The organism is Variovorax sp. PDC80 (genome assembly GCF_900115375.1).
In the GTDB taxonomy this organism is placed as follows: Bacteria; Pseudomonadota; Gammaproteobacteria; order Burkholderiales; family Burkholderiaceae_C; genus Variovorax.
In genome coordinates this window covers 1-112,977 of record NZ_FOWG01000020.1, presented here as the reverse complement: position 1 = coordinate 112,977, position 112,977 = coordinate 1, and the positions used below count along the sequence as shown (strand labels likewise).

106 protein-coding genes (1 of these 106 only partly in view) are annotated in these 112,977 nt (G+C 69.9%); 65 read left to right on the top strand and 41 right to left on the bottom strand.

Annotated features, from left to right (window positions below; all coding sequences use genetic code 11):
* The 5 genes from BM109_RS38165 to BM109_RS38145 form a co-directional block, all read right to left on the bottom strand.
* A protein-coding gene (locus tag BM109_RS38165) for a LysR substrate-binding domain-containing protein (protein WP_093355064.1) crosses the window boundary here: on the bottom strand, positions 1-504 show its 5' portion. 423 nt of this gene lie to the left of the window's left edge; 504 of the gene's 927 nt are visible here — the first part of the coding sequence; the start codon lies at positions 502-504; its stop codon lies beyond the left edge, outside the window.
* A gap of 116 nt (positions 505-620) precedes the next feature.
* Positions 621-1,754 (bottom strand): ABC transporter ATP-binding protein, encoded by a 1,134-nt coding sequence (locus tag BM109_RS38160; protein ID WP_093355061.1) that lies wholly within the window; start codon positions 1,752-1,754, stop codon positions 621-623.
* Positions 1,751-2,578 (bottom strand): ABC transporter permease, encoded by an 828-nt coding sequence (locus BM109_RS38155; protein WP_093355059.1) that lies wholly within the window; start codon positions 2,576-2,578, stop codon positions 1,751-1,753. The genes BM109_RS38160 and BM109_RS38155 overlap by 4 nt, the downstream gene beginning before the upstream one ends.
* Positions 2,575-3,501: an ABC transporter permease gene (locus tag BM109_RS38150; RefSeq protein ID WP_093355057.1), complete on the bottom strand. Its 927-nt coding sequence runs from the start codon at positions 3,499-3,501 to the stop codon at positions 2,575-2,577. The genes BM109_RS38155 and BM109_RS38150 overlap by 4 nt, the downstream gene beginning before the upstream one ends.
* A 16-nt stretch (positions 3,502-3,517) precedes the next feature.
* Positions 3,518-4,693, bottom strand: coding sequence for a polyamine ABC transporter substrate-binding protein (locus BM109_RS38145; protein WP_093355054.1), 1,176 nt, complete (start codon positions 4,691-4,693; stop codon positions 3,518-3,520).
* A gap of 243 nt (positions 4,694-4,936) precedes the next feature.
* Between BM109_RS38145 and BM109_RS38140 the strand changes: the two genes are divergently transcribed.
* The 3 genes from BM109_RS38140 to BM109_RS38130 are packed head-to-tail and all read left to right on the top strand — an operon-like array spanning position 4,937 to position 7,865.
* Positions 4,937-5,641 carry a DUF1989 domain-containing protein gene (locus BM109_RS38140; protein WP_093355052.1) on the top strand — a complete coding sequence of 235 codons (705 nt, stop codon included), beginning with the start codon at positions 4,937-4,939 and terminating at the stop codon, positions 5,639-5,641.
* Positions 5,638-6,531: a polysaccharide deacetylase family protein gene (locus tag BM109_RS38135; RefSeq protein ID WP_093355049.1), complete on the top strand. Its 894-nt coding sequence runs from the start codon at positions 5,638-5,640 to the stop codon at positions 6,529-6,531. The genes BM109_RS38140 and BM109_RS38135 overlap by 4 nt, the downstream gene beginning before the upstream one ends.
* Complete coding sequence (locus tag BM109_RS38130) at positions 6,519-7,865, top strand: amidase family protein (RefSeq protein WP_093355047.1); 1,347 nt, start codon at positions 6,519-6,521, stop codon at positions 7,863-7,865. The genes BM109_RS38135 and BM109_RS38130 overlap by 13 nt, the downstream gene beginning before the upstream one ends.
* A gap of 25 nt (positions 7,866-7,890) precedes the next feature.
* On the opposite strand, the gene BM109_RS38125 is transcribed toward BM109_RS38130, so the two are convergent.
* The gene (locus BM109_RS38125) at positions 7,891-8,799 is read right to left on the bottom strand and encodes a LysR family transcriptional regulator (protein ID WP_177239575.1); all 909 of its coding nucleotides are present in this window, start codon (positions 8,797-8,799) and stop codon (positions 7,891-7,893) included.
* A 141-nt stretch (positions 8,800-8,940) separates the two neighbouring features.
* On the opposite strand from BM109_RS38125, the gene BM109_RS38120 reads away from it, so the two are divergent.
* The 4 genes from BM109_RS38120 to BM109_RS38105 all read left to right on the top strand — a co-directional run bounded on the left by BM109_RS38120 (position 8,941) and on the right by BM109_RS38105 (position 12,697).
* The gene (locus tag BM109_RS38120) at positions 8,941-9,492 is read left to right on the top strand and encodes a cupin domain-containing protein (protein WP_093355105.1); all 552 of its coding nucleotides are present in this window, start codon (positions 8,941-8,943) and stop codon (positions 9,490-9,492) included.
* A gap of 20 nt (positions 9,493-9,512) precedes the next feature.
* Positions 9,513-10,346, top strand: a complete 834-nt coding sequence (locus BM109_RS38115) for an alpha/beta fold hydrolase (protein ID WP_093355042.1) — start codon at positions 9,513-9,515, stop codon at positions 10,344-10,346.
* A 44-nt stretch (positions 10,347-10,390) separates the two neighbouring features.
* Positions 10,391-11,377, top strand: a complete 987-nt coding sequence (locus BM109_RS38110; protein ID WP_177239574.1) for a Bug family tripartite tricarboxylate transporter substrate binding protein — start codon at positions 10,391-10,393, stop codon at positions 11,375-11,377.
* 87 nt (positions 11,378-11,464) lie between these two features.
* Positions 11,465-12,697 carry an MFS transporter gene (locus BM109_RS38105; RefSeq protein WP_093355037.1) on the top strand — a complete coding sequence of 411 codons (1,233 nt, stop codon included), beginning with the start codon at positions 11,465-11,467 and terminating at the stop codon, positions 12,695-12,697.
* A 6-nt stretch (positions 12,698-12,703) separates the two neighbouring features.
* Here BM109_RS38105 and BM109_RS38100 read toward each other — a convergent pair whose 3' ends face one another.
* From BM109_RS38100 to BM109_RS38055, 10 genes are all read right to left on the bottom strand, one after another.
* Positions 12,704-13,861: a PepSY-associated TM helix domain-containing protein gene (locus BM109_RS38100; RefSeq protein WP_093355034.1), complete on the bottom strand. Its 1,158-nt coding sequence runs from the start codon at positions 13,859-13,861 to the stop codon at positions 12,704-12,706.
* 10 nt (positions 13,862-13,871) lie between these two features.
* Positions 13,872-16,268, bottom strand: coding sequence for a TonB-dependent siderophore receptor (locus BM109_RS38095; protein WP_093355032.1), 2,397 nt, complete (start codon positions 16,266-16,268; stop codon positions 13,872-13,874).
* A gap of 122 nt (positions 16,269-16,390) precedes the next feature.
* On the bottom strand, positions 16,391-17,527 hold the full coding sequence (locus BM109_RS38090; RefSeq protein ID WP_256223053.1) for a FecR family protein: 1,137 nt from the start codon (positions 17,525-17,527) through the stop codon (positions 16,391-16,393).
* Between the two features lie 70 nt (positions 17,528-17,597).
* Complete coding sequence (locus BM109_RS38085; protein WP_093355100.1) at positions 17,598-18,119, bottom strand: RNA polymerase sigma factor; 522 nt, start codon at positions 18,117-18,119, stop codon at positions 17,598-17,600.
* A gap of 149 nt (positions 18,120-18,268) precedes the next feature.
* Entirely contained in the window at positions 18,269-19,420 is a 1,152-nt protein-coding gene (locus tag BM109_RS38080) for a helix-turn-helix transcriptional regulator (protein ID WP_093355029.1), read from the bottom strand.
* 32 nt (positions 19,421-19,452) lie between these two features.
* Positions 19,453-20,079, bottom strand: coding sequence for a hypothetical protein (locus tag BM109_RS38075; RefSeq protein WP_093355026.1), 627 nt, complete (start codon positions 20,077-20,079; stop codon positions 19,453-19,455).
* A gap of 256 nt (positions 20,080-20,335) precedes the next feature.
* Positions 20,336-20,770, bottom strand: a complete 435-nt coding sequence (locus BM109_RS38070; protein ID WP_093355024.1) for a gamma-glutamylcyclotransferase family protein — start codon at positions 20,768-20,770, stop codon at positions 20,336-20,338.
* Between the two features lie 68 nt (positions 20,771-20,838).
* The gene (locus tag BM109_RS41855; RefSeq protein WP_371269457.1) at positions 20,839-21,207 is read right to left on the bottom strand and encodes a BrnA antitoxin family protein; all 369 of its coding nucleotides are present in this window, start codon (positions 21,205-21,207) and stop codon (positions 20,839-20,841) included.
* Positions 21,208-21,217: 10 nt separating this feature from the next.
* Positions 21,218-21,535 (bottom strand): transcriptional regulator, encoded by a 318-nt coding sequence (locus BM109_RS38060; RefSeq protein ID WP_093355020.1) that lies wholly within the window; start codon positions 21,533-21,535, stop codon positions 21,218-21,220.
* A gap of 250 nt (positions 21,536-21,785) precedes the next feature.
* Positions 21,786-22,559, bottom strand: coding sequence for an SDR family NAD(P)-dependent oxidoreductase (locus BM109_RS38055; protein ID WP_093355016.1), 774 nt, complete (start codon positions 22,557-22,559; stop codon positions 21,786-21,788).
* Between the two features lie 116 nt (positions 22,560-22,675).
* On the opposite strand from BM109_RS38055, the gene gcvA reads away from it, so the two are divergent.
* The 3 genes from gcvA (at position 22,676) to BM109_RS38040 (ending at position 24,927) form a co-directional block, all read left to right on the top strand.
* Positions 22,676-23,581, top strand: coding sequence for a transcriptional regulator GcvA (gene gcvA / locus BM109_RS38050; RefSeq protein WP_093355014.1), 906 nt, complete (start codon positions 22,676-22,678; stop codon positions 23,579-23,581).
* 80 nt (positions 23,582-23,661) lie between these two features.
* Entirely contained in the window at positions 23,662-24,357 is a 696-nt protein-coding gene (locus BM109_RS38045) for a TetR/AcrR family transcriptional regulator (protein ID WP_093355011.1), read from the top strand.
* Between the two features lie 33 nt (positions 24,358-24,390).
* Positions 24,391-24,927: a hypothetical protein gene (locus BM109_RS38040; protein ID WP_093355008.1), complete on the top strand. Its 537-nt coding sequence runs from the start codon at positions 24,391-24,393 to the stop codon at positions 24,925-24,927.
* 55 nt (positions 24,928-24,982) lie between these two features.
* On the opposite strand, the gene BM109_RS38035 is transcribed toward BM109_RS38040, so the two are convergent.
* Positions 24,983-26,314, bottom strand: coding sequence for an aminotransferase-like domain-containing protein (locus BM109_RS38035; protein ID WP_093355005.1), 1,332 nt, complete (start codon positions 26,312-26,314; stop codon positions 24,983-24,985).
* A gap of 88 nt (positions 26,315-26,402) precedes the next feature.
* On the opposite strand from BM109_RS38035, the gene BM109_RS38030 reads away from it, so the two are divergent.
* Positions 26,403-27,161 (top strand): sulfite exporter TauE/SafE family protein, encoded by a 759-nt coding sequence (locus tag BM109_RS38030; protein WP_093355003.1) that lies wholly within the window; start codon positions 26,403-26,405, stop codon positions 27,159-27,161.
* Between the two features lie 124 nt (positions 27,162-27,285).
* On the opposite strand, the gene BM109_RS38025 is transcribed toward BM109_RS38030, so the two are convergent.
* Positions 27,286-27,951 (bottom strand): TetR/AcrR family transcriptional regulator, encoded by a 666-nt coding sequence (locus BM109_RS38025; RefSeq protein WP_093355000.1) that lies wholly within the window; start codon positions 27,949-27,951, stop codon positions 27,286-27,288.
* A 181-nt stretch (positions 27,952-28,132) separates the two neighbouring features.
* On the opposite strand from BM109_RS38025, the gene BM109_RS38020 reads away from it, so the two are divergent.
* The 25 genes from BM109_RS38020 to BM109_RS37910 all read left to right on the top strand — a co-directional run bounded on the left by BM109_RS38020 (position 28,133) and on the right by BM109_RS37910 (position 59,230).
* The gene (locus BM109_RS38020; RefSeq protein ID WP_093354997.1) at positions 28,133-29,965 is read left to right on the top strand and encodes a flavin-containing monooxygenase; all 1,833 of its coding nucleotides are present in this window, start codon (positions 28,133-28,135) and stop codon (positions 29,963-29,965) included.
* Complete coding sequence (locus BM109_RS38015; protein ID WP_093354995.1) at positions 29,962-31,227, top strand: MFS transporter; 1,266 nt, start codon at positions 29,962-29,964, stop codon at positions 31,225-31,227. Before BM109_RS38020 ends, BM109_RS38015 begins: the two co-directional genes overlap by 4 nt.
* Positions 31,224-32,174, top strand: a complete 951-nt coding sequence (locus tag BM109_RS38010; protein WP_093354992.1) for an alpha/beta hydrolase fold domain-containing protein — start codon at positions 31,224-31,226, stop codon at positions 32,172-32,174. Before BM109_RS38015 ends, BM109_RS38010 begins: the two co-directional genes overlap by 4 nt.
* Positions 32,175-32,286: 112 nt before the next feature.
* Positions 32,287-33,429 carry an epoxide hydrolase family protein gene (locus BM109_RS38005; protein WP_093354989.1) on the top strand — a complete coding sequence of 381 codons (1,143 nt, stop codon included), beginning with the start codon at positions 32,287-32,289 and terminating at the stop codon, positions 33,427-33,429.
* Positions 33,422-34,321, top strand: coding sequence for an alpha/beta fold hydrolase (locus tag BM109_RS38000; RefSeq protein ID WP_093354986.1), 900 nt, complete (start codon positions 33,422-33,424; stop codon positions 34,319-34,321). The genes BM109_RS38005 and BM109_RS38000 overlap by 8 nt, the downstream gene beginning before the upstream one ends.
* A 78-nt stretch (positions 34,322-34,399) precedes the next feature.
* A complete protein-coding gene (locus BM109_RS37995) occupies positions 34,400-35,059 on the top strand; it encodes a hypothetical protein (protein WP_093354984.1) in 660 nt (219 codons plus the stop codon).
* A 483-nt stretch (positions 35,060-35,542) separates the two neighbouring features.
* On the top strand, positions 35,543-43,048 hold the full coding sequence (locus BM109_RS37990) for a non-ribosomal peptide synthetase (protein ID WP_371269449.1): 7,506 nt from the start codon (positions 35,543-35,545) through the stop codon (positions 43,046-43,048).
* 10 nt (positions 43,049-43,058) lie between these two features.
* On the top strand, positions 43,059-44,372 hold the full coding sequence (locus BM109_RS37985) for a glycosyltransferase (protein ID WP_093354981.1): 1,314 nt from the start codon (positions 43,059-43,061) through the stop codon (positions 44,370-44,372).
* 36 nt (positions 44,373-44,408) lie between these two features.
* Positions 44,409-44,609 (top strand): MbtH family protein, encoded by a 201-nt coding sequence (locus BM109_RS37980; RefSeq protein ID WP_057591017.1) that lies wholly within the window; start codon positions 44,409-44,411, stop codon positions 44,607-44,609.
* Between the two features lie 28 nt (positions 44,610-44,637).
* Positions 44,638-44,805 (top strand): hypothetical protein, encoded by a 168-nt coding sequence (locus tag BM109_RS41430; protein ID WP_177239573.1) that lies wholly within the window; start codon positions 44,638-44,640, stop codon positions 44,803-44,805.
* A gap of 57 nt (positions 44,806-44,862) precedes the next feature.
* Positions 44,863-45,798 (top strand): LysR family transcriptional regulator, encoded by a 936-nt coding sequence (locus tag BM109_RS37975; protein WP_093354979.1) that lies wholly within the window; start codon positions 44,863-44,865, stop codon positions 45,796-45,798.
* Positions 45,799-45,969: 171 nt separating this feature from the next.
* Positions 45,970-46,977 (top strand): acrylyl-CoA reductase (NADPH), encoded by a 1,008-nt coding sequence (locus tag BM109_RS37970; RefSeq protein ID WP_093354976.1) that lies wholly within the window; start codon positions 45,970-45,972, stop codon positions 46,975-46,977.
* A complete protein-coding gene (locus tag BM109_RS37965) occupies positions 46,974-49,103 on the top strand; it encodes an acetate--CoA ligase family protein (RefSeq protein WP_256223051.1) in 2,130 nt (709 codons plus the stop codon). The genes BM109_RS37970 and BM109_RS37965 overlap by 4 nt, the downstream gene beginning before the upstream one ends.
* Positions 49,104-49,115: 12 nt before the next feature.
* Positions 49,116-49,934: an enoyl-CoA hydratase/isomerase family protein gene (locus BM109_RS37960; protein ID WP_093354973.1), complete on the top strand. Its 819-nt coding sequence runs from the start codon at positions 49,116-49,118 to the stop codon at positions 49,932-49,934.
* Positions 49,935-49,968: 34 nt separating this feature from the next.
* Positions 49,969-50,736 carry an ABC transporter ATP-binding protein gene (locus BM109_RS37955; RefSeq protein WP_093354968.1) on the top strand — a complete coding sequence of 256 codons (768 nt, stop codon included), beginning with the start codon at positions 49,969-49,971 and terminating at the stop codon, positions 50,734-50,736.
* The gene (locus BM109_RS37950; RefSeq protein ID WP_093354965.1) at positions 50,733-51,572 is read left to right on the top strand and encodes an ABC transporter permease; all 840 of its coding nucleotides are present in this window, start codon (positions 50,733-50,735) and stop codon (positions 51,570-51,572) included. Before BM109_RS37955 ends, BM109_RS37950 begins: the two co-directional genes overlap by 4 nt.
* A gap of 37 nt (positions 51,573-51,609) precedes the next feature.
* Positions 51,610-52,713 carry an ABC transporter substrate-binding protein gene (locus tag BM109_RS37945; RefSeq protein WP_093354963.1) on the top strand — a complete coding sequence of 368 codons (1,104 nt, stop codon included), beginning with the start codon at positions 51,610-51,612 and terminating at the stop codon, positions 52,711-52,713.
* 18 nt (positions 52,714-52,731) lie between these two features.
* The gene (locus BM109_RS37940) at positions 52,732-53,517 is read left to right on the top strand and encodes a class II aldolase/adducin family protein (protein ID WP_371269444.1); all 786 of its coding nucleotides are present in this window, start codon (positions 52,732-52,734) and stop codon (positions 53,515-53,517) included.
* A 128-nt stretch (positions 53,518-53,645) separates the two neighbouring features.
* Positions 53,646-54,431, top strand: coding sequence for an alpha/beta fold hydrolase (locus tag BM109_RS37935; protein WP_093354959.1), 786 nt, complete (start codon positions 53,646-53,648; stop codon positions 54,429-54,431).
* 75 nt (positions 54,432-54,506) lie between these two features.
* Positions 54,507-55,187, top strand: coding sequence for a heavy metal response regulator transcription factor (locus BM109_RS37930; protein ID WP_093354956.1), 681 nt, complete (start codon positions 54,507-54,509; stop codon positions 55,185-55,187).
* On the top strand, positions 55,184-56,608 hold the full coding sequence (locus tag BM109_RS37925; RefSeq protein ID WP_093354954.1) for a heavy metal sensor histidine kinase: 1,425 nt from the start codon (positions 55,184-55,186) through the stop codon (positions 56,606-56,608). Before BM109_RS37930 ends, BM109_RS37925 begins: the two co-directional genes overlap by 4 nt.
* A 48-nt stretch (positions 56,609-56,656) precedes the next feature.
* A complete protein-coding gene (locus tag BM109_RS37920) occupies positions 56,657-58,120 on the top strand; it encodes a serine hydrolase (protein ID WP_093354950.1) in 1,464 nt (487 codons plus the stop codon).
* Between the two features lie 205 nt (positions 58,121-58,325).
* Positions 58,326-58,880, top strand: a complete 555-nt coding sequence (locus BM109_RS37915; protein ID WP_093354946.1) for a hypothetical protein — start codon at positions 58,326-58,328, stop codon at positions 58,878-58,880.
* Positions 58,877-59,038 (top strand): hypothetical protein, encoded by a 162-nt coding sequence (locus BM109_RS41425; RefSeq protein ID WP_177239572.1) that lies wholly within the window; start codon positions 58,877-58,879, stop codon positions 59,036-59,038. The genes BM109_RS37915 and BM109_RS41425 overlap by 4 nt, the downstream gene beginning before the upstream one ends.
* Positions 59,039-59,230, top strand: coding sequence for a hypothetical protein (locus tag BM109_RS37910; protein ID WP_093354942.1), 192 nt, complete (start codon positions 59,039-59,041; stop codon positions 59,228-59,230).
* Between the two features lie 3 nt (positions 59,231-59,233).
* On the opposite strand, the gene BM109_RS37905 is transcribed toward BM109_RS37910, so the two are convergent.
* From BM109_RS37905 to BM109_RS37890, 4 genes are read right to left on the bottom strand one after another with little or no spacing between them, the layout of a single operon-like run.
* Entirely contained in the window at positions 59,234-60,229 is a 996-nt protein-coding gene (locus BM109_RS37905; protein WP_256223050.1) for a quinone oxidoreductase family protein, read from the bottom strand.
* A gap of 14 nt (positions 60,230-60,243) precedes the next feature.
* Positions 60,244-61,329: an isocitrate/isopropylmalate dehydrogenase family protein gene (locus tag BM109_RS37900; RefSeq protein WP_093354938.1), complete on the bottom strand. Its 1,086-nt coding sequence runs from the start codon at positions 61,327-61,329 to the stop codon at positions 60,244-60,246.
* Positions 61,330-61,342: 13 nt separating this feature from the next.
* Complete coding sequence (locus tag BM109_RS37895) at positions 61,343-62,719, bottom strand: MmgE/PrpD family protein (RefSeq protein ID WP_093354935.1); 1,377 nt, start codon at positions 62,717-62,719, stop codon at positions 61,343-61,345.
* 49 nt (positions 62,720-62,768) lie between these two features.
* Positions 62,769-63,746 carry a Bug family tripartite tricarboxylate transporter substrate binding protein gene (locus BM109_RS37890; protein WP_093354933.1) on the bottom strand — a complete coding sequence of 326 codons (978 nt, stop codon included), beginning with the start codon at positions 63,744-63,746 and terminating at the stop codon, positions 62,769-62,771.
* Positions 63,747-63,849: 103 nt separating this feature from the next.
* Between BM109_RS37890 and BM109_RS37885 the strand changes: the two genes are divergently transcribed.
* The 4 genes from BM109_RS37885 (at position 63,850) to BM109_RS37870 (ending at position 67,180) form a co-directional block, all read left to right on the top strand.
* A complete protein-coding gene (locus BM109_RS37885; RefSeq protein ID WP_093354930.1) occupies positions 63,850-64,797 on the top strand; it encodes a LysR family transcriptional regulator in 948 nt (315 codons plus the stop codon).
* 91 nt (positions 64,798-64,888) lie between these two features.
* Positions 64,889-65,704, top strand: coding sequence for an alpha/beta fold hydrolase (locus BM109_RS37880; protein ID WP_093354928.1), 816 nt, complete (start codon positions 64,889-64,891; stop codon positions 65,702-65,704).
* Positions 65,701-66,837 carry a PAS domain-containing sensor histidine kinase gene (locus BM109_RS37875; RefSeq protein ID WP_093354925.1) on the top strand — a complete coding sequence of 379 codons (1,137 nt, stop codon included), beginning with the start codon at positions 65,701-65,703 and terminating at the stop codon, positions 66,835-66,837. Before BM109_RS37880 ends, BM109_RS37875 begins: the two co-directional genes overlap by 4 nt.
* 91 nt (positions 66,838-66,928) lie before the next feature.
* Positions 66,929-67,180, top strand: a complete 252-nt coding sequence (locus BM109_RS37870; RefSeq protein WP_093354921.1) for a hypothetical protein — start codon at positions 66,929-66,931, stop codon at positions 67,178-67,180.
* 123 nt (positions 67,181-67,303) lie between these two features.
* Here BM109_RS37870 and BM109_RS37865 read toward each other — a convergent pair whose 3' ends face one another.
* The 3 genes from BM109_RS37865 to BM109_RS37855 all read right to left on the bottom strand — a co-directional run bounded on the left by BM109_RS37865 (position 67,304) and on the right by BM109_RS37855 (position 69,807).
* Positions 67,304-67,636 carry a hypothetical protein gene (locus tag BM109_RS37865; protein WP_093354918.1) on the bottom strand — a complete coding sequence of 111 codons (333 nt, stop codon included), beginning with the start codon at positions 67,634-67,636 and terminating at the stop codon, positions 67,304-67,306.
* 205 nt (positions 67,637-67,841) lie between these two features.
* Positions 67,842-69,371 carry a tripartite tricarboxylate transporter permease gene (locus tag BM109_RS37860; RefSeq protein ID WP_093354916.1) on the bottom strand — a complete coding sequence of 510 codons (1,530 nt, stop codon included), beginning with the start codon at positions 69,369-69,371 and terminating at the stop codon, positions 67,842-67,844.
* 10 nt (positions 69,372-69,381) lie between these two features.
* A complete protein-coding gene (locus BM109_RS37855; protein ID WP_177239571.1) occupies positions 69,382-69,807 on the bottom strand; it encodes a tripartite tricarboxylate transporter TctB family protein in 426 nt (141 codons plus the stop codon).
* A 215-nt stretch (positions 69,808-70,022) separates the two neighbouring features.
* Between BM109_RS37855 and BM109_RS37850 the strand changes: the two genes are divergently transcribed.
* The gene (locus tag BM109_RS37850) at positions 70,023-71,222 is read left to right on the top strand and encodes a hypothetical protein (protein ID WP_093354913.1); all 1,200 of its coding nucleotides are present in this window, start codon (positions 70,023-70,025) and stop codon (positions 71,220-71,222) included.
* Between the two features lie 27 nt (positions 71,223-71,249).
* Here the strand turns inward: BM109_RS37850 and BM109_RS37845 are convergent, their stop codons facing one another.
* On the bottom strand, positions 71,250-72,065 hold the full coding sequence (locus BM109_RS37845; protein WP_177239570.1) for an MmyB family transcriptional regulator: 816 nt from the start codon (positions 72,063-72,065) through the stop codon (positions 71,250-71,252).
* Positions 72,066-72,367: 302 nt separating this feature from the next.
* On the opposite strand from BM109_RS37845, the gene BM109_RS37840 reads away from it, so the two are divergent.
* The gene (locus tag BM109_RS37840; protein ID WP_093354908.1) at positions 72,368-73,327 is read left to right on the top strand and encodes a helix-turn-helix transcriptional regulator; all 960 of its coding nucleotides are present in this window, start codon (positions 72,368-72,370) and stop codon (positions 73,325-73,327) included.
* A 27-nt stretch (positions 73,328-73,354) separates the two neighbouring features.
* Here the strand turns inward: BM109_RS37840 and BM109_RS37835 are convergent, their stop codons facing one another.
* A complete protein-coding gene (locus BM109_RS37835) occupies positions 73,355-74,509 on the bottom strand; it encodes a helix-turn-helix transcriptional regulator (RefSeq protein WP_093354906.1) in 1,155 nt (384 codons plus the stop codon).
* Positions 74,510-74,706: 197 nt separating this feature from the next.
* Between BM109_RS37835 and BM109_RS37830 the strand changes: the two genes are divergently transcribed.
* The 3 genes from BM109_RS37830 to BM109_RS37820 all read left to right on the top strand — a co-directional run bounded on the left by BM109_RS37830 (position 74,707) and on the right by BM109_RS37820 (position 77,061).
* Positions 74,707-75,744, top strand: coding sequence for a PhnD/SsuA/transferrin family substrate-binding protein (locus tag BM109_RS37830; protein ID WP_177239569.1), 1,038 nt, complete (start codon positions 74,707-74,709; stop codon positions 75,742-75,744).
* Between the two features lie 81 nt (positions 75,745-75,825).
* Positions 75,826-76,374, top strand: coding sequence for a DUF6886 family protein (locus BM109_RS37825; RefSeq protein WP_093354900.1), 549 nt, complete (start codon positions 75,826-75,828; stop codon positions 76,372-76,374).
* 75 nt (positions 76,375-76,449) lie between these two features.
* Positions 76,450-77,061, top strand: coding sequence for a CHAP domain-containing protein (locus BM109_RS37820; RefSeq protein ID WP_093354898.1), 612 nt, complete (start codon positions 76,450-76,452; stop codon positions 77,059-77,061).
* Positions 77,062-77,093: 32 nt separating this feature from the next.
* On the opposite strand, the gene BM109_RS37815 is transcribed toward BM109_RS37820, so the two are convergent.
* Both BM109_RS37815 and BM109_RS37810 read right to left on the bottom strand, forming a co-directional pair.
* Positions 77,094-78,665 carry a PGAP1-like alpha/beta domain-containing protein gene (locus tag BM109_RS37815; RefSeq protein WP_093354895.1) on the bottom strand — a complete coding sequence of 524 codons (1,572 nt, stop codon included), beginning with the start codon at positions 78,663-78,665 and terminating at the stop codon, positions 77,094-77,096.
* Positions 78,666-78,677: 12 nt separating this feature from the next.
* Positions 78,678-79,472, bottom strand: coding sequence for a CHAP domain-containing protein (locus BM109_RS37810; RefSeq protein ID WP_093354893.1), 795 nt, complete (start codon positions 79,470-79,472; stop codon positions 78,678-78,680).
* Positions 79,473-79,712: 240 nt separating this feature from the next.
* Here BM109_RS37810 and BM109_RS37805 point away from each other — a divergent pair, with 240 nt between their 5' ends.
* Complete coding sequence (locus BM109_RS37805) at positions 79,713-80,471, top strand: hypothetical protein (RefSeq protein ID WP_093354890.1); 759 nt, start codon at positions 79,713-79,715, stop codon at positions 80,469-80,471.
* Positions 80,472-80,575: 104 nt separating this feature from the next.
* On the opposite strand, the gene BM109_RS37800 is transcribed toward BM109_RS37805, so the two are convergent.
* From BM109_RS37800 to BM109_RS37770, 8 genes are all read right to left on the bottom strand, one after another.
* Positions 80,576-81,601 carry a hypothetical protein gene (locus tag BM109_RS37800; protein ID WP_093354888.1) on the bottom strand — a complete coding sequence of 342 codons (1,026 nt, stop codon included), beginning with the start codon at positions 81,599-81,601 and terminating at the stop codon, positions 80,576-80,578.
* Between the two features lie 284 nt (positions 81,602-81,885).
* Positions 81,886-82,953, bottom strand: coding sequence for an AraC family transcriptional regulator (locus tag BM109_RS37795; protein ID WP_256223048.1), 1,068 nt, complete (start codon positions 82,951-82,953; stop codon positions 81,886-81,888).
* Between the two features lie 133 nt (positions 82,954-83,086).
* Positions 83,087-86,452, bottom strand: coding sequence for a glycosyltransferase (locus tag BM109_RS37790; protein ID WP_093354885.1), 3,366 nt, complete (start codon positions 86,450-86,452; stop codon positions 83,087-83,089).
* Positions 86,453-86,579: 127 nt separating this feature from the next.
* Entirely contained in the window at positions 86,580-86,882 is a 303-nt protein-coding gene (locus tag BM109_RS37785) for an I78 family peptidase inhibitor (RefSeq protein ID WP_256223046.1), read from the bottom strand.
* Positions 86,883-86,969: 87 nt separating this feature from the next.
* Positions 86,970-88,001: a hypothetical protein gene (locus BM109_RS37780; protein WP_093354880.1), complete on the bottom strand. Its 1,032-nt coding sequence runs from the start codon at positions 87,999-88,001 to the stop codon at positions 86,970-86,972.
* Positions 87,998-89,059, bottom strand: a complete 1,062-nt coding sequence (locus BM109_RS37775) for a hypothetical protein (protein WP_256223045.1) — start codon at positions 89,057-89,059, stop codon at positions 87,998-88,000. The genes BM109_RS37780 and BM109_RS37775 overlap by 4 nt, the downstream gene beginning before the upstream one ends.
* 207 nt (positions 89,060-89,266) lie before the next feature.
* Entirely contained in the window at positions 89,267-89,413 is a 147-nt protein-coding gene (locus BM109_RS41420) for a hypothetical protein (protein WP_177239568.1), read from the bottom strand.
* Entirely contained in the window at positions 89,410-89,931 is a 522-nt protein-coding gene (locus BM109_RS37770) for a helix-turn-helix domain-containing protein (protein ID WP_093354875.1), read from the bottom strand. Before BM109_RS37770 ends, BM109_RS41420 begins: the two co-directional genes overlap by 4 nt.
* A 98-nt stretch (positions 89,932-90,029) precedes the next feature.
* On the opposite strand from BM109_RS37770, the gene BM109_RS37765 reads away from it, so the two are divergent.
* From BM109_RS37765 to BM109_RS37740, 6 genes are all read left to right on the top strand, one after another.
* Positions 90,030-91,013, top strand: coding sequence for a Bug family tripartite tricarboxylate transporter substrate binding protein (locus BM109_RS37765; protein ID WP_093354872.1), 984 nt, complete (start codon positions 90,030-90,032; stop codon positions 91,011-91,013).
* Positions 91,014-91,018: 5 nt separating this feature from the next.
* Positions 91,019-91,669: a glutathione S-transferase family protein gene (locus tag BM109_RS37760; RefSeq protein WP_177239567.1), complete on the top strand. Its 651-nt coding sequence runs from the start codon at positions 91,019-91,021 to the stop codon at positions 91,667-91,669.
* A gap of 17 nt (positions 91,670-91,686) precedes the next feature.
* Entirely contained in the window at positions 91,687-92,481 is a 795-nt protein-coding gene (locus BM109_RS37755) for an aldolase (protein ID WP_177239576.1), read from the top strand.
* Between the two features lie 33 nt (positions 92,482-92,514).
* Complete coding sequence (locus tag BM109_RS37750; RefSeq protein ID WP_093354865.1) at positions 92,515-93,207, top strand: glutamine amidotransferase; 693 nt, start codon at positions 92,515-92,517, stop codon at positions 93,205-93,207.
* The gene (locus BM109_RS37745) at positions 93,204-93,914 is read left to right on the top strand and encodes an MOSC domain-containing protein (RefSeq protein ID WP_093354863.1); all 711 of its coding nucleotides are present in this window, start codon (positions 93,204-93,206) and stop codon (positions 93,912-93,914) included. The genes BM109_RS37750 and BM109_RS37745 overlap by 4 nt, the downstream gene beginning before the upstream one ends.
* 100 nt (positions 93,915-94,014) lie before the next feature.
* A complete protein-coding gene (locus BM109_RS37740; protein WP_093354860.1) occupies positions 94,015-95,652 on the top strand; it encodes an alpha/beta fold hydrolase in 1,638 nt (545 codons plus the stop codon).
* A gap of 7 nt (positions 95,653-95,659) precedes the next feature.
* Here the strand turns inward: BM109_RS37740 and BM109_RS37735 are convergent, their stop codons facing one another.
* A complete protein-coding gene (locus tag BM109_RS37735) occupies positions 95,660-96,637 on the bottom strand; it encodes a MurR/RpiR family transcriptional regulator (protein ID WP_093354858.1) in 978 nt (325 codons plus the stop codon).
* Positions 96,638-96,832: 195 nt separating this feature from the next.
* On the opposite strand from BM109_RS37735, the gene BM109_RS37730 reads away from it, so the two are divergent.
* From BM109_RS37730 to BM109_RS37700, 7 genes are all read left to right on the top strand, one after another.
* Entirely contained in the window at positions 96,833-97,735 is a 903-nt protein-coding gene (locus tag BM109_RS37730) for an NADP-dependent phosphogluconate dehydrogenase (RefSeq protein ID WP_093354855.1), read from the top strand.
* A complete protein-coding gene (locus BM109_RS37725; RefSeq protein ID WP_093354852.1) occupies positions 97,732-98,286 on the top strand; it encodes an SIS domain-containing protein in 555 nt (184 codons plus the stop codon). The genes BM109_RS37730 and BM109_RS37725 overlap by 4 nt, the downstream gene beginning before the upstream one ends.
* Positions 98,287-98,299: 13 nt before the next feature.
* A complete protein-coding gene (locus BM109_RS37720) occupies positions 98,300-99,403 on the top strand; it encodes an ABC transporter ATP-binding protein (RefSeq protein ID WP_093354850.1) in 1,104 nt (367 codons plus the stop codon).
* Positions 99,404-99,453: 50 nt separating this feature from the next.
* Positions 99,454-100,710, top strand: a complete 1,257-nt coding sequence (locus BM109_RS37715; protein WP_093354847.1) for an ABC transporter substrate-binding protein — start codon at positions 99,454-99,456, stop codon at positions 100,708-100,710.
* Positions 100,711-100,774: 64 nt separating this feature from the next.
* The gene (locus tag BM109_RS37710; protein ID WP_093354845.1) at positions 100,775-101,656 is read left to right on the top strand and encodes a carbohydrate ABC transporter permease; all 882 of its coding nucleotides are present in this window, start codon (positions 100,775-100,777) and stop codon (positions 101,654-101,656) included.
* Entirely contained in the window at positions 101,653-102,480 is an 828-nt protein-coding gene (locus BM109_RS37705) for a carbohydrate ABC transporter permease (RefSeq protein WP_093354842.1), read from the top strand. The genes BM109_RS37710 and BM109_RS37705 overlap by 4 nt, the downstream gene beginning before the upstream one ends.
* A gap of 13 nt (positions 102,481-102,493) precedes the next feature.
* Positions 102,494-103,960 carry a gluconokinase gene (locus BM109_RS37700; RefSeq protein WP_093354840.1) on the top strand — a complete coding sequence of 489 codons (1,467 nt, stop codon included), beginning with the start codon at positions 102,494-102,496 and terminating at the stop codon, positions 103,958-103,960.
* 103 nt (positions 103,961-104,063) lie between these two features.
* Here the strand turns inward: BM109_RS37700 and BM109_RS41415 are convergent, their stop codons facing one another.
* From BM109_RS41415 to BM109_RS37690, 3 genes are all read right to left on the bottom strand, one after another.
* A complete protein-coding gene (locus BM109_RS41415; RefSeq protein ID WP_177239566.1) occupies positions 104,064-104,210 on the bottom strand; it encodes a hypothetical protein in 147 nt (48 codons plus the stop codon).
* Between the two features lie 76 nt (positions 104,211-104,286).
* A complete protein-coding gene (locus BM109_RS37695) occupies positions 104,287-105,963 on the bottom strand; it encodes a tannase/feruloyl esterase family alpha/beta hydrolase (protein WP_093354837.1) in 1,677 nt (558 codons plus the stop codon).
* A 261-nt stretch (positions 105,964-106,224) separates the two neighbouring features.
* Complete coding sequence (locus BM109_RS37690; RefSeq protein ID WP_093354835.1) at positions 106,225-106,878, bottom strand: TetR/AcrR family transcriptional regulator; 654 nt, start codon at positions 106,876-106,878, stop codon at positions 106,225-106,227.
* A gap of 200 nt (positions 106,879-107,078) precedes the next feature.
* On the opposite strand from BM109_RS37690, the gene BM109_RS37685 reads away from it, so the two are divergent.
* The 6 genes from BM109_RS37685 to BM109_RS37660 form a co-directional block, all read left to right on the top strand.
* Positions 107,079-108,545, top strand: coding sequence for an ABC transporter substrate-binding protein (locus BM109_RS37685; RefSeq protein WP_177239565.1), 1,467 nt, complete (start codon positions 107,079-107,081; stop codon positions 108,543-108,545).
* Between the two features lie 5 nt (positions 108,546-108,550).
* Positions 108,551-109,516, top strand: coding sequence for an ABC transporter permease (locus BM109_RS37680; RefSeq protein ID WP_093354829.1), 966 nt, complete (start codon positions 108,551-108,553; stop codon positions 109,514-109,516).
* 11 nt (positions 109,517-109,527) lie between these two features.
* A complete protein-coding gene (locus BM109_RS37675) occupies positions 109,528-110,724 on the top strand; it encodes a M20 aminoacylase family protein (RefSeq protein ID WP_093354827.1) in 1,197 nt (398 codons plus the stop codon).
* On the top strand, positions 110,721-111,632 hold the full coding sequence (locus BM109_RS37670; RefSeq protein ID WP_093354824.1) for an ABC transporter permease: 912 nt from the start codon (positions 110,721-110,723) through the stop codon (positions 111,630-111,632). The genes BM109_RS37675 and BM109_RS37670 overlap by 4 nt, the downstream gene beginning before the upstream one ends.
* Before the next feature lie 20 nt (positions 111,633-111,652).
* On the top strand, positions 111,653-112,657 hold the full coding sequence (locus tag BM109_RS37665; protein ID WP_093354821.1) for an ABC transporter ATP-binding protein: 1,005 nt from the start codon (positions 111,653-111,655) through the stop codon (positions 112,655-112,657).
* The coding region (locus BM109_RS37660; protein ID WP_143129336.1) for an ATP-binding cassette domain-containing protein at positions 112,654-112,977 on the top strand (324 nt) is incomplete at its 3' end. The genes BM109_RS37665 and BM109_RS37660, both read left to right, overlap by 4 nt.

The window sequence follows — 112,977 nt, the reverse complement described above, 5'->3', positions numbered from 1 at the left end:
GTACAGCGGCACGGCCCGCAGGCCGGGCGCGAGCGCCGGGCTCGCGGCATCGGCCGGCGGTCCGTAACGCACGGCCAGGTCGACCTCGCCGCGCGCCACGTCGGCCAGGCGCTCGGTGGCATCCACGGTCAGCTGGATCTCGGGATGCGCGTCGTGCAGCCCGGCCAGCGACGGGATCAGGATCTTCGAGGCGAAGGCGGGCGTGACGCTGACCGAGATCGAATGGCTGACCTCGCTGAGTTCGCCGACCGCCTGCGCGAGCCGGTCGAAGCCGTCGCGCAGCACGGGGAACAGGCGCCGACCGGGCTCGGTGAGGCTGATGGCGCGCGGCGTGCGGTCGAACAGCCGCATGCCGACCAGGCTCTCGAGATGCCGGATCTGGTGGCTGATGGCGGTCGAGGTCACGCACAGCTCCTCGGCCGCGGCCTTGAAGCTCAGGTGGCGCGCCGCCGCCTCGAAGGCGCGCAGCGCATTGAGCGGTGGGAGCTTGCCGCGGGTGGCCATGGTGCGGGTCGGGCTGGGTGAAAAGAAAACCGAGGCCGGGGCGGCGCCGATGCGGGCCCATCGTATCGGCGGCGGGCCCGCGGCGCATCCGGTGCGTCCCGCAGGCGGGCCCTTGCTCAGTGGGCGGCGTGCGGCCGCTGCACCAGGTGGCAATCCTCGGGATGCCACGACGCGTAGAACTGGCGTCCCACGTCGAGCTCGATCTCCTCCAGGTCCTTGGCGTTCAGTTGCACCACGATCTGCTTGCCGCCCGAGGTCTCGAGGTGGCCGTTGACCGTCGAGCCGATGAACTCCTCGCCCACCAGCGTGCACGCGACCTCGTTGGTGGCCCAGCCGGGTTTCGCGGTCAGCGAGATGCGGTCGGCGCGCACCACCAGGTCGATCGCCGCGCCGGCCGCGAGTGCCGCGCCGCCCTGCGCGCCCGCCTCCGCGGTGAAGCGGCCCTCGGGCGTGCGCAGCTCGAGCCGCGAGCCGTCGCGCGCGACCACGTCGGCCTGGAAGATGTTGTTGCCGCCGAGGAACTCGGCCACGAAACGCGAGGCCGGCCGATGGAACACCTCCATCGGCGCGCCGCACTGCGCCACCTCGCCGTTGGCCATGATCACCACGCGGTCGGCCATGGCGAAGGCCTCCGAATGGCTGTGCGTGACGTAGACGAAGGCGATGCCCAGCTCGCGCTGCAGCCGGGTCAGTTCGCCCTGCATCTTGAGCGACAGGTGATGGTCGAGCGCGCTCAGCGGCTCGTCGAGCAGCAGCAGCGGCGGCTCGGTCACCAGCGAGCGCGCGAGCGCGACGCGCTGGCGCTGGCCGCCCGAGAGTTCGTCGACGCGGCGCTGCGCGAAGTCGGCCAGGCCCAGGCGCGCGAGCCAGTCGGTGGCACGCCGGCGCCGCTCGGCGCGGCCCACCTTGCGCATGCGCAGGCCGAACTCCACGTTCTCGATCACGCTGAGGAACGGGAACAGCGCGAGGCTCTGCCACACCATCGGCGTGTCTCGCTGCCAGGGCGCGAGGTCGCGCACCTCCTCGCCGTTGAGCCGGATCGAGCCGCTGCTCGGGTTCTCGAGTCCCGCGAGCATGCGCAGCGTGGTGGTCTTGCCGCAGCCGCTCGGGCCCATGATCGCGACGAACTCGCCGCGCGCGATCTCGAGGTCGACGCCGCTCACGGCCATCACGCCGCCATAGGACTTGGAAACGCCGCTCAGTTGCACCAGCGGTGCGCGGCCGGATTCGGGGACGGGGGAGGAATTCATGGCGTGGTGCCCTCTTTGCGTGGACGCGGTGGAATGCGCTGCGATATGCGTTGGTTCAGCAGCACCTGGGCGATGCCCACGAGGCTGATGCTGACGATGAAGACCAGGGTGCCGATGGCGTTGATGCGCGGGCTCACCTGTCCCTGGAGGAAGCCGAGCACGCGCACCGGCAGCGTCTCCTCGAGTCCGCCCACGAACCAGGCGATGGCGAATTCGTCGAAGGACACGGCCATGGTGAGCAGCCAGGCACCGAGCATGGCCGGCGCGGCGAAGCGCAGCACCACGTGCCACAGCGCGCGGCCCGGGCCGGCGCCGAGGTTCCAGGCCGCCGCCTCGAGCGAGGCATCGATCTGCGACAGGCGCAGGCGGATCAGCGCCACCGCGAACGGCGTGCAGATCACGACGTGCGCGATCACGATCGAGAAGCGGCCGCCGGCCAGCCCGATGCGCGAGAGGTAGGCCAGCATCGCGAGCCCGAGGATGATCGCGGGCACGGTCGGCGGCAGCAGCCCGAGCGCGAGGTACAGCCGCTGGCCGGCGAAGCGGTAGCGGTAGTCGGTGTAGGCCGCGGCGAAGCCGATCAACGTGGCCAGCGTGGCCGAGGCCAGGCTCACCACGATGCTGTTGACCAGCGCCTCGCGCACCAGCTCGTCGCCGAACACCGCCTCGTACCACTCGAGCGTGAACGATCCCAGCGGCAGGGTCGGGAAACGGTCGGAGTTGAACGAGAACACGAAGCTGGCGCCGATGGGCGCGAACAGGAACGCGAGCACCGCCACCACGTAGGCCGCGAGCAGCGGCCGCACCCAGCGCCCGGCGCTCATTTGCGCCCCCTGTAGGCGTACGAGGTCATCGCCAGCGCCACCGCCATCAGCGTGGCGATCATCAGCACGGCCAGCACCGCGGCGCGCGGCCACTGCTGGCCGGCCTTGGTGGTGTCGATGATCAACAGGCTCATGGTGGGCGCGGTGCCGCCGCCGAGGTACAGCGGCGAGACGAAATCGCCGAAGGCGAAGATGAAGCAGAACAGCGCCGCCACCACCAGGCCCACGCGCGCGGCCGGGATCACGACCTGGAACACGCTGCGCAGCGGCGCGCAGCCGAGGTTGCGCGCGGCCTCGACCTGGCTGCGGTCGACCAGCAGCAGGCTCATGGTCTGGATCAGCACCACCAGCGGGAGCGTGAGCGTGAGGTAACCGATCTGCGTGCCCAGCGCGGTGTTGAGCATGCGCGCCGGACCGAGCCCCAGCGCGCCGAGCAGCGCGTTGATCACGCCCTCGTCGCTCAGGAAGATCTGCCAGGCATAGACGCGCACCAGGTAGCTGGTGAAGAACGGGATCACCAGCAGGAACATGCACAGCCGCCGCCGGCGTTCCGAGAGCTGGAAAGCGATCGCGAACGAGGCCGGGAACGCGATCAGCGACGCCAGCACGGTGGCGAGCAGCGCGTAGCCGAAGGTGCGCGCATAGGTCTGCCACACGTGCGGCTGGCCCAGCATGCGCTCCCAGTTGATCCACGCGAAGGCGGGCTCGATGCGGAAGTCGCGCACCGTCCAGAAGCTCAGCACCAGCAGGAACAGCAGCGGGCCGAGGAAGAAAGCCAGCTGCCACGCGGGCAGCGGCAGCGCATGCAGCAGCGCGAAGCGGCGCCGGCGCGCGCGCTCGTGCCGGGGCGTCTTCGGCCGCGCGGCGGCAGCCGAGGCCGCCGCTTGCAACGGCGGACCCGCCGTGGAGGTGAGGGTATTCATGGCTTGGTCCCCCGGCTCAGGCGTTCTTGTAGCGCGACCAGAAATCGCTCCAGTCCTCGAGCGACTGGCGCACCGGCAGTGCGCGGTTGGTGATGCGGCCCTCGCGGATGTCGTCCATCGCATTGCGCTTGCCGGGCTCCATGCGCGAGCGCTTCGCCTCCTGCGGCTGCTGCTGCGCGAGCAGCTCCCAGCCCTTGCGGTTGGGCACCAGCGCGGGATAGGCCTGCATGGTGGCCGAGCGCACCTGCCCGGGGGGCGAGGCCATGTACTGGATGAAGGCGCGGGCGAGCTCGGCTTTCCTCGAGCCCTTGCCGATCGAGAACGACTCGGTCCACTGCAGCCCGCCTTCGTCGGGCAGCACGGTGCGCACGCTGGCGCCGTTCTTCTCGAGCACGCCGGTGATCCAGTCGCCGATGCCGGCCATCAGCACCATCTGGCCGTTGCGCAGCGAGGCAAAGGTGCCGCCGTAGTCGAAGAAGCCGCCGACATTGCGGCGCATGCCCATCATCTGCTGCTGCACGCGCCCCCAGGCGGCGGCATCGATGTCGAAGGGCTTGCGCTGGCCGTCGAGCAGGCTGGCCTGGCCGATGCTCGGCAGGTGCCAGTCGAAATGGCCGACCCGGCCCTTGAACTTGGGGTCGGCATAGACCTTGTAGCTGCGCGCCTCCTTCTCGCTCACTGCCGTGGTGTTGTAGGCCACGCCGAGGAAGCCGAAGCGGATCATCACCGCGTAGAGCTTGTCGCCATCCCAGTGGCCGGGGAAGCGATGGAACTCGGGAAAGAAATCGTCGAACGGATAGTCGGCCGGCTGCAGCCGCTCGACATGGCCCGCGCGCACCAGCTGCTGCACGTACTCGGCGTCGGCCTGGATCAGGTCGTAGGTGCCGGGCGGCGACTGCGAGATCAGCGCGAGCATGTTGTCGCCGCCCACGTAGTACTTGGGGCGGATCTTCACGTTGTGCTGCGCCTCGAACTCGGCCACCACGTCCTTCTCGGCATGGCCGTACCACGCGAGCATGGTGAGTTCGGTCGGCTTGGCCTGCGCGAAGGCACGCTGCGCGAGGCCGGGCAACGCCAGCGCGGCACCGGCCACGGCCGCGCCGCGGATCAGCCGGCGCCGCACGGGTTGCACGGCGCTCGTGTCGCCGGGCGAAGCCGATGCGTCGGACACGGCGAAGGGAGGATTCTTCATGGACTTGTCTCCGGGGTTCGGTTCGTCGAAGGCCGCGATGGATGCGGCCGGGGTCGAAGCTTCGGGGCCGCGGGCCGCGACGACAACTGATGAGTTCTCGGCGTCGGGCTGAGATTTGTTCGTCGTGGCGCCTGCGCGCGGGGCCATGGCTGAGCGGGGCTCATCCCCGGCTGAGAAATCCCCGTTTGTCGCGACTGCGATCCGCGCCAACACTCGACTTCACGCACCACGGAGACCAAGCGCATGGACTGGATCAATCCTCACTACACCGACAACGGCCACGCCGACGGCGTGAACGACACGCTGCACACGCCGATCTCGCCCGACGGTACGCCCGAGCCCGGGCAGCTCTACACCCTGCCCGCGCGCCAGGGCCGCGCGGTCGCGCTGCGGCGCGGCCAGCGGCTGGCGCTGGTCAACACGCACGGCACCCAGGTCTGCGACCTCTGGGCCTTCTGCCGCGATGGCCTGCACGAGGCGCTGTCGATGGAGCACCTGCGCGCCGGCCTCGGCCGCACCACGCCGCGCGTGGGCGACGAACTCGTCACCAACCGCCGCCGCGCGATCCTCCGGCTGGTGGAGGACAGCTCGCCCGGCGTGCACGACACGCTGATCGCGGCCTGCGACCTGCCGCGCTACCGTTCGCTGGGCGTGCGCGGCTACCACGACAACTGCAGCGACAACCTGCGCCTGGCGCTGCGCGCCATCGGCCTGCGCACCACCGAGGTACCGGCGCCCTTCAACGTGTGGATGAGCAACCCCGTGGCCGCCGATGGCGCGATCGGCTGGGCGCCGCCGGTGTCCAGGCCCGGCGACCGCACGGTGTTCGAGGCCTGTCTCGACTGCGTCGTCGTGATGTCGGCCTGCCCGCAGGACAGGGTGCCGGTCAACGGCGCCGATTGCGTGCCGAAGGCTCTGCAGTTCCGCGTGACGGGGGCCGCCGTATGAGCAGTTCGACGACCAAGGAGATCCTCTGCGCCTACAGCGTGGACTTCGATGCCGTGGCCGGCTGGCTCGGCTCCTATGGCGGCCAGGATTCGCCCAGCGACGTGTCGCGCGGCTTCTTCGCGGGCGAGGTCGGCGTGCCGCGCCTGCTGCGGCTGTTCGCGAGCCGCGGCATCGCCACCACCTGGTTCATGCCGGGGCATTCGATCGAGAGCTTTCCCGCGCAGGCACGAGCCGTGGTCGAGGCCGGCCACGAGGTCGGCCTGCACGGCTACACCCACGAGAACCCGACCGCCATGAGCCGCCGGCAACAGGCCGACGTGCTCGACCGCTGCATCGAACTGATCACCGGGCTCACCGGCCGCGCGCCCGTGGGCCACAACGCGCCCTGGTGGGAGTTCAGCGCCGACACGCTCGACCTCCTGCTCGAACGCGGCATCGCCTACGACCACAGCCTGATGCACCGCGATTTCGAGGCCTACTTCCTGCGCCGCGGCGACCGCTGGACGCCGATCGACTACGGCCAGCCCGCCGCGAGCTGGATGAAGCCGGTGGAGCGCGGCACCGAGACCTCGCTGCTCGAGATCCCCGCCAACTGGGAGCTCGACGACATGGAGGCGCTGCTCTACATCAAGTCCTTCGCCAATGCGCAGGGCTACGTGGGCGCGCGCAACCTCGAGGTGCAATGGCGCGACCAGTTCGACTACGTCTGGCGCGAATACGACTTCGCGGTGTTCCCGATGACCATCCATCCCGACGTGTCGGGCCGCGCGCAGGCGGTGCTGATGCACGAGCGGCTGATCGACTACTTCCTGAGCAAGCCCGGCGTGCGCTTCTGCACCTTCGCCGAGATCGACCGGCGCGTGCGCGAACGGATGGCATGCGGCGCCTGACGGTCGCGGGCCTCGCGGCGGATTTCCGAAGCGGCGCGCGCGGGCCATCGGAGGTGCTCGACGGCTGCCTCGCGGACGCGGCGCTGCCCGCGGCGCGGTCGGTCTTCATCGCGACCACCGCCGAACGCGCCCGCGTCGAAGCGGCCGCGGCCGACGCGCGCCTGGCGCGCGGCGCGGCCCTGGGCCCGCTCGATGGCGTACCCGGGTCGTGGAAGGACCTGTTCGATCTCGAGGGCCTGCCGACCACCGCCGGCTCGCGCGTGCTGCCGTCGGCGCCGCGCCCCGCCGACGCAGCGGCCGTGGCCCGCCTGCGCGCGGCCGGCGCGGTGTGCGTGGGCAAGACCAACCTCAGCGAATTCGCCTTCTCGGGCCTGGGCCTGAACCCGCATTTCGGCACGCCCGCCAATCCTTTCGGCAGCCAGGCCGAACCGCGCGTGTGCGGCGGCTCCTCGAGCGGCGCGGCGGCCTCGGTCGCGCTGGGGCTGTGCGCGGTCGGCATGGGCACCGACACCTCGGGCTCGGTGCGCGTGCCGGCCGCCTTCACGGGCCTGTGCGGATTCCGCGCGAGCCGCGGCCGCTATCCGATGGCGGGCCTGCAAGGCCTGTCGCCGCTGCTCGACACCCTCGGCGTGCTCGCGCGCAGCGTGGAGGACATCGCGCGGGTCGACGCGGTGCTTGCCACCCGCACGCCGCCGGACGAGGACATCGGCCCGCTGCGTATCGTGCTGCTCGACGACTTCATGGACGACACGGTGGAGGCGGCACAACGCACCCGGTGCCTCGCGGTGTTCGAGCGGCTGCGACAGGCCGGCTTCGCGGTGTCGCACGGACGCGCCGCGCCGCTGACCGCCGCGCGCGAGGCCATGGCACGCCACGGCACGGTGGTGGCCGCGCATGCCTTCCATCGCCATCGCGCGCTGCTCGACGGCCCCGCGGCCGCGCGCATCGATCCGCACATCCGCGCGCGCCTGGAAAGCGCGCGCAGCTTCCTCGCGGCCGACTACCTCGCGCTGCTCGCGGCGCGCGACAGCGGGCTGCGCGCGCTGCGAGCCCGTGCGCCCGGAACGCTGTTCATGTTCCCCACCGCGCCCATCGTCGCGCCCACGATCGACCACGCCTCGGAGCCCGCGCGGCACGCGGCCCTCAACGCACGCGCGCTGGCCCATTGCATGGTCGGCAGCCTGCTCGACATGCCGGGCATCGCGATGCCCAGCGGTTTCGATGGCCAGGGGCTGCCCACCAGCGTGCTCTTCAGCATGCCGCGCGGCCGCGATGCGGAGCTGCTGCGCGCCTGCGCGCGCATCGAGGCGATATCCGCCGCCGAGGCCGTCTGAGCCGACGCGGCGCCGGCCGCATCGCTCAGGCGTCGCGCGCGCAAGCCAGCATCAGCTCGCGCAGCCACTCGTGCGCCGGTGAATGGTCGGTGCGCGGATGCCAGACCATGCGCACGTCGAACAGTGGCAGGTCCAGCGGCAGGTCGAAGGCCTCCACCTCGGCCATGCGCGACATGCGGCGCGCTAGCCGCGCCGGCACGCTGGCCACCATGTCGGAGGTCTCGAGCACGAAGGGCAGCGCGAGGAAGCTGGGCTTGATCATCTGCACGCGCCGGCGCAGGCCGTGCGGCTCGAGCGCGGCGTCGATCTGCACGTTGTAGATCTGCGAGGCGTCGGGTTCGATCGTCACGTGCGGCAGCGCGCAGAACGAGGGCACGTCGAGCGCCGCGCCATGCACCGGGTGCGAGCGCGCGGCCAGGCCCAGGAAGCGGTCGGAGAACAGCTTGCGGCCCTTGACGTAGGCGGGCGCGTTCGGGAAGTAGGTCAGCGCCAGGTCGAGCTCGCCGGCCGCCATCATCTCGCCGAAGTGGTGCGGGTTGGTCTGCAGCATGTGCACCCGCACGCCCGGCGCCTCCTGGCGGATGCGGCGCATCACCGAGGGCATCATCAGCAGGTCGATGTAGTCGATGACGATGAGCCGGAACACCTGTGTCGAGGTCGCGGGGTCGAAGCGCACGGGCTCGGTCAGGCGCTCGAGCGCGGCGATCGCCTCCTGCACGCGCGGCCACAGCACGAGCGCGAGTTCGGTGGGCATCCAGCCGGTGCCGGCGCGCATCAGCAGCTCGTCGCCCAGCAGGTCGCGCAGCTTGGCGAGCGAGACGCTCATCGACGACTGGCTCATCTCGAGCCGCTCGCCCGCGCGCGTGACGTGCCGCTCGCGCATCAGCGCATCGAAGGCACGCAGCAGGTTCAGGTCGAGGTCTTGCAGCTTCATCGGGGGCGATAGCGGGGCGCGGGCGGGTAAACCCGCATGGATCATCACGAACGCGATGCCGGGCATCGGCGGCTTCGATGGACCGCGCGGCCGCGGCCTCGAATACTGGCGGCCATTATTCACTCCGCCAGAAAGATCGCCATGGCCATTCCCCAGATCCGTGTCACCCGCGAAGAGATGCGCCAGCGCGTCGCCTACTTCAAGGACCTCAAGGGCTTCGACGGCGGGCTGCCCGACAGCCGCCATCCGAGCGCCGAGCGCACGCTCTACAACGCGGTGGGCTTCCAGCCACCGCGCGGCAAGGGCGGCGACGAGGTGGTCTCGCCGGTCGGCGCGCAGGCGGCCGAGAACGCCGCCATCCGCATCAGCGAGGGCTTCAACCTCGGCTTCTGCGAGGCGAAGCCCGGCAAGGGCCCGATGATGCACAACCACGACACCAACGAGACCTTCATGCCGCTCACGGGCCGCTGGCGCTGTTCGTGGGAGCTCGACGGCCGCGAGGAGTACTTCGACGTCGGGCCGTGGGACATCTTCTCGTTCCCGGCCGGCGTCAACCGCCGCTTCGAGAACATCACGCACGAGGAGCCGGGCAAGACGCACTTCCTGATGTTCGTGATCGGCGGCAACGCGCCCGAGGCGGACTTCACCGAAGACGCAAAGAAGACGCTGCGCGAAGAAGGCCTGCTGGCCTGATGCACGCGACGGCCCACCGCATGACAACGATCGCCGAAGACCTGCCCGCGATGCCCGAGGCCCTGCACCGTTTCGTCGCCGCGCAGCCCCTGCATCGCTTCACCGACACGCGGGGTTTGGCCTGGTCGCTGCGCGACAGCGGCGCGCGCGGCGACACGGCCACCGCCGAGCCGCCGCCGCTGATCCTGCTGCCGGGCGCGCTGGGCAACGGCGACAGCGCCTGGCGCATCGCGCAGGCCTTCGCCGCCGAGCGCCGCGTGCTGAGCATCACCTACCCGGGCGGCGTCGCGCCCGAGCTGCTCGCGCTCGGGCTCGAGGAACTGCTGCGCGAATGGCGCACCGGCGCGGTCGCGCTCTGGGCCTCGTCGTACGGCGCCTGGTGGGCGCAGGCCTTCGCGTTGCGTTTCCCTGATCAAGTGGCGGCGCTCTGGCTCGGCAACACCTTCGTCGACGGGCGAGACGTGGCGCAACATCCGCTGTTCGACGCGGGCTGGCTCGCGGCCACCGACAGCGCCACCGTGATCGCGCGCTGGGACCAGGCGCTGCGCGCGCGGCCCGACGACCTGCTGCGCGCGGTGCAGCTGCACATGCTGCATGCCGGCCTGCCCGCTTCGGATTTCCACGGGCGGCTGCGCCAGGTGGCGGGCGCGGCCGAACTGCCGGCGCCGCAGGCGATCGCCAACACCGTGGTGTTCGAGTGCGAGGACGACGCGATCATCGCGCCCGCGACCCGTGCCCGCGTGCGCGCGCGCTATCCGAAGGCCCGCCATCTCGCGCAGGCGCAGGGCGGCCACTACCCGCACATCGTCGCGGCCGAATTGCTGGTCGAGCGCATGCGCGACTGGCTGCAATGACAACACTCATGACAGCTGCATCGACCCACGCTGAGGAGTTCCCCATGCCCGTCTCTCGTTCCCGGCGCCTCGCGCTCCAGCGCCTGGGCCTCGCGGCCCTGGCCGCCACCACGGGCCGCGCGGCCTTCGCGCAGGCCGCCTGGCCCACCAAGCCGATCAAGCTCGTCGTGCCGTTCTCGGCCGGCGTGTCGCCCGACGTGGTGGCGCGCATCCTCAGCGAGCCGCTGGGCCAGGCGCTCGGGCAACCGATCGTCATCGACAACCGCGCCGGCGCGGCCGGCATCATCGGCGCCGAGGTCGCGGCGCGCAGTCCCGGCGATGGCTACACCCTCTTCATGACCGTCAACTCGATCATGGGGATCAACCCCAACGTCTACGCCAAGCTGCCCTACGACACCTTCCGCGACTTCGCGCCCGTGACGCAGGTCGCGCTGGTGCCCTATGTGCTGATCACCGGCCCGGGCCAGCCCGACGCCAGCCTGCGCGAGCTGCTGGCGCGCGCCAAGGCCAAGCCGGGCTCGGTCGACTACGGCTCGCTCGGCGTGGGCTCGGGCCCGCACGTGGTGATGGAGATGATGAACAACATGGCGGGCGTGCAGATGGTGCACGTGCCCTACAAGGGCAGCCCGCTGGCCGACGTGATGGCCGGCCAGATGCCGATCGCCTTCGAGCCCGCGACCACGGCGATCCCGCTGGTGCGCAGCGGCAAGCTCCGCGCGCTCGCGGTGACGAGCCCCAGGCGCAGCGCGCTGCTGCCCGAGGTGCCGGCCGTGGCGGAACTGCTGCCCGGCTACGACGGCGACGGCTGGCAGGGCTTCTACGTGCCGGCCGCCACGCCCCAACCCATCGTCGCGCGCTACAACCAGGAGCTCGTGAAGATCCTGCGCAACCCCGAGGTGCAGCGCAAGCTCACCGAGCTGGGGCTGGTGCCGGTGGGCAATTCGGTCGAGCAGTTCGGCGCGATCTCGCGCAGCGAGTTCGAGAAGTGGGGACGCATCGCGAAGGCGAATCGGATACGCATCGACGGTTAGCGCAGCCAATCGCGCCATCTTTGTTACTCCCTTTGTCGCGTGCACGAGGGTAATCTGAGCCCTCGTTGAACCCCTCGAGGACTCACCATGACTTCCTGGCCCGAAGCACTGCGCACCCACTACCGCTGGATCATCGTGGCCGCGGGCGGCGCCCTCGGCTGCGTGGCGATCGGCGGGCTGTTCTCGCTGCCGGTGTTCCTGCGGCCGATCGCGCAGGACACCGGCTGGTCGAGCACCGGCATCTCCACCGCGATGACGCTCGCCTTCTTGGCGCTGGCGCTCGGCAGCATCGCCTGGGGCGCTCTCAGCGACCGCGTGGGTCCGCGCCTCGTGGTGCTGGTGGGCGCCGTGCTGCTCGCGCTCGGGCTCGCGCTGGCCAGCCTGGCGACGTCGCTGCTCGCCTTCCAGCTGCTGTTCGGCGTGGTCGTCGGCATCGGCGCGGCGGCGATCTTCGCGCCGATGATGGCCTGCGTGACCGGGTGGTTCGACACGCATCGCAGCCTGGCGGTGTCGCTGGTGTCGGCCGGCATGGGCGTGGCGCCGATGACCATGTCGCCGTTGGCCGCATGGCTCGTGCAGACGCACGACTGGCGCAGCGCGCTGCAGCTGATCGCGGCGTTGGCGGCGGTCACCATGATTCCCCTGGCCCTGCTGGTGCGTCGTCCACCCGCGCTGCGGCAGGCCGCCTCCGCCGCGGCACCGGAGGCCTCGCGCGAATCGTCGCTGTCCGTCGCGCAGGCGCTGCGCTCGCCGCCCTTCCTGATCCTGGTGCTGACCAGCTTCCTGAGCTGCGCCACCCACTCGGGACCGATCTTCCACACCGTGAGCTATGCGGTCACCTGCGGCATTCCGCTGATGGCCGCCGTGTCGATCTACAGCATGGAAGGACTCGCGGGCCTGGGCGGGCGCCTCGTGTTCGGGCTGCTGGGCGACCGGTTCGGCGCGGCGCGCGTGCTGGTGCTGGCGCTGCTGGCCCAGGCGATCGTGGTGCTGGGCTACGTGTTCGCGCGGCAGCTGGGCAGCTTCTACACCGTGGCCGCGCTGTTCGGTTTCACCTACGCGGGCGTGATGCCGCTGTTCGCGGTGATCGCGCGCGACAACTTCCCGCTGCGCATGATGGGAACGGTGATCGGGAGCACCACGATGGCCAGCAGCCTCGGCATGGCACTGGGCCCGGTGCTGGGCGGGCTGATCTACGACGCGTACTCGAGCTACACGTGGCTGTTCATCGGCGCGTTCTCGCTGGGCATCGGGGCCTTCCTGGCCGCCTTCGCGTTCACGCGGCTGCCGCGGCAACGGCCGATCGCCGCGGCCGCCTGAACGGCGTCAGCTCGGCCTCCCGAACCGCTCCGCTCGCCCGGCGCGCTGCCGGCGCCGCGATACCCACAGATAAACCCCACTCCCCAGCACCACGATCGTGATCAGGTCGAGCGCCGCCCAGATCAGCTTCAGCGGCAGCCCGCCGTAATCGCCGAAATGCAGCGGCCGCGACACCTCGAGCGCGCGCAGGTACCAGGGCATGCGCACGACGGTGGTCAGCGCGCCGGTGCGCGCATCGACCAGCACGGGGCTGAAGAGCCGGCTGGTCAGCGCGGTGTCGCCCTTCGTCCACAACAGGAAGTGGTAGGGGCTGCCGAAGGGATTGCCCGGGAACACCACGCTGGTGATGCGCATCGTGGGCACGGCCGCCTGCGCCGTGTCGAGCGCGGCCTGCGCCGAGGCCAGGTCCTCGAACTTCGGCGGCGGCTTGCCGGCGTACGGCGCGAGCATGGTGCGCACGTCGGTCAGTTGCCAGAGGCCGAACAGCGGCTTCGAGAGCTCGTTGATGAAGCCGGTCGCGCCCACCACCAGCGCCCACACCAGCGTGACGATGCCCAGCAGGTTGTGCAGGTCGAGCCACTTCAGCCGCGGCGAGCGCGTGTCGCGCACGGTGCCGAAGGCCAGCTTGCGCATGTAGGGCGCGTAGAGCAGCACGCCCGAGACGGTGGCGACGACGAAGCACAGGCCCACGACGCCGAGGAACAGCTCGCCCGCGAGCCCCGCGAACAGGTCGGTGTGCAGCGAGAGCGCCACGTCCATGACACCGCGGCTCTGCGCGATCGGCAGCATCTGCTTGAGTTCGCGGCCGGTGTGCAGGTCGTAGCGGATGCGCCGCCGGCTATCGATGCCGGCCGTGTCCGAGGGCCGCATGAAGACGGTGGCGTAGGGCTTGTCCTCGTCGAACACGACGAAGTCGGTGGTCCAGCCCGGCAGCCGTTCGCGCGCGGTCGCCACGATGCGGTCGATGCTCAGCGCCGGCGTGCCCGCGGGCACGGTGGCGGCGGGCAGGCCGTCGTCGAACCCCTCCTCGATCTCCTCCGAGAAGATCAGCGGCAGGCCCGTGAGGCAGATCAGCAGCAGGAACAGGGTGCAGGTCAGGCTGGTCCACTTGTGGATGGCACTCCAGCGTTGCAGGGCCGTGCGGTGGCCGTCACGCGCGTTCATGGCCCGGTGCCTACCAGTTGTACTTGAGCGTGGCGTAGACCGCGCGGCCCAGGCCGTAGCGGCAGCCGATGGCCGAGCAGATCGAGATGTACTCCTTGTCGAACAGGTTCGAGACATTGAGCGCGGCCTTCAGCCCGCGCAGCGAGGGGTCGAGCACGCCGAAGTCGTAGCGGACCGCCGCGTCGAACACGGTGGCGCCCGGAATGAGCTGCGTGTTGGCATTGGTGGTGTAGGCCGAGCCGATGCGGCGCACGCCGCCGCCGATGCTCAGGCCCTTGAGCGCTTCGCCGCGAAAGGCGTAGTCGGCCCACAGCGAGGCCTGCTCGGCCGGCGTGCCGGCCAGGCGGTTGCCCAGGGTCGAGGTGGTGGTGGTCTGGCTGATCTCGTTGTCGAGATGGCTGTAGGAAGCGCGCAGCTTGAGCTGCTCGCCCAGGTTGGCGACGGCCGAGAGCTCGATGCCGCGCGAGCGCACCTCGCCGGTCTGCACCGTGAAGTTGGCATGCAGCGGATCGGGCGTGCCGACGTTGCTCTGCCGCAGGTCGTAGGCCGCGGCGGTGAACAGCATGTCGGTGTTGGTCGGCTGGTACTTGAGGCCGACCTCGGTCTGCTTGCCCTTGGTCGGCAGGAAGGCGTTGCCGTCGAAGCCGGTGCCGGCCTGCGGCTGGAACGAGGTGGCGTAGCTGACGTAGGGCGCGACGCCGCTGTCGAACAGGTAGAGCAGGCCGGCGCGGCCGGTGAAGGCATCGTCGCGCTGGCGCGTGACGCTGCGCGCCACGTAGTTGTCGGTGTCGGTGCGCGCCCAGTCCTTGCGCACGCCGAGCTGCAGCCGCAGCCGGTCCCAGGCGATCTCGTCCTGCGCATAGAGGCCGATCTGGCTCTGCTTCTGGTGCGCGTTCTGGAAGATGCCCGGCAGCGCGATGGCCTGGTTGTAGTTGGGCGCGAGGATGTCGAGCGTGGGCGCGTTGCCGAAGCGCGTGAGGTTGTCCCAGTCGAGGTGCTGGTAGTCGATGCCGGTCAGCAGCTTGTGCGCGAGCGCACCGGTGCGAAAGCGCCACTCGGCCTGGGTGTCGAGCGTCAGCGTGTCGAGCTGCTCGTTGGCGGTGTAGGCCTGGCGGTTCATCGTGCGGTAGTCCGCCTGCAGCCCGAGGCCCTGCACCGAGCGGTAGTCGATGTCGAGGTGGCGGTAGCGCAGGTTCTGGCGCACGGTGAGGTGGTCGTCGACCTGGTGCTCGGCGGCCCAGCCCAGCGAGTACTGCGTGCGCGCGAAATGCTCGAACGAGGACTGGCCGGTGTAGAAGCTGCGGTCGATGCGGCCATAGGGGTTGGGCAGCAAGGTGCCCTGGTAGGGCAGCAGGTTCCAGAAGCCGCCCGAGGGATCGCGCAGGTAGTCGGCCATCAGCGTGACCTTGGTGCGCGCATCGGGCTGCCAGGTCAGCGAGGGCGCGATCGCGATGCGCCGCTCCTTGAGGTCGTTGACCTCGGTCTCGCTGTCGCGCACCACGCCGGCGATGCGCGCCGACAGCGTCTTGTCGGCATCGATCGCGCCGCCGATGTCGAAGGCGCCTTCCTTGAAGGCATTGCTGCCGTACTGCAGCTGCACCTCGCGCACCGTCTCCGGGCTCGCGCGCTTGCTCACGAGGTTGAGCACGCCGCCGGGCGAGGCCTGGCCGTAGAGCACCGACGACGGCCCCTTGAGCACCTCGACGCGCTCGAGCAGGTAGGGCTCGACCTTGGTCACCGACCAGGTGCCGGCGATGGTCTTGAGGCCGTCGAGGTACTGGTCGAGCGCGAAGCCGCGCGAGCTGATGGTGTCGAGCCGGTTGTCGGCGTCGTCGCTGATGCTCACGCCGGGCGCGAAGCGCAAGGTGGCGCGCACGGTCTGCGCCTGCTGCGCATCCATCTCCTCGCGCGTGATCACCGCGACCGACTGCGAGGTCTCGAGGATCGGCGTGTCGGTCTTGGTCGCGGTCGCGCTGCGGCGCGCCACGAAGCCGGTGGCCGGGCCCCAGGGCGACTCCTGTTCCGCGCCGGCCGTGACCGTCACCGCGGGCAGCGCCGAGGTGCCCGCCTCGCCTTCGCGCCGCACGGTGACGGCACCGCGGTCGATGTCGGCCACGAGGCCGCTGCCGGCCAGCAGCCGGTCGAGCGCCTGGCGCGGCGTCAGCCGACCCGACACGGCCGGCGCCGTGCGACCCGCCACCAGCGCGGGCGACACCACCAACGTGACGCCGGTCTGGCGCGCGAGCTCGGTCAGCGCCTGCGACAGCGGCTGCGCGCCGATGGCCACCTGCGCGGGCGCACCGGCCGAAGGCTGCGCGTGCGCGGGCAGCACGGCGGCCAGGGCCAGGCAGGCCGCGAGCGCGAGCGGCAACGGGCGCAGCGGAAAGGACGAATCACGGAACGACATCGAAACGATCTCCAGGGGAACGACGCAGGGCCGGAATCGGCGCCTTTCCGATGAAGACGGATCGCCGCGCGCGATCCTGACGTGGAGTGAAGAAAAAAGTTGGACGGCGCGCCGACGCCTCGTCAGCGCTTCGCCAAGACGATTTCTGTCGCGCCCTGCCGGCGCTCCAGCCGCACCGGCAGCACCTGCGGCAGGCTGCGCACGAAGTCGCCCATGCGCTGCAGGTCGACGCTGGCCGTCACCGGCAGCGCGGCCACGGCCGGGTCGTGCACCGCGATGCCGACGTCGCCGTAGCGGCCGAGCTCGGCCAGCACGGCGGACAGCGGCAGGTTGTCGAAGCTCAGGCGGTTGCCGCGCCACGCGGCGACGCCCTCGGGCGCGATCCGGGCGACCGGGCCGGGCCGGCCCTGCGCGTCGGCCGCCACCGTCTCGCCCGGTGCCAGCTCGATCGCGTTCTGCACGGCGTCATTGCCGGCCGCCGCCACCCGCACACGGCCTTCCTGCACCGCGACCTGCACCTCGGGACGGCCGATGGACGGCGTGTAGCGCACCGAGAAGCGCGTGCCCACCACCGTGACGCGCGTGCCGCCCGCGCGCACGTCGAAGGGCCGCGTCTTGTCGGACTGCACGGTGAACATCGCCTGTCCCTCGGCGAGGCGCACCTCGCGACGGCCGCGGTACAGGCTGACTTCGGCCGTGGTGGCCGTGTCCAGCCGCATCTGGCTGCCGTCGGGCAACGCCACGTCGAGCTGCTGGCCGCGCTGCGTCTGGTAGCGCTGCTCGAACACCGGCTCGCTGCGCCAGGCCTCCCAGCCGAACCAGCCGCCACCCGCGGCAGCGAACACCGCCGCGGCGGCGGCGAGCGCGCGGCGGCGCGTGGGGCGTGGCGGGGTCGGCGACGTTGCAGGCGCAACGGGCACGGCGGCATGGGTGGCCGATTCGCCGGCCCGGTCGATCGCCACGCGCGCCTGCAGCCGCGCCGCGCCCGCCGCGGGTATCGCATCGATCGCCTCGCTCACGCCGGTCATCTCGTCGTAGGCCGCCTGGTGCGCGGGATCGGCCCGGCGCCAGGCCTCGAACTCGGCGCGCTCGGCGGCATCGAGCCCGTCGCCGAGGCGCACCGACCAGCGCAGTGCCTCGAACTCCGCGGGCGACAGCTCCTCGAGCAGTTCCTCGCCCGCGGTGTCCGGCGCGTCCGGCGCGCGCGCGCCATCGCGCGCGGGCATGCCGGGGGCGGTGGGGCGCGTGCGATCGTTCATCGGGGTGCGGAAATTCGGTGTCTCGGCCTGGATGATGACGGATCGGCAGCGCCGATCCTGAGGCGGCGCCTCAAATTTTCTCGGGCCGCGCCGGTGCGGACCGGGGCGCCTCGGCCGCCTCGCGCAGCCGCTTGCGGCAGGCCGCGACCGCGATCATCACGTGCCGCTCGACCATGTTGCGCGAGATGCCCATGCGCCGCGCCACCTCGGCCTGCGGCAGGCCCTCGATGCGGTGCAGCACGAAGGCCTCGCGGCAGCGCGGCGGCAGGTTCTCGATCGCCGCGACCAGCAGCCGCATGCGCTGCGTCGCCGCATAGGCCACCTCGGGGTTGTCGGCATCGGGCGCCGGCATCTCGAGCAGCACGTCGTCGCTGTCGTGCGCGCGCACGATCTGCTGGCGATGGTGGTCGACCAGCAGATTGCGCGCGATCTGGTAGAGCAGCCCGCGCACCTCGACCACCGGCTGCGCGCCATGGCGCTCGAAGGCCGCGAAGCGCGCGTAGACCTCCTGCACGATGTCCTGCGCCAGCGCGCGGTCACGCAGGTACCGGTTGCAGAAATTGAAAAGCTCCAGGTAATAACGTGCCGCCACGATGCACTCCAGCCACACCGGCTCTGTTGAATCCGTCCGGGTGCTGGCGATGTGGCGGCGGCTGGATCTGGCGCGGGCCGGGCGGGAGGGTCGCGATTATAGGAAGGCGAGCGGATGGGCGTGGGCGGCTCGCGGCATCGCCCCCTGCTTCAACGTCCCGACAGCGCCAGCGGCCCCAGCAACCGGATCAACTCGCTCTGCCGCCGCACGCCCGTCTTGTCGAAGATATTGCGCAGATGGGTGCGCACGGTGTTGATCGAGATGCCGCAGCGCTCGGCGACCTGGGCCGGCCGCGCGCCTTCCGAGAGCTGCACGACCAGTTGGAGCTCCGAGGGCGTGAGCCGGTACTGCTGCGCGAGGGCCTCGAGCCGGCGGTCGCTGGCCTCGCGCTCGGGCGGCTCCTCGACCATCAGCAGCGCCACCGCATGCGGCCAGGCGAGCCGGCAGGCGTTGCCCTCGTCCAGCGGCACCAGCCGCGCGATGGCCGGTGCACTCGGTCGCGCGGTTTCGGGTGTCCACAGCACATGGGTCTGGATCAGGCCGCGCGCCACCTCGCGCAGCGAGGCCTCCACCGCTTCCGGTCCCAGCTGGCCCAGGCGCGCCAGCTTGCCGTTGCGGATGCCGATCCAGTCGCTGCGCGACAGCAGGGCAGCGGCCGCGACGTTGGCATGCAGGATCGCGCCCGTGGCGGCCAGCACCACGAGCGGCTTGGGCACCACGTCGAAGGCGTCGGCGGTGGCCTTCTCGACCGGCGTGGAGCGCACCAGCGACCAGTGCGCGTGCAGCGCGAGCTGCAGCGGCTTGTGCACCGCCTCGAAGGCGCGCTTGTCCTGGTAGCTGAACTCCTCGAGCCCGGGCCGGCGATAGAGACCGATCGCCGTGAGCGGCGCCTGCGCGGGCCGGCTGCCGTCGTCGACGATCATCGCCAGCAACCCATGCACGCCGGTCGGCGCCGCGAACTCGTGGTAGTAGTCCATGCGCTCCAGCTCGCTCCATTCGCAGAGTTCGCGGCCGATGCCGCATTCGCCGGTGCGCACGCAGATCTCCTTGGTCGCGGCGCCCGCGAACCACGGATCCCTCTGTGACCAGTAGTCGATGTAGTCGGGCACCGTGTGCTTGGGCAGCCCGATGTCGACGAACAGCGGCTTGCCGGCCGGCGCGCCGCGCGGCGTGTGGATGGCCGCGGCGGTGGCGCCGAAGCGTTCGCACAGCGCCTCGAGCATCGTCTCCCAGCGCGAGGCATCGGTGGCCGCCGCGCAGGCGGCTGCGATGGCGGGGTTCAGGCCGGAGTCCCAGTTCATGGCTCGTCGCGAACGTGTTCTCGGCGAACCGTTCAGCGCCCGCCCTTGTAGGTGAAGACCTGGACCACGCCCTTGCCGGGCGCGTAGATGTACCCGTAGTCGAGGCCGTTGTTCGTGCGCCAGCGGTATTGCAACGCGCCGGCGATACCGTCGTAGGTGCACGAGAGCTTCTCGATCTCGAGCGACGACACGGCACTGCGCGTGTTGTAGAGCGTGTCGTAGTTCTTCTTCTGGCCCTGCTGCCACTTGCCGACGGGAAACTTCCCCTCGTTGTAGGCGTTGCCGAAGCGCTGGTCGTACACGCGGCCGATGGCGCTCCTGTCCTCGGTCAGCGCGAAGCGCTCGTGCGCCCGCGGCACCTTGCGCTCGTAGACCTCGAACTCGATGCCCCGGTAGCCCGACCACTTCATCGGTCCCTTGAGCGCGACCTCGCCGGACCCCACGCTGCCGTCGGGCAGCACGTCGACGAAGGGATAGGTGCGATCGACTTCGCCGAAAGTCAGCGCCTGCGACTCGGGCGCGGGCAGCGGCAGGCCGGTCAGCAGCTCGACGGGGATGAAGCGCTCGGTCACCGTGGCGTCGTGCTCGCACACGAGGGCATCGGCGGCGTGGGCGGCACCTGGGCCGACCGCCACGAGCAACGCGGCGGCGACGGCCATTGCAGGCGACCGGGGCCGGCACGCCGCAACGCCGATGCAGGAACGCTGGAATGCACGCGCCATGGTGGGAAGCTCCTCGTTGTAGATCCTGGTATCCGGGCTCGCCCCTCCGAGCGCCCTGGAAGCCAGTGTTCTTGAATACGAAGGCACTCACATCATGCAAATGAATGAGAGGCGCAGGCCGGCGGGCCTGGGAGCGGAGCTACGAGATACGGTGGCGTTCCGTGGCGCTGCTATCGCCGAATGCCGCCGTGGCTCAGGGAGTGGCCGAGCGCGAGCGATAGAGCCCGGCATGCGCCATCGTGTATTCGGTCAGCGGGCCCAGCCTCGCCTGCGCCCCATCGAATTGCTCGGGCGGCTTGACATAGGCGTGAACGATCCTTGGCGGCCCGGAGGCCTCGCCAACGTCTTCGACGCCGATCGGCACCCGCCGATAGCCATCCGCCTCGCTGACCCGCTCGAGCAGGTCCATGGCCGCCAATGCCGCATCGTCGACCTCGAACAGCTGGCCGACGATCCGCTCTCCTTCCCCGGGCAGGAACACCAGCCAGGGCGAGAAGCGCTCGCCCATCAGGTACAGCGGATAGCGCTCCCGCGTGACGAAGTCGCCGGGGATGCGGCGGCCGCGGTTGGTGGCGAAGTTGGGGTAGCCCTCTTTCAGGGTGCCGAAGACGAACACGAGGTGGGGCATGGGAGATGCGCCTTCAGGCAGGTACGACTGCAAGCCTTGCACGCGCCATGGGGGCGGGTCGATCCGCGTCAGGCGCGGCGACGCGCAGGAATTCGAGGGGGATGCCCGGTCGTCGAGCCCGTGATCTTGGAGGTGCCGCGCTTTCTCGTCTCCTCGCGCACCGCGCCTGCCGCCTCCACCTTGGTGCGATGACGCATCACCACGCTGCGCATCGTGTCGTTGACGCGCGTCTGCCATCCGGCGCCGGTGGCCTTCAGCGCCTCGAGCACATCCGGATCGAATCGGATGGTGGTCGACACCTTCGGCGCCGCCTTGACGGAACCCACCGGCCTGCCGCGCTTGCGGGCCTCGATCTGCTCCGGTGTATGAACGGCAGCAAACTCGCCGCGCTTCATCTCGCTGATCGACTGGAGCAGGTCCTTCTCGAACTGCTCCATCTCCTTGTCCTTAGTCCTGGGCATCGATAGCCTCCTTCAGCTTCCGCAGGGCGGCTGCGGGAATGTCATCGAACTTCGCTTTCGTGTAGATCAGCAGAAGCACGAGATCGCCGCGCTCGTTCCTGCTGAAATAGATCACCCGAACGCCGCCGCGCTTGCCCATGCCAGCACGGGCCCACCGTACCTTGCGCAGACCGTCGGCATCCTTGATCACGTCGCCTACATCGGCATTCCCCGCGATCCACGCCACGAAATCGAGGCGCTCGACCTCGGACCAGATATCGGCGGCAAGGCGCTGAAAGGTGGGCGTTTCGACAACGGTGAGCATATTGATTGTAGTAACAAATAAAATCCTCGGATTGATTATTTCGTTACCACGAAAAATAGAGATAGACGCTGGTCGAGCCCGGGCTACCCTCTGTCGCCAGAGCTCAGCGCCCTGCCACTTGGTTCCGGCCGCGCCGCCCGCTGCGTCGATTTCTTTGACCACCAGCAAAGCTGCCGGTCAAGGGACGGCGGGTAGTCAGCGCAGCGCCCGCGCGAGCGTCAACGGGGTGACACCGAGCAAGCGCTTCGGATCAGACCCGGCCCGCGGTCACGCCCCCGTCCACCGGCAGCACCGTGCCCGTGATCCACGCGGCCTGGTCCGAGGCCAGGAACAGGATCGCTTGCGCCACGTCGGCCGGCTGGCCATTGCGGCCCAGTGGATGGAAGGCATTGAAGCCCGGCAGCGTCTCTCGCACCTGCGCCTCGCTCATGAAGGTGTTGTAGACGGGGGTCTCGACGACGGCCGGTGCCACCGTGTTGATGCGGATCTTCAGCGGCGCCAGCTCGATCGCGAGGTTGCGCGTCAGCGCGTGCACGCCCGCATTGGCCGCCGAGTAGGCCGCCGACGGCGTGGCACCGATGGCCTGGATCGCCCACAGCGAACCGGTCTGCACGATGGCACCCCCACCGCGTTCGCGCATCGCGCGTGCCGCGGCCTGCGCCATGAAGAACTTGCCCTTGAGGATAGTGTCGAGGAAGGCGTCGTATTCGGCGGCCTCGACCTCGAGGAAGGGCTTGGGACGGAAGATGCCGGCGTTGTTGACCAGGATGTCGACGCCGCCGAAGGCATGGGTGGCCTCGTCGACGAGGCGCTGCGCCGTGGCCGGGTCGGCGATGTCGCCGGCCACCGCGCGCACGCGCTCGCCGGTCGCGTCGATCGCGGCCGCGGTACGCGCGAGCTTGTCGGCGTCGCGCCCGCCGATCACCACGCGCGCACCCTGCGCCACGAGCTGGCGCGCCACCTCTTGGCCGATGCCGGAGCCGCCGCCGGTGACGATGGCGACCTTGGAAGAAAAACTGTTCATGGACGGGTCCTTGCTGGATGAATGGAATGGGCACAGTCTTCCTTGCACGAGGTCCGCGGACAAATGAGAAGATCTGTCGCGGCGACAAAGAAAATCTTTCCCGCGAGGACAACGGCATGAAGACCCCCGCCTATCTCAATGCGCTCAAGGCCTTCGAGGCCTCGGCGCGCCACCAGGGCTTCTCGGCCGCGGCCGAGGAACTCAGCGTGACGCCGGCCGCGGTCGGCCAGCTGGTGCGCAGCCTCGAGGCCTGGCTGGGCGTGCCGCTGTTCGTGCGCGCGAGCAGCGGCAGCGCGCGCCTCGTGCCCACCGAGGCGGCGCGGCGCGCGTTGCCCGACATCCGCGAGGGCTTCGACCGCTTGAGCCTCGGCGTCGCGCGCCTCAAGGAGGCCACGCCGAATCCCGCCCTGACCGTGACGCTCAGCCCGGCGTTCGCGGCCAAGTGGCTGCTGCCGCGCATCGAGCGCTTCCAGGCTCGCCATCCCGGTACCGACCTGCTGCTCGACACCAACACGCGCCCCGTCGATTTCCTCGCCGAGCACATCGACGTGGGCGTGCGCTACGGCGGCGGCCAGTGGCCCGGGCTCGTTGCCGTCAAGCTGATGGACGAGCAGGTGTTTCCCGTCTGCGCGCCCGCGCTCAAGGGCCTGCGCCGGCCCTCGGACCTCGCCCTGTGCACGCTGATTCACGACCTCTCGCTGCCGGCGCGCTCGGGTTTCCCGAGCTGGCGCAGCTGGTTCGACGGCATGTCGCTCGGCGCCCTGCCCACCACGCGCGGCCTGCGCATCAACAACTCGGCCGCGGTGCTGCAGGCCGCCATCGACGGCCTGGGCGTGGCGCTGGGCCGCAGCGTGATGGTGCGCGACGACCTCGCCGCCGGGCGCCTGGTGCGCCCCTTCGGCGACAAGGGCAGCGTGCCCGCGCTGGCGTACTACGTCGTCCATCGGCCCGAGGCCGAGGCAATGCCGCAGGTGGCCGCGTTTCGCGACTGGCTGCGCGAGGAGGCCGCGCGCCCGGAGTGATGCGCCGCCGAAGGCGGCGGCGCGCCGGTCGAGGGTATGCACTAATGCAGGTGGATTAATCGACTTGCATTATTCCGCCCGTGCCCGCCCTCGCCCGTCGAACTTCCAAGCCCGCCGCCCCCGCGCCGCACGTCGACGCCCCCGGCGACAGCACGCATGCGCGGCTGCTCGCCGAGGCCATGAAGCTGATGGCGCGCGAAGGCATGAACGCGGTCTCGCTGCGGCGCATCGTGGTGGCGGCCGGCGCGAACAACGCCTCGGCGCTGCACTACCACTTCGGCAGCCGCGAGGGGCTGGTGGGCGAGATCACCGCGATGCTGCAGCAATGGCTGGAGCCGCGTTCGTGCGCGGGCCTGGAGGCGTTGCGCGCGCGGCCGCATGGCGTGCGCGACATCATGGAAGCCGCCTTCGGCCCGATGATCGAGATGCTGCAGACACCGGGCTTCGGCCGCGACGCGGTGAGCTTCATCGGCCGGCTCGGCTGGGACTTCGGCGAGGCCGGCCAGCGGCTGTCCGCGAAGCTGCACCGCAGGCTGCTGGGCCTCGCGGTCGAGCTGCTCGAGGCACGGTTGCCCGGCACGCCGCGCGAGACGATCCAGTACCGGCTTATCCTCAGCATGAATGTCGTGTACTACGGCATCTCCTACCGCAGCTACCTCAAGCGCTCGCCCTTCGGCGTGATGCCGATGTCGGAGCGCGGCAACGAAGCGCGCGAGCGGCGCGAGTTCATGGACTACCTGGAGGCCGGCGTGCGCAACGTGCCCGGCGCCGGCTGAGCCGTGTCGCACGTTGCATCCGGAAGCAGCAGCATGTCGATGACCTTTCCCATGCCCGCCTTCAGCGCGCCGCCATCGCCCGCGCTCGCGAAGACCAGGCGCCCGGCCGTCCCGCGGCAACTGGCACTGCAGTTGCGCGGCAGCTACGAGAAGCTGCGCGAGCGCCGCTGCGCCTGCGCGCGTGGCGAGGCGCTGATCTTTCACTGCCAGCAGCAGATCCTCGAATACGAAGCCGATCCGGAACAGTTCGCGCGGACCTACTTCGCGGGCAGCGCGTCGAATGCATTCCCGGTGCTCGCGAGCCTCCGGCGCGCACGTGAAACCCTGGCGCGCTACCAGGGCGAGATCGACGGCCTCCAGGCGGAACTGGCCGCGGCGGAAGCCGAATGCGCGCGCACGGAGCAGGTGGTCATGGCGCGGCTCGCGGCCCTCGGCGCGCCGCGGCCGAACTGGTGCCGTTGGCCCGAAGAACCGCATGCGCTCGAGAAGATGCGCAAGAGCCATCTGAGCCACGTCCGGTTGCGACCGCAGCCCGTCGTCGCTGCGGCCTCCGCGCACGAGCGAACCTAGCGCTGTCCCACGACGCTCGAAGCCGCGAGCGCTCCGTTCGAGGCGGGCATCCGGCTCAGCAGTCGAGACTCGCCACGACGTCGCCGACTTTTTCCAAAGCCCGCTTCAGATCGGCATGCGACACCGAGCCCAGCGCCAGCCGGATGGCGTGCGGCGGCTGAGAGCCCACGGCATACGGCGCGGCGGTGGAGACCAGCACGTTGTCCTCTTTCAGCCGCATGGCGACCGCGTCCGACCGCACCCCGGCAGGCAAGGGCAGCCATACGAAGTACGACGCCGGATGGCGAACCATCTCGAACTGCGCCAGCACCGTCGACACGATGCGCTGGCGCGCGACGGCATCGCGACGCTTCTCCTGCTCGAGCCGCGCGACCGTGCCGTCCTGCAGCCAGCCGCAGCACAGGGAGGTCACCAGGGTCGGCGTGTTCCAGACCGTGGCGCGGATGGCGCGGTGGATGCGGGGAACCAAGGCGGCGGGCGCGCATGCAAAGCCGAAGCGCAGGCCGGCCGCCACGCTCTTCGAGAGGCTGGAGACATACACGGTGATATCGGGCGCGAGCGCCGCCAGCGGCGCGGGCGCCTTCTTCTCGAGGAAGGCGTAGGTGCCATCCTCCAACAGCAGCAGGCCGCGGCGGCGCGCCACCGCGATCAGGGCATCGCGCTGCGCCAGCGGCATCACCCAGCCGAGCGGATTGTGCAGCGTGGGCATGCAGTAGACGGCGCGGATCTTTCGCCGACGGCACAGCGCGTCGAGCGCGTCCGGATCGAGCCCCGGGCCGGACGCGGGCAGCGCCACCAGCTCCAGCCCGCAGAGCTCGGCCACCACCTGGATGCCCGGGTAGCTCAGGGCGTCCACCGCCACCGCGTCGCCGGGCCGCAGCAGGGACATGGCGGCACAAGCGAGCGCATGGATGGCGCCGCAGGTGATCAGCACCTCGTCGGCGGCGACCGACAGGCCCCGGCTCTTCAGGTGCGCCGCCACGATGGCTTTCTCGTGCGGACGGCCGCCATGCGGCTGGTAGCGCAGCACGGACTCGAGCTCGCCCGCCGAGGCCAGTTGCCGGAGCGCAGTGCGCAGCAGGTCCGTCTGCATCGGCAGCGCCGGATAGTTGAAGCTCAGGTCCAGCAGGTCGCCGCTGGCCACGTGCATCTCCACGCCATCGCCGAAGGGGATGGGCTCGCGCACGAAGGTGCCGCGGCCGACCTCGCCGGAGACCAGCCCCATGGCCTGCAGCTCCGCGTAGGTGCGCGTGGCCGTGGCCAGCGAGATCCCCTCGCGCGTGGCCAGCCGGCGATGCGTGGGCAGCGCCGTTCCGGGTTTCAGGCGGCCCTGGCGGATGTCCTCCGAGAGCCGGTCGACCAACTGCTTGTAGCGAGCCTGGGGCATGCGCCATTGTATTCATGACAATAATTTGATTGTCTTGCATCGGGGAACTACGATCCGAGCCTTCCACCGACCCACCCGTTTCCGCCGCATGGAACTGACGCCCACCACCATCCTCGTCACCTTCGCCGGTGTGTTCCTGATCTGCTTCATGAAGGGCGCCTTCGGCGGCGGCTTCGCGATCATCGGCATTCCGCTGCTGTCGCTGGTGATGGATCCGGTGACGGCCGGCGGCCTGCTCGCGCCGCTGTTCATCGCGATGGACCTGTTCAGCCTGCGCTACTGGAAGCCTTCCACGTGGTCCAGACCCGACCTGCTGCTGCTGGTGCCCGGACTCGTGGTCGGCATCGGCGCGGGCTATGTGCTGTTCCGCGTGCTCGACCACCGTGCGATCGCCATCGTGATGGCGGCGATCACGCTGGTCTTCGTCGGGCTGTGGTTCGTGCGCGGTGGCGAGGTGGTGGTGCGGCCGCGCTCGTCGCCCAAGGCGATCGCCGCCGGCCTGACCTCGGGCATCACCACGATGGTGGCGCACTCGGGCGGACCGCCGCTGGCCATGTACCTGCTGCCGCTCGGCCTCAGCAAGCAGGTCTACGCCGGAACCACGAGCATGTTCTTCACGGTCGGCAACATCCTCAAGGCAGTACCGTGGCTGGCCCTGGCCCGGCCCGCGGGCAGCGTGTGGACGCTGATGGCCATCTGCCTTCTCGCCATTCCCTCGGGCGTCTGGCTGGGCTGGCGCCTGCATGCCCGGCTCGACCAGCGGCAGATGTACCGGGTCTGCTATGGCCTGCTCGTAATCACGGCCATCAAGCTGCTATGGGACGGCGTGTCGGGCTACCTGCACTGAGAAGGTGTGAAGGAAACTGCTGCGCGCCCCGATCTCGCACCTGCGGTCCTCACCGTACAGAGTACGGCTCCAGTCCTCGGCGCGACCTCGGGGCGCTCGCGACGGTTCCTTCACACCTTCTGAGTCAACGAAGCGGCGGTGCGCGAAAGCCCGCGGCGGCGAACTGCACCAGCTGCTCGATCAGCTCGTTGGAGTCCTGCGCCGTGGCGTTGCCTTGGGAGAGGCGCTTGAAGCTGCGTCCATGCGGCCGCGTGGCGGTCAGGATCGCACCCACGAGGAAGAAGAGCCGCCAGACCAGCGTTTCGCGCGGAATGCCCGGCAGGCAGGCCTCGAGCATCGAGAGAAAGCGGAAATTGATGGCGTCGTAGATCTCGACGATCAGCTGCTCCGACAGCTTGCCCTGCTCGGCATTCAGGCTGAATGACAGCGTGGTGACCGGGCTTTCCTTCGCCAGCGATCGGCCTTCGAACATCGGCGACACCCAGGCGCGCACGATCGATTCGACCGTGAGCGTGCCCGCTTGCTCGAGCTGCTCGAAGTTGGCGGCGCGCTTGTCGTTCAGCGGCGCGGCGACCTCCTTGAACACCTGCACGAACAGGCCTTCCTTGCCGCCGAAGTAGTAGGAGATCAGCGCGGAGTTGGTCTTGGCGCGGTCCGCGATCTCGCGGATCGACACGCCGCGGTAGCCGTTCTTGATGAACAGATGCGTCGCGGCCGCGAGCAGCCTGCGCTGCACATCCGCGTTCTTTTCCTCGGCGCCGTCGGCGCGGGACTTGGTGTTCGTGGCCATGAAATCCGGGGATGCATCCTTCTTAATCAATGATTAAAGCACGAAACGACATCGGCTTCCATAGGGGAAATCCGGGTCGGTGCGCCGCTTGTCTCCGTTTCATGGCCGAACCTATACTTTAATCATTGATTAAAACAGGCCGCGATCTACCACGGCCCCTCGGACAAGGAAGCAGCTCCCCATGCATGAGACATCGACCGGGATCGGGACACCGAGCCACGACGCGCCCGACAGCGGCGCCCGCGAACGCAGGCAGATCGCGCAGCAATGGATCGAAGGCTTCGACGACGCGCTTCGACAGCGCGACTGCCATCGTGCGGCCAGCCTGTTCGGTGACGACGGCTACTGGCGCGACATCCTGAGCTTCACCTGGAAGATCGCCACGCGACAGGGAGCGCTCGAGATTGCGGAAGCACTGCAGTCCACGCTCGAGGCCTGCGGCGCGGCCAACTTCCGCCTCGAAGCGCAGGCGCCGATGCGAGGGCAACTCGGTGGCGTCGAGACCCTCGAGGCCTTCTTCCGCTTCGACACCCGTGTCGCGCACGGACGTGGCTTCCTGCGCCTGACGCCCGACCCGGCCCAGCCCGGCGGCTGGAAGGCGATGAACTTCCTCACGACGATCCACGAGTTGAAGGCCTTCCCCGAAGACCCGTTCCTGACCCGTCGCCGCGAGAGCACGGGCCGCCGCAGCATGGACAACTGGCTCGACCGCCGCCAGGCCGCCGCCGAGTTCGCCGAGAAGGACCCCGAGGTGCTGATCATCGGCGCCGGGCAAGCAGGACTCGCGCTGGGCGCACGCCTCGCGCAACTCGATGTCGCCACGCTGATCGTGGACAGGCACGAGCGCGTGGGCGACAACTGGCGCAAGCGCTACCACTCGCTGACGCTGCACAACGAGATCTGCACCAACCACCTGCCCTACCTTCCCTTTCCCAAGACCTGGCCGGTCTACATCCCGAAGGACATGCTGGCCAACTTCATGGAGTTCTATGCGATGAGCATGGAGCTCAACGTGTGGAACTGCACGAGCTTCCTCGATGGCACCTACGACGCCACGGCCAGGCGCTGGACGGTCCGCGTGCAGCGGGCGGACGGTTCCATCCGGACGCTGCGGCCAAGCCAGGTCGTGATGGCGGTCGGCGCGAGCGGCGTTCCCAAGGTGCCGCGCATCCGCGGGCTGGAAGACTTCGGCGGCCAGGTGGTGCATTCGAGCCGCAGCACCGACGACCTCGAGGTCGCGGGCAAGTCCGTGCTGGTCGTCGGTGCCGGCACCAGTGCGCACGACATCGCGCAGGACCTGCATCTGCGCGGCGCCGAGGTCACGATGCTGCAGCGCTCCTCCACCACGGTGGTCGGCCTGGAGCCCGCATCGGTGCGCGCCTATGCGATCTACCGCGCCAACGAAGGCGTGCGGCCGATCGAGGAAACGGACCTGATGAGCGCCGCGATCCCCTTCGACCTGGTCCGGCAACTGCACGGTCCGTTGAGCCGCCAGATGGCGCAGGACGACAAGGAACTGCTGGAAGGCCTGCGCAGCGTGGGCTTCATGCTCGACAACGGCGAGGACGACACGGGCTTCTTCATGAAGCTGCTGCGCTCCCTCAGCGGCTACTACCTCAACGTCGGCGCGTCCGACCTGATCGTCGAGCGCAAGATCAAACTCAAGACCGGCGTGGGCATCGAGCGCGTGAAGGACAAGGAGGTGCTCTTCACCGACGGCGCTGCGATGCCCGCGGACATGCTGGTGATGGCGACCGGCTACCAGCCGCTGCAGGAGGCCGTGCGCACGATGTTCGGCAGCGAGGTCGCCGAGCGCGTCGGCCCGATCTGGGGCATCGGCCCCGATGGCGAGATGCGCAACATGTGGGTGCGCACGCGCCAGGAAGGCTTCTACGTCGCCGGCGGCACCCTGACCATGTGCCGCTTCTACTCGCACGTCACGGCGCTGCTGATCAAGGCGGCGCTCGAGGGCCTGATCACACCCGACGCTGGCACCCCGGAGGCACGGCAATGACCGATGCGGCACAGGGCCCTGCGGTCGCGAAGCCGCGCACCGGTTTCTCGTCCCGCGCGCGCAGCCCCTGGTGGGTGGTGGTTGCCGCGGTGCTCGGCACGCTGGTGGGCAACGGGCCGCTGCTCCAGTTCAGCTTCAGCGTGTTCGTCAAGCCGCTGGCCGAGGCCTTCGCCACCGACCGCGCGACCATCTCCTCGGCGATCCTGGTGGGCTTCGTGGTGACGAGCCTCTCGACACCGTTCGCGGGACGGCTGGTCGACCGGTACGGCGTGCGCGCGGTCGTGCTGCCGGGGATCGTGCTGTTCGCGCTGTCCATCGCGGCCCTCGGGGTGGTGCCGCAGACGCCGCTGCAGTTCATCCTCATGTATGGCGTGGCCGGCGTCTTCGCGGCGGCGCAGTCGCCGCTGCCCTATGCCAAGGCGGTGACCGGTGCGTTCGAACGCCATCGCGGCCTCGCGCTCGGCCTGTCGATGGCGGGCGTGGGCCTCGGCGCGGCCCTGCTGCCGCATCTGGCCCAGGCGCTGATCGCGGCGCACGGCTGGCGCACCGCCTTCGTCGGGCTGGGCGCGACGGTGCTGCTCGTCGCCTTCCCGCCGGCCTGCCTGCTGCTGAAGGAGCCCGTGCCCGCGGCCTCGCTCGCGCGGCAGGCCGCGCCGGGCCTGAGCGCACGGGAGGCATTCCGCACGAAGCAGTTCTGGTGCCTGGCCCTGGTCTTCTTCGCGGTCGTGATGGCCTGCGGCGGGACCATCGCGCACATCACGGCGATCCTCACCGACCGCGGCGTCTCGGCGCAGCTGGCGACCACGGCAATCAGCGCGGCGGGCATCGCGCTCATCATCGGGCGGCTGCTCGCGGGCTTCCTGCTCGACCGCATCTTCGGTCCGTACGTGGCGCTGGTCTTCATCCTCATGCCGTTGATCGGCATCGTGCTGCTCCATGCGCCCGCGCATCCTGCGATCTATCTGATCGCCACCGTGTGCATCGGCCTGGGCCTGGGCGCCGAGGTGGACCTGATCGCGTTCTTCATCTCGCGCTACCTCGGGATGCGCGCCTTCGGCGAGATCTACGGCTATCTGTTCGCGGTCTTCATGTTCGGCTCCGGCCTCGGTCCGTTCCTGATGGGGCTGTCGTACAGCCGCCTGGGCAGCTACGGGCCCACGCTCGCCGGGCTCGCGATCGGCCTCGTGGTGGCGAGCGTGGCCGTGATGCTGCTGGGGCCGTACCGGTATGCGCTCGGGCGGCAGGAGGAGAAGCATCCATGAACGAAACCCTTTCGGGCGTGGATCCGGCGCTTCGCGAGGCGCTGCGCCAATCGGCCGAGCTGGCCGCGGCGCACGGCAACTCGAACGATGGCATCGCGGGCCTTCGGCGCGGCATGGAACTGACGCGCCAGTACTGGAACGAGGGCGGTCCGTCGATGCGCGCGATCCAGCGCGTGCGCGTTCCCGTCGAGGGCGGCACCGTCTCGATCGTGGTCTACCGGCCGGAAGACGGACCGGCGCTTCTGCCGGCCTTCGTCTACCTGCACGGCGGCGGTTTCAAGACCGGCTCCGAATGGACCAACGACCGGCAGATGCGCGAGATCGCCAAGGCCTGGGGCGGCATCGTCGTGAGCGCGGACTATGCGCATGCCCCCGAGCACCGCTTTCCCGTGGCGGTCGAACAGACCGCCTCGCTGCTTCGCGCATTGCACGCACGCGGCGACGCGTGGGGCATCGATGGCGACAGGCTCGCGTGCGGCGGCTGTTCCGCGGGCGCCAACGTGTCGTTCGGGGCCGCCGTCGCGCTGGGGCGCCTACCTTGGCTGCAGGCAGCCGTCGGCATCGTCGGCGCGTTCAACGGGGACACCTCGACCGATTCGATGCGCCGCCATGGCAACGCCGGCCTGTTCCCGGACCTCGCATCCGTGCCGTCCATCTTCGGCGACTACCTTCCCGACGAGGCCAGCCGGAACGATCCGCGCGCCAACCTGCTGCTCGCGGACCCCGGCCTGCTGCCGACCACCTTCCTGGCCGCGGCGCAGTTCGATGTGTTCCTCGACGCGTCCTCGGCCATGGCGCGTTCGCTCGAGTCCGCCGGGCGTCTGGATCGATTCAAGGTCTATCGCGGCATGACGCACCTGTTCTTGGGCTTCAGCCGCAGCGTGGAAGGCGCCGCGCAGTGCACGCGCGACATCGGCGGCTTCCTCGCGCGGGTCCTGCCGCCTTGATGTGGAAGACGCGCCGATGTCGCACGGGAATGTAGTCCCCGGACGGACAAGGCCTGCACCCCACGAGAGCGTAGACATCTCGATTCGATCCACTGAAGAGCCGCTTCGAACCATGGTTTCGCCCTACACCCTCCATATTCCCGATACGCGGCTCGATGCCATCCGCAAGAAAGTGGAGGCCTTCGATTGGACGCAGCTGCCGGACGCGGGAGGTTGGAGCGCGGGCGTGGGAATCGAGGATCTCCAACGCCTCGTCGACCACTGGCTGAACCGCTACGACTGGCGCGCGGTCGAACAACGCCTGAACCGGCTGCCCAACTTCACGACCGACATCGAGGGCGAGCGCATCCACTTCGTCCACCTGAAGGGAGACGGCTCCAAACCACCCCTCCTCCTGCTGCATGGCTGGCCGGGTTCCTACCTCGAGTTCGAGCAGCTGCTGCAGCCTCTGGCGTCGGATGGGCATGACGTCATCGTCCCTTCCCTGCCGGGCTTTGCCTTCTCCAACCCGATCACCGGCGTGATCGGCCCTCGTCGGGCCGGTGAGCTCCTGCATGGATTGATGGGCCGGCTCTTCGGCCCGACGCGCTACATCGTCCAGGGCGGCGACTGGGGTGCGCACATCGCGAGCTGGATGGCATTCACCTATCCGGAAGCGCTGCTCGGCTTCCACATCAACATGATGAGCATCTTTGCCCAGGACGCCACGCCCACGACCGCCGAAGAAAGGGAACAAGCCGAGCGCAGCGCCGCGATCCTCGACGAGGAGACCGGCTACAACCACGCGCAGGAGACGCGCCCTCAGACACTGGGCGTCGCGATGGCCGACAGCCCGGTCGGTGCGGCTGCATGGATCCTCGAAAAATTCGGCAAATGGGCCGACCTGCCGGCCCGGGCCGATGGCAGCCCGGACCTCTGGTCCAGGTTCTCGGAAGAGGAACTGCTGACCTCCATCATGCTGTACTTCGCACCGGCGGCGGTCGTCACCGCGACCTGGATCTACCACGGCAAGCGCCTCGAAGGATCCTCGCGCTTTCCCGCGGGCACGCGCATCCGTGTGCCCGCGGGTTTCGCCGCGTTTCCCGACCCCGTGTTCCTGCCACCGCTGCGCTCGTTCGCCGCGAAGACCTACGACATCGTGCATTGGACCGACATGGCGGCCGGCGGACACTTCGCCGCCTGGGAGCAACCCGAGTTGATGCTGGCCGACCTGCGGGCCTTCATCGCCACGGTGTCGAAAGCCACTCGTGAATGAGCGGGCGTCGAGAAGCGTCGAGACCCGGACGCTGCGCATCGCGTACGCGGAATGGGGCGCCGACAGCGGCTGGCCCGTGATCCTGTCGCACGGATTTCCCTACGACGTTCGCGCCTTCGACGAAGTCGGCCCGATCCTCGCCGATGCGGGAGCCCGGGTGATCGCACCCTGCGCACGCGGCTTCGGCCCCACCCGCTTCGTCTCCGACGCCACCCTGCGAAGCGGACAGCAGGCCGCGCGCGGCCTCGACATCCTTCAGCTCGCCGATGCGCTCGCACTGCAACGCCCCATCCTGGCCGGCTTCGACTGGGGCGGCAACGCCTCCTGCGTGGCAGCCGCCCTGTGGCCGCACCGCTTCGGCGGTCTCGTTTCCTACGCCAGCTACGACATCATCGACATCGGCGCGCAGCGACGTCCCGCCTCGCCGGCGCTCGAACGCGTCTGCTGGTATCAGCACCTCTTCCAGACCGAACGCGGCCGGCAGTGTCTGGCCGAGCATCGCCGCGATCTGTGCAGGCTGCTGTGGGAAGCATGGTCACCAGGCTGGCGGTTCGACACGGCGACCTTCGAACGCAGCGCCGCGTCCTTCGACAACCCGGACTTCGTCGATATCGTGATCCATTGCTACCGCCATGTCTTCGGCCTGGAAGCCGGAGACCCCGCGCTGCAGCCGCTCGAAGATCGCCTGGCCCGGCGACCGGCGATCGCGATTCCGGCCGTGACCCTCGATGGGACGCAGGATCCCCTCAAGCCCGGCGGCACGAAGAGCGATGCGTCCCTGTTCCTCGCGGCGCATGAGCACCGCGTCGTCGAGGCGGGACACAACCTCCCGCAGGAGAAGCCTCGTGACTTTGCCGACGCGGTGTCGAAGGTTCGCAGCTGGCTCGTTTGAAACGCCGACAGCGTGGCCCGGCGCAACCCGCGCTCCCATAATCCCTGCCTTTCCCCCGCACCGGATCCCACAGCCCCCATGAGCGCCGCCGACTTCCTCCTGTCCCCCTCCGTCCAGAAGCTCCTGCAGGTGCTCTACGGGAACCCCGAGGAACCCTTCACCACGAACGAACTGGCCCAGAAAACCAAGCTCGACGCGGCCGAGGTCGAAGGCACGCTCGCGCACCTCGTCGGCAGCGGCATGCTGTCGCGGCATGCCGCGAAGGAGGAACTGCCCGAGACCTTCGCGCTCGACCGCGGCTTCGTCTTCCACCGCGAGCTGCGCCGCATCGCGCTGAAGTCCTTCGCGGCGGCCGAGCCGGTGCGCGCGATGCTGCGCGCCAGGTTCAAGGACTCGGTGGTGCGCGCCTTCGTGCTCGGCGAGGACGCGAACGGCATCGTGGAAGTGCTCGTCGTGCACGGTGCCGTGACGCCCGACGAGGCGGCGATGACCGCGGCCTGCCGGAAGCTGTCGAAGGCCATCCATCGCCATCTGCAGGTGCACGTGATCTCGAGCGCGCGCTTCGAGCGCCTGACGCCGCGCGATGCGCTGGCCACCAAGCTCGCGGCCGACACGGCCTTCGAGATCGTCGCGCCGGGCGACACCAAGGCGCGCCTGAAGCCCGAGCGCGCCGGGCTGCTGCACAGCGCGAAGAAGACGCTGGCGGCGCTGTCGCGGTCGGCACGCGGCGGCGCCTGATCGACCCCACCGCGAGCCCCGATCCGGCGCGCCGGAACGACGCGAATTAGGCGCCATTTAATTACGCCGAAAGTCCTCGCCACACTTTTCTATTACCCACGGAATTCCGTGGGAATTAGGCAGTTTTTATTCAGCCAATACGCTGCGTGGCATCTCCAACATATTTGCCATACCCCTGCTGGGCGTATTGAAGTTGCTGCGACGCAACAAACTTTTTCCTCCTGCTTTTCCCTCTGAAAGTAAGCCGAACCGCCTCGAAAATGAGGCTTTCTGGGTGCAGTGCGAAAAACCCCAGGAAACCTTTCTTGCTCAATTGAGAGCGTGAAATATTGCCGCACTCGAAACTGCCATCGAAGTGACTGCAACCGCTTGTACATTTGGTTTTGAAATGTCAACGGAATGTCAATTCGACCCGCTGCGGATGTGCGAGAAGGCAGCTTCTGGCAATTCGCTTCGCGCCTGCAATGCCCCGTTGGCACCCCCATGTCCAACTTGGAGCAGCGCATGCAAGGCAATGGTCCCCTGAGCAGTTCGGCGCCTCTCACCTCGGGTCAGATGGCGATGTGGCTGGGCGCGAAATTCGCGTCGCCCGACACCAATTTCAACCTCGCCGAAGCCATCGACATCGATGGCCCGATCGATCCCGCCGTCTTCCTCGCGGCCCTGCGCCGCATCACCGAGGAGGTCGAGGCCACGCGGCTCAACTTCGTCGATGCGGGCCAGGGGCCGCGCCAGGTGGTGGCCCACACCTTCGAGGGCGAGTTCCCCTACCTCGACCTCAGCGCCGAGGCCGATCCCGCGACGCGGGCCGAGCGCTGGATGCGCGCGGACTTCGAACGCAACATCGACCTCGCGCACGGCCAGCTGTGGCTGTCGGCGCTGATCCGCCTCGCGCCGGACCGCCACGTCTGGTACCACCGCAGCCACCACATCGTGCTCGACGGCTTCGGCGGCGGGCTGATCGCGCGGCGCTTCGCCGACATCTACAGCGCGATGGCCGAAGGCGCCGCCGAGGTGCCCGAGGCCTCGCGCCTGGCACCGCTGTCGCAGCTGGCCGAGGAAGACCGCGCCTACCGCGAGTCGGGCCGCTTCCCGCGCGACCGCCAGTACTGGACCGAGCGCTTCGCCGACGCGCCCGATCCACTGAGCCTCGCAGCGCAGCGCTCGGTCAACATCGGCGGCCTGCTGCGCCAGACGGTGCACCTGCCCGCGGCCAGCGTGCAGGCGCTGCAGCAGATCGCGCAGGAGCTAGGCACCACGCTGCCGCAGATCCTGATCGCCACCACCGCGGCCTACCTCTATCGCGCCACCGGCATCGAGGACATGGCGATCGGCATCCCGGTCACCGCGCGCCACAACGAACGCATGCGGCGCGTGCCCGCGATGGTGGCCAATGCCGTGCCGCTGCGGCTCGCGATGCGCGCCGACCTGCCGATCCCCGAACTGATCCGCGAGGTGGGCCGCCAGATGCGGCAGGTGCTGCGCCACCAGTCGTACCGCTACGAGCACCTGCGCAGCGACCTCAACATGCTGGTCAACAACCGGCAGCTGTTCACCACCGTGGTCAACGTCGAGCCCTTCGACTACGACTTCCGTTTCGCCGGCCACGCGGCGCGGCCGCGCAACCTCTCGAACGGCACGGCCGAGGACCTGGGCATCTTCCTCTACGAGCGCGGCAACGGGCAGGACCTGCAGATCGACTTCGACGCCAATCCCGCGGTGCACAGCGCGCAGGGGCTGGCCGATCACCAGCGCCGGCTGATCGCCTTCATCGATGCCGTGATCCGGCAACCGCAGCAGGCCGTCGGCCATGTCGACCTGCTCGGTGCCGAGGAGCGCCGGCAACTGCTGTTCGGCTGGAACGACACCGAACACACCGTGCCCGACACGCACCTGGTCGCGCTGATCGAAGCCCAGCTCGCCGAGCGGCCCGGGGCCGTCGCGCTGCGCTTCGAGGGCGAGGCCATGTCCAACGCCGAACTGAACCGCCGTGCCAACCGCCTCGCGCAATTGCTGCGTGCACGCGGCGCGGGCCCCGAGCGCACGGTGGCGCTCGCGATCCCGCGTTCGATGGAACTGATGGTGGCGCTGCTCGCCACCCTGAAGACCGGCGCGGCCTACCTGCCGGTCGATCCCGATTTCCCGGCCGATCGCATCGCCTTCATGCTCGGCGACGCAGCTCCCGCGTGCCTGGTCACCACCGAGGCGCTCGCGCAGGTGCTGCCCGCCGATGCCCCGCGCCTGTTGATCGATGGGGCGCAAACGATTGCCGATCTGGCGAATTGCGACGAGGCCAACTTCGCCGTCGCGATCGATCCCGCGCACCCGGCCTACGTGATCTACACCTCGGGCTCGACCGGCCGTCCCAAGGGCGCGGTGGTGTCGCACCGCGCCATCGTCAACCGCCTGCTGTGGATGCAGGCGCGCTACGGCCTCGCGGCCGACGACCGCGTGCTGCAGAAGACGCCCTCGAGCTTCGACGTGTCGGTGTGGGAGTTCTTCTGGCCGCTGATCGACGGCGCCACGCTGGTGCTCGCCCGGCCCGGCGGCCACAAGGACGCGGCCTACCTCGCGGGCCTGATCGCCGACGAGGGCATCACGACGCTGCATTTCGTGCCCTCGATGCTCGAGGTCTTCCTTCGCGAGCCCGCGGCCGCCGGCTGCACCACGCTGCGCCGCGTGATCTGCAGCGGCGAGGCGCTGTCGCCCGCGCTGCAGGCGCAATGCCATGAGCGCCTGGGCGCCGAGCTGCACAACCTCTACGGCCCGACCGAGGCCGCAGTCGACGTCACCGCGTGGGAATGCGAACGCACGCAGGCCGCGCCGAAGAGCGTGCCGATCGGCAGGCCGATCTGGAACACGCAGATGTACGTGCTCGACAGCGGCCTGCAGCCGGTGCCGGCCGGCGTGGCGGGCGAGCTCTACATCGCGGGCACGGGCCTGGCGCGTGGCTACCTGGGCCGGCCGCTGCTGAGTGCCGAGCGCTTCGTCGCCAATCCGCATGGCGCGCCCGGCAGCCGCATGTACCGCACCGGCGACCTCGCGAGCTGGCGCGCCGACGGCAGCCTGGACTACCTGGGCCGTGCCGACCAGCAGGTGAAGATCCGCGGCCTGCGCATCGAGCCCGGCGAGATCGAGGCGGTGCTGCTCCAGCATCCGCAGATCGCACAGGCCGCGGTGGTGGCGCGCGAGGACGCTCCCGGCGAGAAGCGCCTGGTGGCCTATCTCGTGCCGGCCGAGGCCGCCGATCCGCAGGCGGCCGAGCTGCGCACGCACCTCGCGCAGGCGCTGCCCGACTACATGGTGCCCTCGGCCTTCGTGAGCCTGCCCGCGCTGCCGCTGGGCCCGAGCGGCAAGCTCGACCGCAAGGCGCTGCCGCCGCCCGAGGTGCAGGCCGCCACGCCCTATGCCGCGCCGCGCACGCCCACCGAGAAGATCCTGGCCGGCCTCTGGGCCGAGACGCTGCACCTGCAGCGCGTGGGCATCCACGACAACTTCTTCGAGCTCGGCGGCCATTCGCTGATGATCGTGCAGCTGGTCTCGATGATCCGCCAGCAGTTCATGATCGACCTGCCGCTGGACACGCTGTTCCAGGTCTCGACCATCGCCGGCCTCGCCGAGCTGCTCGACCAGGAATCGGTGGCGCGGCCCAGCCTGGTGCCGATGCCGCGCCCGGCGCGCATCCCGCTGTCCTTCGCGCAGCGCCGCCTGTGGCTGATGAACCAGCTCGAGGGCGCCAACCCGGCCTACAACATGCCGCTGGCGCTGCGCCTGTCGGGCGCGCTCGACCGCGCGGCCCTGCATGCGGCGCTCGACGACCTGGTGCAGCGCCACGAGAGCCTGCGCACCATCTACCCGAACGAGGACGGATTGCCGTGGCAGCAGGTGCTCGACGGCGCGCAGGCGCGGCCCGCCGTGCTCGAGGCCGACAGCAGCGAGGACGAGATCGCCGCGCAGCTGCACGCGGCCGCGGGCCATGCCTTCGACCTCGGCAGCACCGCGCCGCTGCGCGTCTCGCTGTTCAGGCTGGCCGACGACGAGCACGTGCTGCTGCTGCTCACCCACCACATCGCCGGCGACGGCGCCTCGCTGCTGCCGCTGGCGCGCGACCTCAGCGTGGCCTACGCGGCGCGCTGCGAGGGCAAGGCGCCGGGCTGGACGCCGCTGCCGCTGCAGTACGCCGACTACGCGCTGTGGCAGCAGGAGCTGCTGGGCAGCGAGGACGATGCCGAGAGCATGGCCGGGCGCCAGCGCGCCTTCTGGCAGGCCACGCTGCAGGACCTGCCCGAGCAGCTCGCGCTGCCGGCCGACCATCCGCGCCCGCTGGCGCCGAGCTACCGCGGCGACGTGGTGCCGCTGCAGATCGCACCGCAGGTGCACGAGCGCATCCTGCAGCTGGCGCGCGACGGGCAGGCCAGCGTCTTCATGGTGCTGCAGGCCGCGCTCGCGGGCCTCTTGAGCCGGCTCGGCGCGGGCGACGACATCGTGATCGGCAGCCCGGTCGCGGGCCGCAGCGACCACGCGCTCGACGAGCTGATCGGCTGCTTCGTCAACACGTTGGTGCTGCGCACCGACACCTCGGGCCGGCCCAGCCTGCGCGAGCTGGTCTCGCGCGTGCGCGCCACCAACCTCGCGGCCTACGCGAACCAGGAGTTCCCGTACGACCGCCTGGTGGAGCTGCAGCGCAGCGGCGCGGGCCGCGCGCGCACCAACCAGCCGCTGTTCCAGGTGATGCTGGGCTTCCAGAACAGCAGCCGGCTGTCGTTCAGCCTGCCGGGCCTGTCGATCACGCCGCAGCCGGTGGAGATCGACACCGCGAAGTTCGACCTCTCGTTCATCCTCAGCGAGCAACGCGGTGCCGATGGATTGCCGGGTGGCATCGGCGGCGGCATCCAGTACAGCAGCGACCTGTTCGAGCGCGCCACCGTCGAGGCCATGGCCGCGCGGCTGGCCCGGCTGCTCGAGGAGGCCTGCGACGCGCCCGACGCGCCGATCGCCGAGCTCGCGATCCTGAGCGCCGAGGAACAGCACCGGCTGCTGTCGCAATGGAGCGGCCAGCCGCGCGAACTCGCGCCGCGCTCGCTGGCCGCCATGGTGGCCGCGCATGCCGCCGAGCGCCCGCAGGCGCCCGCCGTGGTGCTCGACGACGCGACCGTCGGCTATGCCGAACTCGACGCGCGCGCCAACCGGCTCGCGCAGTTGCTGCGCGCCCGCGGCATCGCGCCGGGCGCCATCGTCGCCACGGTGCTGCCGCGCCCGCTCGACCTGGTCGTGGCCCACCTGGCGATCGTCAAGGCCGGCGCCACCTACCTGCCGATCGATCCAAACCACATGGCGGCGCGCAGCGCCTTCGTGTTCCAGGAGGCCGCGCCCGCGGCGGTGCTCACGCACGAGGCGCTGCTGCCGCAGCTGGCCGACGTCGCGCATTGCATCGCGCTCGACGCTGCCGACACGCTTGAAGCGATCGCGGCCCAGTCCGAGGCCGTGCCATCGGTGCCGCCCGCCGATCCGCGCGAGGCCGCCTACGTCATCTACACCTCGGGCTCCACCGGCCTGCCCAAGGGCGTGGTCGTGCCGCATGCGGGCCTGGCCAGCCTCGGCGCCGCGATGCAGGAGCGGCTGGCGATCACGCCCGACTCGCGCGTGCTGCAGTTCTCCTCCTGCGGCTTCGATGCCTCTGTGATGGACCAGCTCATGGCCTTCCACGCGGGCGCCGCGCTGGTGGTGCCGGGCGCGCAGCAGCTGCTGGGCAGCGACCTCGCCGAGCTGCTCGAGGCCCGGGCCGTGAGCCACGCACTGATTCCACCGGCCGCGCTCTCGACGCTGCCGCCCGGAGAGTTCCCCGCGCTGCGGACGCTGGTGGTCGGCGGCGATGCCTGCTCGGCCGAACTCGCCGCGCGCTGGGCACCGGGGCGTCGCATGGTCAACGCCTACGGCCCGACCGAGATCACCATCTGCGCGAGCATGAGCGCGCCGATGGAAGCCGGCCGGCAGCCCTCGATCGGTCAGCCGATCTGGAACACGCGCATGTACGTGCTCGACGAACTGCTGCAGCCGGTGCCCCCCGGCGTCGCGGGCGAGCTCTACATCGCGGGTGCCGGCGTGGCGCGCGGCTACCTGAACCGCGCCGCGCTCAGCGCCGAGCGCTTCGTGGCCGATCCGCACGGCGCACCCGGCAGCCGCATGTACCGCAGCGGCGACCTCGCGCGCTGGCGCGCCGACGGCAGCCTCGATTTCCTGGGCCGCGCCGACCAGCAGCTGAAGATCCGCGGCTACCGCATCGAGCCCGGCGAGATCGAGTCGGCGCTGCTGCAGCATCCGCAGGTGACGCAGGCCGCGGTGATCGCGCGCGAGGACACGCCTGGCGACAAGCGCCTGGTGGCCTACTTCGTCGCCGCCGCCGATCCGCAACCGACCGAGCTGCGCGCCCACATGGCGCGCGCCCTGCCCGACTACATGGTGCCCTCGGCCTTCGTGCACCTACCCGCGCTGCCGCTCACGCCAAGCGGCAAGCTCGACCGCAAGGCGCTGCCCGTGCCCGAGCAGCAGGCCGCGGTGCAGTACGTCGCTCCGCGCACGCCCACCGAGGAACTGCTGGCCGGCCTGTGGCGCGAGACGCTGCGGCTGGAACGCGTGGGCATCCACGACAACTTCTTCGAGATCGGTGGCCATTCGCTGATGGCGATCCAGCTCGGCATGCGCATCCGTCAGCAGGTGCGCGCCGACTTCCCGCATGCCGAGGTCTACAACCGGCCCTCGATCGCCGAGCTCGCCGCCTGGATCGACGACAACGCGGGCGAGGCCGAGGCGCTCGACCTGTCGCGCGAGGTGGTGCTGCCCGCGCATGTGCAGGCGCAGGCGGTCGCGCCCACGCTGGCACCGCGACGCGTGTTCCTCACTGGCGCCAGCGGCTTCGTCGGCAGCCACCTGCTGGCCGCGCTGCTGCGCGACACCGAGGCCCGCGTGGTCTGCCACGTGCGCGCCGCCGACGCCGAGGCCGGCGCGCTGCGCCTGAAGCGCACGCTGGCCTCGCGCCAGCTCGAATCGATCTGGGACGACGCGCGCATCGAGGTCGTCACGGGCGACCTCGGCAAGCCGCGCCTGGGCCTGGACGACGACGCGGTACGGCTGGTGCGCGACGGCTGCGACGCGCTCTACCACTGCGCCGCGCAGGTCGACTTCCTGCATCCCTACGCCAGCCTCAAGCCGGCCAACGTCGACAGCGTGGTCACGCTGCTCGAATGGACCGCGCAGGGCTGCGCGAAGACGCTGCACTACGTCTCCACGCTGGCCGTGATCGACCAGGGCAACAACCAGGAGGGCACGGTCACCGAGCGCTCGGCGCTCAGCTCGTGGCGCGGCCTGGTCGACGGCTACAGCCAGAGCAAGTGGGTCGGCGACGCGATCGCGCGCGAGGCGCAGGCACGCGGCATGCCGGTCGCGATCTACCGGCTGGGCGCGGTCACCGGCGACCACACGCATGCGATCTGCAACGCCGACGACCTGATCTGGCGCGTGGCCCATCTCTACGCCGACCTGGAAGCCATCCCCGACATGGACCTGCCGCTGAACCTCACGCCGGTGGACGACGTGGCGCGCGCCATCCTCGGTCTCGCGGCGCAGCGCGCCTCGTGGGGCCAGGTGTTCCACCTGATGGGGCAGGCGCCGCTGCGCGTGCGCGACATCCCGCCGGTGTTCGAGCGGCTGGGCATGCGCCTCGAGCCGGTCGGACTCGACCCCTGGCTCGAGCGCGCGCATGCGCGGCTCGCGGTGGGGCAGGACCGCGACCTCGCGGCGGTGCTCGCCATCCTCGACCGCTACGACACCTCGGCCACGCCGCCGCAGGTGTGCGGCGCGGCCACGCAGGCGCAGCTCGAGGCGATCGGCACGCCGATCCGCCCGGTCGACCGCGACCTGCTGCAGCGCTACTTCGTCGACCTCGGCATCCACACCAAGGCGCGTCGCGCCCTGGAAACCACCGCCTCCTGAGGAACATCCCATGGCACGCTATCTCATCGCGGCAACCGCCCTGCCCGGCCACGTCCTGCCGATGCTGGCCATCGCCCAGCACCTCACGGGCCTCGGCCACGAGGTGCGGGTGCACACCGCGAGCCAGTTCAGGGCCCAGGCCGAGGCGACCGGCGCGAGCTTCACGCCCTTCGCGCGCGCCATCGACGGCGACTACCGCGACCTCGACGAACGCTTCCCCGAGCGCCGCCGACTGAACTCGCCGCATGCGCAGCTGTGCTTCGGCCTCAAGCACTTCTTCGCCGACGCGATCGAGGCGCAGCATGCGGGCCTGCGCGCCATCCTCGAGGACTTCGAGGCCGACGCCATCGTGGTCGACACCATGTTCTGCGGCACCTTCCCGCTGCTGCTGGGGCCGCGCGACGAGCGGCCCGCGGTGGTCGCGGTCGGCATCTCGGCGCTGCCGCTGTCGAGCTGCGACACCGCCTTCTTCGGCACCGCGCTGCCGCCGTCCTCCACGCCCGAAGGCCGCGCGCGCAACAAGGCGATGAACGCCAACCTGCAGCAGGCGATGTTCGGCGACGTGCAGCGCCACTTCGACGCCGTGCTGCGGCGTCTCGGCGCCGGCGCGCTGCCGGCCTTCTTCGTCGATGCCATGGTGCGCATGCCCGACCTCTACCTGCAGCTGACGGGCCCGTCCTTCGAATACCCGCGCAGCGACCTGCCGGCATCGGTGCGCTTCGTCGGCCCGCTGCTCGCACCCGCCAGCCGCGACTTCACGCCGCCCGAGTGGTGGGACGAACTCGACGACGGCCGCTCGGTCGTGCTGGTCACGCAGGGCACGCTGGCCAACCAGAATCCCGCGCAGCTGATCGGCCCCACGCTGCAGGCGCTGGCCGGCGATCCGAAGTTGCTCGTGATCGCCACCACCGGCGGCCCGGTGCCGCCGGCCCTGTCGGCCAACCTGCCGGCCAATGCGCGCGTGCTGCCCTTCCTGCCCTACGATCGCCTGCTGCCCAAGCTGCATGCGATGGTCACCAACGGCGGCTACGGCTCGGTCAACCATGCGCTGAGCCTCGGCGTGCCGCTGGTGGTGGCCGGCAGCTCGGAGGAAAAGCCCGAGATCGCCGCGCGCGTGGCCTGGTCGGGCGTGGGAATCAACCTCGGCACCGCGCAGCCGGCGGCGCGGCAGGTCGGCGATGCGGTGCGCAAGCTGCTCGCCACGCCCAGCTACCGCGAACGCGCGAATGCCCTGCGCGAGGAGTTCGCGCGCCACCGCGCGCTGCACGGCATCGCGCAGGCGCTCGAGGCCCTGCCGCGCGTCGAATCCCTCGAAGCGGCCTGAGCGCCAGCCCCTTCGCACCCCATCGAAAGAACCGCCATGACCAACCCCTTCGACGACAAGAACGCCAGCTTCCAGGTGCTGGTCAACGACGAGGGCCAGCATTCGCTGTGGCCCGCCTTCATCGCCGTGCCCGCCGGCTGGCGCGTGGCCCTGCCCACCACCGACCGCGCCGCGTGCAGCGCCTACATCGAGGCGAACTGGCAGGACATGCGGCCGCTCTCGCTGGCGGGACGTTGAGCGCGTCCATCGCATCGGGCCCCCGGCGATGATCTTTTTGTTCCTGCGCAGCCGCAGTGCCGCGGCGGTCCATGTGCGACGGCTGCGGACACTGGGCCCCGAGGCCGCGGGCATGGTCTCGGCCGTGGAGAAGCGCCGCGCCGACAAGCCCCGCCGCCGGAAGGCCGAGGCCGGAAAGAAGCGGCTCGCGGAATAGCGCCTGGACATCTGCGCATAGCATCGGCCTCGCCACAGGATTTCCAAGAGGCCCGCGATGTCCCGCGAATTTTCCGCCCAGCTCAAGAACCCGACCGCGCTCCACTACTTCCGCGAGGTGGCGAAGGCCGGCTCGTTCCGCAAGGCCGCCGAGGTCACGCATGTCGCGGCCTCGGCCATCAACCGGCAGGTGAAGAACCTCGAGGACGAGGTCGAGGCGCCGCTGTTCGAACGCGGCCGCGGCCGCTCGGGGCTCAAGCTCACGGCCGCCGGCGAGATCCTGCTGCTGCACGTGCGCACCATCGCGAACGAGCTCAATGCGGCGAAGACCCAGATCGACGCGCTCAAGGGCCTGGAGCGCGGCAACATCCGCATGGGCGTGAACGAGGGCTTCGCGCGCGAGCTGCTGCGCGAGACGCTGACGCCGTTCAACCAGCGGCATCCGCAGGTCACCTTCGAATTGCTGGTGGCCGCGTCGCCCCGATTGGTGGAGATGGTGATGGCCGACGAGGTCGATCTCATCATCGCCTACAACGTCGCGCCGCATGCGGGCCTGCAGGTGCAGGCCCGCTGCCTCGTGGGCTCCTGCATCATGGTGCCGCGCCAGCATCCGCTGGCCTCGAAGAGCTCGGTGCGGCTGGCCGATTGCGCGCCCTACGGTTTCATCATGCCGCACGAAAGCATGGCGCTGCGCCCGACCATCGACCGCATGTTCGCCAGCGTCGGCATCCAGCCGCGCATCGCGCTCACCACCGACTCCTACGAAATGATGCGCAGCGCGGCCTCGGCGGGACTGGGCATCGCGATCGTGAGCCAGTACCTGCACGGGCTCGATCCCAACTATCCGCATGCGGTGTTCGTGCCGATCCGCGACACGCGCGTGAAGAAGCAGGCGGTGTCGTGCTGCGTGCGCAAGGGACGCCATCTGTCGGTGGCCAGCCTCACGCTGCTCGAGAGCGTGGCCGCGGTGCTGCAGGCCCGCAGCGAACGTTGAACGGGGCCAGCGTGCGGCGCCGAGCCGCGCTTTCAATGCGCTAATAAAGAGAACGCGTATCGACGTTTATTGATCTTGAGTAGAGCGGACCTCGCTCATAGAGTGGCGCTTCCCATCGCGCTGTGTCCATCGAGTTTTTCGATGCAGTGCAGCAAAAAAGCAGGAGCCCACGTGTTCAAAGCCATCCATCTGTCCCGGCCTGAAGGCGGCTTCGCAGCCGCCGAGGTCGAGCTCGACCGGTCCGTCCTGCCGCAGGCCGACGTGACCGTGCGCATCGAGCATTCCTCGCTCAACTACAAGGACGCGCTGGCCATCGCGAACCGCGGTCCCGTGGTGCGCCAGTGGCCGATGATTCCCGGCATCGACGGCGCCGGCGTGGTCGAGGCCAGCGACAGCGAGGAGTTCCGCGTCGGCGACCGCGTGATCCTCAACGGCTGGGGCGTCGGCGAAAACTGGTTCGGCTGCCTCGCGCAGTACGCACGGCTGAAGAGCGACTGGCTGATCCCGATGCCCGACCGGCTCGATTCGCGCTCGGCCATGGCCCTGGGCACCGCCGGCTACACCGCGATGCTCTGCGTGCAGGCCATCGAGCGCCATCACGTGCGGCCCGGCGCGGGCGAGGTGCTGGTGACCGGCGCCGCGGGCGGCGTGGGCAGCATCGCCGTCGCGCTGCTGGCCCACCTCGGCTATCGCGTGGTGGCCTCGACCGGCCGCGCCGCCGAGGCCGACTACCTGAAAGACCTGGGCGCCGCCGAAGTGATCGACCGCGCCGAACTCGCCGCGCCCGGCAAGCCATTGGCGCGCGAACGCTGGGCCGCGGCGGTCGACACGGTCGGCAGCCACACGCTGGCCAATGCCTGCGCGGCCACGCGCTACGGCGGCGTGGTGGCGGCCTGCGGCATGGCGCAGGGGCTGGACTTCCCGGCCTCGGTCGCGCCCTTCATCCTGCGCGGCGTGACCTTGCGCGGCGTGGACTCGGTGATGGCGCCGCGCGCCGAGCGCATCAGCGCCTGGCAGCGGCTGTCGCATGTGCTCGATGCACTGCGGCTCGGCGACATCGCCCACGAGATCGGCCTGTCGCAGGTGATCGCGCATGCGCACAAGCTGATGGCCGGCGAGGTGCGCGGCCGCATCTGCGTCGACGTCAATGCGTCGCACATCGCCGGGAGCCGCGCATGAGCATGAACCTGCAGGCGCTGTTCCGACCCGCCGCCGTCGCGGTGCTGGGCGCCTCGCCGCGCGCCGATGCCATGGGCACCTATGTCGCGCGCAACCTGCGCGACGGCGGCTACGCGGGCGAGATCTACCCGATCCATCCGACGGCCACCGAGGTCGAGGGGATGCACTGCTACCCCGACCTGGCCTCGCTGCCGCGCGTGCCCGATTGCGCCGTGGTCGCGCTGTCGGCCGACAAGGTGATGGGCGCGCTGCGCGATGCCGCGGCCCAGGGCGTGAAGTCGGCGGTGGTGTTCGCGAGCGGCTTCGCCGAACTCGGCGCCGAGGGCGCGGCGCTGCAGCGGCAGTTCGCCGAGCTGCATGCGCAGACCGGCCTGCTGGTGTGCGGCCCCAACTGCCTCGGCCTGATCGATGTGCATGCGCGCACCGCGCTCTACAGCGCGCCGCCGCCCGACCCGCTGCCCGCCGGCGGCGTGGCGGTGGTGTCGCATTCGGGCTCGGCCTGCATCGCGCTCGGCGGCACCGGGCGCCTGGGCCTGAGCCACATGGTCTCGGTCGGCAACGCGGCTGTGCTCGACATCCACGACTACCTCGCCCACTTCTCAGGCGACGCCAAGGTGAAGCTCGCCGCGGTGTTCATGGAGACCGTGCGCGACCCCGAAGGCTTCGCGCGTGCCGCACGGCTGATGCGCGCGGCCGGCAAGCCCATCGTGCTGCTGCGCGTGGGCCGCTCGAGCCAGGGCGCCGCGGCCACGGCCGCGCATACCGGCTCGCTGGCCGGCTCCGACGAGGCCTACCTCGACTTCTTCCGCGGCCTCGGCGTGGTGGTGGCGAACGACATGGACGAGTTCGTCGAGACCTGCGTGCTGTTCGAGAGCGGCGCCAGGGCACCACGGGGCGACGGCGTGGCGGTGCTCAACGTGAGCGGCGGCGAGATCGCGCTCACCTGCGACCTCGGCGAGACCGCCGGCCTGCGCTTCGCCAAGCCGGCCGCGGCCACGCTGCAACGCCTGGCCGAGGTGCTGCCCTCGTTCGCCACGCCGAGCAATCCGCTCGACGTGACCGGCGCAGCGGTGTCCGATGGCAGCCTGTACCGGCAATGCGTCGACATCCTCGCGGCCGATCCCGACGTGGCGGTGCTCGCGATCTCGCAGGACTGCCCGCCGGGCATCGGCGAACGCGCGGCCGGCAACTACCGGCTGATCGCGCAGGCGGCGGCGCAGGCGGCCCAGGCGCTTTCGAAGCCCGTGCTGTTCTACAGCAACGTCGGCGGCGGCATGCATGCAGATGTCGTCGCACCGCTGCACGCGTCGCGCGTCGCGGCATTGCAGGGCGCACGCCCCGCGCTGCAGGCGATCGCGCACTGGCTCGCCTGGCACCGCTGGCAGCCCGAGCCGGCCTTCGAGCCTGCGTTCTCGCAGCCGCAGCCCGCCTGGCGCGACCGCTTCGCGAGCGGCGAGCCGCTGTCGGAAGGCGAGGCCAAGCGCTTCCTCGCCGACCACGGCATCGCGACGACGCGCGAGCGCCTGTGCACCAGCGCCGAGCAGGCGGTCGCCGCCGCGCGCGAGATCGGCCATCCGGTGGTGATGAAGATCGAGTCGCCCGACATCGCCCACAAGACCGAGGCCGGCGGCGTGGCCCTGGGCCTGGCCGACGACGCCGCGGTGCGCGCGGCCTTCGACCGCATCCTGGCCGACGTGAGCCGCCACCAGCCGCAGGCCCGCCTGCGCGGCGTGGCGGTGCAGGAGATGGTGCGCGGCGGCATCGAGATGATCGCCGGCACCTCGCGGCGCGCGCCCTTCGGCCCCGCGCTGGTGGTCGGCACCGGCGGCATCTGGGTCGAGCTGGTGCGCGATTCGGTGCTGGCGCTGGCACCGGTGAGCCCGGCACGCGCGCACCGGATGCTGCGCACGACGCGGGCGGCGGCGCTGCTCGACGGTTTCAGGGGCGCGCCCCCCGCCGACGCCGCGGCCCTCGAGGCCCTGATGGTGCGGCTGTCGGAGATCGCCGCGGCCTATGCGGACCTCGTGGAGGCCATCGAAATCAACCCGGTCGCCGTGCTTGCCGCGGGACAGGGCGTGCGCGTGCTCGACGCCCTGGTCGAGCTGCGCGGACCGACGCTCAACTGAAAGGAAGTACCCATGGACTACCAGGCCATCCAGCTCGCCATCGACGGCAGCATCGCGACGCTCACGCTCAACCGCCCCGAGAAGATGAACGCGCTCGACGACCAGTTGCTGCTCGAGATGCAGCATGCGCTCGACAGCCTCGAGGCGAACCTGGCCGTGCGCGCCCTCATCGTCACCGGCGCGGGCCGCGCCTTCAGCGCGGGCTTCGACCTCAGCCCGCGCGAGGAGCCGTTCACCACCGTGCAGGACTGGCGCGAGCACGTGAAGCTGGGCAACGACACCTGGTCGCGCATCTGGCGCTCGCGGCTGCCGGTGATCGCTGCCGTCAACGGCTTCTGCCTCGGCGGCGCCTGCGATCTCTCGATGGTCTGCGACATCACGCTGGCCGCCGACACCGCGCAGTTCGGCGAGCCCGAGATCCAGTTCAAGTCGGCCCCGCCCTACGCGATCATGCCCTGGGTGCTGGGCATGAAGAAGACCAAGGAGCTGCTGCTGACCGGCGATCGCGTGGACGCGCAGGAGGCGCAGCGCATCGGCCTGGCCAACCGCGTGGTGCCGGCCGACCAGCTGCTGGCCGAGGCCCGGCGGCTGGCGACCAAGCTGTCGATGATTCCGCCGCCCGCGATGCAGCTCAACAAGATGGGGCTGAACCGCGCCTACGAGATGCGCGGCTTCCAGTCCACCATCGACTACGGCGCCGAGGTCTTCACGCTGGTGCTGATGGCGGAATCGGCCGAGGCCGACGAGTTCTTCCAGGTGGCCGGCGCGCAGGGCCTGAAGGCCGCCTTCAAGTGGCGCGACGCGCGCTTCGCGCTCGAAGGCCCGCAGTGAGGCCAGGCCGGGCGCACCTCGAAAGGCACGCACCATGATCGAGATCTCGGGACTCAACAAGCGCTACCTCACGCGCGACGGCGTGGACATCGACGCGCTGAAGGACGTGAACCTCTCGGTGGCCGACGGCGAGTTCGTCACCGTGGTCGGGCCCAGCGGCTGCGGCAAGTCCACCCTGCTCAAGATCCTGGCCGGCACGCTGCGGCGCAGCTCGGGCTCGGTGAAGGCGCGCGACATCCCGCTCGACGGACCGAGCCGCGACGTCGGCGTGGTGCTGCAGGCGCCGGTGCTGCTGCCCTGGCGCACGGTCCTCGAGAACGTGATGGTGCCGATCGAGATCCAGCGCCTGGACCGCAAGGTCTACGAGCCGCGCGCCCGCGCGCTGCTCAAGCTGGTGGGCCTCGAGGGCTTCGAGGGCAAGTACCCGTCCGAGCTCTCGGGCGGCATGCAGCAGCGCGTGGGCATCTCGCGCGGGCTGGTGCACGACCCGGCCTTCGTGCTGATGGACGAGCCCTTCGGCGCGCTCGACGCGATGACGCGCGAGACCATGAACCTCGAGCTGCTGCGCATCTGGAAGGAGAGCGGCAAGACGGTGGTGCTGGTCACGCACAGCATCCCCGAGGCCGTGTTCCTCGCCGACCGCGTGGTCGTGATGTCGCCGCGGCCGGGCCGCATCACCGAGATCCTGCCGATCGACCTGCCGCGCCCGCGGCGGCTCGAGATGATCAATTCGGAACGCTTCGGCGGCTACGTCTCGGCCATCCGCAGGCACTTCCATTCGCTCGGAGCACTCGACGCATGAACACCCGCACCGCTTCCACCGTGCTGCCCGCCGCGCCTTCGGCGCCTCCCGCGCGGCGCATCGCCCGGCCCGAGATCCCGCTGGCCATCGCGCTGTTCGTCGTCGTGGTCGGCGGCTGGGAGCTCGCGGTGCGCGCGCTCGACGTCTCCGCGCTCGTGGTGCCGCCGCCCTCGGCGGTCGCGCTGGCGCTGTGGGGCGGACTGATCTCCAACGCCTTCACCTACCACTTCGGCGTGACCGCCTACGAGACGCTCGCGGGCTTCGCGGTCGGCGCGGGCCTCGGGCTGGTGCTGGGCTCGCTGGTGTCGCAGTTCGTGCTGGTCGAGAAGACGCTCTATCCCTACATCGTCGCGTTCCAGACCATCCCCAAGGTGGCGATCGCGCCGCTGTTCGTGATCTGGTTCGGCTACGGCATGACCTCGAAGGTGATCATCACCGCCACCATCGCCTTCTTTCCGGCACTGGCCAACACCATCGTCGGGCTGCGCGCGGCGCCGGCGGACCAGATCGAGCTGCTGCGGGCCTTCACCGCGACGCGCTGGCAGATCTTCCGCATGGCACGCGTGCCGCATGCGCTGCCCTACATCTTCGCGGGCCTCGACGTGTCGATCGTGCTGTCGGTGATCGGTGCGGTGGTCGGCGAGTTCGTCGGCGCGCAGGCGGGGCTGGGCTACCTGATCCTGCAGCGCACCTTCTCGATGGACACGGCGGGCATGTTCGCCATCCTCATCCTGCTGTCGGCCATGGGCATCGTGCTGCATGCGGTCATGAAGTACGCCCGCAAGCGGGTCGTGTTCTGGCTCGAGACGCAGAAGGACGCCACGCTCGGCGCCTGAGCCCCGGTTTCCCTTCGCACTTCACCCTGGAGTTCTCATGACCACTCGCATCCTCGCCGGCGGCCTGCGCGCCCTCCTGCTGCTGCTCCTGGCCTGCGCGCTGCACGCATCGGCCCAGAGCGCCAAGCCCCTGAAGAAGGTCACGCTGGCCGTCGGCGGCGTGAGCGTGCTCAACGCGGCCTATCCCTGGCTCATGATGCCGCTGGCGCTCGGCTACTGGCGCGACGAGGGCTACGACGTCGAGGTGGTGGCCACGCCCGGCTCGCTGCAGACGGTCCAGCAGCTGGCCGCGGGCAGCATCGCGCTGTCGCAGATGAGCGCGGGCGCCCTGATCCAGGCCAACGTGATGAACAACCTGCCGATCCGCGCGATCAGCGTGAACAACGTGCTCGACTGGGCCGTGGGCGTGCAGGCCGACGGCCCGGTCGCGAAGGTGGCCGACCTCAAGGGCAAGAACATCGGCATCGTGAGCCTGGCCAGTGGCGGCCTGCCGATGCTGAAGGCGCTGCTGCGCGCCGGCGGCCTCGATCCCGACAAGGACGTGACCATCGTCGCCGTGGGCACCGGCGCGCCCGCGCTGGAGGCGCTGCGCGCCAACCGGGTGCAGGGGCTGATGTTCTGGCACACGGCGCTGGTGGGCTTCGAGAATGCCGGCGGCCGGCTTCGCTACCTGTCGGACCCCGCCTGGGAGACCTTCGCCGACTTCAGCCTCGCGACCACGCAGCGCATCATCGACAGCGACCCGGCGATGGTCGAGGCCATCGCGCGCGGCGTGGCCAAGGCCAGCCTGTTCACCGCCACCAATCCGCAGTGCGCGCGCCAGCTGCACTGGAAGCGCTTCCCGCAGAGCAAGCCCACCGGCGCCGACGAGGCCACGCTGGCGCGCAACGACGATCGGCTGGTGGCGGCGGTGGTCGGGTCGATGGACAAGGCACGGCGGCTCGACGGCGGCCAGGCCTGGGGCCGCGTCGATGCGGCCGGCTTCCAGCGCATGCAGGACTTCCTGTTCGACAACAAGGTGATCGACCGGAAGGTGGCGCCCGAGACCTTCGTGATCCGCACGCCCGGCTTCGCCGAGCGCGTGGACCGCTACGACCACGAAGCGGTGATCCGCCAGGCCAAGGCCTGTGCCATCTCCTGAGACGAAGGAGCGCGAACGATGATCCCGATGCATGGTGCCTATGCGGCGGACGCCGCGGGACCGAAGCGCTCGCAGGCCGAGATCGCGGTGCGCTGCGACCTCGCGGCCGCCTACCGGCTGATCGCGCTGCACGGCCTGGACGACAGCATCTACACGCACATCTCCGCGCGCGTGCCCGATGCCGAGAACCAGTTCCTGATCAATCCCTTCGGCCTGCTGTTTCGTGACGTCACGGCCGGCTCGCTGGTGAAGATCGACCTCGAGGGCCGCCAGCTCGAGGACTCGCCGCACGACGTGAACCCCGCGGGCTTCACCATCCACAGCGCGATCCATGCGGCGCGCCACGATGCCGCCTGCGTGCTGCACACCCACACGGTGGCCGGCGTGGCGGTGTCGACGCTCGAGGAAGGGCTGCTGCCGCTCAACCAGTGGTCGCTGCTGTTCCACCAGCGCGTGGCGTATCACGACTTCGAGGGCATCGCGCTCGACCTCGACGAACGCGAGCGCCTGGTGGCCGACCTCGGTGCCAGCGCCAAGGTGCTGATCCTGCGCAACCACGGCCTGCTGACCGTGGGGCGCAGCGTGGCGGACGCGGTGCTGACCATGCTCGCGCTCGAGAAGGCTTGCCGGGCGCAGATCGCGGTGCTGTCGACCGGGCGGCCCGTGCGCGAGATCCCCGAAGCCATCCGGCAGAAGACGCTGCGGCAGCTCGAGAGCGGCGACGGCAACCGCATGAAGGGGCAGACCGATCCCGACCAGCGGGCCTGGCACGCCATGCTGCAGCGGCTGGCGCCGGCCAGATGACATTTTTGTAATCGAAATGTGCGATCCAGGTCGATGGCCTGGCGCCACAGTCCGCTCCAGAGCAGTGCCGGTCGTCACTGCAAGACCCTCGGCGCCGCAGCCGGCGCCGCCAGAACCTGGAGCTTTTCATGCATCGCAGAACCCTCATGGGCCGCATCGCGGCCATCGCCCTCGCCGGCGTCTTCTCCGCGGCCGCCGCCAGTGCGCAGACGGCGCCTTCGGCGCCGGTCGCCGTCCACAACGTGGTGCTGGTGCACGGCCTCTATGCCGACGGCTCGAGCTGGGGCAAGGTGATTCCGCTGCTGCAGGCCCAGGGCCTGCACGTGACCTCGGTGCAGAACCCGCTGAGCGGCTTCCAGGACGACGTCGACGCGGTCAAACGCGTGCTGGCGCAGCAGGACGGCCCCACGCTGCTGGTCGGCCATTCGTACGCCGGCATGGTGATCAGCGAGGCGGGCACCGACCCGCACGTGGCGGGCCTGGTCTACATCGCGGCGCGCGCGCCCGATGCCGGCGAGGACTACCCGGCTCTCACGCGCAAGTTCGCCGCCGCGCCCGCCGGTGCCGGCCTGCAGTGGGACACCAACGGCTGGGGTTCGCTGAGCCAACCGGCCTTCGTGAAGGACTTCGCGGGCGACCTGCCGCCGGCCGAGGCACTGGCCTACTACGCGGTGCAGCAACCGTTCGCGCGCGCCATCACCACCGCCAAAACCACGGCGGCGGCCTGGCACGACAAGCCGACCTGGTATGCCGTCTCGCGCCAGGACCGCACCATCGATCCCGAGCTGCAGCGCTTCATGGCCCAGCGCATGAAGGCCAGCACGGTCGAGCTCGACGCCAGCCACGTGTCGCTGCTGTCGCAGCCCCAGGCGGTGGCCGACCTGATCGTGAAGGCGGCGCAGGGCCGGCGCTGAACGCGCGGCCCGGCGATAGACTGCGGAACCGCCGCGCCGGTCGAGCCGCCGGCGGCGGCCCCGGAAGGACACAACATGCGCGTGCTCGTCGTCGAAGATCATCCCAAGCTGGCGGACTACCTGCGCAAGGGACTCACCGAGAACGGCTACGTCGTCGACGTCGCGGCCGACGGCATCGATGGCCGCCATCTCGCGGTCAACGGCGAATACGACATCGTGGTGCTCGACGTGATGCTGCCCGGCCTCGACGGCTTCGCGGTGCTCAAGGCGATCCGGGCCACCAAGGACGTGGCGGTACTCATGCTGACGGCGCGCGACCAGGTCGAGGACCGCGTGCGCGGCCTGCAGGATGGCGCCGACGACTACCTGGTCAAGCCCTTCGCGTTCTCGGAGCTGCTGGCGCGCCTGACCGCGCTGCGCCGACGCGGCGTGCGCTCGGGCGGCACCTCGGAACCCACCGTGCTGACCCTGGGCGAGCTGCAGCTGGACCTCGCGCGGCGCAAGGCCTCGCGCGGCGGCCAGGCGCTCGAGCTGACCAACAAGGAGTTCCTGATCCTGGCGCTGCTGATGCGGCGCCGCGGCGAGGTGCTGTCGCGCACCGTGATCGCCGAGCAGGTGTGGGACATGAACTTCGACAGCGACACCAACGTGGTCGAGGTGGCGGTGCGCCGCCTGCGCGCCAAGCTCGACGATCCCTTCGAGACCCCGATGCTGCGCACCGTGCGCGGCATGGGCTACGTGCTGGAGTCCGCGTGAAGGCACCGCGGGTGCGCTTCGGGTCGATCTCGGCGCGCCTGGTGCTGATGCTGGCGGTGGTCGCGGTCGCGGTGTTCGCGGCCACCGGCTACCTGCTGCACAAGGCGCTCGAGCAGGTGCTGATCGCCGACGAGCGCTCGGACCTCAGCGGCAAGACCGAGGTGGTGCAGCACTTCATCGACGAGGTGCGCACGCCGGCCGACCTGCCGATGCTGCGACGCCATCTCGCGGCCACCAGCGTGGGGGGGCGCTACCGCTGGAACGTGTGGCTGATCGCGCGTGACGGCGAGATGCTCTACGGCGCCGAGCCGATGCCGCCCACGCTGCGCGGCGAAGGCAACAAGGTCTGGCTGCAGCGGCAGGACGGCGTGGTGCTGCGCGGCGCGCACTACCGGCTCGACGAGCACGCCATCTTTCCGGGTGCGCAGGTGCTGATCGGCATGGACCCGCGGCCGCGCGCCGAGATGCTCGACCGCTACGACAACTACGGCCTGCTGGTCGGCGCGCTCGGCGTGCTGTGCACCGTGGCGCTCGGCGCCATCGCCACGCGGCGCGGTCTGCGCGCGCTCGCGGACCTGTCGCGCGAGGCCTCGGTGATACGCCCCGGCGGGCTGTCGCAGCGGCTGACCCTGCCGGCAGACAGCACCGAGCTGCTGCCTCTGGCCCAGCGCTTCAACGAGGTGCTGGCGCGCATGGAGGACGCGTGGACCCAGCTCGAGGGCTTCAATGCCGACGTGGCGCACGAGCTGCGCACGCCGCTGGCCATCATGATCAACGGCGCCGAGCTCGCGCTCGCGCGCGACCGGCCCCAGGACGAGATGCGCGAGGTGCTCGAGTCGCACCTCGAGGAGCTGCGCACGCTGGGCTCGATGGTCAACGACATGCTGTTCCTCGCGCGCGCCGACCGCGGCGACGCGGCCGAGGACTTGCGCGAGCTCTCGCTGGGCGAGCAGGCGCGGCAGGTCGGCGAGTTCGTCGAGGTCTTCCTCGAGGAGAAGCGCCAGCGGCTAGAGATCGAGGGCGATGCCTCGGTGCCGGTCAACCGCGTGCTGCTGCGCCGCGCGCTCGTGAACCTGCTGACGAACGCATCGCGGCATGCGCCGCAGGAGGCCGTGATCGGCCTGCGCATCGAGGCGCTGCCGGAGGGCGCGCGCATCACGGTCGCCAACCCCGGCGATGCGATTCCGGAAGAGATGCGGCAGCACATGTTCGAGCGCTTCTGGCGCGGCGACAGCTCGCGACCCCGGACGGGCGAGCGCTTCGGGCTCGGGCTGGCGATCGTGCGCGCCATTGCGCGCATGCATGGAGGCGAGACCTTCGTGCAGGGCGCGGCGGGGCGTACCGAGATCGGCTTCACGCTGCAGCGCCAGACGGCCGCATCGCCCGAGCAAGGCGCCCGCGCGAGACCACAGGCTCGATAAAATTCACGGCACGCCAGCGTTGCGCACGCGAAGGCGAGGAGCTCGACCATGGTTCATTCTTCCGGCCCATCGATGGCGGCGCTCGGTTCCGAACTCGATCGCCTCGCCCCCGCTCTCATGGCCGACTGGAAAGTGCCCGGCGCCGCGCTCGCCGTCGTCCAGGACGGCCAGGTCGTACTCACCAGAGCCTACGGACAGCGCGACCTCGAGTCGGGCCTGCCCGTGACCGCCGCGACCCGCTTCCTGATCTGCTCGATCACCAAGTCCTTCACCGCGACCGCCCTCGCGCTCCTGCACCACGAGGGCCGCCTCGACTGGACGCGGCCGGTGCGCGACTACCTGCCCGAGTTCCGCCTGCACGACCCGGTCGCCACCGAACGCATCACGGTGCGCGACCTGCTCACGCACCACAGCGGCCTGCCGGCGCACGACTGGATGTACCTCCCCGGCGACCGCTCGCCGGCCCGGATGATGGCCGACATGCGGCATCTCGAGCCCAACCTCGACATCCGCACCGCCCACCAGTACAGCAACCTCGGCTACAACGTGCTCGGGCTGCTGATCGAACGCGTCGGCGACACCACGTACGAAGCGTTCATCCGCGCGCGGCTGGGCGACAGGCTCGGAATGACGCTCGGTTTCACGCTCGACGAGCTCGAGGCTTCGCCCGAGCCGGCGCGGCCCTACATGGTGCGCGAGGACGTGCGGCGACCCGCGCCCCGCCTTCCGTTCCGGCCCGTCGCCGCGGGCGGGATCAGCACCTCGGTCGCCGAGCTCGCGCGTTGGATGCGCCTGCATCTGGGCAGGGGCGAGATCGATGGCGTGCGCCTGCTGCCGGCCGCGCTCGTCGACCTGCTGCATGCACCGCACGTCCACTGCCCGAACTCGGCCGGCGGCGAGTTCGGCGAAGCGCACTACGGCTTCGGCTTTCGCTGCCACAGCTACCGGGGCGATCGGCTGGTCTTTCATGGCGGCGGCCTGCCCGGCTGGGGCGCGCTGATGACCCTGGTGCCGGACGCCGGCATCGGCATCGCCGTGCTGACCAACCGCAGCCCGAACGAGGGCGTGGCCAGGCCCCTGACCTGGCATGTCATCGACCGGTTGCGCGGCCGCGAACCGATCGACTGGCGCGACCGCGGCCGCGTGCAGCGCGAACAGTCGCTGGCCTGGATGCAGGCCCATCAGGCGGAGCAGGCGCGGACGCGCCACCCGGGCACCCGACCGGCCCACGCGCTCGAAGCCTATGCCGGCCACTACCTGCACCCGGCCTATGGCCTCATGACGATCGAGGCGCGCGACGCAACGCTGCACTGGTCATGGCGCGGCCTGTCCGCCGCTTTGCGCCACCGCCACCACGAAACCTTCGAGCTGCCCGCGGCGCTGCACCCGCTGCTGCCCGACGGGCTGCCCCTGAGCTTCCTGACCGATCGCGACGCGAACATCGCCAGCCTCTGCGTGCCGTTCGAGCCGTTGGTGAAGGACATCGTGTTCGTGCGCACGGAACACGCCTGAGGGTTGCGCCCGGCCCGCCCGGGCGTTTACTTGGTTTCGGGGATTCCCCGCATCGACCGGCCTGCCTACGCTTGCCGCGATGTCCAGGCGAGTTCCTCGGCCGCTCACCGGGACCGGCGAAATGCCGCGCTTCTTCACCAGAGAAAAGCGGGCCCGCGTTTCGCACCATCGCACAGGCCGATTGCAGAGCAGGAGGAGCAATTCCATGACCGACATGCATCTATCGCCCGACATCGTCGCCAACGCGTCCTTGGCCCCGAGCGCGGCCGTCGACAGCGGCGAGATCAAGATCACTTTCGTCAACTACTCGAAGTTCGAGCTGCGGCGCGACGTCACCGGCTACACCAAGGACTTCGCGCTCGGCAGCGTGACCTCTTCGCCAGGGCCGGTGCTCAAGGCCCGTTCGGGCATGGAGACGCTCGACATCTGCCAGATCGCGTTCTCGTGGATCGCCGACGGCGCCAACAACGCCTACGTCACCTGGTACAGCCCCGAGATCCCGGTGCGCTTCGGCGTGCGGATCGTCGCGCCGGTGCAGGTCTTCGGCATGGGCAAGCGTCCGTACTGGGACGTGTGCTGGGACAACAACCCGGGCCGGGATCCGCAATGGGCGCGCTCGGGGTCGGATCCGTCGGACCCCAGGACCTTCTTCGCCGACGGGCACGTCGGCGGCCTCGCGGCCATCGGCCGCGCGCAGTCGTGGCACACGGCGCTCGACCTGACCGTGACCATCAGCGACTACACGGGAGGCAAGCCATGAACGACCTGCTGATTCTCGAGATCGGGCAAGGACGATGGGTCGCGCGGGTCGCGAACACCGACATCGAGTACGCCTTCAAGTACCTCGTGGAAGAACCCGACCTCAGCAGCCTCTGCGTCCAGTCGCTCGCCCTGGCCATGCAGTCAGGGCGCCAGTAGGTGATCGACAGCATCGCGGGCAACGGCATCTTCGATCTTCCCGCCGGCACACCGCCCGAGACCGTGGTCGCCGAGCTGTTCGACGCGACTGCGGCCCTGCGCTACGAGGGGGCCGCGATCTTCGTGGCAGAAACCGTTCTGGCCGACGAGCTGGAGCAGGCTGGAATCAAGCTGCTCGCGGTCGTGCCCTAAGTCTTAGTCCGCTCCCGGCATGCGCAGCACGATCTTCCCGACGTGTGCGCCGGCCTCCATGCGCGCCTTGGCCGCCGGCAGCTCGGCGAACGCCACCACCTGGTCGATGCGCGGCCGGATGCGGCCGGCCGCGAACAGCGGCAGCACCTCGGCGACGAAACGCGGCACGCCCGAGGCGCGCTGGGCCTTGGTGCGCAGCTTGTTCGAGACGCCGAACAGCGTGAGCCTCCGCGCATGCAGGGCCTCGAGGTCGAGCTCGGCATGCAGCACGCCGTCGACATGGCCCACGGTCGCGTGCCGCCCCTCGAAGGCCATCGCGCGCAGGTTCTCGGCGAACACCGAGCCGCCGACCGTGTTGACGACGAGGTTCGCGCCCTTGTCCTCGGTGGCTTGCAGCACGGCCGGCGCGAAATCGGCGGCGCGGGTGGGCAGCGCGACATCGAGCCCCAGCGGCGCGAGGGCCGCGAGCTTGTCGGCCGAGCCCGAGGTGCCGATGACGCGCGCGCCGAGCGCCTTGCCCAGTTGCAGCGACGCCACCCCGACGCCCGAGGACACGCCGTTGACCAGCAGCCATTCGCCGGGCTGCAGCCGGCCCTGCAGCACCAGCATGTCGAACGCGACCAGGAAGGCCAGCGGAATGCTCGCGGCCTCTTCCCACGACAGTGCCTGCGGCACGGCCATGGCCTCGGCCGCTTCCATCAGCGCGTACTCCGCGAAGGCCCCGGCGCAGCGGCCCATCACGCGATCGCCGACTTGAAATCCACTAACGGCATTTCCAACATCGACCACCCTGCCTGCACCCTCCCCGCCGGCCGGGCGCCAGGCACCCGAAGCGCCGTGGCTCGCCAGGAACTCGCCGCGGTTGAGCGATGCCGCATGCAGGCGCACCAGCAACTGCCCCGGGCCCGCGGTGGGCACCGGCACCTCGCGTTGCTCGAGCACGCCGCCCGCCTCGCTCATCCGCATCCAGAAGGACTGCATGGTGGCCACTTCGGTCATCGAGAGATTTCCCTTCAGGCACTCAGGTTGCGCAGCACGGCCTGCGTGAACGCCACCGTGTTGCCGCTGCCGCGGATGTCGCCGGTGCGCGCCGAACGATCGGCCAGCGCGGCCGTGGTGGCGCGCGACATCGATGTTGCCATGCGCACCGCGCCCTCGTTGCCGCGGCTGTGGCCCAGCCAGTCGAACAGCATGCGCGTCGACTCGATCATCGCGTAGGGATTGGCGATGCCCTGGCCCGCGATGTCGGGCGCCGAGCCGTGCGTGGCCTGCGCCATCGCGATGTCGCCGTCGCCGATGCACAGCCCCGGCGCCATGCCGAGGCCGCCGACCAGGCCGGCCGCCTCGTCCGAGAGGATGTCGCCGAACATGTTGGTCGTGACCACCACATCGAAGCTCTGCGGGTCGCGCACCAGCCGCATCGCGAAGGTGTCGACGATCACGTCGTCGACGCGCACGTCGGGGTACTCCTCGGCGAGCTTCCTGCACTCCTCGACGAACATGCCGCAGCCGAGCTTGAACACGGTGTCCTTGTGCACATAGGTCAGATGCTTGCGGCGCTGGCGCGCGAGTTCGAAGGCCGCGCGCGCCACGCGCCGGCTGCCGGTGCGGGTGATCACGCGCACCGAGAGCGTGACCTCGTCGTTGGGCCGGAACTCGCCCGAGCCCGCGACCATGTTGCGGTCGGGCTGGAAGCCCTCGTTGTTCTCGCGCACGATCACCAGGTCGACGCCGTCGTGCAGGCAGCCGATGTCCGGGTACGAGCGCGTGGGCCGCACGTTGGCGAACAGGTTGAAGGTCTTGCGCAGGATCGGATGCGGGTTGATCGCGTTCGGTCCCTTGGGATAGCCGCGGTGGCCGATGGGCCCGAGGAGCCAGCCGTCGAGCGTGCGCAGGGTCTCGAGCGTGCCCGGCGGCAGGGTGTGGCCGTGGGTCTGGAGCGCGCGTGCGCCGATCGGCAGCGGATGCCAGTCGATGGCCACGCCGTGCAGCTCGGCGGCCGCGCGCGCGATGTCGACCGAGGCGGGCACGATCTCGTGGCCGATGTCGTCGCCGTCGAGGATGCCGATGCGAAGTGCCGGAATGCTTTGGTTCGTCATGCGTGCCTCCTGTTCAAGCCGAAGGCGCGGTCAGTGCGGTCAGCGTGCGCAGGTCGGGCAGCGCGGCCAGCGTGCGGCACACCTCGGTGATCCGGCCCGAACGCTCCGCGCCGAGCAGCGGCACCGCGAGCGCGTCGAACTTGGCCTCGAGCTGCGCATCGGAGAGCGGGTTGTGCATCGAGCCGATCGCATGATCGACCTGCACCTCGACGCGCCGGCCGTCGCGCAGCAGCGCGCTCACGTGCACCGACTCCTCCGCGATGCCGTCGTCGACCACCGCCTGCACCCGGTTGCGCAGCGCAACCACGCGCGGGTCGTTGACCATCGCATCCGAGAACTCCTCCTCGCCCGCGCGGCCATGGATCAGGCCCACGGCGCAGCCGTGGTAGACGCTGAACTTGCCCTGCAGGCCATCCTTCGGCTCCTTCTTGCCCGTGAGCTCGAGCACCAGCGAATGCACGCGCAGCTCGATGCGCTCCACGTCCTCGGGCGCGATGCCCTGCGCGCGCAGCCGCACGCAGGCGTCGATGCTCGGATGGATCACGATGCCGCAGGCGAAGGGCTTGTAGGTGTTGAAGGAGATCTCGAAACGCTCGCCGAGCTCGTCGGTGACCTCGTGCCAGGCCCGCTTGTCGGAAGCCACCTGCACGAAACCGCGCGGCGCCTCGAGCGCGCGTTCGCTGGCCGTGAAGCCCTGGCTCGCGAGCAGCGCCGACATCAGGCCCGCGCGCGCCGCGGCGCCCGGATGGAAGGGCTTGGTCATGGTGCCGAACTGCTCGCGCAGGCCCACGGGCTGCGAGGCCGCGATGCCGATCGCCATCGCCGTGCGGTGTTCGTCCAGCCCCAGCAGCCGCGCGCAACCCGCGGCCGCGCCGAGCATGCCGGTCGAGCCCGTGATGTGCCAGCCGCGGTCGTAGTGGTCAGGGTACATGGTGTTGCCGATGCGGCAGGCCACGTCGATACCGAGCACCAGCGCGTCGATCAGCTGGCGGCCCGAGGCCCCGCGGTGCTCGCCGAGTGCGAGCAGCGCCGAGGCGACCGGGCCGGCCGGATGGATGATGGTCTTCAGGTGCGTGTCGTCGAAATCGAAGGTGTGCGAGGTGATGCCGTTGAGCAGTGCCGCGCTCGCCATGTCGACCTTGTCGGCGCGGCCCGGCACGCTGGCCTGCGGCGCCGGCTCGAGCATGCGCACGGCGGCGATCGCGGCCTCGGCCGCCTCGTGGCGCGCGGCGCCGATGGCGCAGCCGAGCCAGTTGTAGAAGGTGCGGTGCGCCTCGCGCTCGACCGCGTCGCTCCAGCCGCGCGAGGGATGCGTGGCGACGAAGCGGGCCAGGATGGCGGTGACGGGAGGGGCCGAGGTGTCGGCGGAAACGTGCGTGTTGCGGGCCACTGGAGTTCTTGCTGGTTGCGTTGAGAAAAGGAAAGGGAGCCGGCCGGGCCTACTCGTCGAGCTGGATGTTCCGGGCCTTGGCGAGCGCGGTCCAGCGCGCGATCTCCGAGCCGATGTACTTGCCGAACTGGTCCGGCGTCATCGGCCAGGGCTCGACGGCCTCGCTGGCGAGCTTCTCGGCCAGGTCGGGCGCCTTGAGCACCGCGACCTGGGTCTCGTTGAGGCGGCGCACCACGTCGGCCGGCATGCCGGCCGGGCCGACCGAGCCGTACCACTGCATCGCGTCGAAGCCCTTGAAGCCGACCTCGTCCATGGTCGGCACGTCCTTGAGCTGCGCGCTGCGCTTGCTGCCGGTGACGGCCAGCGCGCGCATGCGACCCGAGCGCAGGTGCGGCAGCGCCGCCGCGAGCCCCGGGAACATGGCCTGGGTCTGGCCGCCGAGCACGTCGTTGATGGCCGGCGCGATGCCGCGGTACGGCACGTGCACCATGACCGCGCCGGTCTCCTGCTTGAACAGTTCCATCGTCATGTGCGTGAGCGAGCCCGCGCCGGCCGAGCCGTAGCTCACCTTGCCGGGGTTGCGCTTCACGTAGTCGACGAACTCGGCCACCGTCTTCGCGGGCACGTCGGCATTGATGGCCAGCACGTTGGGCGTGGCGCCGATCATGCCGATCGGCGTGAAGTCCTTGATCGCGTTGTAGCTCACGCGGCGCGTCGCGGGCGTGGTGCCGTGGGTCGCCACATAGCCCTGCATCAGCGTGTAGCCATCGGCCGCGGCGCGCGCCGTGTTCTGGCAGGCCACGACGCCGCCGCCGCCGCTCTGGTTGTCGATCACGAAGGGCTGGCCCAGCGCGCGGCCCCAGCGTTCGGCGACCACGCGGGCGATCATGTCGTTGCCGCCGCCGGCGGCGACCGGCACGATGTAGCGGATCGGCTTGCTCGGAAAGTCCTGCGCGATCGCGAAGCGGGGCATCACGATGGCGGCCGAGGCCGCGGAAGCGGTCAGCAGCAGTTGGCGGCGTTGCATGTCGGTGTCTCCTTGTTCTGCCGCGCATCTTCTGCCTGGGCGTCATTGCAGTAAATTGCAAGTTTTTGGGGGTTTATTGCATGAACTGCATGAGTGAGCTGAAATGCTGAAGCCCTCGCTGGCCGACCTGCGCGCCTTCGTCACCGTGGGCGAGCTGCAGAGCTTCGCCGCGGCGGCGCGCACCCTGCACCTGTCGCAGCCCGCGCTGTCGCGGCGCATCTCGCACCTCGAGGAGCTGCTGGGCGTGCGCCTGTTCGACCGCACCACGCGCAGCGTCGAGCTCACCCTGCTGGGCCGGCGCTTCCTCGGCCAGATCCGCGGCCTGGTCGACGACCTCGATCGCTCGGTGCTGAGCCTGCGCGACGCGGCCGAGCTCGAGGCCGGCGACGTCACCATCGGCTGCGTGCTGTCGACCGTGCACCACTTCATGCCGCCCGTGATCCAGGCCTTCCGCGCACGCCATCCGCATGTGCTGGTGCGCATCATCGAGGAGGGTGCCGACGAGGTGCTCGCCAGCGTGAAGCAGGGCGAGGCCGATTTCGCGCTCAACTACATCGGCATGCAGGACCCCGAGGTGGAGTTCACGCCGCTGCTCAAGGAACCCTATGTGCTCGCCTGCCCCGCGGACCACCCGCTGGCGCGGCGCAAGTCCGTGGGCTGGGAGGAACTCGCGCAGTACCCGCATGCGCGCGTCTCGCAGGCCAGCCGCAACCGCCTGTTCATCGACCAGGCCCTGGCCGAGCTGCCGCCGCTGCCGCGCCCGGTGTGCGAGGTGCGCCACGTCTCCACGCTGATCGGCATGGTCGAGAACGGCCTCGGCGTGGCCGTGGTGCCGCAGCTCACGCTGCCGCGCAAGCCGGCCGCGGTGGTCGGCGTGCGGCTCGAGCGGCCCGAGATCGGGCGCACCATCGGCGTGATCCGGCGTGCGGGGCGCAGCCTGTCGCCGGCGGCGGCGGCGTTTCTCGAAATGCTCGCGCTGGCGAGTCGCTCGAGCGTCAAGCCGGCCAGGCCGGCGAAGGCTCCGACATCGACACGCGCGCGCCGGCCTTGAGCCAGCGCCTGGCATTCACCGAATCGGCGCAAAATGGATACTTCTGGCTGCTCCCGCCACCTCTTCGCCTCAGACTCCGTCTGAGCTTTTCATGAACGTCCACCATCGAAACAACATCCGGATGCAGGGTTCGGGACCGGCGACACTCGTCTTCGCCCATGGATTCGGGTGCGACCAGAACATGTGGCGGCTCATGGCGCCACGGTTCGCGGACCGCTACAAGGTGGTGACCTTCGACCTGGTGGGCGCGGGCCAATCGGACCTCGATGCCTACGATGGCGCGAAGTATTCGAGCCTCGAGGGTTATGCCGACGACCTGCTCGAGGTCGTCCGCGACGTGGCCGTGGGGCCGGCGATCTTCGTGGGCCATTCGGTCAGCGGCATGATCGGGGTGCTCGCCGAACTGAAGTCGCCCGGCACCTTCGCGGCGAACGTGATGATCGGCCCTTCGCCGTGCTACATCGACGACGGCGACTACGTGGGCGGCTTCGCGCGCGAGGACATCGACTCGCTGCTGGACACGCTCGACAGCAACTACCTCGGCTGGGCGAGCAGCATGGCGCCCGCCATCATGGGCGTGCCCGAACGCCCGGAACTCGGTGAAGAGCTTTCGGCGAGCTTCTGCCGCACCGATCCCGACATCGCCAAGCAGTTCGCCAGGGTCACCTTCCTGTCCGACAACCGCGAAGACCTGGCGAAGCTGCGCACGCCCACGCTCATCATCCAGTCGTCCGAGGACCTGATCGCGCCACCGGTCGTCGGCCGCTACGTCCACGAGGTCGTGCCCCACAGCACCTTGCGCGTCGTCGAGAACGTCGGCCATTGCCCTCACCTGAGCGCGCCCGATGCGTGCTGCGATGCGATCGAGGCCTTCCTCGATGCGCTGCCGCGGGCCCGAGCCGGATGACGCAGGCCATCCCCGACCTCGCCGGCCTCTTCGACGAGGCACCGTGCGGCTTGATCGTGACCAGGCTCGACGGCACGATCGTCAAGGCCAACGGCACGTTCTGCGACTGGATCGGCATCCCTCGCGACGAGCTCGTCGGCGCGAAGCGATTGCAGGAGCTCTTCACGATGGGCGGCCGGATCTTCCATCAGACGCATTGGGCGCCTTCGCTGCAGATGCAGGGATCGCTGGCCGAGGTGAAGTTCGACCTGCGCCATCGCGACGGACGAACGATCCCCATGATCCTCAACGCCCGCCGGCGCCAACGACCCGAAGGCGAGTTCGACGAGATCGCGGCCTTCGTCGCCGAGGACCGCAACCGCTACGAGCGCGAATTGATGGGCGCCAGACGCAAGGCCGATGCGCTGCTCGAAGCCGAGCGCGAAACACGCAGCCTGATGCGCGACCGGGCGCTGTTCGCCGAGCAGATGGTCGGCATCGTGAGCCATGACCTGCGCAACCCGCTGTCGGCCATTCTCATGGGGGTTCAGATGCTCGAGCGCGTGGACGGCGAACGCCGCACCCGCATCCTGGGGCATGTGCGCAATTCGGCCGAGCGGGCGCAGCGGCTGATCGAGGAGCTGCTCGACTTCACCCAGGCGCGCGTGGGCCAGGGGCTCACGGTCAACCGCCGGGCGGTCGACCTGCACGAGGTGGTCGACGGCGCGCTGTCGGAGCTGCGGCTGGCCTATCCGGGCCGCACGATCGAGTTCGCGTCCGAAGGCGACAGCGCCTGCGTGGCGGACGCCGACCGGCTGGCGCAGCTGATCGGCAACCTCGTGAGCAATGCGGCCGCCTACGGCCAGGTCGACACGCCCGTGTTCGTCCGTTCGAGCGTGGCCGGCGCCACGGCCGAGATCGTGGTGCGCAATCTCGGCGCGCCCATTTCCGAGGCGGTGCTGGCCGACATGTTCGAACCCATGGTCCGCGGCGAGACCGGCAGCAACACCGTGCGCAGCGTCGGGCTGGGCCTCTTCATCGTCCGCGAGATCGCGCGCGCCCACGGCGGCGACATGAGCGTGACGTCGACGGTGGCCGATGGCACTTCGTTCGGCCTGCGCTTTCCCGCGCATGCCGAGGGCCTGCCTTCATAGCACCGGGGATGTCTTTGCTCATGAACGCTGGCAAGCCACCGTGCACCGGCCCCCGGGACGGCTCGACGGCGACAAGCCCCACCGCGCTGCCATGATCGCCAAGGTCATCGTGACCCTGTCGTGGGCCGCGCTGGGCTTCGCCCTGGCCGCCGGCGTGCTCGCCGCCTTCGGGGCGCTGCTTCACGTCTTCGCGCTGGCCGGCGGCCTGCTGCGCGGCTTCCGGCACGACGACACCGCCGACGACCGCCGCCAGGCGACGCATCTGCTGGCTGGCGCCGGCATCTGTGCGCTGATCGCTGCGGCCGTTGGGGGCCTGGTGCTTCTCATTGCGTCATTCCAATGAGTGAGGCTTCCGCATCGCGTTGAAAACAGGGTGGCCCAGCGGGGACCCCGTCTCGACGCCTTCGCTTCTCCAGCGCGTCAACGCAGCAGCGAACGCCGCCTTTTGGCCGAATCCAGCCGTTGCCTACACGTGTCCCAAATCATCGAGCCGGCGAAGCTCCTCGGCCCCCTCCTCTGATGCCTGCAAGATGTTTCGCAGGATCTCGGGAGTGATGGGCCGGCCAGCCTCACTGACAAGAGGCCGATGCCCGCCGCGCTCCAGTGCAGCAAGCACCGCACGCGCTTTGGCAAAGACGTCTTCCGTTCGATCGGAGAAAAGCGCCTGATCGAACACGGGCTTCCCGGTGGAAAGGCGGTCTCGCACATCGAGAACGCCGAGCTTTGTCACGCGCCGGATTTCGCTCACCAACGAAGCGGACGGGTCGCACGGCGCTGTGGAAATGGTCACGCGGCTCATCTTCGTTGGGAGGCGACAGGGAATGGATGGTCTTGGCCGGATGCTACCGCCATGGACATGCCGGCAAACGAGGATCGCCTCCCCCAAAAAGAAAACGCCCGATGAGATTCATCGGGCGTCCATCGCCGGCTTCAACGGGCCGGCTCCGTGTCCTTCTCAGGCATCAGCCTGTGAAGAACGGATCAGGGGAAGCTTGGCAGGCCTCTCAAGCCCCATGCGCCTCGCTCGCCGGCACCACCGCCGGCCCCTCGCGCCGCGCCTTCTGGATCGAACGCACGAAGGCCACGAGCTGCCACACCACGAACACGCCGATCAGGCCCAGCAGCGTGGCGCTGATCGGGCGGTTCACGAACACGCCGAAACTGCCGCGGCTGATCAGCATGGCGCGCCGGAAGTTCTCCTCCAGCATCGGCCCGAGGATGAAGCCCAGCATCAGCGGCGCGGCGTCCAGCTCCAATCGCATGAAGGCGTAGCCGAGGCAGCCGAACACGGCGGTGATGAAGATGTCGTCGAGGCTGTTGTTGACGCTGTAGGTGCCGATGCAGCAGAAGAACAGGATCGACGGGAACAGCACGGCGTACGGGATCTTGAACACCGACAGCCAGTAGCGCACCAGCGGCACGTTGAGCGCGAGCAGGAAGCAGTTGCCGACCCACATGCTGGCCACCAGGCCCCAGAACAGGTCGGGGTGGCTGGCGATCATGTTCGGACCGGGCTGGATGCCCTTGATCACGAACGCGGCCAGCATCAGCGCCATCACCGGGTTCTCGGGGATGCCGATGCTCATCAGCGGGATGAAGCTGGTGCGCGCGGCGGCTTCGTCGGCCGCGGCCTGGCCGGCCACGCCCTCGATGCAGCCGGTGCCGATCTCGTGCTTGTACTTGCTGACCTTCTTGTCGATGGCGTAGGCCGCAAACTGGGCGATCGAGGGACCGCCGCCGGGCAGGATGCCGAGGAACGAACCGATGGCACCGCCGCGCAGCGCACTCGGAATGATGCGCTTGAACTCGGCCCAGGTCGGGATCAGGTTGATCTTGCCGTTGAAGGGCGAGCGCTCCTCGCGCGCGTCGAGGTTCTTGGTGATCTCGGCGATGCCGAAGCAGCCCAGCGCGATGCTCACCAGGCCCACGCCATCGGCGAGGAAGGGCAGGTCCATGGTGTAGCGCTGCATGCCGCTGTTGACGTCGGTGCCGATCTGGCCGAGCAGCACGCCGATGAAGCACATCGCGAGGCCGTTGAGCAGGCTGCCGGTGGTCACGAAGCTCACGCAGACGAAGCCCACGAGCATCATCGAGCAGTAGTCGGCCGGGCCGAACAGGAAGGCCACCTCGCCGAGCATCGGCGCCATCCAGGCCAGCACGACGATCGCGATGGTGCCGCCCACGAAGCTCGAGAAGCCCGCGGTGAACAGCGCCAGGCCGGTCTGGCCCTTGAGCGTCATCGCGTACCCGTCGATGCAGGCCACGATGCTGCTGGCATGCGGGATCTTCATGGTGATCGCGCTCACGCTGTCGCCGTACTGGGCGCCGTAGTAGATGCCGGCCAGCATGATCAGCGCGCCGCCGGTGGGGATCGAGTAGGTCAGCGGCAGCAGCAGGCTGATGGTGGCCAGCGGGCCCAGGCCCGGCAGCAGGCCCACCAGGGTGCCGACGGTACAGCCGATGGCGCAGAACAGCAGGTTCTGCATCGTGAGCGCGTGCGAGAAACCGAACGCGAGATTGTTCAAGACTTCCATGGCTTCGTCCTCAGAGCAGGGGCAGGTTCAGGCCCAGCAGCTTCTGGAGCGCGAAAGCCATCGCGATCAGGCCGAGGGAAATCTTGACGTTGCGCACCCACGAGTACGAGAGGCCGGCAGCCGTCGAGGCGAACACCATGAACACGATGCCCGCGACCATGTTGATGTGCTCCGAGATCAGCGCGAAGCCGCAGAGGCTGCCGATCACGATGCCGATGTTGCGCAGGTTGAGTTCCATCGGCTGGCGCGCGACGAAGCGCGAGCGGATCACGGTGGCCACGCCGATCAGGCCAAGCAGCACGCTGACGATGAACGGGAACATGCCGGGCCCGGCGCGCGAGAAGTCGCCGATCGGGTAGTTGCGCGCGGCGGTGATGCCGAACAGGAGGGAAATGGCAATGAGGAAGAGCCCTCTGCCTAGGTTGCGGTCGTTCATGTCTGTCTCTGTGGGCGTGCCTGCGCAGCGCGCCTGCGGCCTGTTGTGATGGAGGCAGGGATGCTCGGCGTCGGCGGCTGACCGAAAACTGACACGCGGGCCTCGGGAACTACGTACGGCCGACTACGCCGCAGGTAATCGACGGGCCGCGCCGGTGCGGCGAGGATGCGCGCCTTGCGCCGCTTCTACGCGTTTACCCGAATACCGGAGTCCGCTTGAATCCCTTCCGAACCCTCGCCCCGATCCGCCCCGCCTGGCTGCTGCTGGCCGGCGCGGTCCATGTCGCCGCGCTCGCGCAGACCGCGACCGTGACGGCCTCGCCGCCTCCCGCAGCGGCCACCGCACCCGCGAACGCACCCGACGCCTGCAGGCTGATGCCGCGCGCCGACATCGAGGCGCTGTTCCCCGGACGCCCGGTCACCGACAAGGGCCCCACGCTGAGCCCCCTGAGCCGCGGCCCGCAGTACGCCGAGAGCTGCGCCTACGTGGTGCGGCTGCCGAGCCCGACCTCGACGCTGGACTTCGCGCGCTTCGCGAGCCTGACCGTGGTGCGCTGGGGCGACTCGCCCGTGGTCGGCCGCGGCACCGCCAAGGACAGCTTCGCCTCGATCCGCACCGCGCGCGAACGCGTGGCCACCGACCCCAAGCTCAGCCTGCGCATCGAGCCGCTGGCCGGCGTGGGCGAGGAGGCCTTCATGGAGACCAGCGCGCACCGGGTCGCGGTCTATGCGCGCAAGGGCGACCTGATCGTCTCGACCAGCCTCGATGCCTATTCGAGCCAGACGCCCGGCAACGCCAGCGCGCTCGCGCGCCAGGCGCTGTCGCGCTGGCAGCCGGGCACCGGCATGGTGGCGGCCGCGGCGCCGATCGCCACCCAGGCGGCGGTCGAGGTGCCGGCCGACACGCGCGTGTCGCAGACCGCGCCCGCCGACCAGTGGCCCGATGCCTGCGCGCTGATGACGCCCGAGGACGTGAAGGCCGTGTTCCCCGACATGACGATCGCGGCGCCGGTGCAGTTCAAGGGAAAGATCACGCACGAGTCGCGCGAGAACCGCATCGAGGAGATTCCCAAGCCGATCGGCTGCCTCTACAACGTGCGCCGCACCGACAGCCTCGACGGCAAGCGCGTGACCGTCTCGCACCAGGTGCAGATGAGCGTGCGCAACCTCGCGTCGACGCCCGCGTTCTCGCAGCGCTACTTCGAGATCTCGCGCAAGGTGGGCGAACCCAAGACGCCGGTGACGGGCCTCGGCGACGAGGCGAACATCGACATCCTCAACCGCATCCAGATCCGCAAGGGCCTGCTGAGCGTGGAGGTGCGCGTGGGCGGCGGCGAGCGCGACGCGGCGCTGCACGCGGTAGCACGCGAGCGCGTCAATGCGCTGGCCGCGCGCGTGGCGGCGAAGCTGCCCTGAGGCCGCGCCGACGCCGACCTCACCGCTTCAGCAGCAGGCCTCCGCGTCGGCATCGGCGTCGCTCATCACCTCGCGCGTGTGCGCATCGGCCGCGAACCACAGCTCGATGCGCAGCGACGAGGAATTGATGTCCTGCGGAATGCCGAAGGCACTCTGGAAGGTGGAAAAGTTCAGCACGCCCAGCGGCGTGTCGAAGCTGAGGTTGAGGCTCGGCGTGGCGAGGCCGAGCGAGGGCACCTCGGGCAGCCGGCCGTAGCGGCGGTGCAGCGAGTCGGCCAGCCGATCGACGCGCGGCCGCAGCGACGGACGCAGCCAGCTCTCGGTCTGCAACTGCGCGAGCAGGCTGGCGCCGACCTGCGCCGCGTTGCGCGAATGGCTCAGCAGGCCGTCGTCGTGCGCCACGCAGTCGATCATGTCCAGGCCCTCGAAGCGGTGGTCGACGGCCTCGCAGTAGCCGGGCATCACGACCGTGCAGAGCCACTGGCCCGCGCAGTTGGTCGCGAGCATCTTCCAGTCGGGATCGAACACCAAGCCGGGCAGCGGGTTGTGCAGCTGCACCATGCGCTGCAGCGCGGCCTCGTTGGCATCGGTCATGCCGATCCACGACGCGCCCTCTTCGCTGGCAACGGTGGTGAAGCCGCCGAGCGACAGTGCCGCGTTGCGCAGCGAGGTCGGCGCCTCGACCTCGTTCATCCAGGCCAGCAGCAGGTCGCGGCTCGGCGCGGCGCGGCCGGTCTCGAGGAAGCTGACGTGCCGCTGGGAGACGCCCAGCCGCAGCGACAGATCGAGTTGGGAGATGTTCTTGCTCGCCCTCGTATGGCGCAGCAGCAGAGGCAGGCTCATGGGATCGGGGTCCAGGGATCGAAAAGCCCGCCATTGGACCTGAACGAGGGGCGAAACGCTTCGTCGCGAACGCAACAAACCCGCGTAATCCGGGTAACAGGCGGTAGCGCCTTTGCACATGGTGCGCGGCCATTATCTGGAAGGTTATCGACGCCCTCCAGCCAGGGCGGCAACATGCCCTTCGCACCGGTGCCAGAGGCCTCTCGCGCACGGGTCGCAGCGCCGGTCCGGCGTTCCCCGGACCGCACGCTCGCCGCGCGACACGCGCGGCCTCCAGCCTCCTCGTCCACCGCATCGAACCCTTGCCCGCCGCCCATGTCTTCCTGCCGTACCGACGCAGCGCGCGCTCGTCCGAGCTGCCGCAGCCGCGCGCCGAAGCGCCACTGTCCGCCATGCCATCGGAAAACCCGGCGGTGCGCGGCATGACGGGACTGTCGCTGCACAGCGCGGCGCCGGTTCGTTTCGTCGCGGACGACCCGCTGCCGCACGCCGTCGACGGCGCCGCCGCGGCCGGCGAGGACGACCCGCTGCTGCGCATGCGCCCGATGCTGCAGGCGCTGGGCTTCCAGTGGTTCGCCTACGGCACCGTGGCGCTGGCGCAGGGCCGGTGGCGGCCCTCGAGCTTCTTCACCGGCCATGCCAATCCGCGCTGGACCGAACGCTATTTCTCGCAGCAATACCAGGAGGTGGATCCGCGCGTCGATGCCGCGCAGCGCAGCGCCGGCCCCTGGGTCTGGGACCGCGACAGCCTGGCGCGCCAACACCCGCCCGAGGACGCCCGCTTCGCGCTGCACGAACGCTTTCTCGAGGACCTGCGCGCCAGCGGCATCGGCAGCGGCGTGCTGTTCCGGCTGCCGGCACCGCCGCTGTCGTTGCCGCTCGGCGAGCACACGCTGGTGAGCCTGCAGTCGGAGCGCACGGACAGCGCGTGGATCGGCGCCGGCATCGTCGCGCTGGCCCGCATGCTGGCCGAGGACTTCCACCGACGCGTACAGTCCTGCGGCCTCGCTTCGGCGCCGGCCGCGGACCGGCTCGGCGACATCGGCAACGCTTCGAGGATGCTCAGCGCGATGCAGCTGCGCATCCTCGAGGAACTGCGGCAGGGCCGCGGCGACAAGGAGATCGCGCACCGGCTGCAGGTGTCGGGCCATGCGGTCGACTACCACCTGCGGCAGCTGCGCGCGCGCTTCAAGGTGCGCAACCGCGTGCAGCTCGTGAACGCGGCCGCGCGCGCGATGCTGCCGGGCGCACCGGCCGCCTGAGCGCGATGTGCGCGAGGCCTTTCGGCCTCACTCCTGCGGAAAACTCGCCACCAGCAGGCGCACCAGCTCGGCCTGCCGCTGCACGCCCAGCTTGGCGAAGATCTGCTTGAGGTACTGCCGCGCGGTGCCCGCCGACAGCGCCATGAGCCCGGCCGCGCCGGCCAGGTCCTCGCCCTTGCCGAGCAGCACGGCCAGCTCGGCCTCGCGCGCCGTGAGCCCGTAGGCCTCGACCAGCCGGGCCGCGGCGATGGTGCCGTCGGTGCCGGCGTTGTGCACCATCACCGCGACGCGCGCGCTGCCGAACTCGGCCTGCGCCGAGAGGCTGGCCGCCGGCACGATCGACAGGATCAGCGGCCGCAGCGGCAGCGCGCGCCGGATGGTGACCGGCAGGCCCTGCGCCGCCACCGCGCCATCGCTGAGCGCCGCGCGGCGCGACTCGGGCGCGAGCTCGGCCGCGAGCCGCACCGCCTGCTGCAGCCGGCGGTCTTCCGCGCCGTCGCGCGCGCGCAGGCCTTCGCGGTCGGCGCGCAAGCCGCAACCGGGCTGCGCCAGCAGCGCGCTCGCGCTGCGGTTGAGGAACACCACGCGGCCCGCGGCATCGAGCAGCAGCACCGCCTGCGGCGCCAGGTTCAGCATGTCGTGCGCCGCATCGACGCTGGCGCGCGTGCGCTGCCGCAGTTGCGCATGCAGCTGCTCGATGGTCCGCAGGTGCGGCACCAGCGCCTGGATCGAGGCCAGCTCGTCCTCGCGGAAATCGTGGCCCGACTCGAGCGAGCGGCAGTAGCTGAGGCCGCGCCAGCCGTCGTGCTCGCGCCAGTACGACACCGCGGCCAGGCCGCCGTTGAGCGGCCGCAGTACCTCCTGGTAGAGCTCGGTGCTGGCCATCGCCCGGCGGCTCAGGAAGGTGGAGGTGCGCACCGGCAGGCCCGAGGCCGTGAGCCGGACCAGCGACTCGTGGTCGGCCATCGTGAGCCACTGGCCGAGCTCGCGTTCCTCGACCTGGCCGAACTGCGTGCAGGCGCGCCACGCGGTGTCGCCGTCGTGCATGCTCGTCATCACCACGTGCTCGGCGCCGATGCACTCGCGCAGCACGTTGAGGTCGATGCCGCCGGCACCCGGCGCCGCCACCTCGGCATACAGCCGCCGGACCGCGTCGGCCAGCGCCGTGGATTCCAGACCCATGTTCCCTCCTGTTCGGGAGTAGCGCGCGCGGGCGCGGATGCGCAGACTCCCTCCTCTGCTGTCATTGGCCGGACGGCGGTCGCGCCACGGCGCGCCGCAACGCGTCCGGGCCGTGCCGGCGTTTGTCGTGAATCCGCATGGCGCCGTCCTTCCTCACCCTTTCACATGCACCCCCGGATGCCACCCGCCGCGACGCATTGCTGCGCGTCGCGCGCGGCGGCGCCGGCGTGCTCCTGTTGTCGGGCTCGCGTCGCGCGCCAGCCTCGGCGGCCTCGAGCGAGGCCTTCTCCCCTGTGTCTTCCGCGCGGTTGCGCTTTGCCCTGCCGCTGCTCGACGAGGCCCTGGCCTCGCGCGCCGCATGGGAACCGCTGCTGCACCCGCTGTGCGCCGCCGTCGGCTGCGCGCTCGAGACGGCCACGCTGTCCAGCCTCGAATCGCTGGCACGGGCCGTCGCGCACGCCGAGGTCGACGCCGGCTTCCTGGCCCCCGAGGCCGCGCTGCAGGCGGTGGTCGAGGGGCGGATGCGGATTCTCGCCCAAGCGAAGCGCCCGGCGACGCAAGACCCCAACCGCGCGGTGCTGCTGGTGCGCCGCGCGGCCCCGCCCGACGCGCTCGACCGGCTGCTGGCCGAGCCCCAGGACTGGCGCATCGCCTACGGCGAGCGGCGTTCCATCGCGGGCTATGTGCTGCCGCAGGCGCGGCTGTTCCTGCCGCGTGGCATCGACATGGAGACCGCCTTCCGCACCGAGACCGTCGGTTCCACCTTCGCGGGCAGCCTCGCGCTGGCCAACGGCGATGTCGACATCGCGACCGGCACGCTCGACGACCACCGCCTGTTCTGCCGCCGCTTTCCGCCCGAGGGCCGGCAGCTCAGGATCGTCTGGCAATCGGAGCCCCTGCCCGCCGAGCGCTTCGCCATCCGCGCCGACTGGCCGCGCGCCACGCGCCAGGAGGTCCGCCGCTTCCTGCTGCGCTATGGCGCCGCCGCCGGGCCGCGCAGCGCCCGGGAGCGCGCCGTGCTGCGCGCGCTGAACGCGCCGGCCGGCTACGAGGCGGCACCCCACGCGACCCTGCTGCCGGTGGCGCAGCTGCAGCGCGACCTGGCGCTGCAGCGCGTGCGCGCCGCCCAGTGGACCAGCGACGCCGCGCGCGGACGCCGGCTGGCGCAGATCGCGGCCGAGTACGAGCGGCAGAAGGCGGTGCTGCTGCGCGACGAGGAGCGGGTGGCGAGTTGAGTGCCGGTGCGTCATGGCCACCGGTTCCGGTGGACTTTGCCGCTGCCCGCCGCGGGCTTCGTGCGAGGATGGCGGCCGCCCATGCCCGCCAACGTCACTCCACCGCCCCTGAAACTCTGGCACGTCAGCGAACAGCCCGACATCGCCGTCTTCGAGCCCCGGTTGCCGCCGAACCGCGACGCGGCCGTGGCCACGCCCGTGGTCTGGGCCGTGGACGACGCCTGCCTGCCGCACTACCTGGTGCCGCGCGATTGCCCGCGGGTCGCGTTCCGCGCGCTGCCCACGACCACGCCGCGCGATCTCGCGCATTTCTTCGGCGATGGCAGCAGTCGGCACGTGCTGGCGATCGAGCAGGACTGGCATGCGCGCGCGCAATCGACGCCGCTGTTCCTGTACGCGCTGCCGGCCCGGTCGTTCCGCTGCATCGATGCCAATGCCGGCTACCACGTGTCGGACCAGACGGTGCGCCCCGAGGCCGTGCACCGCCTCGCGCAGCCGCTGTCGCTGCTGGCCGAACGCGGCGTGGCGCTGCGCGTGATGCCGCAGCTCTGGCCGCTCGCGCGCGAGGTGGTCGCATCTTCGCTGGGCTTCTCGTGCATCCGCATGCGCAATGCACGCGCGCAGGACTGAGGACGACGGACGAAGCCCCGCCCCGCTGCCGTTAAGCTTGCCCGCGCGCCCCGCTCCTTGATGCCCTCGCCTTCGATGCTGCTTCGCCGTCCCGCCCTTCTGCTCGCCACCCTCGCCGCCATCGCCGCGCTGGCCGTCGCCGGCTACGGGGGCGCCACCTACTTCAACCTCAACCCCGCGCGCGAGGTCGGCGCGGTGGTCGACGAGTTCAACGGCGTGAAGGTCTACTACAACGGTGGCGTGAACAACGCCGAGGGCCGCGCGCTGTCGAGCGACGGCTACAACCTCGGCATCCAGTACCAGTGCGTGGAGTTCGTCAAGCGCTACTACTTCGAGCGCTTCGGCCACCGCATGCCCGACGCCTACGGCCACGCCAGGGACTTCTACGACGCGGCCACGCCGCAGGGCATGCCGAACACGAAGCGCGCGCTGCTGCAGTACCGCAACGGCCAGGCCGAGAAGCCGAGGGTCGACGACCTGATCGTGTTCGCGCCGACGCTGCTCAACCGCTATGGGCATGTCGCGATCGTGGCGAGCGTGGGAGACCGCGAGATCGAGATCGTGCAGCAGAACCCCGGGCCGTTCGGCGAGAGCCGCGCGCGGCTCGCGCTCGATGCGCAGGGCGGGAACTGGCGCGTAGAGGGCGGCACCCTGGGCTGGCTGCGGCGCGCGCAGGCACCGTCTTGAGCCAGGCGACGCGCGGGTGAGCCTTCCCCGCCTCAACGCCAGGGGCGCATCTCCACACGCAGGGTGCCCGTGAGGCCGGGCCGGACGTCCTGGATGATCGTCATGTCGAAGGCATAGCCGTCGGTCCCCACCAGCGGGTACAGCGTGGCCTCGATGCCGGGCTTGCCCGGATGAACGTCCTGCGCGCCATAGAAAACGCGCCACCCGTACTTGGCGGCGGCATCCGGAAAGGCCTCGACGATGATCAGGTCGCGATAGACGAAGCCGCCTTCGTAGTGGCGCTTGAGGAACAGCAGCCCGTCGATCTCGTAGTCGGGCACCAGCACCTTGATGTCGAAGGCGAAGCTGACCGAGCCCGAGGCCACCACGCTCTTGCTCGGGTCCAGGAACAGCGAGAACAGGTGCGGGCTCTTGCTGCGGTCGGGCGTGCGCTGCTTGCCCTTGGCCGGAAACAGCTCGTCGTAGCCGCGGAAGATGGCCGAGTTCTCGCGCGCCTCGCGCCGCGTGATCTGCCACTGGGCACCGCGCACGCTGGCCACCACCTCGAACTGGTAGGAGGCCTTCACGCTCTTGCCCTTGTCGAGCGCCGCCTGCACCTCTTCCGGCAGCGTGATGTCGTCGATGTCGAGGATGCCGTCGGCGCGCAGCTGGCCGAACAGGAAGCGCGTGAGGTTCTGGTAGCCCTCTTCCGAATTGACGATGCCGTAGTGCCCCGAATGGCTGCGATTGACGAAGGCGCGCGGGGAACCGACGTCCGTTCCGTCGGCCGCCAGCCCGTGGGTGGTGGCGTTCTCGATACGCACCAGGCCGTCGCTGGCATCGCCCGCGGCCCATGACGAGAGGCCGCCCGCCACTGCGTAGTCGCGCGCGTTGGTGCCCACCAGGTTGAACACCCGCTCGGGCGGGAAGTTCGTCACCAGCGACACGTCGTCGCCCTTGGGAACGGCCATGTAGCCGGCCATGCGCTCGCGGTTGAAGTTGTTGACGTCGCCGAAGGACAGCCAGCCCGGCACGTTGCGCACGATGCGCATGTCGATGCCGTTGTGCGGCGTGGCGTAGGTGAAGAGCTTGTCGACCGCCGCGCGCGCCTCGGCCGAACCCAATTTCGGGTTCTGCAGGAAGGCGCGGCAGACCAGGCCGCCCATCGAATGCGCGACCAGGTAGACCTTGAAGTCCGCCGGCGACATCGCGTTCTTCGGGTTCGCGCACACCCGCTCGCGCAGGCGCAGGATCAGCTGGCCGAGCCCCTGCGCGAAGGTCTCGATCGGCGGCGTCTTGCCGTTGCCGAAGTCCTTCGAGGCATCGTCGTAGTAGCGGTAGATGACGATGCTGCGGTAGGGCACGGCCTGGTCGGCGCGCGTGGCGGCCATCAGGTCGTCGCCATCGACGAACACGTCCTCGTAGCGGTGGTCGCCCATCAGCCGGACCAGCGGCGACTCGAAGTAGAAGCGGCGCATGTCGCCGGTCCAGGCCATGCGCGTCTTGGTCGAGCCGATGTTGAAACCCATGTACGGATCGGCCACGGTCTCCTCGATCTCGCCCTGCGTGGCGGCGAAGCCGCGCACGTAGATGATGGGGTGGTAGGGATGCTGTGCGTTGCTCATGGTCGGCGTTCCTCAGAGACCCGCGTAGTCGATGAAGCCCTTGTTCACGCTGTTGACCTTGCGGGTCAGCCGGAACACGCCGATCCCCTCGCGCGATCCGCCGACATTCGAATTGCCCTCGAGCGTCGTCATGATCCCGCCCGTCACGCTCTCGACCAGGCCGGTATGACCCAGGCCGCCACCGTGGTCCATGATGAAGATCATGCCGGGCTGCAGCACCGCGGGGTCGGCCTTGGCCGCGGATGCGTTGATGCGGCGCGCGCCCTTGGAAGGCGCGCCGCTCCAGTGCGCGAGGCAACCCGCGGTCTTGAACAGGGGGTTGGCGCGGCCGAGCTGCCGGGCCGCCTGCTCGAAGCACCAGTAGACGTAGGCCGCGCACCACGAGTGCCCGCCGCCGAGCCCGGTGCTGCGCAGGTAGGCCTCCACGTCGGGCCCCCGGTTGGAACCGGGCGGCACTTCACGCACCTGGCGCGCTTCCTCGCCCGACGCAACCGCCAGTGCGCACTTCAGCAGATCGTCGGTGGTGCTGGTGGCCACGGGCACCTGGTCGTCGCCGAACAGGGCCGCCCAGGTGATGCTGCCGACCTCGCCGTCGATCTTCAGCGCATGGCCTTCGCTGTCCACGCTGCGCGACTGGAAGAGCTTGACCGCGCTCTTCATCATCGGGCCGAAGCTGGGCTGCTGGGGATCGAGCTTGACCGCCTCGTCGCCCTTCAGGACCAGCACCCGGTTCAGCCGGTTCTTGAGTTCCTTGACGATGCGGGCATCGGTTTCGCCCTGCTTGATGACGCGGCCGGGATATTGCATGGCATGGTCCCCCAAGTTGATCGAATCGACCTCGAATCCACCGTGCGACTGACATGCCCGCCGTTGCACGCGGGCCCTGTCCTTGTTGTTGTGGGTTCGAGTCTTTCACCGCCGCCATCCCACGCCTATATCCCGCTTGCTCTACTTCCTCGGGAGGATGGTCGGTGCCGGGCGCGCGCCTTACCGTCACGGCCATCGGCAGGTTCCCTGCGGCACGGCGGACTTCGCGTCCGGTTCCCCATGAGCGATCTTCCTTCCCAGAAATCGTGGCTGGAACGGGCCACCACCGCGGTGGGCATTGCGGGGTCGCTGGTCACCGTCGCGCTCACGGCCTGGAACGCCCAGACCAAGCAGCAGATCGATCAGCGCGAGGCAGACCTCAAGATGCAGACCGCCGCGCTCGACGCCGAACTGCGCCGGCGCAGCACCAGCGTGGAGGAGTCCAAGGAGCGGGTCGAGCGCTACAAGTGGGTCTATGGCCTCGTGCCCGAGCTCAGCGCGCCCGACGGTTCCAAGCGCAACGCGGCACTGGCCATGGTGCGGCTCGCGCTCTCCAAGGAAGAAGCCGAGGGCCTGCTGGCCGGGCTGCAGCAATCGCCCGATGAACAGGTCCGCAAGGCCGCGGCGCAGGGCGTGGCCACCATCGCCAACATCGAGAACGCCGAACTCGTGCGGCTCGTGTCGCAGGTGAATGCCGCCGGTGCCGACGAGCGCCGCCGCGCGACCAGTCGCCTGCAGCGCGACTTCAACGATTCGGCCGAGGCCATTTCGCTGGCGTTGAAGCTGCTCGATGCGAGCCAGGTCGACAAGCTGTCGCCGAGCGGGTTGATCAACGTTCTCTATTTCCTGTCGCGCACGGATCCGCGCGCGTGGACGCCGACGGAAATCGCCGCGGCCAACCGGGTGCTGCCCGGCGTGCGTGCGCGCAATGCCGGGCCGCAGACGCAGGCCGAACTGGGGCGGGTGGAGGACACGGTGAAGGCGGCGGGGCGGCAGTAGCTCGCGTCGCGCCAGCCGCCCGCCGCGGCGATCGCGATCTTCCGGCCCTGCTTTGCCGAGAAGATCATCGCGGGGCCGCGACGATGAACGTCAAAAGGGCAGCGCTAGCAAAGCAACCCACGGCAATCGAATGCCGTCATGAAGACGATGTAGGGACGGCCACCATCGTCGTAGCTCCGCCAGGGCCTGGCTCCCGTCGCGCCTTCGCGGTTGAGGATGGCCATCAGCTCCGCCGCCTGCTCGATGGTGTTCGGCCTGGCCGCCGTCGTCACGTCCACCGCCTTGAACTTGAAGCTCGACGCCTGCGCCTCGTCTCGAACGTAGAGGTTCACCAGCTTCTCGGCGACGAGGGCCGATGTCACGAACACCGAACCCTTGGCGCCCTGCTCGTTCTGCTCCGCGACGAAGCCGGTGCTCCCGCCGGACTTGGCGGTCACCAGCTCGAAGGCGCAGCGAGCCGTCGATGGCGTCTCCTTCACCAGGGCAAGGCCCGCGCCCCGAACCTGGGTGCCGCAATAGCCGAGCTTGCCCAGGTCGTTGAGCGGCCGAAGCAACTCCTCCGGGCTTCCGGCCATGAGAGGGACCTTGATCGCGTCCACGTACTCGTACTGGATCGCCTCACCCGTCACCTTGCTGAAGACATTCTTCGGCGAGGTACCGCCGCTGGGCGTGAGGCGATAGCCCTCCGCGCCCTGCGCCTGGAAGTCGGCCAGCGTCAGCGGTGCGCCCGTCGAGACGAAGCGATGGTCGTAGCGGGCCGTCTGGCCCTTGCGCTGGTAGATCGCTCGCCATTGGCCGCGCGCGGAGGCATCGACGAAGACGATCCGATCCAGCAGGTAGCCGGCGAAAGCGGGACTCGTGAGTTCCGTCGTGAAGGCATCGAAGCCGCTTGCATCGACGTTCCCCAACAGGAAGGTGTAGGGCGTCGTCTGCATCGGGCGGGTGGCCGGTTGTTCCGTGGCGGGATCGGGCACGGTCGCAGGCGGATTGCGAGCCCCCTCGATGCCCGCCAGCGCGGCCGCCGTGGCCGGCGGCAGGCCGGCATAGCCGTCGCTTCCTCCTCCACCGCACGAGGCCAGGATGGCCGAGATTCCGAGCACGGTCGGCAGCAGGCGAAGCGATCTGTTCATTGCTTTCTTGTCGGGGCGGGAAAGCGACGCGACGGTGCATGCGCTTGCGGTCGCAAGAGACGCCCCTGCCGCTGGCACGACCAGCGCGAGCCTGCGGGCTCCGTGCGTCGACCTCTCTCCTCGTCCCCTGTGTAGTTTTGTGTGTCAGCGAATCTTACGTGGGAGATGCGCTGTCCCGGACGGCGCCGCTCGCTCGGCAGAAGAATTTCTTCTTACCGTTGCACGAATCGCACGCCTCATCCCCTGCGTCGTCCCCGCACGGCAAGCGAGCTGACGCTCTCCCCTCAGACCGCCCGCGACGGCCAGGTCCCGAGTTCGCGCTTGTAGGCACGCGCGAGGATCGCGCCGGTCGAGTAGCCCACCGCATCGGCCGCCTGCTGCAAGGTCAGCCGGCGTTCGCGCAGCAGCCGCGACGCCAGGTGGATGCGCCAGCGCGCCAGGTACTGCATCGGCGAGCGATTCATCTGCGCGCGGAATCGCGTGGCGAAGGCCGTGCGGCTCATGTGGCACAGCGCCGCGAGCGATTCCAGCGTCCATGGGTCCGCGGGCCGGGCGTGGATCGCCTCGAGTGCCGTGAGCAACCTCGCATCGGAAAGATCGGGGCCCGAGGCACCCGCGATGGGCATGCCCGCCTCCGGCCTGCGCAACCAGGCCAGCACCGCGTGCTGCATCAGCGCACCCAACAGCTCGGTCACGCCCACGCCGTTGCCGCCGGCCCTGCGGTCGGCCATCCAGCGCACCGCATCCGCCATGGCGCGCAGCCAGGGCGCGGCATCCGCGGCACGCAGGTGCAGCACGGACGGCAGCGATGCCACCAGCGGATGGGCGGCCAGTTCCATCGAGCGGTAGAAGCCGCCGCTCCACACGCTGTGGTCGCCGCCCGCGGGCGCGTGCCGATCGGCACCGGCGGAATGCGTCAGCAGTTCATCGAGGCTCGATGCGGGCAGGCCGGGGTCCGAGAAGACACGGTGCGCATCGCCGCGCGGCAGGAACACGACGTCGCCATGCCGCAGGTGCAGCGCCGGCTCCCCGCCGACCTGCAGCCAGCAGTCGCGGCCGCCGACCACGTACAGCGGCGTGCGCCGCAGGCTCTCGACGCGAACGCAGAAGCGGGGACCGAGCTCGACCTGGAAATGCAGGGCCGGCTCGAAGCGCATGCTCTGGACGACGGACTCGGGCGCGGCCTCGGGCACCGGGAAGCGAGGCGCCTGCCTGGCCAGCAAGGCCGCGAGCGCGGCCGAATCCCCATGCCGCCAGCGCTCCGAAGACCGCCCGGGTCGGCGCGGCGCGGCATGCGGCGACAACGGGGACGGGGTCTGTCCGCGCCGGCAGGAGAAGGACATCCAGAGCATGAATTCGTGGTGTAAGGGTGGTGGCATGGGCCCGAAGAACCCACCCGCGATTTGTAAGCCCTTCCCCTGCTTCCAGCCCCCTCCCATCCGTGAGTACCGACCCGGTTTTCGGGTCGGCCATTCGGTCTACGCCTCAGGCGCCGAGGCCGCTGCCATGCGCGGCGATCGGGATCACCGAGGAGCGCCATGCGCGCCGGGTGGTGCCCACGACGCGGGCCGCGGCCGGCGCGGCGGCGATGCGCTGCAGATAGGCCTTGAGCTCGGCGGCCTGCTCGTCGTAGCCGCGGATGCGCGGCAGCATCGCGTTGACGCCGCCGGCCGGCAGGCGATCGGGGCTGGCCAGCGTGTCTTCGATCGCGCCCCGGAATGCGTCGGTGTCGCCGATCTCGACCACGCGCCCGTTGACGCCGTCCACGATGTCCTCGACGACACCGCCCGCCGCGGTCGCGATCACCCAGATGCCGCGGGCCAGGGCCTCGCGCACCACCAGGCCGAAGCTCTCCTTCCACAGCGAGGGCACCAGCAGCACGTCGATGTCGTCGTAGAACGCGTCCATCTCGGCCTGCTCGAAGGGCGCCACCACGCGCACCTGGCCCGACACGCGCCACTCGGTGGCGGCGACGGACGCCGCCCCGGTGCGCAGGGCGATGTCGGTGATGACCAGCTCGTAGCCGCCCTCGCGCATGCCCTCCAGCACCTGCTGGAGCCAGAAGTAGCCCTTGTGCACCGCGCGGCCGCCGAGGTAGGCCATGCGCAGCGGCGATCCGGGCCGGCGCGCCGGCCGCGGGCGCGCGGGCAGCGGCACGCCATTGCGGTTCACCGCGATCTGCTGCGGCGCGACGCCGTTCGCCACGTAGAGCTCGCGCTGGAATTCGCTGGGCGCCAGCAGCAGGCTCGCGCGGTCGAGCACGTCGCCGAGGAAGAACCTGCGCTTGAAGGTGAAGCCGCTGTCCGGCACGCACTTGGAACAGGCGCGCAAGTCGATCGCCTTCTGGTTGCAGTACACGCCGTTGTCCTGCACCATAAACTGGCGCTCGCACAGCCACCAGGCGTCGTGCAGCGTGATGGCGTAGGGCACGCCGACCTCCACGCAGGCATGGGCCATCGTCGCGCCGAGCCGCTGCACCGAATGGAAATGCACGACATCGGGCCGCAGCGACGCCAGCAGCCGCGCGAAGATCTCGCCCACCTGCGGATCGTCGTAGTCGAGCGCGCGCTGCGTGTCGTCGGCCACCTGCACGGCGATCACCGGCAGCCCGTCGACCTCGTAGCGCATCACGCTGTAGGGCTCGAGCTCCGAGCCCAGGATGGCGGTGAAGACGGTGACGTCGCAGCCGTCGGCCTGCAGCCGGCGGCACAGCTGCTCCGCGACCACGGTCGCGCCGCCGAAGCTCACCGGGGCGAACAGCACGTTCACGGCCAGCACCTTGAGGCGCGTGGCGGGCGCCGGCAGCAGCGGCCCGATCACCTGCTGCAACTGCCGCGCGGCCACCACCTGCGGGTGATAGCGCGACAGCACGCTGCGGCGGGCTTCCTCCGCGATGCCGTGGCGCAGGCCGGCATCGAGCACCAGCCGGGTCAGGGCCGCCTCCCATTCCTCGGGCGTGTCGGCGATCATGCCCGTGCGGCCATGCTCGATGCCTTCACGGAACGGCCCCGTGCCCGAACAGATGCTCGGCACGCCGAGGATCGCCGCCTCGATGAACTTGATGTTGCTCTTGGCTTCGTTGAACAGGCTGTCCTCGAGCGGCGCGATGCTGATCTGCCACGAGGCGAGCGCGCGCAGGTAGTCGTCGCCCTGCAGGAACGGGATCTGGAACACCCGGTCGGCGAAGCGCCGGAACGGCGCCGGCAGCTCGAGCGGGCCATGGATGGCGAGCCGCACCTGCGGATGGCGCTGCATCACGGCCAGCAGCGCGGACGCCACGATGCCGAAGTCGCCGTCGTGCGTGCGCGAGCCGCTGCCGTAGCCGATGGTGACGAAGCGCGGATCGGTCTTGACCGGACGCCGCTCGAGTTCCGCGGCGAGCGCGAGGATGCCCTCGTCCAATGCATTCGGCACCACATGCGTCTTGCCGGGAACGATCTCGCCCATGCTGCGCGCGATCGCGGCCGTGCTCCCGATGCCATGCTGGCAGTGGCTCAGCATCTGCCGGTACTGCGCCGTCGTCTCCTTCGACGATGCCATGCGATCGGACGGAGCGCCCGAGGCGAGCAATTGCCGGCGATAGGCGTCCCAATCGAAAATCAGGTCGTCCACGTCGAAGAAGCTGGGCACGCCCAGCCGCCGGGCCTCGGTCGCCAGCAGCACCATGTGCGGCGCGGCCGGCACGCGGTAGAAGATCAGCAGGCCATGGAACGGCAGGGCCGCGCGGCAGGCCTCGGCGTCGCGCCAGCTGAGCACCGTGGTCTCGAGGCCCAGGTGCTCGAACATGTCGACCTTCTGGTCGACCCGGTAGCGCTTGCAGGCCGGTATCGCCAGCTCGGCGACGATGAGGATGCGCGCGCCCAGGCTCTGGCGCGACAAGGGCGTGAGCGGCGCGAGCCAGGGCCGGTGCCGCGCGGGATCGCGCGACGGCAGCGCGGCGATGGTGTCGAGCGACGGGCGGGCGCGCCCGGTCGATCGATGCGCGACCCAGCGCTGGGCCCAGCGCAGCAGCTGCCCGCGGCGCCGCTCGTAGAAATCGCCGTGGCGCGTGCCCGCCGGAAAGACGCGCAGCCGCAGCCTTCCGTAGAACAGCACCAGCTGCAATCCAAGGCTGGCTTCGAAGCCGTCGATGCGCGCGGCCTGCGCCGCGGCGTGTGCCTTCAGCGCGAGGATGCGGGCATCGCGCTCGGCGATCTCCACGTCCTTCTCGAGCGATTCGAAGTGCCGGGTCTCGAGCATTTCCTCGGCCCGCTCGCGCTTGGCCGTGACTTCCGCGGCATGGCTGCGCAGCCGTTCCAGCTCCTGCACCAGGCCCTCGATCCTGCGCGCGAGCACGCCGTCGAGCGGCGGCACGCGCGGGCCGAGGCACAGCACGCCGAGCCCCAGGCCCTGTTCGAATTCGAAGGACGGATGGCGTTGCCGCAACAGCGCCCAGAGGCGGCGCAGCTTGCGGCCGGCGCGGGTTCCGTGCACCAGCACGAGCGCCTGCGGGCCGAGCTTGGCGCGCCACGGCGCGAGGTCCAGCGTGGCCAGCCGCGCCGGGTCGCCGGCATCGACATGCAGCAGGTCGATGCTGCCGTCCGCGAAGGCCGCGGCCGCCTCGCGGTGGCCCGCGAGCCGCGTGTCCACCGTGTGGCAGGCCGCGCCACGCGCGGTGGACTGCCTGAAGGTGGCAGCCGGCACGCCGCCCTCAGCGCCGAGGTCGACGACGATGGCGGGCCGCGTGTGCTCGAGCAGCAGCGCAACGAAGGGCGCATGCACGCTCCAGGCGCGCGATGCCTGGGCCTGTGGCGCGGAGGGGCCCTTGGGTGCGAGGCCGCAGGCGGCGGTGAAGGTGGGGAGCGTGGACATCGGAAGGCTTTGCGCGGGCGAACTCGGAGCCCGACGATTCTTCCGACATGCGGCGCCACGGACTACAGCCGGCAGGACTGAAATCGCAGCCCGGCGTTCAGTCGTGCGGCCGCGCGCAGCCGCTGCCCTAGCCGCAGGCGGCGCGCACGATCTTGCCGGTGGCCGGGTCGGTCTCGATCGTCACGCGCTCGCGCCGGTAGTCCATCGTCGCGGGCTGTCCGGGTTGAAGCTGGCGCACGAGGGAGGCACCGGTCGACTGCCGGGCCTCGGCATCGCCGATGCGGTTCTTGCCCGCGAGGGCACTCGCCGCCTCCGGCCGGCAGATGCCGGAGGCGCCGTCGTCACGCGCCTGCGGCGCGCTGCAGGCGGCGATCGACAGGACGGCCAGCGCCAGGGTCGCGGCCGGTATCGGTTTCGAGGTGAAAGCCAAGGCACATCCTTTCCGGGAACATGAAGCAGTGCCTGCATATTCCACCATGGCCGCCGCGCCACGGCATCGTCGCGGGCCGGCGGCCGCTCACCCGATCGTGGTGCGACGGCGCTTCCATATGACGCCGTCCACCAGGTAGTGATGGAAGTTCAGGACGAAGTGCGCAATGAGAATGGTGGGAAGCCCGAGCCACAGCAGGCTCTCGCCGATGCGGCTGGCGGCGAGGTACAGGAGGGCACCGCCGATCGCGCAGGGCAGGAAGAAGCGCATCGGCGGCATCAGGACGGCGCGCCATGGCGCTGCGCGTGCCGGTGAACTTCTTGCCGTCTCACTCTCCTTGCCCGTCGTGTCGTCGCGCTGCCGTTGGCGATAGACGAACACCAGGTACTGGATGTTGTGCCAGACGTTGACCACCAGCCAGCCGATGGTGATGTCGCTGATCCAGACATAGCCGACCAGCGAAACGATCAAGTGGGACAGCACGAGGCTGTCGAACGGTCCCGCCGCCTGCCTCATGCGCCTGGAATACGCCAGGCATGCCAGCCAGCACGCGGCGCCGACGAGGGCTGCAATTCCCGCGGCCAGGGCCCACGCCTGCGGAACCGGCGGCAGCCAGATCGGGTATCCGAGGAAGCTGTCGGCGCCCTGTGCACTGCGATGCAGATAGCCCCATGCGGGGAACAGATAGATCAGCCCATAGGGCAGGCTTCGCCAGGGCATCGGGGGCCGCCGGTCGCAGCGCCTCGCGATGCCGTAGCACTGGCGGGAGACATGGAAGGACTGGGCCAGGAAATAGAGGGCGAACAGTCCGGCCGCCTCATAGGCCAGCGCGACGATGGTCAGGCCCGCGAGGATCAGGATCGGCGCGATGAAGACCAGCGCCTGGCGCATGCGGGGTCGCGAGGACATCGCGCCAAGGCGCGTGTAGGTCGCGACGATATGGGGATTGGCCAGCAGCCAGATGTCGATGTAGAGGATCGCCAGCATCATCGGCGTGGACCACGATGCCAGCGCGCCGGCCGCCAGCGCCGCGAGCAGGTTGCCGACGACCAGCCAATGCTCGCGTCGCATCGAGCCGATGGCGACGTTGCCCGACACGGACTGCGCGTGCGCCGTCATGTCGCGATGGGTGGCGTGGGCGGCGGCCGCGGCGATCCGAGGGGCGCCTGCTTGGGCGGGATCGAAAACACGGAGCCGGGGCGCAGATGGCGTTCGAGATCGGCTCGCATGGCTTCGTAGGCCGCGCTTCGGGCCGCCGTGAACCTCGACTCGAGCGTCGCGCGGCCCACGATGCCGGACAAGCCGGCCGGCGGAAGCTGCTGGTAGGGGTCGTACTCTTCGACGACCTCGCAGGGGTAGCAGCGTCCGTCCGCGTCGTACTGGCGGCGCAACTTCAGCGTGTAGATGGCACCGCCGTCCTTGCCCGGATCCACGGGGAAACTGAAAGCCAGCGTGTCTTCGGGCGTCCTGATGCCGCCAAGGCTTTCGACGGGGATGAAACCGGCATTCCTGTAGGCGCCCGCGACGGCCTCCTTGAGACTGGAGAATTCGATACCGGTGAAGGAGTTGCCGAAGAGGTTCCGCTCACCGGCCCACTGCCGCTTGTAGTTGAAGCGTTCCCACGCGGGATCCCTATGCCCGTTGGATTCGATCGTGGCGTACGCGTTGTCGATGGCCGGCACGAGCAGCGCGCTCAACTCGTACTGCGTCATCCATGGAAGCGTCTCGAACTCGGACGCGTTCCTGATCTCGGCGAACCGCAGGAAGCAGGGGTTGCACCGCTTTCTCTCGTCGGGCAACTCGTCGGCCGAGATGAAGATCATCGGCTTCGGCTCGACCTTCGGATAGGCATCGAACCTGAATTGAAAGATCGTCGACTTGTTCTTCTGCGCGTCCACGGCGACGAGAGAGAAGCCCGATTTCTGGAAAGCCTTGCTCACCATCGACCTGAATTCCGCGACGGTGATCTTCTGATAGGCCGCGGCCGGAACGGAGGGCCTTCCGATCTTGTAGCTGAGACCAAGAACGCCCTGCAACGGCTGCTGGGCGAAGGCAGCTAATCCGGCAAGCAGGCCGCAGCAGCCAATCAGGGCTTTGCAAAAACGGTAGATATCCATCACGCATGCTTTCTGTAAAAGCGCGCCGCGCGCGCCGCGTCGATCGGGGGTGGAAACCAACTTCGGGGACCAGGCCGAACACGCCGTGATGGGCGCAGCCACACGGCCCTCCTCGTCCCGCGTGTGCCTGCGGGACGCATCTTAGGTGGGAGAACAAGCGCGCCGATGACGGATCGATCCCATGCCGACGGAATTTCGTCGCGGCGTTGCGTCCAACGCACGCCTCATCCAACCGGGGGATATCCAGCGGGTGCGCGACTCCGGCGTTCAGTCGACGTGGTCGTATCGCTCGACCTGGCAGGCCTCGGTCCCCGGCTGCGTCGCGCACACCGAATACGCATGCGGCGGCGCGCTCGCGCAGCCGGCGAGCAGCAACGCGACGAACGCCAGGAGAAGCTTCGGCCGCACGCTCATTCCGCCTGCGCGATCACCAGCAGCACCGAGGCCGGCGTCTTCCCCACCGACGTGATCTTGTGCGGGATGCCCGCGTTGAAATGCGCCGTGTCGCCGGCCGACAGGGTTTCGGTACGGCTCGCTAGCTGCAGCGTGATGCGGCCCTTGAGCACATGGAGGATCTCCTCGCCCTCGTGGTGGCTCATCGGGTGGTTGCGCACCGGCTCGTCGGTCGGGTGCAGCACGAAGGCCACCATGCGGTGGCCCGGCAGCGAGCCCGACACCAGCCGCGCCGCGCCGCCCGCGATCGCCGGCTGCTGGCGATGGATGACCACCGGGTCCTCCTCGGACGACTCGGCGAACAGCTCCTCGACCTGCACGCCCAGCGCCTTCGACAGCTTGAGCGCCGCGCCCACCGAGGGCGTGGACACGCCGCGCTCGAGCTTGGACACGTAGCTCTTGGTCAGTCCGGTGGCCTGCGCCAACCCTTCCAGCGTGAGCCCGGTCTGGACCCGCAACAACTTCAACTTGATGGACATGACTTTTCTTTAGGACACTTGTGTCCTAAAATGGATTTGTTTCTCGAACCCGATCGCACACGCAACGCGGCCGATCCCGCGCCGCACAGGAGTATGGTATGTCCGCACGTTCGCCGTTCCGCCGCTGGATCGCCCCTGTCCTCGCCCTGACGCTGGCCTGCGTCGGCGCGGCAGCCCAGGCCCAGCCCTACCCCGCCAAGCCGATCCGGCTCGTGATCCCGTTCGGCGCCGGCGGCATCACCGACATGGCCGGCCGGCTCATCGGCCAGGCGCTCGGCGAGGAACTCAAGCAGCAGGTGGTGATCGACAACCGTCCCGGCGCGGGCGGCTCGATCGCCGCGCAGGCCGTGGCGCAGGCACAGCCCGACGGCTACACGCTGCTGCTCGGCACGGTCGGCACGCAGGTGGTCAACAAGATGATCTATGCGCGGCTCGGCTACGACCCGGCGGCGCTCACGCCCGTTTCGCTGGTGAGCAACTCGCCCTATGTGCTCGCGGTCGCGGGCCTCGATGGCGTGAAGGACCTGCCCGCGCTGGCGGCCTATGCGAAGAAGAATCCCGGCACGCTGAACTTCGGCTCGGCCGGCAACGGCAGCTCGCCGCACCTCGGTCTCGAACTGTTCAAGCTCGCGACGCACAGCGACATCCTCCACGTGCCGTTCAAGAGCGGCGCCGAGGCGGTGAACGCCGCGCTCGGCGGCCAGGTCCAGATCGTGATCGACGCGATTCCCGTGATCCAGCCGCAGGCCAAGGCCGGCAAGCTGCGCATGCTCGCGATCGCCGCCGACCACCGCAACCCCGCCGTGCCCGACCTGCCCACCAGCAAGGAACAGGGCCTGGGCGAATTCCAGATCGGCTCGTGGAATGCGCTGCTGGCACCGCCCGGCACGCCGCCGGCCCAGGTCGCGCTGGTCGACGAGGCGCTGGCGCGCGCGCTCAAGCGCCCTGCCCTGGTGGCGCGCCTGGCCGAGCTCGGCATCGAGCCGCTGCCCACGGGCGCCGCCGCCTACGGCAAGCACCTGCGCGCCGAGACCGAGAAGTGGACGCGCGTGGTGCGCGCCGCGGGCACCAAGGTCGACTGATGGCCATGAAGCTCCACGACACCTTGCGCTCGGGCAATGCCTGGAAGGTGCGGCTGATGGCGGGCCTGCTCGGCGTGCCGCTCGAGCGGCACACGCGCTCGATCGACCGCGGCGACCTGCGCCGGCCCGACTTCCTCGCGATCGCGCCGCTCGCGCAGGTGCCGGTGCTCGAGCTCGACGACGGCCACTGCATCGCCGAATCGATGGCGATCCTCCACTTCCTCGCGCAGGGCTCGCCGTGGTGGCCCGCCGAGCCGCTCGCGCAGGCACGCGTGCTGACCTGGCTGTCCTTCGAGCAGGAGCGCCACATGAAGCCGCTCGCGAAGCTGCGCCTGCACCTGGCGCTGCACCGCGACCGCGATCCCGCGAGCCCCGAATTCCGCGCCTACCGGCACGAGGCCCTGGCCGCGCTCGCGCTGCTCGAGGCCCGGCTCGAACGGCAGGGCCCCGACGGCTGGGTCGCCACCGACACGCATCCGAGCATCGCCGACGTGGCGCTGTACCCTTACACGCGACTCGCGCCCATGGGCGGCATCGAGCTGCAGGGCTTCGCGGCGATCCGCGCCTGGCTCGCGCGCATCGAGGACCTCGACGGCTATCAGGCACTTTTTCCCGCGCATCCCGAGAAGACCTTCTCGACCAGCGAAACCCCTTAAGGAGATCCCCCATGGCACTGCAAGACACCTTCGAACTCGCGAAGGAAGAACTCGTCGCCCAATCCATCGTCCAGATGGACCAGCACTTCGCCGAGAGCCCCTACACGCCGCGGCAGAAGCTCGCGCTGACCTGCCGCATCCTGTTCGACAACGGGCACGACTCGGGTCTCGCGGGCCAGATCACGGCGCGCACCGGCAAACCCGGCGAATACCTCACGCAGCGCCTGGGCCTGGGCTTCGACGAGATCGCCGAGGACAACCTGCTGACGGTCGACGAGGACCTCCACGTGCTCGACGGCGCGGGCATGCCCAATCCCGCGAACCGCTTCCACTCGTGGGTGTATCGCGCGCGGCCCGACGTCAACTGCATCATCCACACCCATGCGCTGCATGCCTCGGCGCTCGGCATGCTCGAGGAGCCGCTGAAGATCAGCCACATGGACAACTGCGTGCTCTACGACGACGTGGCCTTCGTCGGCGAATGGCCCGGCGTGCCCGTGGGCAACGAGGAGGGCGAGTTCATCTCGGCCGCGCTCGGCCAGAAGCGCGCGCTGCTGCTGTCGCACCACGGCCTGCTGGTGGCGGCCACCAGCATCGAGGAAGCCTGCGTGCTGTCGATCGCCTTCGAGCGCGCCGCCAGGATGCACCTGCTGGCCGCCGCGGCCGGCACCATCCGGCCGATCGACCACCGCCTCGCGAAGGAAGCGCACGACTGGATCGTGCGGCCGCGCCGCAACACGGTGGCCTTCGAGTACTACGCACGCCGTTCGCTCAAGGACCCGCGCAACGCGGACTGCCTGCGCGCGGCCTGAGTTCCATCGCCCTTTGACAAGGAGTCCCTCGCCATGCGATGCATCGCGCTGCAGCACCTGGCCTTCGAGGACCTCGGCCTGTTCGCGCCGGTCCTGCGGGAGGCCGGCTGGACCATCGATTACCGGCAGGCCGGCGTCTCGCCGCTCGAGCCCGCGGAATGGCGCGAGGCCGACCTGGTCGTCGTGCTCGGCGGCCCGATCGCCGCCTACGACACCGGCCTCTATCCCTTCCTGCACGACGAGATCGCGGGCCTGCGCGCGCGGCTCGCGCTGCGCCGGCCCACGCTGGGCCTGTGCCTCGGCGCGCAGCTGATGGCCAGCGCGCTCGGTGCGCGCGTGTACCCGTCGGGCAATAAGGAGATCGACTGGGCACCGGTCGCGCTGAGCACGGCCGGCCAGGCATCGTGCCTCGCGCCGCTGGCCAACGTGCCGGTGCTGCACTGGCATGGCGACACCTTCGAGCTGCCCGAGGGCGCCGAGCTGCTTGCGAGCACGCCACTCACGCCGCACCAGGCCTTCAGCCATGGCCGCCACGCGCTCGCCTTGCAGTTCCATCCCGAGGCCGATCCCGCGCGCATCGAACCCTGGCTCATCGGCCATGCGTGCGAACTCGCGCAGGCTGGCATCGACATTCCGGCGCTGCGCGCGCAAAGCGCCGCGCAGGGCAATGCGCCGCAAGCGAGCGCCGCGGCGATGCTGCGCGCCTGGCTGGGCCAGCTCGAATGACGCTGGCACCGGTGCGCATCGACGCGTTGCTCGTGGGCCCCGTCGCGCCGCTGGCCGATGGCCGCACGCAAAGCGGCATCGTCAAGTCGCCGAGCGACGATGCGCTGTGGCTCTCGGCCACCGGCCTCGCGGGCGACGCGCAGGCCGACCTGCGCATCCATGGCGGTCCCGAGAAAGCCGTGCACCACTATCCGCGCGAGCACTACGCCACGTGGGCCGCATGGAGCCGCCGCCATGACCTGCTGGCCGCGCCCGGCGCTTTCGGCGAGAACCTCTCGACCGTGGGCTGGGACGAAGCCAGCGTCTGCATCGGCGACGTGCTGCAACTCGGCGAGGCACTGGTGCAGGTGTCGCAGGGCCGCCAGCCCTGCTGGAAGCTCGACGTGCGCTTCGGCGAACCGGGCATGGCGCGCGAGATGCAGGACAGCGGCCGCACCGGCTGGTACTACCGCGTGCTGCAACCTGGCGCGGTGCAATGCGGTGCATCCATCGCGCTGATCGAGCGGCCGCATCCCGAATGGCCGCTGTCGCGCCTGATCGCCCTGCTGTTCGCGCGCGACGAGCGTTTCGCGCCCGATTGGGAACGCGCGGCCGAACTGCCGGCGCTCGCCGAACGCTGGCGCGCCACCTTCCGGCGGCGCGCGGCCTCGCGGCAGGTCGAGGACTGGACACCGCGCCTGTGCGTGCCGAATGCGGACCCGCGCTGATGCAAGGCGGGAATACCCGCAGCCCGTGGACAGCCGACTGACAGCGCCGTCCGCGAACATGTGACATCGACCGCGGGAGACACCCGCGCACAGGAGACACATGCCCTTCCCGACATTCCGGCCGGCTTCCGCCGCCATCGCCGCGTGCATCGCGCTGGCCGCCTGCACGACCGCACCCACACCCACCTCTTTCACGCCCGTCGCGCGTGCCGTGCCGCCCACCGACTGCAAGGCCTGGGTCGGCACCGACCGCAACGCCGAGCTGCCCGGCTACACCCTGCGCCAGGCCGACGGCACCTCGCGCTGCGTGCCCCTGCTGCTCACGGCCGCCCACGCGCCCGCTGGTTACGCGGGCGACTTCCACGTGCAGGAGTTCACCGACGCCAAGCTCAAGGAACGCTGGGCCGCGTGCAAGAGCGATGCGGCCTGCTTCAAGCGCATCAACGACCAGATGCAGCGCTGGCTGCCGCCGAACAAGGAGCGCGCGACGCGCGTCACCGGCATGGTCGATCCGGTCGGCAAGATCGATTCCGACGGGCAGGTGAACCTGCGCGACATCCGCAAGCCGGGCTTCTTCGCGAAAGCGCCCTACAACGAAGCCGTGGCCGAGGCGAACGGCCGCACGCACGTGGTCGAGTTCACCGTGCCGCGCGATCCGCTCGAGCGCCTCAAGCTGAACATGCAGGGCGACATCAAGCTGCGCGGCTGGTACGTGGAAGGCGCGGGCGTCGACGACGGGCGCGGCGGCCGCACGCGCGCGCTGGTGATCATGAGCCCGGGCGGCGGCGGCCAGCTCACGGCCATCGACCATCCCGACGAGGTGTCGGTGCGCGTCGATCCCGCCACGCGCCGCGCGACTTCGGTGCGCTTCCCCAACGCGACCACCGAAGGCCCCGGCATGCGCTTCTGGCGCGACCACCTGCATGCGCTGAACCGCGCGGGCTTCGACGTGCTGGCCTACGACCGGCGCGGCGAAGGCCTATCGGGCGGCTTCAGCGACACCAACACGCTCGAGCAGAGCGAGGACATCTTCCGCGTGCTCGAGCAGATGGACAGCGGGCGCGGCCTGCGCGTGCTGATGGCCTCGGGCCAGGAGCTCGAGGGCGCGCCGGCGGCCGGCAAGCTGATGGCCGGCATGAAGTCGCGCGAGATTCCGCTGCTGCTGCTGGGCTACTCGCGCGGCTCGATGACCACCGGCTGGGCCATGACCAAGAACTACGCCGGCGGCTGCAGCTACGACATGCCGACGGTGCAGTGCAGCGCGCCCAAGGGCTACGCCAACATCAAGGGCGCGATCCTCTACGCCTCGTTCGTGAGCGGCGCGGGCTACCTGCCCGAGGCCCCGGACCTCGCGGACCGCAACCTCTTCCTCGGCGGCATGGCGGCCGACAACTACGTCGCCTTCTACCCCAACTCGGCGGTGCTCGCGAACATGCCGAAGTGGCCCGCCGTGTTCTTCGCCAAGGGTCTGTGGGACCGCGCCGAAAGCCTCGAGGGCACGGTCGCGGCCTACGACCGCGTGCGCGGGCTCAAGGACATCGTCGTCTCGCGCGGCCCGCACTCGATGGAGACCTGGCCCCGGCAGGAACTCGATCGCGTGCGCGGCCGGATGGTCGCGTTCGCGACGGCGGCAGTGCAGGGCCGCACCGCGCTGCCGCAGGCGCAACAATGGACCGACCTCAAGGGCCTCGTCGCAACCACGCCGGACGTGTGGGAGATGTCGTCGAAGCCGCGCTAGCAGCGGTTCATTCGGGCCGGCGCCGCGCGCCGATGCGGCGCGAATCGGCGAGCACGTTGGCCTGGTCGACCAGCAGCGCCGACTGCTCGTAGGTCGAGCTGGCGATCGTGGCATAGAGGATGTCGGCGATCACCAGCTGCGCGATGCGGCCGGTCAGCGAGTCGGCCGAGAAGGCGGTGCGCTTGGCCGCGTAGGCGAGCACGGCATCGCAGTGCTCCGCGAGCGGCGACTGCGGCGCATGCGTGAGCCCGATGGTGCCGGCGCCGCCGAGCCGCGCGCGCCGCACCGCGGCCACCACCGGCTCGGTGCGCCCGGTATGGCTCACGCCGATCGCCACGTCGTCCGCCGACAGCGTGGAGGACGAGATCGCCATGATGTCGACGTCCGAATGCGCGGTGATCGGAATGCCCAGACGCAGCAGCTTGTGGCGGATGTCGAGCGCCACGGCCGCGCTGCCGCCCACGCCGTAGACATCGACGCGCCGCGCCTTCGCGATCGCATTGGCCGCGCGCTGCAGCGCCCGCAGGTCGAGCGTGGTGCAAGTGTCGTTGAGGCTCGCGACCGTGCCGGCGATCACCTTGTCGCGGATCTCCTCGGAGGCGTCGGTGGACTTCAGTTGCCCCACCGCGCGCTGATGGGCCACGGCCTGGTCGCGCGCGAACAGCACGCGAAATTCCGAGAAGCCGAGGTAGCCGACCGCCTGACACAGGCGCGTGACCGTCGCGTCGCTGACGCCGGCCGCCTGCGCGAGTTCGGTGATGGTCATGTGCAGCAGCTGCTCGGGGTGCTGCAGGATGAAGTCGCACAGCTTCTGTCCCGCGGGCGTCAGCGAGCCGTAGACGCCCTCGAGCCGCAGCTGCACGTGCGAACGCGGCACGCCGCTCGATGCATTCGCCGCGTCGTCAGGCGCCGGTGCGGGATGATCGGCAGTGCCGTTCTCGTGGTCCTGCGCGGTGGCGCGCGGGGGTCTCCTTCGGTCGTTCATCGCTGCATCCTAAGACCTCGGCGCCAAGGGATTTCCCTGAGCGTTTTCGGGCACGCCAACGCTTCCTGAAAACGCCTGCGTGCCCTCGGAAAATGGGTTTCTTCCGAAGCCGATTTCTGAAAAGAATTTACTTCTTTGTGCTTCACTTTCGCTGTGCTTTACTCCACGCCCATTCTTGGAGACAGAGACACAGACATGGAAATCGGATTCGTTGGACTCGGCAGGATGGGTGGCGCGATGGTTCATCGCCTGCATGCGGCAGGCCACCGGGTCCTGGCCCACGACGGCCAGGCCGCCGCGCAGGATGCGGCACGCGCCAAGGGGATCGCGGTCGCGGCCGACCTGCCCGCGCTGGTCGCGCAGCTGAAGGCACCGCGCGTGGTGTGGCTGATGACGCCACCGGGCCAGGGCACCTGCGCGCTGATCGAGACGCTCGGCGCGATGCTCGCCGAGGGCGACACCATCGTCGACGGCGGCAACTCCGACTTCCGCGACACGCGCCGCCTCGCGGCCGCGCTGCGCGAGCGCGGCGTGACGTTGGTCGACGCGGGCGTGAGCGGCGGCACGCAGGGCGCGCGCGACGGCTGCGGATTGCTGGTCGGCGCGGAGCCCGCGCTGTTCGAGCGGCTGGTGCCCGTCTTCGAGGCGCTGGCCGCGCCGGGCGCCTATGCACGCGTCGGCGGCAGCGGCGCGGGCCACTTCGCGAAGGCGGTGCACAACGGCGTGGAGTACGCGCTGATGCAGGCCTATGGCGAAGGCTACGAGCTGCTGATGGCCTCCGACATGCAGGTCGACATCAATGCGACGCTGCACGCCTACCAGGGCGGCTGCTCGATCCGCTCGCACCTGCTCGAGAAGCTGTGCCATGCGCTCGACGCAGATCCCGCACTGCCCGGCATCAAGGGCCACGTGGCCGACTCCGGCATGGGCCGCTGGACGCTCGAGGAAGCGATCCGCCTGCGCGTGCCCACGCCGACGATCTCGGCCGCGCTGCAGGCGCGCTTCCGCTCGCAGCAGGAGGACTCGCCCACGATGAAGAGCATCGCGGCGCTGCGCCGCGAGATCGGCGGCCATGCGGTCGTGAAGGCGGCCGCATGAACGGGCTGTCGTCCGCCGCCGCGCTGCGCGCGCGCTATGCCGCGGTGATCGAAGAACACCGGCAGGTGCTCGATGCGCTCGACGACGCGCAGCTCGGCGCGCTGGCCACGGCCGTGCTCGGCGCCCGGCGCGTCTTCTTCAGCGGCCAGGGCCGCTCGGGCAACATGGTGCGCGCGCTCGCCATCCGGCTGATGCACATCGGCGTGCAGGTGCACGTGGCCGGCGAGCCGACCGCGCCCGCGATCGGCGCGGGCGACCTGCTGGTGGCGGTGTCGGCCTCGGCCAGAACCAAGGCCACGCTCGAGCACATCGCCGTCGCGCGCAAGGCCGGCGCCGCCGTGGCGCTCGTCACCACGGTGCGCCAGCCGCCCGAGGGCGCCGACACCGTGCTGTGCCTGCCCGTGCGCCACGGCGTCGGCACGGTGCAGCATGCGGGCTCGCTGTTCGAGCAGGCCATCCTGCTGCTGGGCGACGCGCTGGCCTGGCACGTGCAGCAGCGGCTCGGCGTGGCCGACGCGCAGCTCGATGCGCGCCACGCCAACCTGCAGTGAACGGCGGCACGACATGGCAGGCGTGACACTGAAGAACGTCGTCAAGCGATTCGGGAACACCCAGGTCGTCGACGACCTCTCGCTGCGCATCGAGGAAAAGGAATTCGCCGTGCTGGTGGGCTCCTCGGGCTGCGGCAAGACCACGGCGCTGCGCATGATCGCGGGCCTGGAGAGCGTGACCTCGGGCGACATCTACATCGGCGACACGCGCGTGAACGACATGCCGCCGAAGGACCGCGACATCGCGATGGTGTTCCAGAGCTATGCGCTCTATCCGCACCTGAACATCCGCGACAACATCAGCTTCGGCCTGAAGATCCGGCAGATGCCGAAGAAGGAGATCGACCAGCGCGTCGAAGAGGCGGCCGACGTGCTCGGCCTGGGCGAGATGCTCGAGCGCAAGCCAAAGGAGCTCTCGGGCGGCCAGCGGCAGCGCGTCGCGCTGGGCCGCGCCATCGTGCGCAAGCCCCGGCTCTTCCTGTTCGACGAGCCGCTGTCGAACCTCGACGCCAAGCTGCGCGTGGCCATGCGCGCGGAGATCAGCAAGCTGCATCGCCGCCTGGGCACCACGATCATCTACGTCACGCACGACCAGGTCGAGGCCATGACGATGGCCGACCGCATCTTCATCATGAACAAGGGCGTGCTGCAGCAGAGCGGCACGCCGATGGAGGTGTATTCGCGCCCGGCCAACCGGCTGGTGGCGGGCTTCATCGGCTCGCCGGCGATGAACTTCCTCGAGGCGAAGCTGCAACCCGCCGACGGCCGCCTGTACGTCGAGGCGCCGGGCCTGCGGCTCGCGCTGCCCGAACGCCTGGCGCAGCCGCTGCAGGCGCACGCGGGGCGCGACGTCGTCTTCGGCCTGCGGCCCGAGGACATCTCGCTCGCGCGCGCCGACGCGCCGTTCGACCCGGCCACGGGCTTCGAGGCCCAGGCCGAGGTCGTGGAGACGCTGGGCTCGGAGATCTTCGCCTACCTGCGCTGCAGCGCGCACTCGATCGTCGCGCGCATGGAGACGCCCGACACGCCGCTGCGCGTGGGCGATGTGCTGCGGCTCAAGGTGAAGATGGAGAAATCGCACCTGTTCGACCCGGCCACCGCGCTCGCGATCGGCTGACGCACCCGAGCGCCATTCCAAAAAAGGCGCCCCTTTCCACTGGAGACACCATGAACAAGACCCTCAAGACCACATTGCTCGCCGCGCTCGCGCTCGGCATCGGCGGCCCGGCCCTGGCGCAGACCAAGGAGATCCGCGTGCTGCTCGCCAACCATCCCTACGGCGAGCTGCTCAAAGCCGCGATCCCCGAATTCGAGAAGCAGAGCGGCATCAAGGTCAACGCCGAGAGCCTGCAGGAGAGCCAGCTCTCGACCAAGCTCACGACCGAGTTCGCGACCAAGTCCTCGTCGGTCGACGTGTTCATGACCCGGCCGCTGCAGGAAGGCAAGCTGTTCGCGAAGAACAACTGGTTCGAGCCGCTCGCGGGCTACGACTTCGCCGACTACCCGGCCACCGCGATGAGCGTGTCGACCTACGGCGGCAAGCCGAGCATCGTGCCGCTGGTGACCGAATGGCAGGTGCTGTTCTATCGCAAGGACCTGCTGGCCGCCGCGGGCCTCAAGGTGCCGACCAACTTCGACGAGCTCGCCGCCGCCGCGCAGAAGCTCAACTCCGACAGCGTGGCCGGCCTCGCGGCGCGCGGCAAGGGTGCGGCCGCGGTCACGCAGCTTTCGAGCTACGTCTACAACCACGGCGGCCAGTACCTCGACAAGGGCGTGGCGGCCTTCGATTCCAAGGGCGCGGTCGATGCGATCCGCTACTACGGCAAGGTGGTCGGCAGCTACGGTCCGAAGGGCGTGACCTCGATGTCGTGGGAGAACATCATGCCGCTGTTCCAGGCCGGCCGCGTCGCGATGTGGACCGATGCCTCGGTGTTCTACGGCCAGCTCGTCGATCCCGCGAAGACCTCCATCGGCGCCGACAAGATCGGTATCGCCAACTTCCCGGCCGGACCGGTCACCAACTCGCCGTTCTACGTGACGGCCTGGGGCATGTCGATCGCGAGCCAGTCGAAGAAGAAGGACCTCGCGAAGACCTTCCTCGACTGGGCCACCGGCAAGGACCTGGCGACGCGCGCCATGCTCGCCAACATCACCATGGCGCGCTCCTCGGTGTGGGAGGACAAGGCGGTGCTCGCCAAGGTCAACCCGGGCCTGGTCGAGACGCGCACCTTCGCGGCGAAGAACGGCTACCCGGCCGACAAGCCCTTCATGAGCGCCGTGGGCGAGGCGCGCGACCTGATCGGCGAAGTCATCATCGAGTCGATCAACTCGAAAGGCACCTCGACCAAGATCGAGGCGATGGCCAAGGACCGCGCGGCCAAGGTGAACGACCTGCTGCGCGACACCGGCGAGTACGGCAAGTGAGCGGGGCCACCGGGGCGGCGGCACCCCGGCATCGCCGATCGAACCCAGTCCCGATGGAGGCCGCATGATCCACTCCACCCGCGCCGAGCGCCACCTGCACTGGATCTTTCCGCTGCCGGCGGTGCTCTTCGTCGCGCTGCTGATGGTGTTCCCGGTGCTCTACACCACCTGGCTGAGCTTCACCAACTGGACGCTCACCTCGGGCATGCCGCCTTCTTTCTCGGGCGTGAACAGCTACGTGCGCGTGCTCACCGAGCCGCGCTTCCTGCATGCGCTGTGGCGCACCGTCGCCTTCACTGTGCTCGCGGTGGGCATCGAGGGCGTGCTCGGCGTGGCGGCGGCGCTGCTGCTCAACCGCGCCTTCGTCGGCCGCGCGCTCGCCAAGCTGTTCCTGCTGCTGCCGCTGGTCGCCACGCCGGTCGCGGTGGGCATCGTGTTCAACCTGTTCTACGACCCGACCATCGGCCTGGCCAACTACGTGCTGCAGGCGCTCGGCCTGCCCACGGGTTCGTGGGTGTCGCATGCCGACACCGTGCTGATCTCGCTGGTGCTGGTCGACGTCTGGCAATGGACACCGATGATCACGCTGATCGTGCTCGCGGGCCTGGCCTCGCTGTCCGACGAACCGGTGGAGGCGGCGCGCATCGACGGCGCCAGCGAGTGGCAGATCATCCGGCTCGTGACCCTGCCGATGGTGATGCCGGTGATCCTCACCGCGCTGATCCTGCGGCTGATCGACGCGCTGAAGACCTTCGACATCATCTTCGCGATGACCGGCGGCGGGCCCGGCTACGCCTCCGAGACCCTGAACATCATGGGCTTCAAGTACAGCTTCGAATACTTCCGCATGGGCCAGGCGGCCGTGGTCCTGGTGGTACTGTTCCTCGTGGTCTTCGCCTGCAGCCTCGCGATCACGCGGCTGCGCAAGCTGAGCGAGAACGCATGAGCACACCGTCGAACCGTTCCCTGCTGCCGCGCGTGCTGTTCTACCTGGCGGTGATCGCCATGGTGCTGATCGTGCTGTTTCCCTTCGCCTGGATGCTGGCCTCCTCGTTCAAGACGCAGGTGGACATCGTGGCCTGGCCGCCCAAGCTGGTGTTCAGCCCGACCCTGCAGAACTACCGCAAGGTGTTCGGCGAGCAGGACTTCGTCAAGTACTTCATCAACTCCACCACGGTGGCGCTGCTGGCCGTCGGGTTCTCGCTGCTGCTGGGGCTGCCGGCCGCCTATTCGATCGCGCGCTTCACGCAGCGCCGGCTCGCGATGTTCATCCTGCTGGCGCGGCTGATGCCGGGCATCTCGTTCCTGATGCCCTGGTACATCATCTTCTCGCGCCTCAACCTGATGGACAGCTACACCGCGCTGGTGCTGAGCCACATGCTGATCGCGCTGCCGATCGTGGTGTGGATCATGGCGAGCTACTTCGAGGCGCTGCCGCGCGACCTGGAGGAATCGGCGATGGTGGACGGCGCTTCGCGCCAGTACGCCTTCTTCAAGATCATCCTGCCGCTGTCGGGGCCGGGCGTGATCACCGCCACCACGCTGGCCTTCATCTTCTCGTGGAACAACTTCATGTTCTCGCAGGTGCTCAGCATGGAGAAGACCAAGACCCTGCCGATCGCCGTGTTCAATTTCCTCTCGTACGCCGAGATCGACTGGGGCGGCGTGATGGCGGCCTCGGTCGCGATCATGGCGCCGGCGCTGGTCCTCACGATGATCTTCCAGCGCTATGTGGTGAAGGGGCTGACCATGGGTGCCGTGAAGGGCTGAACTGCGTCCCCCGATGAAGAGCACCGCCACCGTCCTGTCGATCGACATCGGCACCTCCTCCACGCGCGCCGCGCTGTTCGACCTCGCGGGCATGCCCCATGGGCCGGCCTCGCAGCGTGCCAACCTGCTGCGCACCGATGCCGCTGGCATGGCCGAGATCGATCCCGAGGCGCTGGCGCGCGGCGTGATCGAAACCATCGACCAGGTGCTGAAGGCCTCGCCCGACACGCGCATCCTCGGCGTGGGAATCAGCTGCTTCTGGCACAGCCTGCTCGGCCTCGATGCGCACGGCGCGCCGACCACGGCGGTGCTGAGCTGGGCCGACCGCCGCGCGGGCGCCATCGCGGCCGGCCAGCGCGAGCCCGGCCATCGCGCCGCCGCGCTGCGCCCCGACACCGGCTGCCCCGTGCATTCGAGCTACTGGACCGCCAAGCTGCCGTGGCTGCGGCAGTCGCGCCCCGTGGCCTGGGCCGCCACCGCGCATTGGGTGTCGGCGGCCGACCACCTGCTGGCGCGCTTCTTCGGCGATCTCGCCACCTCGGTCTCGATGGCCTCGGGCACCGGCCTGTTCGACCTGTGGACGCTCGGCTGGCATCCCGAGGCCCTCGCGGTCGCGGGCGTGCCCGCGTCGATGCTGCCGCCGGTGACCGACCAGCCGCGCACGCAGCTCGTTTCCGAGTTCGCGCAACGCTGGCCGCGGCTGCAGGGCGTGCCCTGGTTCCCCGTCACCGGCGACGGCGCCTGTTCGAACATCGGTGTCGGCGGCATCGACCGCGACACCCTGGTGCTGATGCTCGGCACCAGCGGCTCGATGCGCGTGGTGTGGGACGCGCACGAGGCGCGCCTCGACGATCCGGGCCTCTGGTGCTATCGCGTCGATGCGCGCCGGCTCGCGGGCGGCATGGCCATGTCAGAGGGCGGCGCCTCGGCTGCGTGGACGCGCGGCCTGTTCGAAGGCGCCGTGCCGGACCTCGATGCCCAGGTGGCCGCGATGGCCCCCGATTCGCACGGCCTCGCGGTGCTTCCCTATGTGCTGGGCGCGCGCAGCCCCGACTGGATCGACGGCCGCACCGCCTGCATCGCGGGCATCACAGCCGCCACGAGCGGCGCCCAGATCCATCGCGCCATGCTCGAGAGCGTCGGCCTGCGCTTCGCCGGCCTGAAGCAGCAGCTCGAAGCGCGCATGCGGCCCGCGCGACGCATCGTCGTCACGGGCGGTGCACTCTCGCGCTCGGCCACCTGGCGCCAGATCGTCGCCGACTGCATCGGGCAGGACGTGCAGGTGTCGGCGATCGACGAGGCCTCGCTGCGCGGGGCTGCGCTGCTCGCGCTGGAAAGCCTTGGCGTCGGCGGGCTGGCGGACTTCGCTTTCGAGTTCACCGAGCATGTGCGCTTCGATGCGGCGGCGCACGAGACCTATCTCGGGGCGCTGGAGCGGCAGCTTCGCTTCGATGCGGCGATGAAGGGCGCGGGGTCCTAACTTTCTGGCACGACCACAGCCGACCTTCTCAGCGGAGAGCGTGTGCGGCGGAATGCGCGAAAGCGGCGCCTCATTTCCAACCATCACCGATCCGCTTTTTTGCTTATCGGTCTGGATTTCCATTTAAAAACTGCCTGCAATCCAGGTTTTCACATACCAGCGGCCAGCTGCCCGCGGCCATCACCGAACCGATATGGGCCAGGCGGGCCTGCACGAGCGCGGCATCGACGGGATCGTGCAGCGGCCACATGTTGAGCGTCTCGCATCGACCAGCACCAGGTCGGCCTGCTTGCCCGGCATCATGGTGCCGATGCGGGCCGACTGCGTCAGCTCGTCGCGCAGCGATAGCTGCTCGCCGCGTTCAGATCGCCGGACCCGTTGTACTTCGGCCAGCTCGGATAGATGCAAAGAGGCCGGCTGCGACCAGCCGTCGCGGGGTTCGCGTCGGTTGCCACCAGTTCCCCCGGCGCCTTGCCCTGCTCCACCCAGGCCTCCAGTGCGTCCAGCACCGGCACGCCGCCGGTCGCATTGAAGTGCCCGGTGCCATGGCCGTATCCCGGCACCTGGTAGAAGCGCAGGAACGCGTCGACCTGCGGCCGGCCCAGCTTCAGCAGCAGCGCGTTGTAGTAGTCGACCGAGCCCTGGAAGGGGATCAGCGGATCGGAGGTGCCGTGCACCAGCAGCCACTTGCCGCCGCGCGCGACGAAGGGCTCGATGTTGGTGCTCGTGGCGTCCATGACCCCGGACAGTTCCTGAATGCGTGGCAGGTAGCTTCCCGGTGACGCGCCATCGAGGCCGATCGACAGACCCAGAGGGTCCATCAACACCGCGTTGCGGATGAAGGCGTCGGGCAACGCCCCCAGGCTGCCCAGCACCAGCGGATTCGGCGGAACCGGAAAGGTCGCGGCCGCACCGAGCACCGAAGCGTAATCCGTGGACGGCAGGAAGCCGGGATTGCTGGTCGCGCCGTTCTTGAACGCATAGGAGAACTTGGTGCGCGATTGCAGCGTGTCGACGGTCTTGATCTGGGCATCGGACAGGCAGTCGTCTCCCGTATCCGCCCCGCCCTTGCAGCGCAGGCTCTGCGGCTTGAACGTGCATGCGGCGACGTTGCCGACGATGCCGTCGACGGCGCCATCGAGCGCATCGCAGGCCGTGAGTTCGGCCGTGCGCAGAGTCTGCAGTTTCTTCGGACTGAGGAAGCCGACGCCGCCATTGCCCCACAACGCACGCGTGCCGACCTGGATGGTCATCATCTGCGGCATGTAGGCATAGGCCGGAAAGTACGTGACCACGCCGTCGTAGTCGGAAGGCCATTTCTGCATCACCTGCATGCCTTCGTGACCGCCCTTCGAGCCGCCCATGAAATAGGTCCTGGCCGGTGCCTTCCCGTAGCGCAGGCCGATCAGCTTCATCGCCACGTCGCGCGTCTTCTTCAAGGCGTCGCCGGCGTAGTTCCGGAGCATCTCGCTGTTCGATGCGAAGGCGGTATAGAAGGGATCGGTCGGCGGTGCCTGATGCCCCGAGTCGTCGGCGAAGATGGCGTATCCGCGCTGCAGCGGACTCGCGCCCGATGTCAGCGGCGTGGTCACGAGATCCGGGACCACGCCGTCGAATCCGCCGCCACCGAAGTGCATCGCGTTGCCGTTCCAGTTCGTGGGGAGCACGAGGGCGAACACGATGTCCTGCGCCCCTTCGGAGACGGAAGCGATGCGGCCCTTGAGCATGCAATGCTCGCCCGTCTGCCCGGAGCTCGGCACGAGGGCCGCTTCGGTGACCGTTGCGCCCTGGGTCGGCAGTCCGATCACGGCACTGTCCACCATGGCACCCCGCAGTGCCGCGCATGCCGTGCCTGCCGAAGGCGGTGGTGGCGGCTGCGTCGTGGCGAGCGCCGACGGATCGATCTGGATGGCGCCACCACCCCCTCCACCGCCGCCGCACGCTTGAAGAAGAAGCAGGACAGCCAGCAATGGCACGACGCGTCGTTTCTTGAATCCCCGCATGGATCTTTGTCTCCGTTGAAGTTGTTGATGCGACCTTGGACCTCGTCGCAACCGGCGCCTTCCACTTGCAAGGCAGTTGCGAAAAATCCGCGGATGCTACGGGGCGGTTTCGCGTCTAGCGATTGCGAAAGGCCGCATCCGCATGGCAAAAACAATCATGTGGCGCGCGGCGCGCAAGCCGATGGAATCGGCGCGGGGATGTGCCGCCCTGCGCGTGAGCGGCGACTTCGCCTCACGAGGCGATGAAGAACGCGGAGCCTGCTAAGCCCCTCGCGCAGCCTTGCCCGCCGCCTTCGGCACGAACAGCATCTTCTCGACCTGCGCCAGCAGCCGCTTCGCGAAATCGGCATCGAGCTCGGCATGCTCGAAGAGCAGGCGATACCAGACCGGCCCGAACAGCAGGTCGAGCACGATGTCGTGGTCGACATCGGCCGCGATCTCGCCGCGCTCCTGCGCCTTGCGCAGCAGGCGCAGGCCCGACTCGCGGCGCGGCAGCACCACCTTGTCGCGCAGCAAGGTGGCGGTGGCCTGGTCGTACTGCGCCTCGGCCACGAGCGAGCTGAGGATGGTGCGCCATTCGCGGTCCTGCACGCGCTCGACCGTCGACACGAGGTAGCGGCGCAGCTCGCTCTTGAGCGAGGCCGCGTCCTCCACGATGGCCGTGTCGGGCAGGCCCTCCATGTAGAGCTCGATCAGCAACGCCCCCTTGCTCGGCCAGCGGCGGTAGATCGAGGTCTTCGAGACGCCGGCCAGCGCCGCGACCTGTTCCATCGCGAAGCGCGCATAGCCATGCACGCGCAGCACCTCGCGCGCGGCTTCGAGGATGGCGTCGTGCGTCTGCTGCCGGCGGCGCCGGGCGCGCGGTCCCTGTTCCACGGGCTCGGAACTCTGGTCGGGGGTGTCCTGCATGGTCATGGCGCGATTCTGACATTCCGATGGCTGTTGACATACGGTACGTACCGTTCTAAAGTTTTAGATACGGTGCGTACCGTTTACTGGAGTCAATCATGCCGCCTCGGGCCCTCCGCCGCTTCGCCGGCCTTCTCGCCCTCGTGCTTTGCTGTTCCGCGCACGCCGTTGCGTTCAAGTGGGCGTCCCAGGACGACGCCGCGACCATGGACCCGGATGCCTTCAACCACGGGCCGACCATGACCGTGCTCGGCCACATCTACGAGGGGCTGGTGCGGCGCGACCGCGAGCAGCGCATCGAGCCCGCGCTCGCGCAGTCGTGGACCCAGCCGGCACCGACCGTCTGGCGCTTCCGGCTGCGCGAGGGCGTGCGCTTCCACGACGGCAGCCTGCTGACGGCGGAGGACGTGGTGTTCTCGCTCCAGCGCGCGATGACGCCCGAATCGGACATGAAGGTATTCGCCGCCTCGATCGCCGACGTGAAGGCGGTGGACGCCACGACCGTCGACGTCGTCACCGAATTCCCCAACGCGGCGCTGCTGCAATCGCTGCCCGAGCTCAAGGTGATGTCCAAGGCCTGGGCCGAGAAGAACGGCGCGCTGCGCCCGGCCGACATGCGGCAGAAGAGCGAGAACTTCGCGACCCGCAACGCCAACGGCACCGGCCCCTTCAAGCTCTCGGTGCGCGAACCCGACGTGCGCACGGTGCTGGTGGCGCACACGGGCTGGTGGGACAAGCCCGTCAGCAACATCACCGAGGCGACGATGGTGAAGATCTCCTCGGCCGCCACCCGCGTGGCGGCGCTGCTGTCGGGCGAGCTCGACTTCGCCTACCCGATCCCGCTGCAGGACATCCCGCGCGTCGAGGCCTCGACCGGCTACAAGGTGCTGCAGGGGCCCGAGATCCGCAACCTGTTCCTCTCGATGGACCAGGCCAGCCCCGAGCTGCGCTACGCGAGCGTCAAGGGCAGGAATCCCTTCGCCGATCGCCGCGTGCGGCTGGCGATCTACCAGGCGATCGACATCGAGGCGATCCGCAAGCGCATCCTGCGCGACTCGGCCGTGCCCACCGGCATCCTCGTGCCGCGCGGCGTGAACTCGGTCGACGCCGCCATGGTGGCGCGGCCCTTCCCCTACGACCTCGCGGCCGCGAAGAAGCTGCTCGCCGAGGCCGGCTATCCGAGCGGCTTCGAGGTCACGCTCGACTGCACCAACGACCGCTACGTCAACGACGAGCAGGTCTGCACCGCGATCGCCGGCATGCTCTCGCGCATCGGCGTGAAGGTGGCGGTCAACGCACTGCCGGGCGCGCGCTTCTTCACCAAGGTGGGCGCGGGCGACTCGAGCTTCAATTTCTTCGGCTACACGCCTGTCAACCTCGACGCCTACAACACCCTCAACGTGATGATGGCAACGCGCGACGGCAAGGCCGGCCAGTGGAACGTCGGGCGCTACAGCAATCCCGAGGTCGACCGGCTGATCGGCCAGGTGCTGACCGAAATGGACCCGCAGGCGCGCACGCGGCTGGTCACGCAGGCGATGACCCTGCACCGCAACGACGTGGGCCACATCCCGCTCTATCAGCAGGGCCTGGCCTGGGGCATGCGCAAGAACGTCGACGCGGCACTGCAGAGCGACAACCGCGTCAACCTGCGCTTCATCAACGTCCGGTAGGCCCGATGCTCGCGTTCTTCATCCGCCGACTGCTGGCGGCCGTCGGGGTGCTGGCCACCGTCGCGTTCATCGCCTTCGGCCTGTTCAAGCACGTGGGCGACCCGGTCACGCAGATGCTGGGGCCCGATGCCAGCGATGCCGACCGCGCGCGTGTGCGCCAGGAGCTGCGGCTGGACGACCCCTTCGTGATGCAGTTCGCGCGCTTCTCGGCGCGGCTCGCGCAAGGCGACCTCGGCGTGTCGCTGCGCCAGGGCCGGCCGGTGCGCGAACTGCTGGCCGAGCGCCTGCCGGCCACGCTCGAGCTCAGCCTGGTCGCCGCCGTGGTCTCGGTGGTGGCCGGCCTGTTCCTGGGCGTCGCGTGCGCGGTGCGCCCGCGGAGCTGGTTCGCGCGCGGGACCATGGCGCTGTCGCTGATCGGCGCTTCGCTGCCCACCTTCCTGATCGGCATCCTGCTGATCCTGGTCTTCTCCGTCACGCTCGGCCTGCTGCCCTCCTACGGCCGCGGCGAGGTGGTGGCCATCGGCTGGTGGAAGAGCGGGCTGCTCACGCGCGACGGCTGGCTGCACCTCGCGATGCCGGCCGTCACGCTCGCGCTGTTCCAGCTCGCCCTGATCGTGCGGCTCGCGCGCGCCGAGATGATGGAGGTGCTGCGCGCCGACTACATCCGCTTCGCCCGCGCGCGCGGCATCCGCGAGCGCGCGATCCTCTACCGCCATGCGCTGCGCAACGCGCTGGTGCCGGTCGTGACGATCGTGGGGCTGCAGCTGGGCGCGGTCATCGCCTTCGCCGTGGTCACCGAAACCGTCTTCCAGTGGCCCGGCCTCGGCGCCCTGTTCGTCGATGCGATCGGCTTCGCCGACACGCCCGTCATCGCCGCGTACCTGTGCTTCGTCGCGGCCATGTACGTGTGCATCAACCTGGTCGTGGACATCCTCTATGTCGCGATCGATCCCCGTCTAGAGACAGCCTGAAAGCGGCCCGCATGAATCCCACGCCTCCCCTGGCGCGCACCGTCGAAGCGGTGCGCGCGTTCCACGACGACCTGACGCGGCTGCGGCAGGACCTCCACGCGCATCCCGAACTCGGCTTCGAGGAGGAACGCACCGCCGCGCGCATCGCCGCCTTCCTGCAGGCGCTCGGCATCGAGGTGCACCGCCATGTGGGCCGCACCGGCGTGGTCGGCGTGCTGTACGGGCGCTCCACGGCCAGCGGCCGCAGCATCGGCCTGCGGGCCGACATGGACGCGCTGCCGATCCAGGAACTCGGCGATCCGGCCTACCGCTCGTGCATCCCGGGCCGCATGCACGGCTGCGGGCACGACGGGCACTGCGCGATCCTGCTGGGCGCCGCGAAGTACCTGGCGCAGACCCGCGACTTCGACGGCACCGTCTACTTCTTCTTCCAGCCGGGCGAGGAAGGACATGCCGGCGCGCGCGAGATGATCCGCGACGGCCTGTTCGAGCGCTTCCCCGCGCAGCAGGTGTTCGCGCTGCACAACTGGCCCTCGCTGCCCGCGGGCACCATCGCGCTGAACCCCGGGCCGATGATGGCGGCGATCGACCGCTTCTCGATCCGCGTGCAGGGTCGCGGCGGGCACGGCGCCCATCCGCAGCAGGCCATCGATCCGATCCTCGTGGCCTCCGGGATCGTCTCGGCGGTGCACACCATCGTGAGCCGCAACGTCAATCCGGTCGATGCGGCGGTCATCAGCTTCCAGTCCTTCCAGTCCGGCGCGCCCGAAGCCCTGTCGGTCATTCCGGACCACGCGCAGCTGCACGGCATGGTCAAGTGGTTCAAGCCCGAGGTGCAGGCCGTGCTGCGCGAACGCCTGATCGAGACCGCGCAGCGCGTGGCACTGGCCTTCGGCGCCCAGGCCGAGGTGCACTACGAGGAGCTCTACCCACCGACCATCAACCACCCCGAGGCGGCCGAAGCGCTCGCGCGCGTCGCCTGCCGGGTGGTCGGCGAGGCCCACGTGGTCCGCGACATGGAGCCCAGCATGGGATCGGAGGATTTCGCCTTCATGCTGCAGCAGCGGCCGGGCGCCTACTTCCGGCTCGGCCAGGGCATGACCGACGGCCGCTTCCTGCATCACCCGCGCTACGACTTCAACGACGCCACCATTCCGGTCGGCAGCGGCGTGTTCGCGGCACTCGCCGAGGACCTGCTCGCGCCATGAAACAGCTCTGGACCCGATGGCTCGACAGCGATGTCGGCCACAGCTTTCGCAGCTCGCCGATCGCCATGGCGGCGGCGGTGGTCGCACTCGCCTGCCTGCTGGCGGCCGTCTTCGCGGGCTGGGTGTCGCCGCACGACCCGTTCGACCTGACCCGGCTCGAGCTGCTCGATGCGCGGCTGCCGCCGGCATGGGCACCGGAAGGCAGTGCCAATTACCCGCTGGGCACCGACGACCAGGGACGCGACATGCTCTCGGCCGTGATCCATGGCCTGCGCATCTCGCTGGTCGTGGGCCTGGCCTCGGTCGCGGCCTCCGCCGTGGTCGGCGTCGCGCTCGGATTGCTGGCCGGCTTCGCGGGCGGCTGGGTCGACGCGCTGCTCATGCGCGTGTGCGACGTCATGCTGTCGTTCCCGCCGATCCTCACCGCACTGCTGATCGCCGGGGTGGCGCGCTCGCTGCTGCCGAACGCGCACGCCTCGGTGGCCTTCGCCGTGCTGGTGCTCGCGATCTCGCTGAGCGGCTGGGTGCAATACGCGCGCACCGTGCGCGGCGCCACCCTGTCCGAGCGCCACAAGGAATACGTGCAGGCCGCGCAGGTCACGGGCGTCGCGCCCTTTCGCATCATGCGGCGCCATGTGCTGCCCAACGTGCTCGGGCCGGTGCTGGTGCTCGCGACCATCCAGGTCTCGACCGCCATCGTGACCGAGGCGACCCTATCCTTCCTCGGCGTCGGCGCGCCGCCCACCTCGCCCTCGCTCGGCACCCTGATCCGCGTGGGCAACAACTACCTGTTCTCGGGCGAATGGTGGATCGCGCTCTTCCCCGGCCTGATGCTGATCGCGGTCGCGCTCAGCGTGAACCTGCTGGGCGACTGGCTGCGCGATGCGCTCAACCCGAGGCTGCGATGAGCACGCCAGGAACGGATTCCATGAACATCCTCGACGTCGAAGACCTGGTGGTCGAATTTCCCGGGCGCCACGGCACCCTGCGCGCGCTCGACGCGGTCAGCTTCTCCATCGCACCGGGCGAGATCCTCGGCGTGGTCGGCGAATCGGGCGCCGGCAAGTCGCTCACGGGCGCCTCGATCATCGGCCTGCTCGAGCCGCCCGGACGCATCGCGGGCGGCCGCATCCGGCTGCAGGGCGAGCGCATCGACCAGCTCGATCACGAGGCCATGCGCCACATTCGCGGCCGGCGCATCGGCTCGATCTTCCAGGATCCGCTGACCTCGCTCAATCCGCTGTTCACCGTCGGCCAGCAACTGACCGAGGCCATCCGCACCCATCTGCGGCTCGATGCCCGAAAGGCCCGTGCCCGCGCGATCGCGCTGCTCGACGAGACCGGCATCCCGGCCGCGGCGCAGCGCATCGATCACTTTCCGCACCAGTTCTCGGGCGGCATGCGCCAGCGGGTCGTGATCGCGCTCGCGCTGGCGGCCGAGCCCGTGCTGATCGTGGCCGACGAGCCGACCACCGCGCTCGACGTGTCGGTGCAGGCGCAGATCGTCGCGCTGCTGCAGCGCATCTGCCGCGAGCGCGGGGCCGCCGTGATGCTGATCACCCACGACATGGGCGTGATCGCCGAGGCCTGCGACCGCGTGGCCGTGCTCTATGCCGGCCGCGTGGCCGAGATCGGGCCGGTGCACGACGTGGTGCGGCACGCCGCCCATCCTTACGCAGCCGGACTGATGGCCTCGATTCCCGACATGGACTCGTCACCCGAACGGCTCGCGCAGATCGATGGCGCGATGCCGCGCCTGAACCGCATTCCTCCCGGCTGCGCCTTCCATCCGCGCTGCGGCCAGGCCTTCGCGCGCTGCACGCAGGAACGGCCCGAGCTGATCGCCGCGGGCGCGACGCATGCCGCCTGCTGGCTGCATGCGCGCACCGCGGCAAGCCCTCTCTTTCCCCACCCTTCCCTCGCCCTCCCATGACAGCCCTCGTCCAAGCCCACGACCTCGCGCGCACCTTCGACGTCTCGCCGCCCTGGCTCAACCGCGTGCTCGAGCGCAAGCCGCGCGTGCTGCTGCACGCGGTCGACGGCGTGAGCTTCTCGATCGAGCGCGGCAAGACGCTCGCGCTGGTCGGCGAATCGGGCTGCGGCAAGAGCACGGTCGCACGATTGCTCGTGGGGCTGTACGCGCCCACGCGCGGCGGGTTGCAGTTCGACGGCCAGGACGCGCACGCGGCCTTCAAGACCGCCGAGGGCCGCAAGCTGCGCCGCCGCATCCAGATGATCTTCCAGGACCCCTAC

Coding starts and splice junctions, on each gene's coding strand:
- BM109_RS38160 (WP_093355061.1), bottom strand. CDS start 1,754: ATGAATTCCTCCCCCGTCCCCGAATCCGGCCGCGCACCGCTGGTGCAA.
- BM109_RS38155 (WP_093355059.1), bottom strand. CDS start 2,578: ATGAGCGCCGGGCGCTGGGTGCGGCCGCTGCTCGCGGCCTACGTGGTG.
- BM109_RS38150 (WP_093355057.1), bottom strand. CDS start 3,501: ATGAATACCCTCACCTCCACGGCGGGTCCGCCGTTGCAAGCGGCGGCC.
- BM109_RS38145 (WP_093355054.1), bottom strand. CDS start 4,693: ATGAAGAATCCTCCCTTCGCCGTGTCCGACGCATCGGCTTCGCCCGGC.
- BM109_RS38140 (WP_093355052.1), top strand. CDS start 4,937: ATGGACTGGATCAATCCTCACTACACCGACAACGGCCACGCCGACGGC.
- BM109_RS38135 (WP_093355049.1), top strand. CDS start 5,638: ATGAGCAGTTCGACGACCAAGGAGATCCTCTGCGCCTACAGCGTGGAC.
- BM109_RS38130 (WP_093355047.1), top strand. CDS start 6,519: ATGCGGCGCCTGACGGTCGCGGGCCTCGCGGCGGATTTCCGAAGCGGC.
- BM109_RS38125 (WP_177239575.1), bottom strand. CDS start 8,799: ATGAAGCTGCAAGACCTCGACCTGAACCTGCTGCGTGCCTTCGATGCG.
- BM109_RS38120 (WP_093355105.1), top strand. CDS start 8,941: ATGGCCATTCCCCAGATCCGTGTCACCCGCGAAGAGATGCGCCAGCGC.
- BM109_RS38115 (WP_093355042.1), top strand. CDS start 9,513: ATGACAACGATCGCCGAAGACCTGCCCGCGATGCCCGAGGCCCTGCAC.
- BM109_RS38110 (WP_177239574.1), top strand. CDS start 10,391: ATGCCCGTCTCTCGTTCCCGGCGCCTCGCGCTCCAGCGCCTGGGCCTC.
- BM109_RS38105 (WP_093355037.1), top strand. CDS start 11,465: ATGACTTCCTGGCCCGAAGCACTGCGCACCCACTACCGCTGGATCATC.
- BM109_RS38100 (WP_093355034.1), bottom strand. CDS start 13,861: ATGAACGCGCGTGACGGCCACCGCACGGCCCTGCAACGCTGGAGTGCC.
- BM109_RS38095 (WP_093355032.1), bottom strand. CDS start 16,268: ATGTCGTTCCGTGATTCGTCCTTTCCGCTGCGCCCGTTGCCGCTCGCG.
- BM109_RS38090 (WP_256223053.1), bottom strand. CDS start 17,527: ATGAACGATCGCACGCGCCCCACCGCCCCCGGCATGCCCGCGCGCGAT.
- BM109_RS38080 (WP_093355029.1), bottom strand. CDS start 19,420: ATGAACTGGGACTCCGGCCTGAACCCCGCCATCGCAGCCGCCTGCGCG.
- BM109_RS38075 (WP_093355026.1), bottom strand. CDS start 20,079: ATGGCCGTCGCCGCCGCGTTGCTCGTGGCGGTCGGCCCAGGTGCCGCC.
- BM109_RS38070 (WP_093355024.1), bottom strand. CDS start 20,770: ATGCCCCACCTCGTGTTCGTCTTCGGCACCCTGAAAGAGGGCTACCCC.
- BM109_RS41855 (WP_371269457.1), bottom strand. CDS start 21,207: ATGGAGCAGTTCGAGAAGGACCTGCTCCAGTCGATCAGCGAGATGAAG.
- BM109_RS38060 (WP_093355020.1), bottom strand. CDS start 21,535: ATGCTCACCGTTGTCGAAACGCCCACCTTTCAGCGCCTTGCCGCCGAT.
- BM109_RS38055 (WP_093355016.1), bottom strand. CDS start 22,559: ATGAACAGTTTTTCTTCCAAGGTCGCCATCGTCACCGGCGGCGGCTCC.
- gcvA (WP_093355014.1), top strand. CDS start 22,676: ATGAAGACCCCCGCCTATCTCAATGCGCTCAAGGCCTTCGAGGCCTCG.
- BM109_RS38040 (WP_093355008.1), top strand. CDS start 24,391: ATGTCGATGACCTTTCCCATGCCCGCCTTCAGCGCGCCGCCATCGCCC.
- BM109_RS38035 (WP_093355005.1), bottom strand. CDS start 26,314: ATGCCCCAGGCTCGCTACAAGCAGTTGGTCGACCGGCTCTCGGAGGAC.
- BM109_RS38030 (WP_093355003.1), top strand. CDS start 26,403: ATGGAACTGACGCCCACCACCATCCTCGTCACCTTCGCCGGTGTGTTC.
- BM109_RS38025 (WP_093355000.1), bottom strand. CDS start 27,951: ATGGCCACGAACACCAAGTCCCGCGCCGACGGCGCCGAGGAAAAGAAC.
- BM109_RS38020 (WP_093354997.1), top strand. CDS start 28,133: ATGCATGAGACATCGACCGGGATCGGGACACCGAGCCACGACGCGCCC.
- BM109_RS38015 (WP_093354995.1), top strand. CDS start 29,962: ATGACCGATGCGGCACAGGGCCCTGCGGTCGCGAAGCCGCGCACCGGT.
- BM109_RS38010 (WP_093354992.1), top strand. CDS start 31,224: ATGAACGAAACCCTTTCGGGCGTGGATCCGGCGCTTCGCGAGGCGCTG.
- BM109_RS38005 (WP_093354989.1), top strand. CDS start 32,287: ATGGTTTCGCCCTACACCCTCCATATTCCCGATACGCGGCTCGATGCC.
- BM109_RS37995 (WP_093354984.1), top strand. CDS start 34,400: ATGAGCGCCGCCGACTTCCTCCTGTCCCCCTCCGTCCAGAAGCTCCTG.
- BM109_RS37990 (WP_371269449.1), top strand. CDS start 35,543: ATGTCCAACTTGGAGCAGCGCATGCAAGGCAATGGTCCCCTGAGCAGT.
- BM109_RS37985 (WP_093354981.1), top strand. CDS start 43,059: ATGGCACGCTATCTCATCGCGGCAACCGCCCTGCCCGGCCACGTCCTG.
- BM109_RS37980 (WP_057591017.1), top strand. CDS start 44,409: ATGACCAACCCCTTCGACGACAAGAACGCCAGCTTCCAGGTGCTGGTC.
- BM109_RS41430 (WP_177239573.1), top strand. CDS start 44,638: ATGATCTTTTTGTTCCTGCGCAGCCGCAGTGCCGCGGCGGTCCATGTG.
- BM109_RS37975 (WP_093354979.1), top strand. CDS start 44,863: ATGTCCCGCGAATTTTCCGCCCAGCTCAAGAACCCGACCGCGCTCCAC.
- BM109_RS37965 (WP_256223051.1), top strand. CDS start 46,974: ATGAGCATGAACCTGCAGGCGCTGTTCCGACCCGCCGCCGTCGCGGTG.
- BM109_RS37960 (WP_093354973.1), top strand. CDS start 49,116: ATGGACTACCAGGCCATCCAGCTCGCCATCGACGGCAGCATCGCGACG.
- BM109_RS37955 (WP_093354968.1), top strand. CDS start 49,969: ATGATCGAGATCTCGGGACTCAACAAGCGCTACCTCACGCGCGACGGC.
- BM109_RS37950 (WP_093354965.1), top strand. CDS start 50,733: ATGAACACCCGCACCGCTTCCACCGTGCTGCCCGCCGCGCCTTCGGCG.
- BM109_RS37945 (WP_093354963.1), top strand. CDS start 51,610: ATGACCACTCGCATCCTCGCCGGCGGCCTGCGCGCCCTCCTGCTGCTG.
- BM109_RS37940 (WP_371269444.1), top strand. CDS start 52,732: ATGATCCCGATGCATGGTGCCTATGCGGCGGACGCCGCGGGACCGAAG.
- BM109_RS37935 (WP_093354959.1), top strand. CDS start 53,646: ATGCATCGCAGAACCCTCATGGGCCGCATCGCGGCCATCGCCCTCGCC.
- BM109_RS37930 (WP_093354956.1), top strand. CDS start 54,507: ATGCGCGTGCTCGTCGTCGAAGATCATCCCAAGCTGGCGGACTACCTG.
- BM109_RS37920 (WP_093354950.1), top strand. CDS start 56,657: ATGGTTCATTCTTCCGGCCCATCGATGGCGGCGCTCGGTTCCGAACTC.
- BM109_RS37915 (WP_093354946.1), top strand. CDS start 58,326: ATGACCGACATGCATCTATCGCCCGACATCGTCGCCAACGCGTCCTTG.
- BM109_RS41425 (WP_177239572.1), top strand. CDS start 58,877: ATGAACGACCTGCTGATTCTCGAGATCGGGCAAGGACGATGGGTCGCG.
- BM109_RS37905 (WP_256223050.1), bottom strand. CDS start 60,229: ATGACCGAAGTGGCCACCATGCAGTCCTTCTGGATGCGGATGAGCGAG.
- BM109_RS37900 (WP_093354938.1), bottom strand. CDS start 61,329: ATGACGAACCAAAGCATTCCGGCACTTCGCATCGGCATCCTCGACGGC.
- BM109_RS37890 (WP_093354933.1), bottom strand. CDS start 63,746: ATGCAACGCCGCCAACTGCTGCTGACCGCTTCCGCGGCCTCGGCCGCC.
- BM109_RS37885 (WP_093354930.1), top strand. CDS start 63,850: ATGCTGAAGCCCTCGCTGGCCGACCTGCGCGCCTTCGTCACCGTGGGC.
- BM109_RS37880 (WP_093354928.1), top strand. CDS start 64,889: ATGAACGTCCACCATCGAAACAACATCCGGATGCAGGGTTCGGGACCG.
- BM109_RS37875 (WP_093354925.1), top strand. CDS start 65,701: ATGACGCAGGCCATCCCCGACCTCGCCGGCCTCTTCGACGAGGCACCG.
- BM109_RS37870 (WP_093354921.1), top strand. CDS start 66,929: ATGATCGCCAAGGTCATCGTGACCCTGTCGTGGGCCGCGCTGGGCTTC.
- BM109_RS37865 (WP_093354918.1), bottom strand. CDS start 67,636: ATGAGCCGCGTGACCATTTCCACAGCGCCGTGCGACCCGTCCGCTTCG.
- BM109_RS37860 (WP_093354916.1), bottom strand. CDS start 69,371: ATGGAAGTCTTGAACAATCTCGCGTTCGGTTTCTCGCACGCGCTCACG.
- BM109_RS37855 (WP_177239571.1), bottom strand. CDS start 69,807: ATGAACGACCGCAACCTAGGCAGAGGGCTCTTCCTCATTGCCATTTCC.
- BM109_RS37845 (WP_177239570.1), bottom strand. CDS start 72,065: ATGAGCCTGCCTCTGCTGCTGCGCCATACGAGGGCGAGCAAGAACATC.
- BM109_RS37835 (WP_093354906.1), bottom strand. CDS start 74,509: ATGGGTCTGGAATCCACGGCGCTGGCCGACGCGGTCCGGCGGCTGTAT.
- BM109_RS37825 (WP_093354900.1), top strand. CDS start 75,826: ATGCCCGCCAACGTCACTCCACCGCCCCTGAAACTCTGGCACGTCAGC.
- BM109_RS37820 (WP_093354898.1), top strand. CDS start 76,450: ATGCTGCTTCGCCGTCCCGCCCTTCTGCTCGCCACCCTCGCCGCCATC.
- BM109_RS37815 (WP_093354895.1), bottom strand. CDS start 78,665: ATGAGCAACGCACAGCATCCCTACCACCCCATCATCTACGTGCGCGGC.
- BM109_RS37810 (WP_093354893.1), bottom strand. CDS start 79,472: ATGCAATATCCCGGCCGCGTCATCAAGCAGGGCGAAACCGATGCCCGC.
- BM109_RS37805 (WP_093354890.1), top strand. CDS start 79,713: ATGAGCGATCTTCCTTCCCAGAAATCGTGGCTGGAACGGGCCACCACC.
- BM109_RS37800 (WP_093354888.1), bottom strand. CDS start 81,601: ATGAACAGATCGCTTCGCCTGCTGCCGACCGTGCTCGGAATCTCGGCC.
- BM109_RS37795 (WP_256223048.1), bottom strand. CDS start 82,953: ATGCTCTGGATGTCCTTCTCCTGCCGGCGCGGACAGACCCCGTCCCCG.
- BM109_RS37790 (WP_093354885.1), bottom strand. CDS start 86,452: ATGTCCACGCTCCCCACCTTCACCGCCGCCTGCGGCCTCGCACCCAAG.
- BM109_RS37780 (WP_093354880.1), bottom strand. CDS start 88,001: ATGACGGCGCACGCGCAGTCCGTGTCGGGCAACGTCGCCATCGGCTCG.
- BM109_RS41420 (WP_177239568.1), bottom strand. CDS start 89,413: ATGAGCGTGCGGCCGAAGCTTCTCCTGGCGTTCGTCGCGTTGCTGCTC.
- BM109_RS37770 (WP_093354875.1), bottom strand. CDS start 89,931: ATGTCCATCAAGTTGAAGTTGTTGCGGGTCCAGACCGGGCTCACGCTG.
- BM109_RS37765 (WP_093354872.1), top strand. CDS start 90,030: ATGTCCGCACGTTCGCCGTTCCGCCGCTGGATCGCCCCTGTCCTCGCC.
- BM109_RS37760 (WP_177239567.1), top strand. CDS start 91,019: ATGAAGCTCCACGACACCTTGCGCTCGGGCAATGCCTGGAAGGTGCGG.
- BM109_RS37750 (WP_093354865.1), top strand. CDS start 92,515: ATGCGATGCATCGCGCTGCAGCACCTGGCCTTCGAGGACCTCGGCCTG.
- BM109_RS37745 (WP_093354863.1), top strand. CDS start 93,204: ATGACGCTGGCACCGGTGCGCATCGACGCGTTGCTCGTGGGCCCCGTC.
- BM109_RS37740 (WP_093354860.1), top strand. CDS start 94,015: ATGCCCTTCCCGACATTCCGGCCGGCTTCCGCCGCCATCGCCGCGTGC.
- BM109_RS37735 (WP_093354858.1), bottom strand. CDS start 96,637: ATGAACGACCGAAGGAGACCCCCGCGCGCCACCGCGCAGGACCACGAG.
- BM109_RS37730 (WP_093354855.1), top strand. CDS start 96,833: ATGGAAATCGGATTCGTTGGACTCGGCAGGATGGGTGGCGCGATGGTT.
- BM109_RS37725 (WP_093354852.1), top strand. CDS start 97,732: ATGAACGGGCTGTCGTCCGCCGCCGCGCTGCGCGCGCGCTATGCCGCG.
- BM109_RS37720 (WP_093354850.1), top strand. CDS start 98,300: ATGGCAGGCGTGACACTGAAGAACGTCGTCAAGCGATTCGGGAACACC.
- BM109_RS37715 (WP_093354847.1), top strand. CDS start 99,454: ATGAACAAGACCCTCAAGACCACATTGCTCGCCGCGCTCGCGCTCGGC.
- BM109_RS37710 (WP_093354845.1), top strand. CDS start 100,775: ATGATCCACTCCACCCGCGCCGAGCGCCACCTGCACTGGATCTTTCCG.
- BM109_RS37705 (WP_093354842.1), top strand. CDS start 101,653: ATGAGCACACCGTCGAACCGTTCCCTGCTGCCGCGCGTGCTGTTCTAC.
- BM109_RS37700 (WP_093354840.1), top strand. CDS start 102,494: ATGAAGAGCACCGCCACCGTCCTGTCGATCGACATCGGCACCTCCTCC.
- BM109_RS41415 (WP_177239566.1), bottom strand. CDS start 104,210: ATGTGGCCGCTGCACGATCCCGTCGATGCCGCGCTCGTGCAGGCCCGC.
- BM109_RS37695 (WP_093354837.1), bottom strand. CDS start 105,963: ATGCGGGGATTCAAGAAACGACGCGTCGTGCCATTGCTGGCTGTCCTG.
- BM109_RS37690 (WP_093354835.1), bottom strand. CDS start 106,878: ATGACCATGCAGGACACCCCCGACCAGAGTTCCGAGCCCGTGGAACAG.
- BM109_RS37685 (WP_177239565.1), top strand. CDS start 107,079: ATGGACCCGGATGCCTTCAACCACGGGCCGACCATGACCGTGCTCGGC.
- BM109_RS37680 (WP_093354829.1), top strand. CDS start 108,551: ATGCTCGCGTTCTTCATCCGCCGACTGCTGGCGGCCGTCGGGGTGCTG.
- BM109_RS37675 (WP_093354827.1), top strand. CDS start 109,528: ATGAATCCCACGCCTCCCCTGGCGCGCACCGTCGAAGCGGTGCGCGCG.
- BM109_RS37670 (WP_093354824.1), top strand. CDS start 110,721: ATGAAACAGCTCTGGACCCGATGGCTCGACAGCGATGTCGGCCACAGC.
- BM109_RS37665 (WP_093354821.1), top strand. CDS start 111,653: ATGAACATCCTCGACGTCGAAGACCTGGTGGTCGAATTTCCCGGGCGC.